The organism is Bradyrhizobium sp. LTSP849 (assembly GCF_000938255.1).
Classification (GTDB): Bacteria; Pseudomonadota; Alphaproteobacteria; order Rhizobiales; family Xanthobacteraceae; genus Bradyrhizobium.
The window spans coordinates 1-114,330 of sequence record NZ_JYMR01000011.1; the positions used below are offsets into that span (position 1 = coordinate 1).

The following is a 114,330-nucleotide window of genomic DNA, read 5'->3' on the forward strand; positions in this document are numbered from 1 at the left end:
AAGACCGCGATTATCATTCTGGTGCGGATGCCCGAGATCGGTCAGATCACGCGCGAACAAGCCGCCGCACTGTCAGGGCTTGCCCCTTATGACGATGACAGCGGCAATCACGTCGGCGTCCGTCACATTGCGGGCGGGCGTGAACGGCTGCGCCGCGCGCTGTTCAATGCGGCGCTACCGGCGTCCTTTCGCTGGAATCCGCAGCTGATCGCGTTCTATAAAAAGCTGACTGGGGCCGGCAAGGAGCACAAGCGCGCTCGGATCGCTTGCGCCAGAAAGCTGCTGATTTTCGCCAACACAGTCGTAGCCCGCGGCACACCCTGGCAAAAAGAATCGCCTGAAGTCGCCAGCCCGCCAGCCATCTGACCGCGTTTCTTTGTTCGGCCGAAGCACCGTTTCTTCGTCCCGACCTGCCGTCACAAAGACGCCGCGCGCCGCGGCCGTCAAGGCTGGCCGTCGCTCCGGCCCAACCCCATCTCCGCTGCCGCCAGGCCACGCCTTGACCGCCGCAAGCACGGCGTCATGCTCGCCGGCAATCGGGCGCGCTTTAATGGTTGCTACGATGTCCGACTAAGTCCCCTTCGGCCGCACGATGGCCCAGCCGATGCGCAGCAATTGCTGGCGGCCGGTCACAAGCCATTCGAAGGCGCGCGGCACTTCCGGCACGATGTCCGGGAAGCGCCTGAGGATTTCGAGCGGCGGCGTGCCGGCAGTATCGGAGGCGCGCCAGACCACGACGCCGCCAGTCTCGGCGAACCGCGCCGTCGTCATCCACGGCGTGCGCGCGGGCTCGGCATCGATGAACAGGTGGGGCCGGCCGGAATGCAGCGTGATCAGGCTTGCAAGCTGCGTCTCGCCGGCGACCGCGCGCAGGCGGTGATTGGTGCGGCGGGCAAAGCTGTCGTCGAAGAAGTCCGAGATCGCGCGCGCCGGCATCGAGGTCGCGATCTCGCCGGTGCCGCTCCAGGGCAGGAACAGCACGGCCAGCACGACACCGGCGGCCGGCGCCACGACGGCGGCCGCCCACACCGTGCGCAGCATCCGGGCACGGCGCATCGCGATGAGATCGCCGGCCACCACGACCATTGCGAGACCGGACATCACCAGCACGACGCCGGCACCACCGACGACGGCATCGAGCCCGAACAGGCCGGAGATCAGGACCGCGCCGAGGGCCGGCGCCAGCGCAAAGAAGTAGACGAAGTTGCGCGCGAGCGGCTCGACCGGCGGCCGATAGATGATCGGCGCCTCCTCGGTCTTGCCGGCAAACAGGCCGGTGTTGAGGAATGTCAGCACCGGGATCGCCGCCGCGCCGAGCATGAGGCCACCAAGCAGCCAGGCCGCGTGCAGCGCGCGGGCGTTCAGCTCGGAGACCTGCGGCACGGGAGGCAGGACCAGCGTCTCGGCACGCATCAGCCAGACCGCATAGGGCATTGCCAGCACGGCAACGACGATGATCGCGAACAGCGGATCGAGCGCACGCAGCGTGCGGCGGCCGCCGGCAGTCGAGATCGCGAAGATCACGAGCAGCACGAGGAGGAAGATCGCCGCGGGCGTGGTCAACAGCAGCAGGCCGGCCTCGATCGACCAGGCGAACCAGGCATTGCCGCGGCGCTGGCCGATGATCTGCCAGGAATGCAACAGCAGCAGCGTCCAGAGCGGCCGTGCCAGCACCAGGGGGCCGAAATCGAGCGCCGGCGAGGAGAAGGCCAGCACCGTCATGGTCAGCAGCACGGCGAGCACCGCCTGTTGGGTGCCGACCACGGCGCGGGAGAGATGATAGAGCGTGACGAAGGTGGCGATCTCGCAGAGCTCGGCCAGGACGTAGACGCCGAAGATGTGGCCGCCCGCGGCGCGATAGGCGATGTCGGCAAGCCAGACCGGCAAAGGCGGGCCGAGATCGGTGCCGACCTGGTATTCGCGGCCGAAGGCCAGCACGGTCGCGAGGCTGCCGGGCGGGCTGCGGTAGAACAGCAGGGCCACGAACAGCCACATCGCGGCCTGCAACAGCACGGCGATCCACACGATCAGCCGCGGCCGGGCGCGAATGAGCTCGATGACCAGGGAGGTAAACCGCATGCAACGCCCGCAAGATGCAGCCAACCCGTCCAGCCGGCCCTATTCACTCAGGAGTATTTTGATAAAGGGCGCTGCGCGTCGTGGCAACGACAGTCTGATCTAGAGGCTGGCGGAAGCATCGATTTCAACGGCCGCATCCACCTGCAACTCGACCTCGCCTGTAAACAGATCCCGCGCCGGCTCCGCCGTCCAGGGCATGTGCTTGGCACGGGCGGCGGCGACGGGGGCGAAGAAGCTGCGGTGATGCACGGTGGGGCCGAGGCGGTTCAGCGCATCGAGGTGGTCCGGGACGCCATAGCCCTTGTGCTGCTCGAAACCGTAGCCGGGGCAGTCCTGCGCCAGCGCGCACATCAGCCGGTCGCGCGTCACCTTCGCGATGATCGAGGCCGCCGCAATCGACAGCACGATGCCATCGCCGCCGATCACGGCCTCGCAGTCGCACGCCGTATCGAGCCGGTCGCGGCCATCGACAAAGACGTGCCTGGGCGACTCGGGCAGTGCCACCACGGCACGCTTCAGCGCCCAGAGCGAGGCGCGCAGGATGTTGTCGCGGTCGATGCGGGCGCGCGAGGCAACGGCGACCGAGACTTGCGCGGTCGCGCAGATCTTGTCGAACAGCCTTTCACGTTCCTCCGCCGTCAGCCGCTTGGAATCATCGATGCCGCGCGGAATGCGATCGGGATCGAGGATCACGGCCGCCGCCACCACGGGACCGGCGAGCGGCCCGCGTCCGGCCTCGTCGCAGCCTGCGACCGGCCAGATGCCGCGCTTGATCAGCCCCCGCTCGCGGCGGAAGCTCGGCCGGGTGACGGCGATGACGCCTTTGGCCGCCTTCGGCGCCTGCGCGGTCTTACCCTTGGCCCGCCCCTTGGCCTTCTTTGTGGATGTATCCCGAATCATGGCCGGGATCGTGCGCAAGCAGACCGCGCGGCGCAACGGGGAACCCGCAGCAATTCCCGTTATTCAGCTCAGAACAGGCTGAGCTGATCGCCGTCCCGCTTCGGCCTCGCAAAATGATCCGTCGTCAGCTTGGAGCGCCGCTTGTTCAAACCGAGCCGGTCGCAGGCGATCTCGAAGCGGCGGCCGATGGTCCAGGCCATCGGGCCTGTGCCCTTCATGCGCTCGCCCCATTTCGCGTCGTAATCGCGGCCGCCGCGCATGTCGCGGATCAGCGTGAAGACGTGGCGATAGCGGTCCGGATAGTTCGCCATCAGCCATTCGCGGAAGAGATCGCGCACCTCCAGCGGCAGCCGCAGCAGCACGTAGGAGGCTTCCTTGACGCCGGCATGGGCCGCGGCATCGAGAATACGCTCCATCTCGGAATCGTTCAGCGCAGGGATCACCGGCGCGACCATCACGGTGGTGGGAATGCCGGCGTCCGAGAGCTGCTTCAGCGCCTCCAGCCGCTTCGGCGGCGTCGAGGCGCGCGGCTCCATGGTGCGCGCGAGTTTTGGATCGAGCGAGGTCACGGAGATCCCGACCTTGGCGAGGTTGCGCTTGGCCATGCGCGCGAGAATGTCGATGTCGCGGGTCACCAGCGCCGATTTGGTGACGATGCCGACGGGATGGCCGGCGCGTTCCAGCACCTCCAGAATGCCGCGCATGATTTTGCGCTCGCGCTCGATCGGCTGATAGGGATCGGTATTGGTGCCGATCGCGATCATTCGCGGCTCGTAGCCTGAAGCTGCGAGCTCCTTCTCGAGCAGCGCCGGCGCGTCCGGCTTGACGAACAGTTTTGACTCGAAGTCGAGCCCAGGCGACAGGCCGAGATAGGCGTGGGTCGGCCGTGCGAAGCAATAGACGCAACCGTGCTCACAGCCACGATAGGGATTGATCGAGCGGTCGAAGCCGATGTCGGGGGACTCGTTGCGGGTGATCACCTTGCGCGAGGTGTCGACCGCAACCGTGGTCTTGAACGGCGGCAGCTCCTCAAGGCTCTGCCAGCCATCGTCGAAGGCGACGCGCGCCTCGGCCTCGTAACGGCCGCTGGCGTTGGATTGCGCGCCCCGACCTCGCCTGCGCTGTTTGTCGATGGCGACCGCCAGCTCAGGGAAATCAGAAGGCGCACCCGCCGGCTCGGAGGGCGCCGTGACCGGCGGGTGCTTGAGAGCATGAGAGGATGCTGGACTCATGAAGCCAAGATAGCATGTGATCAGAACAAATCAAGAACAAGAATGAAAAACTCGAAAACAACCCCATGCACAGTAGAACTGCCAGTTGGCGACGATCCCGGTGAACGTCCCCAGGCGCATGACAAATCAACAACAATCGGGCGCCGCGCGCAGCGAACGCGATCCTCTCGATGCAACGCGCTCAGTGAATCCCGGCAAAGATCTGGATGCACCCGATCGCGACCTCGATCACGATCAGCACCACCACCGCAATTTCGAGACGCAGCGAGCGCTGGGTGTCGATGATGTCGGTCAGGGCGTTGGCGGTCGCCGACACCGCCGTGAGCTTGCGCTCGAGCGTGTCGAGACGTTCCTTCAGCTCGTACTCGTCTTCGAGACGGCCGTAGAGCCGGTCGAGCTCGGGCTTCTCCCAGAGCACGTCGGGTTTCTCGGCAACGGCAACGCGACCGGCCACGCGCTGCTGGACCAGAAGCGCATTGCCGATCAGTTGCAAAATACCCTTGCGCCGGGGCGGCGTACGGCCGCGCTCGGCGAGCTGGCGCGCAAAGGGCTCGATGACGTCGAACACGGCCGCAACGCGCCGCTCGTCGCGCGCCAGCGACGTGCTCTTGGCGAGCGCGTCGGCAATCAGCAGCAGCCTGTCGTCAGAGAATTTGGCGAGGCAGATCGGGCCGCCCGGCGGAATCGCTTCGGCGCTCTCGTCCTTGCAGAGCTGCGCCTGCGCGATCTCCTCCTCATAGGGGCTGAGTTCGCCAATCACGCGGGACTTCAGGCTGTCGATCAGCACCTTCTCCTCCGAAGGGAGAAGGCCGATCAGCACCACGACGCCGTAGCGGAAGATCACGGCGAGGCCGGCATGGACGCGAAAGGCGGCGGGCGTCGAGGAAACCGGCGGACCGATTTCGAGCCCCGACGGATTGATGCGCTCGCCCAGCATCACGGCGCGGATCCGCAAGGTCGGCGCGGCGTCCTGCTTCGGCGATGTTGACGCTGTGCCAACAGGAAGTTGATCGGCGTTCACGCGAGTATCCTGCTTTGCGCCACCGGCTTTCTACGGACTCTGCACCGGTGCCGAAACATTTGGCAATCTTGCCACCCCGCGCGCGACACATTTGGCTGATGGGCTGGCGGCGGTTTACCATCGATCGCCGAAGTGCCGCCAGAAAGTTGCACTCGGCAACGCCGCATGTTTATGACAACATCATGGCAAGTTACGCTTCTCCCGAAATTGAGACACCGAAGCCTCGATCATGCTGAGCGTCATCATTCCGACCGAAGGCGTGGAGCAGACGGCGGTTGCAACTCTGGCCGCGCTGGTCCCCGGTGCCGCGGCCGGCGTCATCCGCGAAGTCCTTCTGGTCGACGGCACCCGCAACGGCGTCATCGAGCGCGTTGCCGACGTCGCAGGCTGCCGTTTCATCGGATACGAGGGGTCGTCGCAGGGCGCAGCCCTTGCTGCCGGCGCACTCCAGGCGCGTTCGCCCTGGCTGATGTTCCTCCCCGCCGGCGCTGTGCTGGAGACCGGCTGGATCGAGGAGACCACCCAGTTCATCCAGGCCGTCGCGTCCAGCGGGCGGGATCGCGCGGCGGTGTTCCGCTATGCCCGTTCGCCTTATGCAGATACCGGGTTCCGCGATTTCCTGCGCTCCGTGGTCCGCAAACTCGCCGGCCCCCTGGGCGATCAGGGACTTTTGATCGCGCGTGATCATTACGACCGGATCGGCGGCTATCCGCCCCAGGCCCGCCGTTCCGAGGCCCGGCTGTTGCGGCGGCTCGGCCGCTCCTCCCGGACGCTGCTGCGCAGCCGGATCGTCATGGTCGGGTAAGCACACCTGATACTTGCCAAGGTCAAATAATTGTTCGACAATGGCAAGTATTGAGGTGCCCCATGCCATCCAGCCTTTCACCATCAGACCTTGCGACCGAACAGGTCGCTGACAACCAGGTTCAGGCGGTCCGCGCCTTCAACCGCTTCTATACCCACAAGCTCGGCGTGCTGGACCAGCAGCTTCTCAAGAGCCCGTTCTCGCTGAGCGAGGCGCGCGTGCTGTACGAGCTCGCGCATGGTGGCGAGCAATCGGCCAAGGAGATCGGCATCGCGCTCGGGCTCGATGCCGGCTATCTCAGCCGCATCGTGCAGAGCTTTGACGAGAGCGGGCTGATTGCGCGCAAGCCGCTCCCCAGCGATCGCCGGCAATATCAGCTGAGCCTGACCGCGAAGGGCCGCCAGGCTTTCGCCAAGCTCGAGCGTTTGTCGCAGGACGACGTCGCCGCGATGCTGCGACCACTGCCGGGCGAAGATCGTAAGCGGCTGACCGGCGCGATGGAGACGATCGAGCGACTGCTCGCGATGCCGCGCGCGCCGTCGCCACGCGCGACCTTGCGCGAGCCCCGCCCCGGCGACATGGGCTGGGTGGTGCAGAGCCACGGCGCGCTCTATGCCAGCGAATACGGTTTCGACTCCGGCTTCGAAGCGCTGGTCGCCGAGATCGTCGCCAAATACATGACCTCGTATGATGCCGCGCGCGAGCGTTGCTGGATCGCAGATATCGAGGGCCGTCCGGTCGGCTCGGTGTTTCTGGTGAAGGCGAGCGACGACGTCGCCAAGCTGCGGCTTCTGATCCTCGATCCGGCGGCACGTGGACAGGCGCTCGGCCAGCGCCTGGTCGCCGAATGCGTCTCCTTCGCGCGCGCCTGCGGCTATCGGAGGATGACGTTGTGGACACAGAGCAATCTGATCGCCGCGCGAAAGATCTACGAGGACGCCGGCTTCAAGCTGACTGCGACAGAGCCGCACCGCAGCTTTGGCCAGAACCTCACCGGCGAGACCTGGGAGCGCGATCTCTGATGCGCCGATCGCACCAGCCCACGCACCGCATCACGGGGGAGCTCGTCGACCTCTATAAGCGCCGCGCACGACGGCTGCACGCGGAGGCGTGCCGGACGATGTGGCTGATGGTGTGGAGCTCGCTGCGAAGGAAGAGGTAGATGCTGTCACTGGCGCAGCGGGCGCAATGCGCGTTGCTGTGCCCTCGCCCCTTGCGGGAGAGGGCAGCGACGCTGGCAGACACAGGCTCACTTGGGTGAGGGGTTTGTCTCCGCGAGCGTCTGTGTATGCGGATAGAAACCCCTCATCCGGCGCTTCGCGCCACCTTCCCCCACAAGGGGGGGAAGGAAAGCAATCACACAGTCGCGCCTTGCGCCTTCGCCCTTCGCAAATGCTCGTCCAGCCGCGGCATGATCTCGACAAAGTTGCAGGGGCGCGTGCGGTAGTCGAGTTGGGCTTCGAGAATGCCGTCCCAGCCGTCGCGGCAGGCGCCCGGAGAACCAGGGAGACAGAAGATGTAGGTCGCCCCGGCGACGCCGGCGGTGGCGCGGCTCTGGATCGTCGACGTCCCGATCTTGGCGTGGCTCAGCATGTGGAACGCGATCGAGAAACCGTCCATTCGCTTTTCGAACAGCGGCTCGATCGCCTCCGGCGTGACGTCACGCCCGGTAAAGCCGGTGCCGCCGGTGGTGATGACGACGTCGACGCCGGCATCCGCAATCCAGCGCCGGATCACAGCGCGGATCGCCTCGACGTCGTCGGTGACGATCTCGCGCGCGGCGAGATGATGGCCGGCCGCAAGGAGACGATCGGCAAGCGTCTGCCCGGACTTGTCGTCGGCGAGCGCGCGCGTGTCGGAAACGGTGAGCACCGCGATGTTGAGCGGGATGAACTGTTTGGATTCGTCGATGGACGCCACGGCTTCACTCCTGCTTCCCCAACCACCGCCGTCATCCTGAGGTGCGCGCCGTGCGGTGCGAGCGCACCGCAGGGCGAGCCTCGAAGGATGGGCCGGGGGCTCGCATCCTTCGAGGCTTGCCGAAGAGGCGAGCACCTTAGGATGACGCCACTACTTCTGGATTCCGGTTCGCGTTGCGCGCGCCCCGGAATGACGGATAGCTACAACGCCCCGGCGCCAAACGTATTGCAGGCTTGCACCGTGCCCTGCTGATAGCCGGTCATGAACCACTGCTTGCGCTGTGCGGCCGAGCCGTGGGTGAAGGAATCAGGCACGACCCTGCCCGTCGCCTGGCGCTGGAGCGTGTCGTCGCCGATCGCGCTTGCCGTGGTCAGCGCGGCGTCGATGTCGCCGGCTTCGAGGAAGCCCGGACGCTTCTTCTCCTCGCGGTTGACCCAGACGCCCGACAGGCAGTCGGCTTGGAGCTCCACCTTCACCTGAAGTGCGTTCGACTCGGCCTTGCTGCCGGCCTGCTGCTGGAGCCGCGTCACGCGCGGGATGATGCCGAGCAAATTCTGGATGTGATGCCCGGCCTCATGCGCGATGATATAGGCTGCGGTGAACTTGCAGGCATTGCCGGAGCAGCCGCGGAAGCGCGTCTCGACCTCGCGGAAGAAACCGGTGTCGAGGAAGATGGTCTTGTCCGGCGGACAGTAGAACGGGCCCATCGCCGACTGCGCCATGCCGCAGCGGCCACCATTGGTGGCGTTGCGGAACAGCACGATCTTCGGGCCGGTGTAGGACTGACCGCTGGCCTGGAAAATCTCGCTCCAGCGATCGTCGATCTCGCCGAGCACGCCGGCGATCATGCTGCCCATCTCGTCGGTCGGCGCGCCGCGCTTGGCGGTCTGGGACGACTGGCGATCGGTCTGGTAGCTCGGTGCCTGGCCGCCGCCGGTGAGGATCTCGGCACCGCCGATCAGGATGCGCGGGTCGATGCCGAAGGCATAGCCGATCAGGCCGAGCACGATGACGGTGCCGATGCCGAGCCCGCCGCCGCCCATGGGAAGGCCGAACCCGCCACCACCGCCGCCGCCGCCATCATCGCCGCGACGATCTTCGACGTCGTCGCTGCGGCGGAAATCATCATATCGCATGGCGGGCTTCCCTCAGGTCGTCGATTGCGTCGCGTTGGCACCCAGAACCGCTAAAAGCTCAACGTGCCACAGACCTAAAATTTCCATTGCGTTAATCAATATCCCGCTCGGCAAAAATTGCCTAGTGCGACGTCGTGCGACGCCAGCAATTTTTTCCGAGGGTCGTGCAATTTTTTCCGAGAGAAATTCGGAGTCTTTTGGAGCCTTGGCAGCTCCCGCACCGCGAAGAAATGCGAAAACCACCGTAAAACACAGCGAATGCGCACGACAAATCACGTGCACCGCGCGATGCGACGCCTGCTTACAAAAGCAGCGGGTTAAGTCGATTTTTACTTTGCCGCTTCATTGTAACGGTCAGTCGGTTGTTTGGTCCCGCGTCGCCGACAGCGTCGCCTGAGTCAGAGTTCTTGAGTCATGGTAGTGTCGCGTCGCGGGGCGTCTGCAAGGGCGCCCCGCACAAATTTTGAGTCCGCCTCGCATCGCATCATTCTCGGTGATTGCGTCGCCGAGATGTCGAAGCTTCAGGCTGGTTCGGTCGATCTGGTGTTCGCCGATCCGCCCTACAATCTCCAGCTCAAGGGCGATCTCAAGCGCCCCGACGAATCCCATGTCGATGCCGTCAACGACGACTGGGACAAGTTCGAATCGTTCTCCGCCTATGACGATTTCACCCGCGCCTGGCTGCTCGCCGCGCGCGCTGCGATGAAACCGTCGGCGACGATCTGGGTGATCGGCTCCTATCACAACATCTTCCGCGTCGGCGCGATCATGCAGGACCTCGGCTTCTGGCTCCTGAATGACATCGTCTGGCGCAAGACCAACCCGATGCCGAATTTCCGCGGCCGCCGCTTCACCAACGCGCACGAGACCATGATCTGGGCCGCGCGCGACGAGAAGGCCAAGGGCTACACGTTCAACTATGAAGCGCTGAAGGCGGCCAACGAGGACGTGCAGGCACGTTCCGACTGGCTGATCCCGCTCTGCACCGGTGAGGAACGTCTCAAGGGCGCCGACGGCAAGAAAGTGCATCCGACGCAGAAGCCGGAAGGCCTGCTCGCGCGCGTGCTGCTGTCGTCGTCGAAGCCCGGCGATCTCGTGATCGATCCGTTCAACGGCACCGGCACCACCGGCGCGGTCGCAAAGCGTCTCGGTCGCTCCTATATCGGCTTCGAGCGCGACAAGACCTATGCCAAGGCGGCAGAAGCTCGCATCGCGGCGGTCGAGCCACTGCCGGAAGCAAGCCTCGCTCCGTTCATGACCGCGCGCGAAGCGCCGCGGGTCGCGTTTTCCGAGCTGATCGAGCGCGGCATGATCATGCCCGGCGCGAAACTGTTCGACGCCAAGAAGAAGCTCGGCGCTCTCGTCCGTGCCGACGGCGCCATCATGTTCGGCGACAAGGTCGGCTCGATCCACCGCATGGGCGCGGTGGCGCAAGGGGCACAGGCCTGCAACGGCTGGACCTTCTGGCACATCGAGACCAAGAAGGGCCTCAAGCTGATCGACGAGCTCCGCGCCGAGATCCGTGCCGGCATGGCGGCGGAATAGCCAGTTCCTCACTTCGTAGCTTCGTAGGGTGGGCAAAGGCGCTCTTGCGCCGTGCCCACCATCTCTCCCCGGGGATGCAGATTTGGTGGGCACGCTTCGCTTTGCCCACCCTACGGCGTCTTGAATGACGCGACAGCCAGGACTAGATTCGCCCGATCAGCCCCGTCCTGACCGGTTGGCTCCCATGCGACGACAATCCGAGACATTGCTGCTGGTGCCGCTGCTGCCGATCTTCCTGGTCGGCATGTTTCCGATGTTCCTGATCGGACTGTTGGGGTTCTTCGGCCTCGCCCTGTTCGGCGTGCTCATTGTCTGCGTCGGGCTTGCGAGCAGCAACGAGGCCCACGACGCCTTCAATCACGACGTCATCGTGCACGGCTATGCGAAGGGGTCGGAGCGCGCCACGCAGGCGTCCAACATGCACACGGCGACGCGACTGGCCTTGCGGCTGGAGGCCGTGGGTGCAGCGATGGTCATTACGGCTGCGATCGGCCTTTGTTACGCCGGCTGATCTGCGCGGCGCGCAGGTACCTCACGGCAAACTCGCCGGTTGCGCCCGCGGACCATATTCAGGCAAGAGAAGCCCTGACGCTGCGTTCATTCTCTAAAAACGGAATTGGGGAGACAAACATGCTCAAATTCTATTTCAACGGATCGCCGAACCCAACCAAGGTCGGGCTGTATCTCGAAGAAACTGGGCTGGCTTTCGAGCCGGTGAAGATCGACACCCGCAAGGGCGAGCAGTTCACGCCGGAATTTCTCAAGATCAATCCGAACGCCAAGGTGCCGGCGATCGACGATGGCGGCACAATTGTTTTCGACAGCAACGCCATCCTGCTCTATCTCGCCGAGAAGACCGGCAAATTCCTGCCCGCAGCCGCCGTGCGCGGCGAGACGCTGTCATGGCTGATGTTTATCGCCACCGGCCTCGGCCCCTATTCGGGACAAGCCGTGCACTTCAAGCACTTCTCGCCCAAGGACCAGGCGTACGCGCATAACCGCTACCAATTCGAGGGCCACCGCCACTACAAGATCCTCGACGATCACCTCGCCAAGCACCGCTACATGGTCGGCGACAGCTACTCGATCGTCGACATGGACCTGTGGGGCTGGGCGCGCATGGCCGCCTTCGTGCTCGGCGAGGATGCCCCTAGCAAGTATCCGAACGTGAAGCGGCTGGTCGACGAGATCACCGCACGCCCTGCGGCGGCGCGCGCGATCGCGCTGAAGGACAAGTTCACCTTCAAGGCCGAGATGGACGACGAGGCCCGCGGCAACATGTTCAAGCACATGACGACGAAGGTCGCCTGATCTCATCAGGCCGTCATTGCAGGTCCACGCGCATGCGCGTGGACCTTTGCGTTTAGGACGCCGGCGCGGATCAGGCCGTGCGCACCGAGTTCAGGAACTTGTTGACCTCGAGCTTCAGGCGGTTGCTGTCGGTCGACAGCGTGCGCGCCGACGACAGCACCTGCGAGGACGCCGAACCGGTCTCCGATGCACCGAGCTGCACGTCGCCGATATTTGCCGACACCCGCTGCGTGCCCTGGGCCGCCTGCTGGACGTTGCGGGAGATTTCCTGCGTCGCCGCGCCCTGCTCTTCCACGGCGGCTGCGACCGTCGAGGAAATCTCCGACAGCCGCTCGATGGTGCCGCTGATCTCCCGGATCGAGCCGACCGACTCCTCCGTCGCGGCCTGGATGCTGGAGACCTGCTGCGCGATCTCGCCGGTGGCCTTCGCGGTCTGCTCGGCGAGCGCCTTGACCTCGGAGGCGACGACGGCAAAGCCGCGGCCGGCCTCGCCCGCGCGCGCCGCTTCGATCGTTGCGTTCAGCGCCAGCAGATTGGTCTGGCCGGCGATGGTGCTGATCAGCTCGACCACGTCGCCGATACGGGCGGCAGCCTTGGAGAGCTCGCCGACGCGTTCGTTGGTCCTGCTCGCCTGGACCACGGCCTCGCTCGCGATGCGGGCGGATTCCTGCACCTGACGCGCGATCTCGCTGACCGACGAGGAGAGCTCCTCGGTCGCGGATGCAACTGCTTGCACGTTGGCCGAAGCCTCTTGCGAGGCCGAGGCAACCTCGGTCGACAGGTCGCGGGCGCGCGCGGCCGTCGTGGTCAGGGTGCCCGCCGAGGCTTCGAGCTCGGTCGACGCTGAGGACACGGTGTCCACGATCTCGCCCACGGCCTGCTCGAATTCGCCGGCCAGCTTTCTCATATCGGCCTTGCGGCTCTCGGCCTGCCGCATCTCGAGCCCCGCCTGCTCGTCGCGCAGCCGTTCGGTCTCGACCATGCTCTCCTTGAACACCTGGATCGCCTTGGCCATGTCGCCGATCTCGTCGGTATTGCCGCGACCGGGAATCTCGACCTTGAGATCGCCACCGGCAAGCGCGCCCATCGCACGGGTCATGGTAGCCAATGGCCCGGCAATACTGCGGCCGATCAGGAAGGCGACGAGGACACCGAACAGGACGGTAAGGCCGCCTGCGACTTCCTGAATCCAGGTCGTGCTGGCAATGACACCATCTGCGGTCGCACGCGACGTCTGGTAGTCGGCCTTCAATCCGGTTTCCGCCACCTTGAGCTTGTCGACGCTCGCAGAGACCAGGGGCGCGATACTATTGCGGTAGATTTCATCGGCCTCGAGGATTGCGGCGGAGGTCGTCTCGAAGGCCGCCTTGTAGGTCGAAAGTGAACTCTTGATCGGCCCGAACACGGCCTTGACCTCGTCCGGCAGACCGGCTCCCTCCAGTGACTTGAGCGCTAGCTGCGCCCGATCGACATTGGTCCTGAACGTCGCCGGCCCCTTTGCGTCCCGGACGGCGAGGAAGCGCCAGTTTGCGACACGAACCAGCAGGATCTTGGATTCGAGATCGGCGACGGGGGCGGTCACGCTGGTATCGCCGGTCGCGCGTGCAGCGTCGACCAGCTTGCCGGTATTGGCGGTCAGCTCGTCTCCGCCGGCGAGCAGAGTGGCCTTGCCTTTCGTCGTCTCGTTGACGGCAGCGCCCATGCGCTCGCGCAGGGGCTTCATCTTTTCGAGGTCGCCCATCAGGCCATTGTAGATCTTGAGTCGCTCCTCGGAGACCGTCGACTTGGCCGCGGCCTTCAGCAGCTCCGTCGTCGCAACCTCCCTTTCCGCGGCCTCCTTGAAGGCCGGCTCGTTGGCGTCATAGATGTAGCGCAGATTGGCGCGGCGGATGGCCTGGAGATGGATCGAAATTTCCTGGACGCGCGCGGTATTGTCGGACAGGGCGGATAGTCGCGCCATCTGGCCCTGGACCGCCCACAAATTCCAGACGGCGACCGCGGCCATGATCAAACTGACGGCCACAAGGACCGAAAATCCGAGGTAGAGACGGCCCCGGATTCTCAAACGCAAGCTCGGCATTTTCACTGTCCACCCCATTGTGCAGCAACTGAGACGGAGCGGCCGAGCGACGCCCGAGATCGCAACGATCGCCCACGCAGCCGCGATCGCCTCTCGGCGATTCGTGCTGCGCAACGGCACAATGCTACACACTTGTTAATTGAGTGCTGCAATTCCCACGCGTCAACTACGGTGGATTTCGCGATAGATGTCGTGAGCGCGGCCGGCACCGCCAAATCTGTCATCATCTGAATAAGAATGTGGCAGTCGACACTATCCGGCATACGGCTCGCGCCGAGGCGCGCCGCCGCCTTCGTGCGCGGTGAGCCGCTCAGGCGGCGTGGACCGAGTTCAGAAACTTCGCGACCTCTTGCTTCAGCCGGTTGCTGTCGGCCGAGAGCGAGCGCGCTGCCGAGAGCACCTGCGATGATGCCGAGCCGGTCTCCGAGGCGCCGCGCTGCACGTCGCCGATATTGGTCGAGACGCGCTGGGTGCCGTGGGCGGCCTGCTGGACGTTGCGGGAGATTTCCTGCGTGGCGGCGCCCTGCTCTTCCACGGCGGCGGCAACCGTCGACGAAATCTCCGACAGCCGTCCGATGGTGCTGCTGATCTCCCGGATCGAGCCGACCGACTCTTCCGTTGCGGCCTGGATGCCGGAGACCTGCTGCGCGATCTCGCCTGTGGCCTTCGCGGTCTGCTCGGCGAGCGCTTTCACCTCGGAGGCAACAACGGCGAAGCCGCGGCCGGCCTCGCCCGCACGCGCGGCCTCGATGGTGGCGTTCAGCGCCAGCAGATTGGTCTGGCCCGCGATGGTGCTGATCAGCTCGACCACGTCGCCGATGCGGGCGGCGGCCTTGGAAAGGTCGCTGACGCGGTCGTTGGTCTTGCTGGCCTGGCCTACGGCCTCGATGGCGATGCGGGCAGATTCCTGCACCTGACGGGCGATCTCGCTGACCGAGGAGGAGAGCTCTTCGGTGGCCGACGCCACCGCCTGCACGTTGGCTGAAGCCTCCTGAGAGGCGCTGGCGACCTCGGTCGACAGATCCTGCGCACGCGAGGCGGTCGTGGTCAGTGTGCCGGCAGACGCTTCGAGCTCGCTGGACGCCGAGGACACGGTGTCGACGATCTCGCCGACCGCCTGCTCGAACTGATCGGCGAGCCTGACCATGTCGGCCTTGCGGCTCTCAGCCTGCCGCGCCTCGAGCTCGGTCTGCTCGTGGCGCAGGCGCTCGGTGTCGACCATGTTGTCCTTGAACACCTGGATCGCCTTGGCCATGTCGCCGATCTCGTCGGCTTTGCCACGCCCGGGGATCTCGATCTCGAGATTGCCGCCGGCCAACGCCCCCATCGCGCGTGTCATCGAGGTCAACGGACCAACGATGCTGCGGGCAATCAGGACAGCGACGATCAATCCGAACAGGGTGGCGAGGCCGCCTGCGATCTCCTGAACCGACGTCGTGCCGTCGAGCACGGCGTCGGCGCTGGCGCGTGATTCCTTGTAATCCTTCTTCAGGGCGATCTCGGCAACCTTGAGCTTGCCGATACTCTCGACGATGAGAGGCGCGAGGTTCTTGTGGTAGATCTCGTCGGCCTGAAGCATCGCGGCCGACGTTGTCTCGAACGCCGATTTGTAAATTCCGAGCTGGGTCTTCACCGGTGCGAGCGTGGCGCGCAATTCCGCCGCCTGTGGGCTCTTTTCGAGCGCAGTGAGCCGTTGCGCGGCCCTGTCCGCATTCGTCCTGAAATTCGCCGGCCCCTTGGTGTCGCGCAAGGCCAGGAAACGCCAGTTTGCGATCTGAACAAGAAGGAGCCTGGATTCGAGGTCTGCGACGAGGGCCGCGGTGTCTTCATCAGCGGATGCGCGCGCCGCATCGACCAGCTTGCCCATCTTGACGGTCAGCTCGTCGCCGCTCGGCAGCAGCGTCGCCTTGCCGGTTCTCGCCTCGTTGACGGCGTCGCCGAGATTGTCGCGCAGGGTCTTCATTTTCGAGATGTCGTCGACGAGACCATTATAGAGATTTCGCCGCTCCTCGGACAGGGTCCCCTTGGCGCCGACCTTCAACAGCTCGGTCGCAGCCGCCTCCCGTTCCGAGGCCTCCCGCATCGCAGGTTCGTTGGCGTCGTAAATGTAGCGCAGATTGGCCCGCTGGATCGCCTGGAGATGGGTCGAGATCTCGAGGACCCGCGCGGTGCTGTCCGAAAACGCCGAGGCCTTTGCGACCTGGTCCTGCACCGCCCGCAAATTCCAGACGGCGACCACCGCCATCACGAGACCAACCGCCACCAAGGCCATGAAGCCTGCGTACAGGCGTCCCCTGATCCGCAAACGAAACTTCGGCATTCCCACTGTCCACCCAGAAGCATGTGAATTCGAGCGGCCGAATTCGTCCGGCAATCGTCACCGGCCACCCTGGCAGCCGCGCGTTGCACCTTGGCGACTCACGCTGCACCGCGACACAATGGGGGACACTTCTTAATTGAACCTTCCGATTTCTCGCGCGCGCCCGTGTCGGCGCGCGCGAAATCTGCTGATTTTATAAGCCCGTTGCGCAAGGTTTTGGCGCGAGGCCCGCAGTGGCATGCAGGCCGCTGCACGCGTTGCCCGGATGAACGTTTGTTGGGCGGCTCAGCTCGCAGCCCTCACCGCCGTTTGCGGAAACGGCCCCAGCGCCTTCTCGGTCAGGACCGAGTCGCAATACTCCCTGATCTCCTTGATCTTCCCATCCTCCAGACGGAACACCAGGCAATAGTCATTGTCGTAGCGCACGCCCTCGGGGGTGACGTTGTCGCCCTTGGCTTCCACCGCGACGATATCGCCGTCGGCGATGAAGCGCTCGGCAACCGTGCGCGTCCGGTCGCGAAGGCGGGTGCGCACATAGCCGTGCAAGTCATTCATGATCGCCTCCTTTCCCGCGAAAGTGCGCGACCAGGAATACTGGCCGGGTCACGACCCATTTGGCGTCATCGGCAAGGCTTGCGGCGAACAGCGCGCGATCGCGCACGGCCGGATCGGGATTGGCGGAGGCGGCAAAGATATCCTGGATCAGTTTCTTGTTGGCGCTCGTGCTCATGGCGGCATCTCCGTGCGGTGACATCGCGGAGATCATCGCTGCGGAATGAGAATTCTTCAAATTGATAGCGAATATGATATCTATTCGCCTCATGAATTTGAATTCGCTTGACCTCAATCTTCTGACCGCGCTCGACGCCCTGCTGCGCGAGGCCAATGTCAGCCGCGCGGCTTTAAGGATCGGCCTGTCGCAGCCGGCCGCGAGCCACGCGCTCCAGCGCCTGCGCGATATTTTCGGCGATCCGCTGCTGGTGCGCACCGGCGCACGGATGGAGCTGACGCCGCGGGCGCAGGCCCTGCGCGCGCCGCTGGCCCAGGCACTCGACCAGGTGCGCGGGCTGTTCATACCCGACGACTTCGACGCCGCGCGCAGCGAGCGGCAATTCCGCCTGATGATGCCGGATCTCGCGGTCGAGCTGTTGATGCCGCCCTTGATGGAGAAGGTCACTCAGGCCGCACCCAACGTCCGCATCGACGTCGTGCCGTGGCGGGGGTCGTCGATCTTCCACGCCGAGTTCGCCCGCACCATCGATCTGGTGATCTCGATCGGCAACGCTTTCAAAGGCTTTCACCGCCAGTTGCTCTACACCGACGTCGACGCGCTGGCGGTGCGGGGCGGCCATCCCGTGGGCGCCAAGCTGAAGCGGCGCGAGGCCTTCCTGGCCGCACGCCATGTCGGCGTGATCATCCGCGGCGGCAGTGAGGATCTGATCGACACCTGGCTGCGGACCAAGGGCATCGAGCGGCACATTTCACTGGTCGTGTCGGGCTATCTCGAAGCGCTGCACGTCACCGCCCGCACCGACCTCGTCGCCTTTGTGCCGCGCCGGCTGATCGCGGCGCTGTCGAAGCAACTCGGCCTCGTCACGGTGATGCCGCCGCTCGACCCCGGCATCGACGAGCAGTTCATGTTCCATCCGACGCGGGCGCAGATGGACCCGGGATCGATCTGGCTGCGGCGGCTGATGCTGGAGACGGGGCGCGAGTTGGAGAAGCGGAAGGCTGGACAGTTCTCAAGGGTGGGCAAAGCGAAGCGTGCCCACCACTTCTTTCGGAGCGCGGAAAGATGGTGGGCACGGCGCAAGGGCGCCTTTGCCCACCCTACGAGAACCTCACGCCTTCTGCGCGTCCATCACCTTGCGCACGGCGGGCCGGTCGGACATCCGCTTGAAATGATCGGCGATCTTCGGTGTCGCGTTGATGTCGACGCTGTCGCCTTCGAGCCAGAGCGAAAGCGTGTGGAGGTAGGGATCGCAGATCGTGAACTGATCGCCCATCACCCACGGTCCTTTGAACATCTTCTGTTCGATCAGGGAGAAGCAGGCGCCCATGGTCTTCGGGATCATCGCCTTCATGTCGGCGAACGAGCTCTCCTGCGTCGCCCAGCGCGCGCCGCGCATCTTGTGCGCATGGTTGATGTGCGCGGTCGAGCAGAGATAGGAGTTGAACGACTGCACCTGAGCGAAGTCGAAGGGATCGTCGAGCGGCGCGAGCTTCGCCTTGGGGAAGGTCTGCGCGAGATAAGCCAGCATCGCCGGCGTCTCGGTCAGGACACCGCGGTCGGTCACCAGCGCCGGCACGCGGCCCTTCGGGTTGATCGCGAGATAGTCCGGACTGTTCTGCTGATTGTCCTTGAAGCTCAACCGCTCGGCCGTGTAGTCGGCGCCGGCCTCTTCCAGGGTGATGTAGGTGGCGAGCGCGCAGGTGCCGGTGGCGTAGTAGAGCTTGAGCATGTCGGACCTCATGGGAAAGTTGGAAATTAGCGGCTGTCGTCCCTCAGGTCTATAGCACGACATTCTCTTCGCAGTTGCCCACATCCGCCCGCCTGTGCCAAGACGCCTGCACCTGGAGGGGTTTTATCATGACCGTACTCATCGCCGGTGGCGGCATCGGCGGGTTGACGCTTGCGCTCAGCCTGCACGGAATCGGCGTTCCCGCAAAAGTGTTCGAGAGCGTCGCGGAACTGAAGCCGCTCGGCGTCGGCATCAACGTGCTGCCGCATGCGGTGCGCGAGCTGATCGAGCTCGGGCTGATGGACAAGCTCGATGCCAGCGGCGTACGCACGCGCGAGCTCGCCTATTTCTCCAAGCACGGCAAGCCGATCTGGAGCGAGCCGCGCGGGCTGGAAGCCGGATACAAATGGCCGCAATTCTCGATCCATCGCGGCACGCTCCAGCAGCTCCTGCTCAACACCGCGATCGAGCGGCTCGGCCGCGAGAATATCCTGACCAGCCATCATCTGACCGGATGGAGCGAGACCGCTGATGGCGTCCGCGCCGATTTCATCGACAAGGCGACCGGCAAGGCCGCAGGGACCTACGACGGCGCGATCCTGATCGCCGCCGACGGCATCCATTCCGCCGCGCGAGAAAAGCTCTATCCGCAGGAGGGACCGCCGATCTGGAACGGCCGCATCCTCTGGCGCGGCGTGACACCGTCGAAAGCGTTCCTCAGCGGGCGCACCATGATCATGGCCGGGCACGAGATCCTGAAATTCGTCTGCTATCCCATCAGCAAGGCGCCGGATGCAAACGGCAACCATCTGATCAACTGGGTCGCCGAGCGCCACATGCCGCCGACCTATCAGTGGCGCCGCGAGGACTACAACCGCACCGCGCGGCTGGATGAATTTCTGCCCTGGTTCGAGAGCTGGCAGTTCGACTGGCTCGACGTCCCCGGCCTGATCAAGAACTGCCCGCACGCCTATGAATATCCGCTGGTCGATCGCGATCCGGTGTCGCAATGGACGTTTGGCCGCGTCACGCTGATGGGCGACGCCGCGCATCCGATGTACCCGATCGGCTCGAACGGCGCCTCGCAGGCGATCCTCGATGCCCGGACTATCACGCGTGAGATTCTTGCGCATGGCCCAACCAATGCGGCGCTGCTCGCCTACGAGGCCGAGCGCAGGCCGGCGACCACTGACCTCGTGCTGCTCAACCGCAAGAACGGTCCCGAGCAGGTGATGCAGCTCGTCGAGGAGCGCGCGCCTGACGGCTTTGAGGTCGTCACCGACGTGCTCTCGCAGAAGGAGCTGGAAGACATCGCCGCGAACTACAAGCGCGTTGCGGGTTTCCAGGTCGAGGCGCTGAACGCGAAACCGGCGATCGTGAGTGGGGATGCGAAGCGCGTGGGGGCGTGAGTTCGGCTCAATATCCATAGTGCTTTCGCACGAAGCGAGATGCGCATTGATGTGCCCTCGCCCTTGCGGGAGAGGGCAGCGACGCCCGTAAACGCAGACTCACTCGGGTGAGGGGTCTGTCTCCGCGCGTGACTCGCGCGCGTTAGTGTTCGCTGAAGCAACCCCTCATCCGGCGCTTCGCGCCACCTTCTCCCGCAAGGGGAGAAGGTGCACCGCGTGCGCGGCTAGACTATTTACCCACCACCCTCGCGGCTTCGAGCAGCCGCTCGCTGGCCGTTGCTGTCGCAAGCACTGTGCCGTCCTCCGCCATTAGCTTGGCCTCGACGAACGCGATGGTCTTGCCGAGTTGCGTCACCGTTGCTTCGGCGATGATCGGGCCGGGCCCGGCGGGGCTCAGAAAATTGACCGTCATGCTGATGGTGGTGGTGTAGAGCCGGCCCTCGCTCATCACGAGCACCGCGGGCCCCATCGTGTCATCGAGCATGGCCGAGAGCATGCCGCCCTGGATGAAGCCCGCCGGATTGCAGAACTCAGGTCTCCCCTCGAAGGCAAGCTTGATCCAGCCATCCGCGGGACGGGCATCGAGCAGGCGCCATCCCAACAGCTCGGCGCAGGGCGGCCTTTTGAAGTTGTCGAGCGCGGTCTTGACCATGCCAACCTCCGTGACCCCCGACAGATAGCGTAGGCCTGCTGACAGCCTGGTGTCAGCAGGATGTCGGCTAGCGGCCCAGCGCGTGCGCAATCACCTTGCGCATGACGTTGGGCAGCGCCTCGTCGGCAAGCGTCGCGATCGGCACCCAGCGCATGCCATTGGGTGCGCGCGTGCGGGCTTCGGCTTTTGCGGTGTAGACCACGAGCTCCAGCGGGAAATGCGTGAAGACGTGGGTGACCACGCCGACCTTGCGCTGCCAGCGCGATAGTCCCTTCAGCTCCGGCGCCTGCTGCTTCGCGGTCGTATCCTCCTGACCGGCAAGCCAATCCGAGCCCGGCACTTCCGTCATGCCGCCGAGCAGGCCTTTCTCGGCACGGGTGCGGACCAACAGCTCATCGCCACGCGTGACGATGAAAGCCGCACCACGGCGCAGCGTTCCGCTTTTCTTCGGCGTCTTGCGCGGAAAACTCTCCTGCGTCCCCTGCGCGCGCGCCGTGCAATCCTCGTTCAGCGGACATAGCGAGCAGGCCGGCTTCTTCGGCGTGCAGATCGAAGAGCCCAAATCCATCAGTGCCTGTGCGCTGTCGCCGGCGCGCGAATCCGCGAGCATCGTCGCCGCCAATTGCTGGATCAGCGGCTTGGCCTGCGGGAGCTCTTCTTCAACTGCAAAGAGCCGAGACACCACACGCTCGATATTGCCGTCGACCGGCATGGTGCGGCGATCGAAGGCGATCGCGGCAATTGCGGCCGCCGTGTAGGGCCCGATCCCCGGCAGCGCGCGCAGCCCCTCCTCCGTGTCGGGAAACACGCCGCCATGCTCGCGCGTCACCGCGACCGCACAGGCATAGAGATTGCGCGCACGCGAGTAATAGCCGAGCCCGGCCCACATCCGCAGCACGTCATCCTGCGAGGCTTGGCCCAGCGCAGTCACATCAGGCCAGCGCGCGACGAATTTCTCGAAATAGGGCCCGACGGCCTTCACCGTGGTCTGCTGGAGCATGATCTCCGACAGCCAGACACGGTAGGGATCAGACGTCTCGCCGGGAAGGGCCCGCCAGGGCAACCGACGGCGGTGACGGTCGTACCAATCGAGCAGCAGCTTCGGACGGTCAACCGCCGCCGAATGTCGTTGCCGCTTGATGGCCGTCGTTGGGGACATTGAAGCCTTCTAAGGGAGGATTCGGCGGGTGACCAGCGTTGGGCAGGCAGTTGTACGCTATAACGCCTTGCGTTATAGATCAGCATGATCCAGAGCTTCGCAAACTCCGAGACAGAGCTGATCTGGTCCCGGCGGCGAAGTCGGAAATTGCCAGCTGATATCCAGAACGTCGCCCTGCGAAAGCTGCGTTTGCTGAACCAGGCCCGGGTATTGAACGATCTCAGGATTCCTCCGGGCAACCGGCTCGAGGCAAGCGGACCGCCAGGGCCAGCATTCGATCCGGATCAATGATCAATGGCGCATCTGCTTCATCTGGGATGAGGGAGGACCGAGAGATGTCGAAATCGTCGACTACCACGGGTAGGAGCGGGCTTCTTCGCAATCCCCATCCGGGTGAAATCCTGCTGGAGGAATTTTTGAAGCCGATGGAGCTCAGCCAGAACGCGCTGGCGCGCGCCGTTCGCGTGCCGCCACGCCGGATCAACGAGATCGTCCTGGGCAAGCGTGATATCACGGCCGACACGGACCTGCGGCTCGCCCGCTATTTTGGCCTGTCGGAAGGCTTTTTCCTGGGCCTCCAGATGGACTACGATCTCATGCAGCGGCGCCGCGAGATTGATCGCGACTTGAAGGCCATCCGGCCCCGCGCGGCAGCATAGCTATGGCCCGCATATACAAACCCGGCCCCATCAGCGCAAAGCCGCTGTCGCTGCTGCTCAACGACGTCTTTGCCGAGGCCTATGCCAAGCAGGGTTTTGCCGCGCGCGAGCTGGTGACGCGGTGGGCGCAGATTGCCGGACCGGAGATCGCGGCCCATGCCGAGCCGCTGAAGATGCAATGGCCGCGACCGGTCGAGGGCCAGCCGCAGGAGCCGGCGACGCTGGTGCTGCGGGTCGAGGGGCCGATGGCGCTGGAGATCCAGCACTCGGCCGATGTCATCCTGGAGCGGGTCAACCGCTTCTTCGGCTGGAGCGCGGTCGGCAAGCTCGCCTTCCGCCAAGCCCCCCTGTCACGCGCCCGGCGCCCGGTGCGGCCCGGCCCGCCGGACCCCAAGGCCGTCGCCAAGGTCGCCGAGGACCTGGGCGACATCGAAGATGAACAATTGAAAACCGCGCTGGCGCGGCTCGGGGCCGCAATCAAGCGAAATTGAGCCTTATTCTGCCGCCAATCTGGGCCTGTCCTTGCGGCGCGCCATTGCCTCAAACGACGTTTCAAGCTAGCGACAGGCCGCTCGGGAAGGGAACCGGGCGAGACCACGCCAATCCCGGGAGCCGACCTTGATCATCACCCGCCGCGCCTTCACCACGATGCTGTCGCTGACCGGGCTTGCCGCGCTCGCCGGGCTCTCGCCGCTGCGGTTCATCTCCGAAGCCATGGCCCAGGCCGCCGCTGACGTCGCGAAGCCGGTGTCGCTGCCCGACATGGCGCTCGGGTCGAAGGACGCCGCCGTCACCATCACCGAATTCGCCTCGATGACCTGCCCGCATTGCGCGGCCTTCAACGAGCAGGTGTTCCCCAAGATCAAGTCGGAATACATCGACACCGGCAAGGTGCGTTACATCTTCCGCGAATTCCCGCTCGACATCAAAGCCGCCGCCGGCTCGATGCTGTCGCGCTGCATCGCCAATGGCGACGCGCCGAAATATTTTGCGGTCACCGACATGCTGTTCCGCCAGCAGAACGACTGGGTGATGAAGAACACCACTGAGACACTGGCGCGGATCGGCAAGCAGGCCGGCCTCACCCAGCAGCAGGTCGAAGCCTGCCTGAAGGATCAGGCGCTGCTCGACAAGATCGCCGCCGACCAGAAATATGCGAGCGACGTTCTGAAGGTCGATTCCACGCCGACCTTCTTCGTCAACGGCGAGAAAATCAAAGGCGAGACCTCGTTCGAGGAATTCGCCAAGAAGATCAATCCGCTGCTGAAGAGCTGATTCGCTCGTCAAGGTCCTGATTCGCATCTCAAAAGCCGTATCTTTCCCGGCATAAATCCCTTGGGAAAAGCGGCTTTCGCAGGTTGCCCTCGCGGCGCACCGCGGCCATTGTCCGACCGCATGAGGCGCCTCGCGCGACTCGCCCGGATAGCGACACTGCCTTCCATGGTATTGTCCCGGCAGGGGGATTCGCGCCTGCCAAAAGAGATGCGTGCTTATGAAAATCACCCGCCTGCGCCTACACGGCTTCAAGTCCTTCGTTGAGCCCACGGACTTCGTCATCGAGCCCGGCCTGACCGGCGTGGTCGGTCCCAACGGCTGCGGCAAGTCGAATCTCGTCGAGGCGTTGCGCTGGGCGATGGGCGAGACCTCGTACAAATCGCTGCGCGCCGCCGACATGGATGCGGTGATCTTCGCAGGCTCCGGCAATCGTCCCGCGCGCAACCACGCCGAAGTGACGATGACGATCGACAACGCCGATCGCACTGCGCCTGCGGCGGTGAACGACAGCCAGCTTCTCGAAATCTCCCGCCGCATCGAGCGCGAGGCCGGTTCGGTCTATCGCATCAACGGCCGCGACGTGCGCGCCCGCGACGTGCAGATCCTGTTTGCGGACGCCGCCACCGGCGCGCGCTCGCCCGCCCTCGTCCACCAGGGCAAGATCGGCGAAATCATCCAGGCCAAGCCCGAGCAGCGCCGCCGCGTGCTGGAAGACGCCGCCGGCGTCGCCGGTCTTCACGCCCGCCGCCACGAGGCCGAGCTGCGGCTCAAGGCGGCCGAAACCAACCTTACCCGCGTCGAGGACGTGATCGGCCAGCTCGCGGGCCAGATGGAAGGCCTCAAGAAGCAGGCCCGCCAGGCCGTGCGCTATCGCGAGGTCGCATCCAAAGTCCGCAAGGCGGAAGCCACCCTGTTCCATCTGCGCTGGATCGGCGCCCACGCCGACGTGAATGAGTCCGGCCAGACCCATGATCTCGCGGTCCGCGAGATGGCCGAGCGCACCCAGCATCAGGCCGAAGCGGCCCGCATCCAGGCGATTCGTGCCGCCGAAATGCCGGCGCTGCGCGACGCGGAAGCGCGCGCCGCAGCAGGCCTTCAGCGCCTCACCAATGCGCGCGAACTGCTCGACCGCGAGGAAGAGCGCGCCAAGGAGCGCGTCGCCGAGCTCGAGCGCCGCCTGGCGCAGTTCGAAGGCGACATCGCCCGGGCCCAGCAGCAGACCATGGATGCCGATGTCGCGCTCGAGCGGCTCGACACCGAAGACGCCGAGCTGAAGGAAGAGATCAAGTCGCGCGTCGAGAAGCGCTCCGGCGTCGACGAGCGCGTCTCTGAAGCAGAAGCGACGCTGACCGAAGCCGAGGGCCAGTTCTCCGAGCTCACCACCGCGCTCGCCGACCTCACCGCCAAGCGCAATCAGCTCGAGGCCAATGTCCGCACCCACCGCGACAAGCTCGCCCGGCTCGACCAGGAAATCACCAATGTCGCGGCCGAAGAGCAGAAGCTTGCTGACGAGACCGGCGGTTTCGGTGACCTCGACGAGCTGACCGCGACGGTCGAGAACGCGGAACAGACGCTGGCGGCTTCCGAAGCGGCCGCCCAGGCGAGCGAATCCGCCCATGTCGCCGCACGCCAGACGCTGGAATCCTCGCGCTCACCGCTGAACGAGGCCGACAAGCGCGTGCAGCGGCTCGAGACCGAGGCGCGCACGATCTCCAAGATCGTCAACGGCGAGACCAAGAATCTGTGGCCGCCGATCATCGACGGCATCACCGTCGACAAGGGTTTTGAAAAAGCGATCGGCGCAGCCCTCGGCGACGACCTCGATGCACCCGTCGATCCGTCGGCGCCGATGCGCTGGACCAATGCAGGCGTCACCGAAGGCGATCCGGCGCTGCCCGAGGGCGTCGTGCCGCTCGCCGACCACGTGCAGGCGCCCGCTGAATTGGCGCGCCGCCTGGCGCAGATCGGCGTGGTGCCGCGCGAGCGTGGCGCCGAGCTCGTCTCGCAGCTCAAGACCGGCCAGCGGCTGGTGTCGCCCGAGGGCGACGTCTGGCGCTGGGACGGCTTTGTCGCCGCCGCTCACGCCCCGACCGGCGCCGCACGGCGGCTGGCCGAGCGCGCCCGCCTCGTCGACCTCGAGAACGAGCTGGAGCAGGCCCGCATCGACGCGCAGATCCAGCGCCAGGCGCTGGAGAACGCCGAAGCCGAATTGCAGATGGCCGCGAGCACCGAAGGTGCTGCGCGCGAAGCCTGGCGCGCCGCACAGCGCGAGCTCAACACCGCGCGCGAGCGCCATGCCACCGCCGAGCGCGAGATCAACCGTCATGCCGCCCGCAAATCGGCGCTGATCGAGGCCCACAGCCGCCTCGCCGCCGACCGCGCCGAGGCCGAGGCCGCGCATGAATACGCCGCCGCCGCGATCTCCGAGCTGCCGCCCAGCGAAGACGCCGAGATCCGTCTCGCCGCAGTCCGCAGCGACATCGAAGGCCATCGCCGCATGGCCGCCCAAGTGCGCGCCGAGGCGCAGGCGCTGGCGCGCGAGGCCGAGCTTGCCGACCGCCGCGTGCAGGCGATCCTCGCTGAGCGCACCGAGTGGCAGAACCGCAAGGGCAGCGCGGCCTCCCATATCGACACCATCCAGGCCCGCATCACCGAAGTCTCGATCGAACGCAGCGATCTCGAGAACGCGCCCGCCGTGTTCGCGGAGAAGCGCAGCGCGCTGATCACCGAGATCGAATATGCCGAGAACGACCGCCGCGTCGCTGCCGACGCGCTCGCTTCCGCCGAAACCGCCATGGCGGAGACCGATCGTGCCGCCAAGCTGACGCTCGAAGCGTTGTCGAGCTCGCGCGAGGCGACCGCACGCGCCGAAGAACGCATGGAAGGCGCGCGGCGCCGCCTCGACGACATCGAGCGCGAAATCCGCGACATGCTCGAGGTCGAGCCGCAGGCCGTCGCCGGCCTTGCCGAGATCGAGCCCGGCGCGGAATTGCCGCCACTCGGCGAGACCGAGGAAGAGCTGGAGAAGCTCCGCCGCGACCGCGAGCGCCTCGGCGCCGTCAATTTGCGCGCCGAGGAAGAGCTGCGCGAGGTCGAGACCCAGCACACCAGCCTCACCACCGAGCGCGACGACCTCGTCGAAGCCATCAAACGGCTGCGCCAGGGCATCCAGAGCCTCAACAAGGAGGCGCGCGAGCGGCTGCTGACCTCGTTCGAGGTGGTCAACAGCCACTTCAAGCGGCTGTTCGTCGAGCTGTTCGGCGGCGGCGAGGCGGCACTGCATCTGATCGAGAGCGATGATCCGCTGGAAGCCGGTCTCGAGATCATCGCCAAACCGCCGGGCAAGAAGCCGCAGACGTTGTCGCTGCTCTCGGGCGGCGAGCAGGCGCTGACTGCGATGGCGCTGATCTTCGCGGTGTTCCTCACCAATCCCTCGCCGATCTGCGTGCTGGACGAAGTCGACGCGCCGCTCGACGACCACAATGTCGAGCGCTACTGCAACCTGCTGAACGAGATGACCGCCTCGACCGACACGCGCTTCGTCATCATCACGCACAACCCGATCACGATGGCGCGGATGAACCGGCTGTTCGGCGTCACCATGGCCGAGCGCGGCGTCTCGCAGCTCGTCTCGGTGAACCTGCAAGAGGCCGTGGACATTCTCGACCAGAACGTGGCGTGAGGCCGCGCGCGTTCGGCAACCATTGACGTCATCATCCGCCTTGTGCGCAAATTGCGCACTGGAGCGGATGATCCAGTACGCCGCGGCTTCTCGGCTGACGGCCCTATCTCGGAATACTGGATGCCCCGCCTTCGCGGGGCATGACCGCGGATGATGATCGCTCCCACCCTCCCTGCCGAACTAAAGGCCGCCCTCGACGGCAAGCTCCAGGGCTTTTCGCGAACCGACGCCGCACAGCGATCGCAGAAGATCTCGAACACCTATCGCTCGGGCGGCGGCTCCGGAACGATCAAGTCGGAGGCTGACGCGCTCGCCTATGCGCTCGCGCGCATGCCGGCCACCTACGCTGCCGTTGCCGCCAGCCTGAACGCACTGACCGAGATCGTGCCGGACTTCGCGCCGGAGACGCTGCTCGATGTCGGCGCAGGTCCGGGTACTGCAAGCTGGGCGGCCGCGGAGGCCTTTTCGTCGCTGCAATCCTTCACCCTGCTCGATGCCAACGGCACGCTGAGCCGGCTCGCGCTCGAGCTTGCGCAAGACAGCGCGCGACTGGGCGATTGCCGCTATCTGCCGGGCGACGCCGGCGCGAACCTCGCGGAAATCTCGCCCGCCGATATCGTCATCGCAAGCTACCTGATCGGCGAGCTCGGTGAGCACGATCAGCGCGCGCTCACGGAAATGATGTGGTCCAAAGCCCGCCACGCGCTGGTCGTGATCGAGCCCGGCACGCCGGCCGGCTATTCACGCATCCTCGCGCTGCGCCAGCAACTGATCGCGGCAGGTGCCTTCGTCGCGGCGCCCTGCCCGCACGAAAAGCCCTGCCCGCTCACGGCACCCGACTGGTGCCATTTCTCCCAGCGCCTGCCGCGCTCGCAGGCGCACCGCCAGATCAAGGGCGCCGAGGTGCCGTTCGAGGACGAACGATTCATCTTCATCGCCCTGACCCGCACGCCGCCCGCAACGCGCGCCGCGCGCGTGCTGGCGCCGCCGGATATCGGCAAGGCTGAGATCACCGCAAAGCTCTGCACCGAGGAAACCCTCACCATCACCAAGGTGCTGCGACGCGACAAGACTGCCTATGCGGATGCCCGGCGCTGGCGCTGGGGCGATGCCGTCATGGCCGAAAGTTAACCTCGTTACCCGCTTTTGCCTTGAACTCGGATGGCTCCCCATTCGACCAAGTCTTACCTTTCCTCCGCGCCGGGCTCTCGCCCGGCCCCGTTTTGGGTTACGCTGCCCGCCTTAATCCCTTCAGGAGTTCTCCATGTCGACCGGCTGGATCGTTCTCGGCGTTATCGTCGTCCTCGTGTTCTTGGCCTTCAGCGCCTACAATCGGCTGGTGGCGCTGGGCCAGCGTGTCAGCCAGGCCTTTGCCGATATCGACGTGCAGCTCAAGCAGCGTCACGATCTGGTCCCGAACCTGGTCGAGACGGTGAAAGGCTACGCGTCGCATGAGCGCGGCACGCTCGACGACGTCATCAAGGCGCGCAATTCGGCGATGTCGGCGCAAGGACCGACGCAGGTGTCCGCGGCCGAGAACCAGCTCTCCGGCGCGCTCGGTCGGCTGATCGCGCTGTCGGAGGCCTATCCCGACCTCAAGGCCAACGCCAATTTCCAGCAGCTCGCGAGCGAGCTTTCCGACCTCGAGAACAAGATCGCGGCGAGCCGCCGCTTCTTCAACAACGCGGTCCAGGAATACAACACCGGCATCCAGCAGATGCCCGCCGCGCTGTTCGCCGGCATGTTCGGCTTCACCAAGAAGGACTTCTTCGATCTCGGCGCGAGCCGCACCGAGGTCGAGGCAGCGCCACAGGTGAAGTTCTGATTTGAGCCGATAGGCCGGCAGGACAGCGCGCCATGGCCGCGTATGGTCTCTACACGCACATCGCCTCGAACAAGTTTCGTTCGATGCTGCTGCTCGCCGGCCTGTTTGCGCTGGTCTATGTGCTGGTCTATGCCGGCGCGCTGGTCGCCGAAGTCGTCATCAACGGCAATGAGACGGTCGCCTATTATCTGAGCCGCGCGTTTTCTGACCTGCTCAAAGCCGCGCCCTTTGCGACGGTCGCGGCGGTCGCCTGGATCATCATCGCCTATTTCTTCCACCAGTCGATGATCGACGCGGTGACCGGCGGCCATGACGTCACGCGTCAGGAAGAGCCGCGGCTCTACAATCTGCTCGAAAATCTCTGCATCTCGCGCGGCATCACCATGCCGAAGCTGAAGATCATGGAAAGCCCGGCGCTGAACGCGTTCGCGACCGGCCTCAACCCGCGGCAATATGCGGTCACCGTCACGACGGGCCTCCTGAAAGCACTGAACGATCAGGAGATCGAGGCCGTGCTGGGCCACGAGCTGACCCACATCAAGAACGGCGACGTGCAGCTGATGGTCGTCGCCGTCATCATCGCCGGCGTGGTCGGCTTCTTCGGCGAGTTGTTCTTCCGCCTGTTCACGAATTTGAGCTGGAGTTCCGGCGGCTCGTGGTCGTCGGGCTCCTCCTCGTCGTCACGATCGTCCTCGTCATCGAGTGACAGCAAGAGCTCCGGCGGCGGCGCCATCGTGGTCATCATCATCGCGGTCGTGCTGATCGTGGTGGCCTGGCTGGTGTCGCAGGTGGTCAAGCTCGCGCTGTCGCGTTCGCGCGAATATCTGGCGGATGCAGGCTCAGTCGAGCTCACCAAGAATCCCGATGCCATGATCTCGGCGCTACGCAAGATCGAGAATCGCGGCGAACTGCCGGGCGCGACCTCGGCGGTAATGGAGCTGTGCCTGGACAATCCGCGCGAGGGCTTTGCCGATCTGTTCGCGACCCACCCGTCGGTGCAGTCCCGGGTCGATGCGCTGGTCAAGTTTGCCGGCGGCCATGATCCCGGCCCGCTGCCGCCGCCCGCTGAAGAGGCGGAGGCGCCCGAAGAACAACAGGCCGACCAGCAGGACGCCCCTCCGCCGCTGCCACAAGGACCGTGGAACGACGCAGGCAGCCGGCCCAGTCCGCCGCCCGTACCCGCGCCAAGCCCCTCCGGAACCTCTGCCGGCAATCCGCTGGGCAATCCCATCGGCAATCCCAAAGGCAATCCCATGGGTCCTTGGGGCCGCCACTGAGCGTGCAATCTGCTGCGCCTTGCGGCCGGTTTCGCGGCGATCGGGAAAAACTCCGGAAATTGCCGCGACCGAACCCCAAGGAATTGAATTCTCCCTTGTTTCTGCCATGTTCGCGCCCAACAGCAGACTCGGGACATCCTTGGGACATCGATTTGGGGCCCGGCCGATTGCGAACCTCGCAATCGGGGGCGCGCGTTAGGGGACAGCAATGGCAAAGCCGGCAGTGGTTGTGGTGGGCGCGGACAAGGGCGGGGTCGGCAAGACCACGGTGTCGCGCACGCTGCTCGATTATTTTTCCGCCAACAACGTACCGACCCGTGCCTTCGACACGGAGTCGCCACGCGGAACGCTGAAGCGCTTCCATCCCGAGATCACCGAGATCGTCGACATGACGACGACCTCCGATCAGATGAAGATCTTCGATACGCTCAACGCGACAAGCCCGTCGGTCACCGTGATCGACGTCCGCGCCGGCCTGCTCTCGCCTGCGCTCGCCTCGCTGCGCGATATCGGTTTCCTCGACGCCGCCAAGGCCGGCCAGATCACCTTCGCGGTGTTCCATATCCTCGGACCCTCGATCGCCTCGCTCGACGAGATCGCCGAGACCGCGGGCTTCATGGGCGGCGCGAAATATTTCCTGGTGAAGAACTTCATCAACGATACCCAGTTCTTCCAGTGGGACCAGGCGACCTACCAATCGTATTTCAACCGCATCAAGGATGCGACCGAGCTGACCATCCCCAAGCTCAACGAAATGGCCTATGAGCAGGTCGAAGTGTCCTCCGTCCCGTTCCTGAAATTCGTCGCCAACAAGGGCATTCACGACGAAGCCGCGAACTATTCGTTTGTGCTGCGCGGTTATGTCCGGCACTGGCTCGCGAACGTCTGGAGCGAGTTCGACCGGATCCGGCTGACCGACATCGTCGGCTCGACGAAATCCGGGGCCCGCAGCAGCGAAAAATAGTTGCGAGCGGCGTGCGGATACGGCTGGATTGGGCGGTGAGTTTCGCTCAGATAGTAGCGCAAGATGCCCGCAACGCCCCTCTACATCATCTGCTCGCCCCGCCCGCAGGTCGGCAAGACGCTGCTGGCGCGGCTATTGAGCGAATTCCTGTTGCTCAAGAACGGCAACGTCACGGCCTTCGACGTCAATCTGAAGGAACCGTCGCTGCTCGACTATCTGCCGAAGGTCACCGAAACGGCTGATGTGATCGACACGTTCGGCAAGATGCAACTGATGGACCGCGTCATCGTCGACGATGGGCTTGCCAAGGTGATCGACCTCGGCTTCCACGCCTTCGACGAGTTCTTCAAGATGGCCGACGAGATCGGCCTGCTGAAAGAGGCGGCGCGCCGGCATGTCGCGCCGATGATCCTGTTCGTCGCCGACACCGACCGCGTCTCGGCCCGTGCCCATGAAATGCTGCGGCAGCAGATCCCGCGGGTGAACCTGATCACAGTGGACAATGAATTCATCATCCGCGGCGAGTTGCCGCCCGCGATGGCCGAGGGCCGGCTGCTCCGCCTGCCGGCGCTGCCCGGGTTCCTGAAGACGTATATCGACCGGCTGAACTTTTCTTTCACCGGCTATCTGCGACAGGAGAAAGACTCCTCCACCGAGCTGCACCAATGGGTCCGGCGGAATTACCTCGCGTTCCGGGAGCTCGAGCTCAGCCTGATCCTGCAACGGTCCTAGGCAATAATTTTACCCGGATAATATTGACTGCAAGCGGGATCGAGCTTATTGAGGGCAGCCATTAGCATCCCCTCAACAAGGGCGCATCCCGTGAGCATCGACCGCAAAGCAGCCATCGCCGCCTACAAGGAGCGCAAGACCGTTGCGGGCATCTACGTCGTTCGTTGCGCGGCCTCGGGCGAGACCTGGGTCGGCCAGGCTCCGAACCTGGAGACAATCCAGCACCGCGTCTGGTTTTCGCTGCGCCAGGGCAGCCACACCTGCCGCACTCTCCAGGCCGCCTGGAACGCGCATGGCGAGGCGGGCCTAACGTTCGGCGAATGCGAGCGGCTGGAAGATGAGGAGACCGCCTATGTCCGCAACGCGCTCCTCAAAGAGCGCATGCTGCATTGGCTGGCAGAGCTGAAGGCCGAGACGATCTGAACGTCGCTAGCGACGACGATCCTCAGTGCCCTTCGAACGTCATCAACGTGCGCACCGGCACGTCCATGGCGCGGAGCTTGGCAGCGCCGCCGAGTTCAGGCAGGTCGATGATGAAACAGGCGGCGACTACATTGGCCCCGATCTGCCGCAACAGTTTGACTGCGCCTTCCGCGGTGCCGCCGGTTGCGATGAGGTCATCGACCAGGATGACGCGCTCGCCGGGCTGGATGGCATCGACATGCATCTCCATCTCGTCGATGCCGTATTCCAGCGAATAGGCGATGCGCACGGTGGTGTGCGGCAGCTTGCCCTTCTTGCGGATCGGTACGAAGCCGGCCGAGACCTGATGCGCCACCGCACCGCCGATGATGAAGCCGCGCGCTTCCATGCCGGCGACCTTGTCAATCTTGTTGCCGGCCCAGGGATTGACGAGTTCGTCGACCGCGCGGCGGAAGGCGCGCGCGTCGGCGAGCAACGTGGTGATGTCGCGGAACATGATCCCCGGCTTGGGATAATCGGGGATGGTGCGGACGCTCGCCTTCAGATCGTGGTCAAAATTCATGGCTGTCTCGTTTCAGTTGTCATTCCGGGCTCGCGCTTCCCGCGCCCCGGAATGACGCGTGTGAAATATCCTGCCCTCAATTCGTCCCCGCTTCCAGCCGGAACGCATTCTCGACAATCCTCAAGCCCACCTCGTTGCCGAGCGACATCAACGATTCCGGGTGGAATTGCACGCCGGCGACCGGCAGCGTCTTGTGCTCGAGTGCCATGGCAACGCCATCTTCAGTGCTGGCGGTGACCGACAAAACCTCCGGCATGCTGTCGCGCTCGACAAAGAGCGAATGATAGCGGCCGATCACGATCTCATTCGGCAAATTGCGCATCAACCGCCCGCCGCGCACCTGAATCCGTGAGGGCCGGCCGTGGGCGGGATGGGTGAGCTGCCCGAGCTCGCCGCCAAAATATTCGCCGATCGCCTGCACGCCGAGGCAGACGCCGAACACCGGCAGCTTGTTCTCCAGCGCCGCATCGATGGTTGTCTTGATCCCGAAATCCTCAGGCCGGCCCGGGCCGGGCGACAGCACCAGCAAATCCCACCTCTTCTGCTTGAGCATGTCGAGCGCATGCACATAGCGGACCACGGTGACGGTGGCGCCGACCTGGCGGAAATAATCGGCGAGCATGTGGACGAAACTGTCGTCATGATCGATCAGCAGCACCCGCTTGCCCGAACCGGTGGCATCGGGCGCAAACGCCGACAGCGGCTTTGGCGGATCGCCGCGCAGCGCCTGGAACAGCGCCGCCGCTTTCACCTGGCATTCGCGATCTTCCGCGGCAGGATCGGAGTCAAACAGACAGGTGGCGCCGACGCGGACCTCGGCAAGACCGTCCTTCATACGAATGGTACGGATGGTGAGGCCGGTGTTGATGCTGCCGTCGAAATTCACCGCGCCGATCGCGCCGGCATACCAGCGCCGCGGCGAGCGCTCATGATCCTCGACGAACTGCATCGCCCACAGCTTTGGTGCACCGGTAACGGTGACGGCCCAGGCATGGGTGAGGAAGGCGTCGAGCGCGTCGAAGCCGGGACGCAGCATGCCCTCAACATGATCGACGGTGTGGAACAGCTTGGAGTAGGTCTCGATCTGGCGTCGCGCCAAAACCTTGATCGTGCCGGGGACGCAGACGCGCGCCTTGTCGTTGCGATCGACATCGGTGCACATGTTGAGCTCGAACTCGTCCTTCTCCGAGTTCAGGAGCTGGCGGATCTGCTCGGCGTCGCCGATCGCATCGGTGCCGCGCGCGATCGTGCCGGAGATCGGGCAGGTCTCGACGCGGCGTCCGTCGGAGCGCACGAACATCTCGGGCGAAGCCGAGACGAGAAATTCGCCGTCACCGAGATTCATCAGCGCGCCGTAAGGCGACGGGTTGATGACGCAGAGGCGCTGGAAGACTTCGGCCGGCGAACGGTCGCAAGGCTCGGCGAAAAGCTGGCCCGGCACGGCCTCAAAGAGATCGCCACGCGCAAAGGCGGCGCGCGCGGTCTCCACCGTGGCCTGATATTCGCCGGGGGCGTGATCGGCAAAACCCTGGCGCGGCGTTTTCTGATACGGGCTGTCGGCCGTCTCGCGCGGCAGGCCTTCCGTCGACTTGCCCTTCCACGCGAAGTCGTAGGTCAGCATCACGCCGCGGCCGGTGGCGCGGTCATAGGCGAGCAGGCGATCGGGGATGTAGAGCACGATGTCGCGCTGGTCTTTTTCGCGCGGCCGCTTCTGCACGATATCCTCGATCTGGAACACGAGGTCGTAGGCGAAGGCGCCGAACAGGCCGAGCAGCCCGTCGTCGTTGGCGGAGAAGGCGGCAACGAGATCGCGCACCAGCGACATCACGCTGGCGCGGCGCGTGCGCTGATCCTCCTCGATCGGCGCAGCGCCACGAATGATGTGGCCGGCAAGGTGCGATTGCGTCTTCTCGGAGATCACGACGCAAGGTTCGCGCAGCACGTCAGCGAGGAAGGCGATCAGCACGCGCCCACGTTCGTTGAGCGCTTCGAGTTTGAAATTGATGCCGACGGTCTCGAGCTTGAGCGGCGGGTCGGAGAAGCCGAGGTCAAAACTCTCGTAACGGCCGGGCACGGTCGTGCCCGACGACAGCACCACGCCATGGCGGCGGTCGAGCAGGCTGATGAGATCATCGAGCCGGTTGGCACCACCGGTAAACTGCTCCGCCACGCGCGTGACCGCGAGACCTGCGCGGGTCACATAGTCGCTTCTGGGCGGAAGGGTAAATACGGTCCTGTTCATGGGGTCCTCTTACGAAACTTGCCGAGGGAACGCCACACAGGACAAACGATCAGGCCGCCGCACTGCGTGGGCGACCTTCGACGATTTATGGAAAAGAAATCGCACCGGCCACCTCTTAGGAGGTGCGCCACCAAAGACGAGTTGGGCGGACGGCGGTGCTCATGGGGCGGGATACTCACCATGGCCGGGGGACGGCGTCAAGGGTGGCTGCTCGTCGCATAGCCGTCGACGTCGATCTCCGCCGTCGTCCCGGCGAAGGCCGGGACCCATAGCCACAAAATTGAATTTTGCGAAGATTCGGAGTGACAGCTCGCCCTAGCGACAAAATCCTGTGGTTATGGATCCCGGCCTTCGCCGGGACGACACGGAATTTGTGGCGCCGCCAGCAAGCCCCTACCCCAAATGCTTCCGGAAAAACTCCGTCGCCCTGCCCCAGGCGAGTTCGGCGGCTTCGCGGTCGTGCACGGCCTGGCGCTGCTCGTTGACGAAGGCGTGCTCGGCATCATAGCGGAACAGCTCCAGCGACTTGCCGGCGGCCTTCATGGCCTTCTCGAAGCCGTTGACCAGCTCCGGCGTGCACCAATCGTCCTTGTTGGCGAAGTGGGCCTGGAGCGGGATCTTGACGTCGGCGGGCTTGGCCGCCTGCTCCGGCGGAATGCCGTAGAATACGACACCGGCCGCAAGCTCCGGCACATGCACCGAGCCGATGATGGTCACCGCGCCGCCGAGGCAGAAGCCGGTCAGGCCGACCTTGGCGCCGTTGCGCGACAGATATTGCGTGGCGCCGCGCACGGTCTGCGTGGTGGCGTCCATGAAGTCGAGCGAGTTCATCTCTTTGCCGGCGGCATCCGTGTCGTGATACGGCACCACCTTGCCCTTGTAGAGATCGGGCGCCAGCGCATCGAAGCCGGCCAGCGCAAAGCGGTCGCACAGGCCCTTGATCTGGTCCGACAGCCCCCACCATTCCTGGATCACGACCACGCCTGGCGCATTTCCGCGCGCAGCGTTGGCGAGATAGCCCGAGGCCTCCTTGCCGTCCGGGCGCTTGAAGGTGATTGCGGTTCCCATGGTGTCCTCCGACGATGTTGTGGGGAGCGGTTGGAGCTATTTTGGCGGTTGCGCGCGCGATAGGCAATCGCGTCAAACAACACACGCTCGTGTCCCAAACAAAAAAGCCCCCTCGCGGGGGCTTCTTCATTCTCGTCTCGCGTGCGCCGCTCAGTGCGAGTCGGCCCAGACTTTCTTCTTGGTGAAGTACATCAGGCCCGCGAAGATGATCAGGAAGATGAAGACCTGGAAGCCGAGGCGCTTGCGCGCTTCCATGTGCGGTTCGGCGGTCCACATCAGGAACGTGGTGACGTCCTTGGCATACTGCGCGACCGTCGCCGGCGAGCCGTCGTCATAGGTCACCTGGCCGTCGCTGAGCGGCTTCGGCATCTTGATGGCGTGGCCCGGGAAGAACTTGTTGTAGTACGAGCCCTCCGGGATGGTCACGCCTTCCGGCACCTTGTCCTCAAAGCCCTGCAGCACGGCCGCGACATAGTCCGGGCCCTGTTCCTGGTATTGGCTGAAGAAGTCGACCAGGAATAGCGGGAAGCCGCGGCCATAGGAACGCGCCTTGGTGATCAGCGACAAATCGGGCGGCGCCGCGCCGCCGTTCGCCGCGCGAGCCGCCTGCTCGTTCGGGAATGGCGAGGGGAAGTAGTCAGCCGCCCGGCCGGGGCGCTCGAACATGTCGCCCTGATCGTTCGGACCGTCCTTGATCTTGTAGTCGGAGGCGAAGGCCGCGACCTGCGCCACCGAATAGCCGGGGCCGCCGTCGTCTCCGAGATTGCGGAAGGCGATGAAGGACAGGCTGTGGCAGTTGGAGCAGACTTCCTTGTAGACCTTCAGACCGCGCTGGAGCGCACCGCGGTCATACTTGCCGAAAGGGCCGGCAAAGGACCAGCTGTTGCCCGGCGGCTTGGGGCCGCCTTCCTCGGCGCGGGCATCTTGCAACGTGCCGACGAACAGTGCGCCGGCGGCGACGAGCGCGACCGCGATCGAGGCGACAGCCTTGCTGCTCTTGGCGAGGATCGCCTCCGAGATCGAGTTCGGCACCGGCCGCGGCGTCTCGATACGCGAGAGCAGCGGCAGCACGATCAGGAAGTAGGCGAAGTAGCAGACCGTCAGGACCCGGCCGGCGATCACGTAGATGCCTTCCGGCGGCTGCGCGCCGAGATAGCCGAGCAGGATGCAGACCGCGACGAAGATCCAGAAGAACTGCTTGGCCAGCGGACGGTACTTCGACGATTTGGTCTTGGCGGCATCGAGCCAGGGCAGGAAGCACAGGATGATGATCGCCGAGAACATCCCGATCACGCCCGCAAGCTTGTTCGGGATCGAGCGCAGGATCGCGTAGAACGGCAGGTAATACCATTCCGGCACGATGTGCGGCGGCGTCACGCCCGGATTCGCCGGAATGAAGTTGTCGGCGTCGCCGAGATAGTTCGGCATGTAGAAGATGAACCAGGCGTAGAGCAACAGGAAGCAGGCGACGCCGAAGCCGTCCTTGATGGTCGCGTGCGGCGTGAACGGCACCGTGTCCTTTTCCGTCTTCGGCTCGACGCCGTCCGGATTGTTCTGGCCGGCGACATGCAGCGCCCAGACGTGGAGCACGACGACGCCCGCAATCAGGAACGGCAGCAGGTAATGCAGCGAGAAGAAGCGGTTCAGCGTCGGGTTGCCGACCGAATAGCCGCCCCACAGCAGCGTCACGATGCTCTCGCCGACATAAGGAATGGCGGAGAACAGATTGGTGATGACGGTGGCGCCCCAGAAGCTCATCTGGCCCCACGGCAGCACGTAGCCCATGAAGCCGGTCGCCATCATCAGGAGATAGATAATGACGCCAAGGATCCACAGCACCTCGCGCGGCTCCTTGTAGGAGCCGTAGTAGAGACCGCGCAGCATGTGGACATAGACCGCGAAGAAGAACATCGACGCGCCGCAGGCATGCATGTTGCGCAGCAGCCAGCCGTAATTGACGTCACGGACCAGAAGCTCGACCGACTTGAAGGCGAGATCGGCATGCGGCGTGTAGTGCATCGCCAGGATCACGCCGGTCAGGATCTGCATCCCCAGCATGAAGGAGAGGATGGCGCCGAAGGTCCACCAGTAGTTCAAATTGCGCGGGGTGGGATAGACGACGAAGGAGGAATGCACGAGACCCAGGATCGGCAGACGTCGCTCGATCCATTGCAGGGCCGGATTGCTCGGCTGGTAGTCGGATGGTCCGCTCATGATGCGATCCTGAGGAAATAATACGACATGACGGTTCGAGGCTTCGGAGGAGGATCCGAAGCTCAGCCGATCTGGATTTTGGTGTCGGAAACGAACTGGTACGGCGGCACCGGCAGGTTCGCGGGCGCGGGCCCCTGGCGGATGCGGCCGGACGAATCGTACTGCGAACCATGGCAGGGGCAGAAGAACCCGTCGTAATTGCCTTCATGAGCGATCGGGATGCAGCCGAGATGGGTGCAGATGCCGATCACGACCAGCCACTGGTCATGGCCGGCTTTGACCCGGGCCTCGTCGGATTGCGGATCGGGCAGGCTCGCCACAGGAACGGCGCGCGCCTCGTCGATCTGCTTCTTGGTGCGATGGCTGATGTAGATCGGCTTGCCGCGCCAGAACACCTTGATGTCCTGCCCCTCGGCGACCGGGGTCAGATCGACCTCGATCGGCGCACCGGCGGCGATGGTCGAGGCGTCCGGATTCATTTGGGAGATGAAGGGCCAAAGTGCGGCCGCGCCCCCTACTGCTGCGGCAGCCCCCGTTGCAACGAATAAGAAATCACGGCGTGTCGGATGGTCCGCCGAAGACGCTGTCGTCACGATTCCAACCCTTTCTTCTTATGCTGCCGGTGGAACCGCTCTAGGAGCCCCCAAGGTCCCCAGAACAGGCTGCCGGCGCCCGCGGCCCCCCGCGGCGGCAGAACTTGGCTAGTCCCCGCCAAAACAAGGCGAAAACAGCAGTCCAGAATCGTTCTATTGGCACCCTTGCCGGGCGAGCGCAAGCCCGCTAACGGCGCGGAAGGGTGCAATGCACGAATTCCGCGGCTAGCGATGTTTTAATGAGACATTTCCGACCCGCACCAACCCGGTCACGACACATGCAGATCGCGCTTTTCCAGCCGGACATCGCCCAGAACACCGGCACGATTCTCAGGCTCTGCGCCTGTCTGGGCATGGCTGCCCATATCATTGAACCGGCCGGCTTCCCCGTTTCCGACCGACATTTCCGCCGGGCGGGAATGGACTATCTCGACCATGTGAGTGTGACCCGCCACGACTCCTGGTCGAAATTCGAGGAATGCCGCGCGGCGCAAGGCACCCGGCTGCTGCTGTTCACCACCAAGGCCGCCACGGATTACCGCGATTTTCATTACCAGACGTCGGACATCCTGCTATTCGGGCGCGAGAGCGCCGGTGTCACCGACGCGGTGGTCGAGGCCGCGGATGCGCGGCTGGTGATCCCGATCACGCCCGGGCTGCGGTCGCTCAATGTCGCCATGACCGCGGCGATGGCCGCAGGCGAAGCGCTGCGGCAGGTCCGGAACCCGCAAGTTTGATATGTTGAGGAGAGACGAGTGAGTTACGCGGTCAAGGAAATCTTCCTGACCCTGCAAGGCGAAGGCGCCCATGCCGGGCGCGCGTCCGTGTTCTGCCGTTTTGCCGGCTGCAACCTCTGGAGCGGGCGCGAGGCTGACCGCCTCGAGGCGACCTGCAAATTCTGCGACACGGATTTCGTCGGCACCGACGGCACGCTCGGCGGCCGCTACGCCTCGGCCGTGGAGCTTGCCGACACCATTGCCGCGCAATGGCGTGCGACGGCCGACAACCGCTACGTGGTGCTGACCGGCGGCGAACCGCTGCTCCAGGTGGACGCCGACCTGGTCGAGGCGCTCCATGCCCGCGGCTTCGAGATCGGGGTCGAGACCAACGGCACGATTGCTCCGCCCGCGGGGCTCGACTGGATCTGCGTCAGCCCCAAGGGCGGCAGCGAGCTGGTGCTGAAGCGCGGCCATGAGCTGAAGCTGGTCTATCCGCAGGCGCTGGCAGCGCCGGAGACTTTCGAGGGCCTCGCCTTCGAACGCTTCTCGCTACAACCGATGGACGGGCCCGAGGTCGCCCAGAACACCGCACGCGCCATCGATTACTGCCTGCACCATCCGCAATGGCGGCTCAGCGTGCAGACGCATAAATCGCTCGGCATCAGATAGGATTGGTTGACGGACAGATGTGGGAATTGACGAAATCGTTCCGCTTCGAGGCGGCGCATTCGCTGTCGGGAACGACCTTTGGTGCGGACAGCGAAGAGATCCACGGCCACTCCTTCCGCGCCGAGGTGACAGTGCGCGGTACGCCCGATCCTGCAACCGGCATGGTGGTCGATCTCGGCCTGCTCCAGCGCGCGATCGAGGACGTGCGGCTGACGCTGGACCACAAGTTCCTCAACAAGATCGAGGCGCTGGGAATGCCGACGCTGGAAAACCTCTCGCGCTTCGTCTGGGAGCGGCTACAGCATATCGGCCAGCTCACCCGCGTCAGCATCCACCGCGACAGTTGCAACGAGAGCTGCACCTATTACGGTCCGCAAGATTAGACTTCGAGGATTTCGTAGGGTGGGCAAAGCGTAGCGTGCCCACCATTCAAGACGACGGTGAAGGATGGTGGGCACGGCGCAAGGGCGCCTTTGCCCACCCTACAGGAATGCAGATGGACGCATCGACAATCGAAGACCGCAAGACGCGCGCCCGCGCCTGGTTTGAATCCTTGCGCGACGACATCTGCGCGAGCTTCGAGCGGCTCGAGGACGACGCGCCGCAAAGCCTCTATCCCGGCGAGGCCGGCCGCTTCGCGCGCACGCCCTGGCAGCGCACCGACCACAGCGGCGCGCCCGGCGGTGGCGGCGTGATGTCGATGATGTCAGGCCGCCTGTTCGAAAAAGTCGGCGTGCACTGCTCGACCGTGCACGGCGAGTTCGCGCCCGAGTTTCGCGCGCAGATTCCGGGCGCGGCGGACGATCCGCGGTTCTGGGCCTCCGGCATCTCGCTGATCGCGCATCTGCGCAATCCGCACGTGCCGGCCGTGCACATGAACACGCGCTTCGTCGTCACCACCAAGGCCTGGTTCGGCGGCGGCGCCGACCTCACGCCGGTGCTGGACCGCCGGCGCACGCAGGACGATGCCGACACGATCGCCTTTCACGCCGCGATGAAAGAGGCGTGCACGCAGCCGAACGGCATCGCCGACTACGACAAGTATAAGAAATGGTGCGACGAGTATTTCTACCTGCCGCACCGGAAAGAGGCGCGCGGGATCGGCGGCATCTTCTACGACTGGCACGACAGCGGCGATTGGGACGCGGACCTCGCCTTCACGCAGGATGTCGGCCGTACTTTCCTGAACACCTATCCTGACATCGTGCGACGCAATTTCGCGACCGCATGGACCGCGGAAGACCGCCAGGAGCAACTGATCCGTCGTGGACGCTATGTCGAATTCAACTTGCTCTATGACCGCGGCACCATCTTCGGGCTCAAGACCGGCGGCAATGTGGATTCGATCCTGTCGTCGCTGCCGCCGGAGGTGAAATGGCCATGATGACGATGACGCCGCCCAAGACGAAGCCGCTCCCCCGCGCCATGCTGATCGACATGGACGACACTATCCTGTCGGCCTATGGCCGACCCGAGATCGCCTGGAATACGATCGCGAACGAGTTTGCCGACGAGCTCGCACCGCTGCCGCCGCAACAGGTCGCCGCGGCCGTGCTGGCCTATGCGCGGCAATTCTGGTCGACCGCGGAAGCCGCGTGGCGGATGAAGCTTGGCGAGGCGCGGCGGCTCACGGTGCGCGGCGGCTTCGCCGAGCTCGCCGCAAACGGCCATCGTGCCCTCTCCGACGATCTTGCCGATCGCCTGGCCGACCGCTTCACCACCTATCGCGAAGAAGCGATCTTCGTCTTCCCGGGCGCGCATGATGCGATCGATGCTTTCAAGGCGCACGGCGTCAAGCTCGCGCTGGTCACCAACGGCGCCGCCGACATGCAGCGCGCCAAGGTGGAGCGCTTCGAGCTCGCGCATCGCTTCGACCACATCCAGATCGAGGGCGAGCACGGTTTCGGCAAGCCCGAGGAGCGCGCCTATCTGCACGCGATGGACGCACTCGGCGTCACCGCAAAAGACACCTGGATGATCGGCGACAACCTCGAATGGGAAGTCGTGACGCCGCAACGGCTCGGCATCTATGCGATCTGGATCGACGTGCATGGCGAGGGCCTGCCAGAGGGCTCGACCGTCAAGCCCGACCGCATCATCCGTTCGCTGACCGAACTCGTGCCGGACCGGGCGTAACAACAAAATATCGAAAACAACCCCATGCACAGTAGCCGGATGCTGCAATTTCAACAGCTTGCCGCCAAACGCAATGCATTGCTGATTTTACGAAATCCTTTGACTTGTCGGGCAAAACAGGCGCATGATGCCATCATCGCCGCGCCTAGGACGGAATAGCCCTAGGGCCATCGAGCGATCCCCCACTCGAACCTCTGCCATCGACGTTTCGCGCAGCCTACGCAAGCCGGAGCACATTCACGGGTCCCGCAGCCCGTGATGGGCATGTCATGACGGCTTGCTAGCCTTCGCCTCGTCGATCAACCTGAAAGGACCATCCATGGAACTGAAAACCGGCGACGTCGTGATGCTGAAATCCGGCGGCCAGCCGCTGACTGTCGCGGAGGTGAAGGGCGACGATATCCTCTGCCTCTGGATGGGCTCGGAGGGCGATCTGTTCCGCGAGACGCTGCCACTGGCCACGCTCGAACGCCTGGAAGTCGAAGACGACGATGATGAGGACGACGAGGATGACGAAGACGAAGAATAAGCACGCCTAAGAAATGAGGGCGGCATGGTCTCCAAGACGCAGACCGTGCTGCCTTGATTTTCATTGGCTGCGTTTCCGGCCACCTTCTCAGGGTGGCGAAAACCAAGATTCCAAAGCCACACTTCGTCTTCATCGGTACCGACCGCCGCTTGTCGAGCACCCGGTCGATCGGATCGATCTGGTCAGACAAAACGATAGAGCTGCGCCGGTGTCTCGGCCAGAATCGTCCGTTCCAGCGCCTTGTCGCCGCACCACTCCGCGAGGCCGCCGAGAACAGCATGATCGTCGATGATGCGAAACGGGTGGATATCGAGTGGCGGGCGATCAGGCACGCGATCGGTATGCGGCCAATCGCTGGCCCAGAGCATGCGATCAGGCCCCGCCGCGATCAAGGCGCGCGCGATCGGAGCTGCATCGGCATATCCCGGCGCCTGTCGTGATATCCGATAGGGAGCGGACAATTTGACGTACGCCTTGCGCGCCTTGACCAGATCCAGCAGCGCGGCAAAGCCGTCCTGTCGAATGCCGTCGCGAGCTTGCGCCATGCCGAAATGATCGATGACGACCTCCACCGGCAGCGCGGCGATCCGGTCGGCGGCGGCGGCAATCACCGGTAAAGCCGCATAGATCTGAATATGCCAGCCCAGATGGCCGATACGTCCCGCGATCGCATCGAGAGCCGCAACGGCGGCGCGCAGATCACGGTTCTCGCCGCTCTCGAGGTTGATCCTGAGGCCGCGAATTCCCCGTCTGTCGAGTTCGGCAAGTTCGATATCGCCGATGTCGGGGGCGACCACCGCGACGCCGCGCGCGCTGTCGCCGAGCTGCGCGAGCGCGTCCAGCATGCAGCGATTGTCGGTGCCGTAGAACGATGGCTGAATCAGCACATTGCGGGTGATGCCAAGGCGCCGGCGCAGCTCATGAAGATCGGAGACCGAAGCCTCTGGCGGGGTGTAGCCGCGTTGCGGCACCATCGGATACTGCCCGGCCGGGCCGATGATGTGGACGTGGCAGTCGCATGCGCCCGCTGGCATCTCGGAGACGTCTTTTGCTGAAGCATGGGCCATCGGCAGCGTCGCTCCCAGGGCAGAAACCGCGATCCTTCCAACGTCGCGTCGTGTCATCATCAACATGGCTTTACTCCTTCGATACGACGAGTTTCAGTGACACCGAGGCAAGTGTCGCCGCGACCATGATCGCGGCGACCGCGCCAAGACCGATGACGTACGATCCGGAAAGCTCCTTCAACCAGCCCATCATCCACGGACCGACAAATCCGCCGACCGTGCCGATACTGTTGATGAACGCGAGCCCGCCCGCGGCGGCGACGCCGGTCAGGAACCGGGTCGGGATGGTCCAGAAGATCGCCCTTGCCGCGGTCACGCCGATCAAAGCCAGGCTGAACCCGATCAAGGCGACGGTGAGCGACCCCGACAGGATCGGCGCGGCGAGACCGATCCCGCCGAGCAGACAGGCGATCGCCAGGTTGACGACACGTCGTCCTTTCCGATCCACATGGCGCGCCCACACGATCATGCCGACGGACGCAGAGAGATAGGGAATGGCCGAGATCCAGCCGATCGTCAGCGTCGACAAGTGATATTCCCTCAGGATCAGGGGCAGCCAGATGCCGATCCCGTAAGATCCCAATGTGAAGCCGAACTGGATGGCCGCGAGAATCTGGACACGGGTGTCTTTCAGGGCCGCCAGCAACGAGGAATGCGGCCGCTCCCGCACTTCCGACGCAAGGACGTCACGCAGGGCACGGCGTTCGTCCGACGTCAGCCATGCTGCGGTCTCCGGACGATCGGAGAGAACGCGCAGCATCAGGAAACCCAAGGGGATGCAGGGCAAGCTGACCAGCAGGAACAGCCATTGCCATCCGGTCAGTCCCCAGATTCCATCCATTTGCAGCAGCATGCCACAAACCGGACCACCGATCAGCGACGACGCGGGAATGCCGATCAGGAACCAGGCCAGCATGCGCGTGCGGTATTGTGCCGGAAACCAGGCGGCGAGAAAAAACGTGACGCCCGGGAAGAAACCCGCTTCCGCAATCCCCAGCAACAGCCGCACCGCATAAAAACTGTTCGGGCCGACCACAAGTGCGGTCGCCGCCGAGACCAGGCCCCAGCTGATCATGATACGGGCAAGCCAGCGCCGGGCGCCGATGCGATAGAGCAACAGATTGCTCGGCACTTCGAACAGGCTGTACCCCACGAAGAATATGCCGGCGCCGAGGCCGAACTGGCTGGCCGACAATCCGATCTGCTGATTCATGGTGAGCGCAGCAAAGCCGAGGCTGGTGCGATCGAGATAATTGAAGATGTAGGCGATCGTCAGCAGCGGCACGAAACGCAGGGCGACTTTGCGGGTCGCGCTTTGCAGCATGGCCTCTGCACCAGACGGCTCGGCAACGTCGCGATGGCGTAGGACGCTCTGCTGCAAGAGTGTCATGTCCGGTTTCCCCTCCCATCATTATTGTTTTAAAATTGCCGGCGGCGATTCCGCCGCCGGTTTGTCAGACGCGCTGGCGCTGCCGATCCGGTCCTTCATGCTCCTTGAGTGCTTCGGCCAGTGCCTGCCCCGCTTCGGCGGTACCGAGATTGCCGCCGATATCGCGGGTGACGTCGCGCGCTGCGACGGCCGCTTCCGCCGCCGCTTCGATCGCTTCGGCCGCCGCTTCGAAGGCAGGCTTGCCGGTTCGTCGCCCATACCAGGCAAGAAGCAGCGCAGCCGACAGGATCAGCGAATAGGGATTGGCGACATTCTTGCCGGCGATGTCCGGCGCGGAGCCGTGCGCAGCCTGCGCCATGGCATAGTCCGCACCCGCATTGAGCGAGCCGCCAAGACCGAGGCTGCCCGACAGTTCAGCGGTGAGATCGGACAGAATATCGCCGAACATATTGGTGGTGACGATGACGTCGAAGCGCTGCGGCGCGCGCACGACATGCGCCATCATCGCGTCGACCAGCACATCGTCGACAACGACTTCGGGAAACTCGGCGGCCACCTTCCTGCACTCGTCGAGGAACAGCATGCCGTCCGCAATCTTGAGAACGTTGGCCTTGTGAACGAGCGTCACGTGCCGGCGCCGCCGCATCGCCAATTCGAAGCCGGCGCGGGCGATTCTCTCGCAGCATTGACGAGTGATGCGCCGGAGCGAAACCGCGACGTCGGGCGTCACCAGGATCTCGCCGTTTCCCAGCTCCATGTTGCGATCGGCATAAAAGCCCTCGGTATTTTCGCGCACCACGACAAGATCGAATTTGCCGACCGGCCCGGGAAAGCCTTCGTAGGTTTTGGAAGGGCGAATGTTGGCGAACAGGTCGAGGCTCTTGCGGAAGAATTTGGACGGGTTGATCTCGCCTTTGGCCTCGTCCTTGAAATCAAAGGTGGCGGTGGGTCCGAGGATGATCCCCTGCACCGTGCGCGCCTGATCCAGAATCTCGGGGCGAACCGTCGTCCCGTAGCGGCGCAGGCTGTCATGGCCAACGACATCCTCGATCAGTTCGAGGCCGAGATTGAAACGGCCCGAGGCAGCCGTCAGAACCTGTATGGTAGCGGCTGTGATTTCGGGGCCGATGCCATCGCCTGGCAAAACGAGAATGCGCATGGTATCTCCTGTCAGAACTTTGGATACAAGGGTATACAGTGATGTCCAAGAAGTCCATCCCTGCTCTGGACTTGGGCCAGGACGCCTATGTCAGACTCAAGGAGGCGATCCGCGATGGCACCTTCGCGGCCGGGGGACGGCTGACGGAACTCGACGTGGCGGCTCGGTTGCGAGTCTCGCGAACACCCGTGCGCGAGGCCATGCACCGCCTGGAAGCGGAAGGCCTGCTCAGTTACGAGCCCCGGCGAGGGGTGACGGTCACGCGCCCCGATCATTCCATGGTCATCGAACTCTATGTGATGCGGGAGGCGCTGGAGGGCACGGCGGCGGGATTGGCGGCACAGCACGCCTCCAGTATCGAAATCGCGGCGCTCGCCGAACTGATCGAGGGCGAGAGCGCGCATCTCGATGACGGCGCCGAACTCTCGCGCATCAATCAGCGGATCCACCGGCTATTGTATTTTGCTGCGCATAATCGCTATCTGCTGCGCAGTCTCTCGAGCCTCGCGGACACCATGACTCTTTTGCCGACGATGCTCGGCGACATCGACCGGGCAAAGGAATCTCACGACGAACATTTGCGCCTTCTCGCCGCGCTTCGCGCGCGAGATCCGGCTGCGGCGGAAGAAGCTGCCAGAATCCATCTGCGCTCAGCCCATCGTCATCGCCTGTCGTGGCTTCTTCGCAACGAAACGCCGCCGGATGCCGGAGGGCTGCCGCCCTAAAGAGTTTAAGCGCGTCTAAGACCGCATCCTGGTCAGATCGGAGTGTTCCGCTCCGGCACCTCCGATGTCCGCTTCTCTGCCAAAATACGGCGCAATAGCGGACATCGCTGGATCGCAATGCATGAATCGCGATCTACGATCACAACTAATCGCACGACAGGCATATCGCCTCAGGCGGGGTATTCGCAGCCTCGGTTCTGCCTCGCGGTGTGGCCACCACGTGCATGGCGATGATCGGCAGAAATCTTTTCTACCCTCGGTAGCCAGGTTTGGAAAGTTCGGTTAGCATCTGGTGGTCGGTCACGTGTGCGCATTGGGACGGAAAGTCCCTCCTTGAAAGGACATGTCATGAGACTGTCGTCAAAGTTTGTCGCGCCTTCAGCCTTCGCTTTCTTGTCGACTGTCTTGCTGTGCGGTCCTGCAACGTCGCAAACCGGAGCCAGCTCCACCGCCACACTACCCTCCGTCACGGTCGATGCGCCGAAGCCGGCGGCAACGCCGAGGCCGGTGGTCAGCACAGAGACATCTCACCGGACATCGTCAACCCATCACACGCGATCGGCAACCGCTCAGCCGTCAACCGCTCGAACGCCATCGCCAGATTCACCCTTGGGGCGGATTGCCAGGCTGGAGAAAGTCGCCAGCAGTTGCAACGGTGGCTGTGCATCAAGCTTCCCCAGCGGCAAGGATCCCTGGGTTGGATGTAGCGAGTCGGGCGGCGGCCTGAATTATGGACCTCTCTCGCCAACGTGCCGGGACACCATCACCCATTCATCCTACGAGAATTGCGTCGAGACGAAGGTGTTCCTGGGCGAGTTTCGAAACAGAGCCCACTGGTTTTGCAGCAGCCTGCAGGCCGGCAACCGGTTCAAGGTCGCCGAACTCAAGCGATCAAGGCGCTAGCGCTGGAGCCTTTTCGAGCGAAGCTCGCCTGGACCTGCATCCCGATCGGGGTGCACGGCTCCAGCGCGCCTGATGTCCACTTCTCCGCCACAACGGAGCACTCGCGGACATCATTCGATTTCGCAGACGTCAATCCAACGGCACGTTCAGACTGGTACCTTTGGTAATAATGCCACCACGGTTGCCAATTTCAATCGAACCATAGCGCTGCTTGAAGCAATCGGGCAGCGGCCGGTCACCTTCCATGCTGAGCCAAAGGCGCAGCAAATGACGTTTCTGGCCTGCAATGGGCCAATCGCGAAATCCGGTCCGATCATGCAACAAAGCATGATTGTAGACGAACTGCATGTCACCTGGCTGAAGCCGCATCCCAAAATGCAGAGTGGCATCGTTTGCGAGCGCATCGAAGAGATCGAGCGCCTCGACGTGAGCTGGCGTCAACCTTGGCGCATCGGGAAAGCGCTGCGCACTATCGATATACTGGCGCTGATAGAACCCGGTTAGGAAACCCGCATGCCAATTCAGCACCGGGATTTCGAGATAGGGCTTTTCGTTCTCCGGCACCTCGCCTCGCCGGTCTGTCGCGATGGGATCAAACAAGAGAGCGGCAAGGTCGGGACGTCTGGCAAACATCTCGTTGTAGATTGTCGTCGTACTGACAAGGAGAGACTCGCCTCCCTCCATCGCCTCGCGAATGCATAACAGTCCAACCACGTCGGACGAATCCGTGTGGAATGTCTGCCTTTCCGAAGTTTGATAAATTCGGGTGTTCGGATCCCTCGCATCGGCGCCGACGTCACGGACGTGGCCAAGAATGTGCCCCGCTGCATTTTGGGACCGCGCCGATCCGAGATGCGCGCCCACCCCGCAAAATATCGTCGCCGCAAACTCCTGGCTATAATTTGCCACCGGCAGGCCGCGTATGACTTCGAAACCCAAGCCAAGCAGAAGCTTTGTCTTGAGCTTTTCCAGATGCGCGCCGAAGTGAGGAAGCGGAAAGCCTTCCTTGGTGATGGCGGCGATTTTCTTGCTTCTGCCAAGATATGATTCAGCCGCGTTCTCAAGCTCGGTGATCTCGCGGGCCCCAAGCGATATCAACCATCGATCAGGATTGACCTTCATCTCAGCACCCAGCCAAGCAGATGGGATGTCGATCTTCCCCGGAGGGCGATCGATCCCGCCGGGCGCTGAGATCACATTCATATTGTTGGCTCCCGAGAAGATGGGTCGTCAGAAAGAGCGTCGGACCATCAACGATATTGTGCCGACCGCTTGTTTGCAACGCTGCCGGGCCAGATGCACGGACAGCAGGGCCATGAGGTTGTCAGCGCAGGGGTCGTGAATAGTTGGTCGGGCAGATTGATGGCCCCTTCGCCTTGTTCAAGATGGCTTGCGTGCCGAGACCAGCAAGTAAGATTTGCAGACCATACCGATACAGGCTGCCAGCAGCCCGCAAATCGGAGCCGCAGCAAGGCTCTGCAGCAAATCCATGCGGCCTGCCCGGCGCTCCGCGCTCGGCCACCGACTTAAGTTCTTGCGGAATCCGCCGAGGCAGAAGCTGGTCGCGTCGGTCACGTCGATGGCAACCAGGCCGGCGGCGGCCAGACGGTCACGGTAGTCGACAATTCTCGGCACCAGATTCGCTGCCGACACGTGACCGATCTCGATCAGCGCGTTGAAAGGCGTCCGGAACAGGATATCGGACATGACCAATGATCCACCCGGCTTGAGCACGCGAAGAGCCTCCTCGAGAAATTTGTCGCGGGTGTCGAAATGATACGCCGACTCGACGCAAATCACCGCGTCAAAATGATTGTCAGGAAAATCCAGTTCGGTCGCGTTCATCACCTGGAAGGTGCAGTCGGGCGCTCTGATGCGCGCATCGGCGATCTGCGTGTCGGAAATATTGATGCCGGTAATCATGTCGGGCGCGAAGGTCAGCGCCAGCCGTTGCGTGGAGGCCCCCAGTCCACACGCGACATCAAGCATCGGCCCTCCTTTGTCGAGAATGCGCGCGACGAGCTGATCGACGAGCTCTTCGCTCGCCTCGCGTTGCGATTTTGCCCCTCCGCCCCAGTACCCGATATTGTAGAAGCCGCTATTCTCGTAGAAGCGCTGCGGATTCAAACCTCGCATCGTGCGATCATAGAATCGGATCATTCGCTCGCGCGTCGGCATTGCATCGTTTCTCCCTAGAGCTTCCGTTCCGACAGAATCGGAACGGAAGCTCCAGATCTTTGTTTTGACGCGTTTTCGTCACGCGAACCGGCATCCACGTCGCTGAAAGACGCTCTCACCGTTCGCAACGGGCGTGGTCCTGGCGGTGTTGGGTGTCTTCGCTTTTGGGACCATCGGCATCAATATGGGATACCATCGGCTTTTGACACATCACCTTGACGTGTCCACCTTGGCTCAAGCGCATACTCGTTCTGCTCGCGGTCCAGGCGGGAGTCCACGTCGCCCGCGCTCATCTACGCGATCAGCTGCCTCGCCGCAGCCGAAATCATCACCAGCCCGCCGGTGATCACGGCAACATCGAGGATCGCGGTGTGGATGTGCACCGGCATCCGCTCGACGAAGGCCTTTGCCAGGAACGCGCCGGGGATCGCAATCCCGCCGATCAGAAGCGCGAAGGCGAGCACCTGCGCGGTCACGGCGCCGGCGAGGCCGAATACCGAAATCTTGATGAGGCCGGTGCCGAGCGAGATCATTGCATCGGTTGCGATCACGGCGGCGCCTTCGAGGCCTGCCGCCATCAGCAGCGAGAGCAGGATCACGCCGGAGCCGGAGGTGCCGCCGACCAGCACGCCGTAACCGACCGAGCCGGCCGCAAGACCGGTGTCACCGATCTTGACCTGGCGGCGGCGAAGCACGCGGCGCAAGGGCACGCTCAGGATCAGCATGGTGCCGATCACGAGCGCCGCGCCGGCGTTGGTGAGGCGCGTGTAGCCGTAGGCGCCGAGCGCCGTCGTCAATGCAGCGCAGGCGAGCACGATCAGTGCGCGGCGGCGGTCGGCATAACGGAGATAGGCAATCGCGCGGCTCGAATTGGTGAAGATCGCGGAGATCGCGATGATCGGCACCACGGGCTCGGCGCCGACCAGTGGCACCAGCACCAGCGGCATCAGGGCGCCGGTGCCGTAGCCGGCGAGACCACCGATGATCGAAGCAAACAACGCCATCAACGCGACCAGCAGCAGCTGAAAAATCGAGATGTCGGCGAAGCCTGAGACGATGGTCACGTTCTCTCATCGCGGCTGATGCGTGCCGCAGCTTGATCGGCGATGGAAGCGAGTGCGGCTTCCTCTAGTGGAAAATCCGCCGCAAGCCAAGCGTCCTCGGCCAATGTCAACACATGTCCGAGCGCAGGCCCTTCAGCCAATCCGCGCGCGATGAAATCGGCGGCCTTCAGCGGAAATTTCGGCGCGGTCCAGCGCTGCGGCAGCTCGGCGAGCTCGCGCCAGCGCGACGAATTCACGTCGCCGCCGGCCCGCGCCCAGGCCAGCAACACACGATCGTGATAGCGCTCGGCCCCCAGCCGGTACAGCAACCGCCGCGCATTGGCTTCGTCCTTGGTCGGGAAGCGCCACCAGCGATGACCCATCGAATCCAGCGCCTTGGCTTCCGCATTGGAGAGCCTTAACCGCGCGGCGACACGCTTGGCATCTTCGGTGACGGCCACCGTCAGCGCGGCCAGGCGTCGCGTGACGCTCGCCGGCAGGCCGATCTCGCCTTCGATCGCAATCATCGCCGACAAGGGTCCGGTATAGACGACACCGCCGATCAGCGCTTGCAGCAATCCGCCCTCGGCCATTGCGATCGCCGCGGCAGCCGCGCCGCCCGCGACCAGCAGCTTCAGCATTTCCATGCGGACCCGCTCGGCCGACAGGGTCGCAAGACCCGCGCGGCCGCGGATGCAGGCGAGATAGCCGTCGCGGTCGGGCTCACCGACGCCGAAGGCGGCATGGATGCGGAAGAAGCGCAGGATGCGCAAATAATCCTCGGCGATGCGCTGGTCGGGGTCGCCGATGAAGCGCACGCGCCGCGCTCTCGCATCGGCAATCCCGCCGACATGGTCGTAGACGACACCTTTCGCATCAACCGACAGCCCGTTCATGGTGAAGTCTCGCCGTTCGGCGTCCTTCACCCAGTCGCGACCGAACGCGACCTTGGCCTTGCGGCCGAAGGTTTCGGTGTCCTCGCGCAGCGTCGTGACTTCATAGGGCTGGCTGTCGATGACGAGCGTGACGGTGCCGTGGTCGATGCCGGTCGGCACGCTCTTGATGCCGGCGCTCCTGGCCCGCCGCATCACCTCGTCGGGCAGCGACGTGGTCGCGATGTCGATGTCGCCCGGCGGCAGACCAAGAAGCGCATTGCGCACGGCGCCGCCGACCACACGCGCCTCCTCGCCGTCTGCATTCAACAGTTGCAGAACGCGCGCGGTCCCGCCCGAGATCAGCCAGGGCGCATCGGCGAGTATGGGCTCTGCGCTCATCCTTCGGCCCTTATTTTTCCGTGCCCGGCACGAGCTTGCCGTTCACGACATGGGCGGGAAAATAGGTCGAATTCGGCACGGCGCCGGAGAAATGCGCGAAACCGATCAGCCCCGCGATCACCAGCACCAGCGCCGCCAGAGCCAGGCGCGCGACGACGGTGATCGGCCAGGACGTTTGCACGAACAGGCCGGAACGGGTGGCGGCCAGGAACAGCGCATAGACGGCAAAGGGGATGAGGAAAATTCCGATCTCGGTCAGCACCGGCCGGATCATGATGCGTAGATCCGCTCATAAAGCACACGCAGCATGCCGGCTGTCGCGCCCCAGATGTAGCGCTCCGCGAACGGCATCGCGTAGTAAAACCGCTCCAAGCCGCGGAATTCCTTGCTGTGCATCTGGTGGTTTGCCGGATTCATCAGGAAGGATAGCGGCACTTCGAACGCGTCATCAACCTCGGAATGGTTGATGGTGAGCTGAAAACCCGGCCGCACCCTGGCGACGGTGGGCAGGATGCGGAAACCGAAGCCGGTGCCGTAGAGATCGAGATAGCCGATCGGCCCGACGAAATCGCGCGACAGCCCGACCTCCTCCTCGGCCTCGCGCAGCGCCGCATCGAGCGGCGACGAATCGGTCGCGTCGATCTTGCCGCCGGGAAAGGAGATCTGGCCGGCGTGGTCGTTGAGATGCGCCGAGCGTTGCGTCAGCAAGATGGTCGGCTCGGGATGGTCGACCACCGCGATCAGGACTGCAGCCGGGCGCACCGGCTGCTCGCGCGCGACGATCTCGAGCATCTTGTCGGTGCCGGGATCGCCCGAGGCCGGAATGATGTTCGGATCGTAGAGCCCGGGCGGAACGTCGAAGCCGAGCCGCGCCCTGGAGCGGGCGAAAAAATCCGCCGCACTGATCGCGACGGGCTCGTTCCTCAGGATAGGCTTGTTCAAAGCGCGGCCCTCACCTGCTCCGCGTCGGCCATGGCGAAGAATTCGCCGGCCGACTCGACACCGAACATCGGCTGGCCATCGACCATCCGCTCCTCGCCCATGTCAACCAGATCGTAATAGAGCGCGCGGGTGACCTTGGCCCAGAGATCGGCGCGAACGTGCAGATAGGGCGTCAACCCGCCGTCCTTCGCCTGCTCGAAACGGAGCCGGTGCGCGCCATCGCAGGTCACCCAGTCGTCGACATTGGTGCGGAAGCGCAGCACGCGATGGTTGTCCTCGTCATCCTTCTGCATCTCGACCGCCATGAACGGCGCGTCGTCGACGCGAATGCCGACCTTCTCCACCGGCGTGACGAGGAAATGCTTGTCGCCTTCGCGCTTCAGGATCGTCGAGAACAGGCGCACCAGCGGAAGCCGCCCGATTGGCGTGCCCATGTAGAACCATGTACCATCGATGCCGATTCGAATGTCGAGATCGCCGCAAAACGGCGGATTCCACAGATGTACCGGAGGTAGTCCTTTTTTGACGCCTTCGGCATTGGCAGCGACTTTGGCGGCGGCAGTCAGCCCCTCAAGACCACGATCGGCGCTCTGCCCTTGGTTCGCCATGGTTTGCCCTGACTTTGTCATTTGTCGCGGATGTCGTTTGGCACGATTGGTGCAGGTCTGATTTCTAAGTCTACGTTGTGTGTCGGTGCGCGGTTCCACCCCGGATTAGTCCGGTGTGGAGTTCGCCACTTCGTGATGCCCTACATAACCCTAAGCCGATAAGGTGGGGATAGGTTAATTCAACGAATACATGGCCTTCCTGCAAGTCTAGCATGGGGCCCGAGAGATCAAGTCAATAGATCACGAGATCGCGTGACGACAGGCGATTTGACGACGCAGAATAGCCGCGTGGCAGGCTTAAGGAGCTAACGGATGGCGGAAAGTGTCGAGAAACTCGAGGACGGAATCGTCCGTTCGGCCGAGCAGGTGTCGAGTCAGGTTCGCGCAGCGAAGGACGCGATCGCGTCCGTCATCTTCGGCCAGGATCGCGTGATCGAGAACACGCTGGTCACCATCCTCTCCGGCGGCCACGCGCTGCTGATCGGTGTGCCCGGCCTTGCCAAGACCAAGCTGGTCGAGACGCTCGGTGTCACGCTCGGTCTCGACGCCAAGCGCGTCCAGTTCACACCCGATTTGATGCCGTCGGACATTCTCGGCGCCGAAGTGCTCGACGAGAGCAACGCCGGCAAACGCTCGTTCCGTTTCATCGCCGGCCCCATCTTCGCGCAGCTATTGATGGCCGACGAGATCAACCGCGCCAGCCCGCGCACGCAGTCGGCGCTGTTGCAGGCGATGCAAGAGCAGCACATCACCGTTGCCGGCGCGCGCCACGATCTGCCGAAGCCGTTCCATGTGCTCGCGACGCAAAACCCGCTGGAGCAGGAAGGCACCTATCCGCTGCCGGAAGCGCAGCTCGATCGCTTCCTGATGGAGATCGACGTCGATTATCCCGATCGCGACGCCGAGCGCCGCATCCTGTTCGAGACCACCGGCGCCGAGGAGACGCTGGCGAAGGGCTCGATGACCGCCGATGCGCTCATCACCGCGCAGCGACTGGTTCGCCGCCTGCCGGTTGGCGATTCCGTCGTTGAAGCCATCCTGTCGCTGGTGCGCGCGGCCCGTCCGGGTCCGGACAGCGGCGAGACCGGCAAGTTCATTGCCTGGGGACCTGGCCCGCGCGCCAGCCAATCGCTGATGCTCGCGGTGCGCGCACGCGCGCTGATCGACGGGCGTCTCGCGCCGTCGATCGACGACGTGCTCGACCTCGCCGAACCTGTTCTGAAGCACCGCATGGCGCTGACCTTCCAGGCCCGCGCCGAAGGACGTACGATTCCGGACGTGATCCGGCAATTGAAGACACGGATCGGTTGATGGCCGCAGATACCGGGCACACAGCGAAGGAGATTGTAGCGATCCGACGTGCCGATGGCGAAAGCCGTACGCTCGCCGCTTCGCTCCCGCGCCTGGTGCTCGAGGCCCGCCGTATCGCCGCCAACGTCATCCACGGCCTGCACGGTCGCCGCCGCGCCGGCTCCGGCGAAAACTTCTGGCAATACCGCCGCTTCGTTTCCGGCGAGCCGTCGCAGAACGTCGACTGGCGCCGCTCGGCGCGTGACGACCATCTCTATGTCCGCGAGCTTGAATGGGAAGCCTCGCACACGGTCTGGATCTGGCCCGACCGTTCGCCTTCGATGGCCTTCGCTTCGAAGACTGCGCGTGAATCCAAGCTCGAGCGCACGCTGATTGTCGCCTTCGCGCTGGCCGAGTTGCTGGTCTCCGGCGGCGAGCGCGTCGGCATTCCCGGCCTGATGGCGCCGACCGCAAGCCGCAGCGTCATCGACAAGATGGCGCAGGCGATGCTGCATGACGATGCCGATCGGCTGAGCCTGCCGCCATCCTTCGTCCCCTCGGCGCTGGCCGAGATTATCGTCTTGTCGGATTTCTGGTCGCCGATCCCGGAGATCAAAACCACGCTCGCAGGTCTGTCCGGATCGGGCGCGCACGGCACGATGGTCCAGGTCGTCGATCCCGCCGAAGAGAGCTTCCCTTATTCCGGCCGCGTCGAGTTCGTCGAGCCCGAAGGCTTTGGCGTGATCACCGCCGGCCGCGCCGAAAGCTGGGCCCAGGACTACACCGCGCGGCTCGCGCTGCATCGCGACCAGATCCGCGCCGAAACCAACAAGCTCGACTGGCTGTTCACGACACATGCGACCGACCGCTCGGCCGCCGAGCTGCTGCTGTTCCTCCATGCCGGCATGCAGGTGAGCAAGTCGGGCGCCCGCACCACGACGATCAAGGCGGGGCCGGCCGCATGATGGGATTGCCGCTCGCCTTCACCGAACCGCTGCTCCTGATCGGCCTCGTCAGCCTGCCGGTGCTGTGGTGGCTGTTGCGGGTGATGCCGCCGCGGCCGCGCCGCATCGAGTTTCCGCCGACGCGACTGCTGTTCGACATCGCGCCTCGGGAAGAGACACCCTCGCGGACGCCGTGGTGGCTGACCGCGCTGCGCCTCTTGGCTGCGGCGCTCGTGATCTTCGCCGCCGCCGGCCCGATCTGGAATCCGCCAACGGGCCTCGCCGCCAGCAAGGCGCCGCTGATGATCATGTTCGACGACGGCTGGAGCGCCGCATCGAACTGGGACATCCGGATCAGGGCCGCCGACGAGCTGATCGCCAATGCCGACAACGACCGCCGCGCCATCGCGCTGGTGCCGTTGTCCGAGCCGAACCGCGACATCACCTTGATGCCGGCTGGCGCCGCGCGCGTCGCGCTGCGCCAGCTGACGCCAAAGCCCTATTCGATCGACCGCGTTGAAACCCTCACCGCGATCGACCGCTTCCTGAAAGCCACCGGCGACTGCGAGATCGCCTGGCTGTCTGACGGCGTCGACACCGGCCGCGGCGAAGAATTCGTGCAAGCCCTCGGCAAGACCATAGGGGATCGCAGCTTGACGGTGTTCGAAGGCGGCACCTCCTCCCCGATGGCGCTGGTCGCTGCAGAAAACGCAGCGGCGAAAATGACGGTGAAGGTGCTGCGCACCGACAGCGGTATTGCTGCCGGCACGGTTCGCGCGCTCGACCAGAAGGCGTCGCCGATCGGCGAAGCCCGCTACACCTTCGGGCCGCAGGACAAGGAGACCGAGGCGGCGTTCGACCTGCCGGTCGAGCTGCGCAACGACATCGCCCGGCTCGAGATCTCCGGCGAGCGTTCGGCCGGCGCGGTGCAGCTGCTCGACAAGCGCTGGCGTCGCCGCGCCATCGGCATCGTCTCGGGCGCGAGCAGCGAGACCGCACAGCCGCTGCTGGCGCCGACCTTCTATCTCACCCGCGCGCTGGCGCCGTTCGCCGATGTGCGGCTGGCCGACAAGGGCTCGCCGCAGCAGGGCATCACGCAATTCCTCGACCAGAAGCTGCCGATGATCATCCTCGCCGACGTCGGCACCATTGCGCCCGAGCTGCGCGAACGTCTCAATGCCTGGGTCGACCAGGGCGGCGTGCTGGTGCGGTTCGCGGGGCCCCGGCTGGCGCAGGCCGAAGACGATCTCGTTCCGGTCAAGCTGCGCAAGGGCGGCCGCACGCTCGGCGGCAGCCTGACCTGGGAGAAGCCGCAGCATCTCGCCACCTTCGCGGCCGACGGTCCTTTTGCCGGCGTCGTGGTTCCCAAGGACGTCACCGTGAGCCGCCAGGTTCTGGCCGAGCCCGATGCAGTGCTCGCCACCAAGAGCTGGGCCTCGCTCGAAGACGGCACGCCGCTCGTCACCGGCGAGCATCGCGGCAAGGGACTGGTCAGCCTGTTCCATGTCAGCGCCGACATGCGCTGGTCGGATCTGCCGATGTCGGGCACCTTTGTCGAAATGCTGAGGCGGGTCGTCGACATGTCCGGCTACACGTCCAAACCCGGTGCCGGTGTCGCCGGCGAAGCCAATGCCGAGACGCTGGCGCCGCTGCGCATGATGGACGGCTTCGGCGCCTTCGGGCCGCCGCCGGCCACCGCAAAGCCGCTAACGGCTGATTATCGCGACCGCGCCACGCCGGATCATCCGCCCGGCTTTTACGGTCCGGCAGAAGGACCGCTCGCCGTGAACACACTCGCTAGCGCCGACCGCATCGCAGCCCTCAACACCGCGAGCCTGCGTGCGCGGCACGCCACCTACACCAATGCCGAGCCGCGCGACTTGCGCGGCTGGCTGCTGTCGACATCGCTGGCGCTGTTCCTGGTCGACGCCATCATCGTTGCGCTGCTCGGCGGCGGTCTTGCCGCGCTGCTGCGCCGGCGCGCCGCGCCCGCCATGATCGTGCTCGGGCTGGTGCTAGCGGGCCTGCTGTCGTTCGCGCCGACGCCATCGCGCGCCGACAGCGCATCGGACGAGTTCGCGATGAAGGCGGTGTCGCAGACCCGGCTCGCCTATGTCGTCACCGGCAATGCCGACGTCGATTCCATCGTCAAGGCCGGCATGTCCGGCCTGACGCTGTTCCTGGCGCAGCGCACCGCGCTCGAGGCCGGCGATCCCGTCGGCATCGATCCCGCGCGCGACGAGCTCGCCTTCTTCCCGCTGATCTACTGGCCGATCGTGCCGGGCGCGCCGAAACCGCCGCAGGACGCCATCAACAAGATCGACGCCTATATGAAGCAGGGCGGCACCGTGATCTTCGACACCCGCGACGCGGTCGAAGCGCCGCCCGGCGAGAACGGCGCCTCGCAGACGCCGGGCATGCAGACCTTGCGCGAGATCCTGTCCTCGCTTGACGTGCCCGAGCTCGAGCCGGTGCCGCGCGAGCACGTGCTGACCAAGACCTTCTATCTGCTGCGCGACTTCCCCGGCCGCTTCAACTCGGGCCAGACCTGGGTCGAAGCGCTGCCACGCGAGGATGACGACGAGAGCGCGCAAAAGCCCGCACGCGGCGGTGACGGCGTCTCGCCGATCATCATCACCTCGAACGACCTTGCGGGCGCCTGGGCACTCCGTCCCGACGGCCAGCCGATGCTGCCGCTCACGCCAGGCGAGCCGCGCCAGCGCGAATTCGCTTACCGCGCCGGCGTCAACATCGTGATGTACACGCTGACCGGCAACTACAAAGCCGACCAGGTGCACGCACCGGCCCTGATCGAACGGCTGGGGCAATGAGCACCGTCGTCATCCTGAGGTGCGAGACCGGCGGTGCGCTCGCACCGCTGGGCGAGCCTCGAAGGATGGGCCACACCCACCGCCCGAGCATCCTTCGAGGCGCGTCGCAAGTGCGACGCGCTCCTCAGGATGACGCCAACGTGCTGGATCTAACATGAATTACGGCATCGCTTTCACGCCGCTGGTTCCCGCGATCGTCCTGTGGATCGCGCTCGCCGCGATCGTGGTCATCGCCGGCGTGCTGCTGCTTGCACGGGCGCGCGGCACGGCCGTGCGCGTGGCAGCGCTGGCGCTGTTCCTGCTGGCGCTCGCCAATCCCTCGTTCACGCGCGAAGACCGCGATCCCCTCACCTCGATCGCCGCCGTCGTCGTCGACAAGAGCCCGAGCCAGAACTTTGGCAACCGCAATCGTGAAGCCGCGCAGGCGCAGGAGGCGCTGGTCGACAGCCTGAAGAAGATCAAGGGCCTCGAGGTTCGCGTCGTCGAGGCCGGACAGGCCGATGGCGAGACCGACGGCACAAGATTGTTTGGCGCTCTCGCCTCCGCGCTGGCGGATGTGCCGGTCGATCGCGTCGCCGGCGCGTTCCTGATCACCGACGGCCGCGTCCACGACATCCCGCCCAACGCCGCCGCGCTCGGCTTCCAGGCGCCGGTGCATGCGCTGATCACCGGGCAGAAGGACGAGCGCGATCGCCGCATCGCGGTCACGGCGGCGCCGCGCTTCGGCATCGTCGGCCAGAACCAGACCATCACCTACCGGCTCGACGACCAGGGCGTCAGCAACGAGCGCGCCAAGGTCACGGTCCGCCGCGACGGCGAGGTCATCAACGAGCGCACGCTCTCAAGCGGCCAGACCGCCAGCGTCGACGTCGAGATCAAGCATGCCGGGCCCAACATCGTCGAGATCGAGGCCTCGCCGCTCGAGCGCGAGCTGACGCCGGTGAACAACCGCGCCGTCGTCGCCATCGACGGCGTGCGTGACAAGCTGCGGGTGCTGCTGGTCTCCGGCGAGCCGCATTCCGGCGAACGCACCTGGCGCAATTTGTTGAAGTCCGACGCCAGCGTCGACCTCGTGCACTTCACCATTCTGCGTCCGCCGGAGAAGCAGGACGGCACGCCGATCAACGAATTGTCGCTGATCGCGTTTCCGACCCGCGAGCTGTTCCAGCAGAAGATCAACGAATTCCAGCTGATCATCTTCGATCGCTATGCCCGCCAAGGCGTGCTGCCGATCGCCTATTTCGACAACATCGCGCGCTATGTGCGCTCGGGCGGCGCCGTGCTGGTCTCGGCCGGACCCGACTATGCCTCCAACACCAGCATCTGGCGCACGCCGCTGGATTCAGTGCTGCCGGCTGAACCCGTCGGCGTGACCGAGAAGCCGTTCTATGCGCATCTGTCGGATGTCGGCAAACGCCATCCGGTCACGCGCGGGCTGGAAGGCTCGGCATCCGAGCCGCCGCACTGGAGCCGCTTCTTCCGCACCGTCGACACCCGCAATTCCGTCAACCCGCCGGTGATGACGGGCGCTGACGGCAAGCCGCTGTTGTTCCTGACGCGCTTCGGTGAGGGCCGCGTCGCGCTCTTGCTCTCCGACCACATCTGGCTGTGGGCGCGCGGCTATGAGGGCGGCGGCCCGCATCTCGATCTGCTGCGGCGGATGTCGCACTGGCTGATGAAGCAGCCGGACCTTGATGAAGAGGCGCTGCGCCTCCAGGTGCAGGGCAAGGACCTCGTGGTGGTGCGCCAGACCATGTCGGACAGCGTCCAGCCGGTGAGCGTGACCTCGCCCTCCGGCGTGTCGCGCGACCTGACGCTCAGCCCCGGCGACCCCGGCGAATGGCGCGCCAGCCTGCCGGCGAGCGAGCTCGGCCTGTGGCAGGCGACCGACGGCACGCTGAAGGCGCTGATCAATGTCGGCCCGACCAATCCGAAGGAATTTTCGGAAGTCACCTCCACGACCGATACCTTGAAGCCGCTGACACAGGCGACCGGCGGCGACGCGGTGCGCGTGGTCGACGGCTCCAGCGTCGAGCTGCCGCGCATCGCGCCGGTACGCTCCGCCAGCATCTTCCATGGCGACGGCTGGATGGGCGTGCGGATGCGCGACGCCAGCGTGGTGAAAGGCGTCGGCGTGCTGCCGATCTTCGCCGGCCTGATCGGCCTATTGCTGCTGCTCGGCGCATTCGCCGCGACCTGGGTCCGCGAGGGACGCTAGTTGCCGGAACGACACATCGCGCGGCCACTCGCGCGAGATCGCCTGACCGCCGTTGACATCCGCTGACTGATCGGGCGATGTTATAATATAACATCGCGACGCCAGGGGTTTGGCGCCTCGCGATGCGGGGTGGCGTTTCCAGATGAAGTGGTTCCGGTCGAATATCAGGCACGGCGCCCGGCTCGCGATGTTCGCGATGCTGGTGCAATTCGCGCTGACGTTCGGCCACAGCCACTGGTTCGCCCAGGCCGCGCCGCTAGCGCAGTCTCATCTGACCGACAGCGCCAAGACGACCGCCTCGATCGACCGCGCCGTCGTCCAGAAGCAATCACCCGCCGGCCCCGATCGCGAGCAGCCGGGCGACGACAATTGCGCGATCTGCGCCGTCATCGCGTTGGCGGGCAGCGTCATGTCCGCGACGCCGCCTTTGCTGCTGCTGCCGCAGGCGGTCGAACTGCTCTACCGCACCACCGATGCCGAATTCGTCCATCTGAACTCGGCCCGCACGGCGTTCCAGCCGCGCGCCCCTCCCGTCTCCTGATCCCCATCGATTGAGCTGCCATCGGCATCGGCTGTTGCGCCGATCTCGCAAGGCTATCGAAATTGACCCGTCGCGTAACGACGGTGCGTGACGCCCGCAAAGCCTCGGAATGAGCGCGGCGGTGCGCAATCGGAATCAGGACAATGGTGTCTCCAAAACCAATATTGGCGGGCTCGAGCCTCGCCGCACTCACGCTTTTCTATCTCGGCGGCAGCGCCATGGCACAGACCGCACCGACCGGCGGCGTCACGACACTGCCCGGCATCGAAGTCGACGCCCCCAAACAAACAACACCACCGCGCAAGCCCAAGGTCCGCGTCGTCACCGACAAGCGACGCGAAACGCCGGTTGTGCAGCCGCAGACGGAGGCGCAGGTCACCGCCGGCCGGAGCGAGAAGTTCGACACCGCGCGTCAGGCGATCCTCGCGCCCGCGGGCGCCACGACGCACACGCTCAATCGCCAGGCCATCGAGGCGCTGCCTCAGGGCACCAATGCCTCGCTGGACAAGGTGCTGTTGCAGTTCCCCGGCGTCACCCAGGATTCGGCCGCGAGCGGCGACCTGCATGTCCGCAACGAGCACGCCAATCTGCAATACCGCATCAACGGCGTCATGCTTCCTGACGGCGTCGGCGCGTTCGGGCAGATTCTCGACACCGGCATCGTCGGCAGCCTCAGCCTGCTCACCGGCGCGCTGCCCGCGCAATATGGCCAGCGAACCGCGGGCGTGCTGGACATCCAGACCAAGGCCGACGCCTTCAACAATACCGGCGTCGTCGGCGTCTACGGCGGCAGCAACGGCACGATCTCGACGAATGTGGAATATGGCGGAACGGTCGGGCAGACCCAGTATTTCCTGTCGGGACGCTTTCTCCAGAACAATCTCGGCATCGAGAACCCAACCCCGTCGGTCAATGCGATTCACGACCGCACCAACCAGGAGAAGGGATTTCTCTATCTCTCGACGATGATCGATCCGACCAGCCGCCTCACCTTCATGAGCGGCGTCTCGAACTCGACGTTCCAGATTCCCAACAATCCCGGCCAGACGCCGAATTTCACGGCCTTCGGTGTCTCGAACTTCGACTCGTCGCAGCTCAACGAGCACCAGAACGAGTTCAACCAATTCAACGTCGTCGCCTATCAGACATCGAACGGCGAGTTCGATACCCAGACGTCCTACTTCAACCGCTATAGCCAGCTGCACTTCTATCCCGACACGGTCGGCGATCTCGTGTTCAACGGCGTGTCCTCGGACGTCTATCGCCAGAGCGTGGTCAACGGCATCCAGCAGGATACTTCGTGGCGCGTCGGCTATGCGCACACGCTGCGCTTCGGCTTCTCCGTGAGCGCGGAGCGGACGCTGGTCAACAGCGGAACGACGGTGCTGCCGCTGGTCGATCCTGCGGATCCGACGGCAGGCACGATCGACGCCCCGTTCTCGGTGTTCGATTCCAGCGCCAAGACCGGTTGGCTGATCGGGACCTACGTCCAGGACGAATGGAAGATCACCAACAATTTGACGCTCAACGCCGGCCTGCGCTTCGACCAGATGTACCAGTATGTCGATGCGAACCAGCTCAGCCCGCGCGTCAGCCTGACCTGGAAGCCGTTCGACGGCACGACGTTCCACGCCGGCTATGCCCGCAACTTCACCCCGCCCTCGCAGGTGATCGCCGCGCCGGTCAACCTCGCGCTGGTGACGCCGCCGGGTGCGCCGGCCAACACGCAGACGCCGGAGGTCGGGCAGAACAGCCCGGTGCAGCCGGAACGCTCGCACGTGTTCGACGTCGGCGTGGTGCAAAAGATCTATCCGATCCCCGGCCTCGAGGTCGGCGCCGACGCCTACTACAAGAAGGCGCGCGACCTGCTCGACGACGGCCAGTTCGGCGCGGCCTATGTGCTGAGCGGCTTCAACTACGATCGCGGCGAGAATGTCGGCGTCGAGCTGAAGTCGACCTACCACAACGGCAATTTCAGTGCTTACGCCAATCTCGCCTGGGCCAAGCAGATCGCGACCAGCGTCGTGTCGAACCAATATCTGTTCGGCGCAGATGAGCTCGCCTATATCGCGGGCCATTACGTCTATACCGACCACGCGCAGATGCTGTCGGGCTCGGCCGGTGCCTCCTATCTGTGGGAGGGAACGCGCTACAGCGTGTCGATGATCTATGGCAGCGGCCTGCGCTCGGGCTTTGCCAACACCGATCATCTGCCGGGCTACACGCAGGTCAATTTCGGCCTGTCGCACGACTTCAACATCGTCGCGCCGAACAAGCCGACGACGGTGCGCTTCGACGTGGTCAATGCGTTCGACACGATCTACCAGATCCGCGACGGCTCCGGCATCGGCGTGTTCGCGCCGCAATACGGACCGCGGCGCGGATTCTATGCCGGAATCTCACAGCGGTTCTAGCCGCACGCCTTGCTCCAGTCGGGGCCTACGGGCCCCGGCACGCCTCGGCTGCTTGTAGGCGCCATCGCCCACATCCCAAAAACTGAAACGATGACTTTCAGTTATTTCTGTTTCGCTCGTTGAGCCAGCAACCACATCATCTCCCTATAGACAGGGAGCCTCCGATGACCCAACAGGCCAGCAAGACCAGCGCTCCGCCATCGGTGGGCGCCGATGTGAGCGGGATCGAGACACTGCTCAACCGCAATCTTCCGGAAGTGTTCGGTGAAGGCGATCCGGCTCGCCGACGGCGCGCCATTCAGGACCTCTACACCGAGGACTGCGTGCTGTACGCGCCGCCGGGCACGTTCGTCGGTCACGACGCGCTGGACAAGTTCGCCGGCGATCTCCGCGCGACGCATCCTCACTTTGTCTACACGCCGCACGGTGCGCCCCAGGTCCTGCACAATTCGGGGCGCTTGGCGTGGGAATCCGGGCCGAAAGGTGAAGCGGCCGCCTACACCGGCGTGGATTTCATCATCGCCCGCGACGGCAAGATCGCGGCTCTCTATGTCTACCTCGACTCGCGGCCCGCATAGCGCGTGAGCCGCTTCTCGTAGCGCCATTGGTCCACGGGGAAGGGACCGTTCGAGGTCTCCGACAGCATGACGAAGGTGCCGGCCAGATGCCAACCGCTCTTCTCGTAGAACCGCGCAGCGCGCGTGTTGCCGATCGCGCATGCGAGCCACGCCGTCTCCACGCCGCGCGCGGCGAGCCGAGCCTCCGCATCGGCAATCAACGCCGCGGCCACGCCCGAGCCGTGCGCTTCGAGCGCCACGAACAGCTGATATAATTCCTCACCCCTGAGGACACATAGGCCGAGAGGCGCGTCGACCGGGCCGGCAACATAGACGTCGGGGAGTGCGGCCTCGAGCCGATCGCGAAAGCTCGCAAGCGTGCGGAGGCGGATCAGCTCAGGTGGCGCAAAAACCGCATGCGATTCATGCCATACGTCGTGCCACAAGCGCGCGAGATGATCGAGTTCACCGGCATCCGCGGGTCTCACTTGCATCTGCGATACTCCGTAAGGCGGACGTCGTAGCCCGGATGGAGCGAAGCGAAATCCGGGGTCTGTCCGCGCACCGAGATCGTCCCGGATTGCGCTTCGCTCCATCCGGGCTACGTGCCTAACACTATCCCCGCGCCTTGCTCCAGTCGGGCGCGACCGCCCCCGACACACCTTCGAACGCGCCGTCGACGAGCTCGAACACCAGGACACGGCCTGCATCGACCGGGCCCGGCATGGTGACGCGGCCCTTCGCAACCTGCTTGAAGCCGACACGGCTGTAATAGGCCTCGTCGCCGACCAGCAGCACAAGGCGGTGGCCCTTTTCCCTGGCGTCCTTCAGCGCGCGCTCCATCAACACGCGGCCGATGCCGCGGCTGCGGAATGGCGGCTCGACGGTGAGCGGCCCGAGCAGCAGCGCCGGTGTCTCGCCGATCAGGATCGGCAATTGCCGGACCGAGCCGACAAGAAGCGTGCCAATGCGGGCGGTGAAGGAGACGTCGAGCAGATGGTCGACGTGCTCGCGGATGCGATAGGCGCTGAGCACGAAACGGCCGGGGCCGAAGGTGCGCTCATGCAGCCGCTCGATCGCCTGGGCGTCGCCAGCGGCCTCGGGACGAATGGTGAGTGAGAGATCGGTCATAATTATTTCGCGGATTAGCATCTGGACGTTCGGACGTCCATGGGAGCGCCCGACGTCAGTTCCTTTTCGGCGCCGGCTGGGACAAATAGGCCAGCATCTTCATCTCCCGCCGCCCCCGCGTCACGGTATCGAGTACGAGCCCGGACGACACCGACAGCATCGCCATGATCATCAGGCCCATCGACAGCACGGCGGTCGGAAAGCGCGGCACGAGACCTGTTTCGATGAAGGTGATGACAATCGGGATCGCCAGGATGATCGCGGCCAGCGCCAGCAGAATTCCGATCACCGTGAAGAATCGCAACGGCCGCTCCGAGCGATAAAGCTTCAGGATGGTGCCGAGGATGCGAAAACCGTCGCGCCAGGTGTTGAGCTTCGAGAACGAGCCCTCGGGGCGCGCATAGTAGGGCGTCTCGACCTCGGCGACCGGCAGCGACAATTCCAGCGCGTAGACCGCGAGCTCGGTCTCGATCTCGAAACCGTCAGAGAGCACCGGGAAGGATTTGACGAAACGGCGGGAGAAAACGCGGTAGCCGGACAGGATGTCCTTGAACTCCTGTCCGAAGGTCGACGACAGAAAGCCCGTCAACATGCGGTTGCCGGTTCGGTGGCCGAGCCTGTAGGCGGCTTGCACCTGGTCAACGCGAAGCCCGACCACCATGTCGAGATGCTCGTCGAGCAACTTGTCGATCATGCGCGGCGCGCTCGGCGCATCGTAGGTGGCATCGCCATCGACCAGCACATAGATGTCGGCCTCGACGTCGGCGAACATGCGGCGCACCACGTGGCCCTTGCCCTGCCGGCGTTCGCCGCGCACGATCGCGCCGGCCTCGCGCGCGACGGCAGCGGTGCGGTCGCGCGAATTGTTGTCGTAGACATAGATCTCCGCCGAAGGCAGCGCCTTGCGGAAGTCGGCGACGACGGTCGCGACCGCCGCCTCCTCATTGTAGCAGGGCACCAGCACCGCGATGCGAGGTTGCGCGGATGTCATCGCGGTAACGCTCCCAGACTGGCCGGCTCATGCCGGAGCGACATGGCCTGTCGCGTTTCTTTCGGCTGCATCAGCCAGGCGAACGACACGCTCCACAGCGAGAGCATCGCGATCGGCACGATGTAATAAGGCGTGAAGATCGGATGGCTCAGGAAGAACACGAGGTTGACGAGGAGGTTGGCGGCGACAACAAGCGCAACCTGCCGCACGCTGCCCTCGCCCGCCCGCAGCAGCCATGCCGTCGAACCGATCGCGAGCACGATGAGCACGAACTGCATGTCGCGCAGATATTGGCCGATCACGGCTAGATCGAAACCCGGCGCGACGACGTCCGCACTGCCATAGGTCGTGGCGAGCGGGCTGCCGGCATTGATGGCCTGGGCGATCAGGGTCGGGGCCATGCCGACGAGGACACCGACTCCGAAGCCGAGGCCCTGCACGAAAGTGGCGAGCTTGCGCGACCACACGAAGGGAATGCCAAGGAACAGGAAGTAGCCGGCGGCGAGCAGCGCGTTCGGTAATCTGAAATTGACGGAGGCGCCGAGCAGGAGACCAATCAGCGCAATCAACAATACGCTGCGCTTGTCCCTGGTCAGCCACAACGCGGTCAGGAAGCCCGCGACGGCGCACACCGCCATGGTCGGCGCGACTGAATAGCTCGCCTTGGCCGGATTGATCATGAGATAGACGGCCAGCGCGCCGAACAGGCCCGCACCTGATATCGACGGCAGCGTCCGCGCCATGGCAATGCCGTATAGTGCAAGACCGCACACGATCAGGCTCGCGGCAATGTAGAGCGGCACCACCTGATGGCCTTGCGGAAACAGCGCCAGTAGAAATCCGGTGCCCGGCGGATATTGCATCACCACCTTGCCGCCCGGCATCGGATTGTGGCAGGGCCAGCGGACCGGATCCTTCCACTCGGCGAACGCGATCTCCTTCATCTTGCCTTCGAAATAACGATCGTCGTCCCTGACCGCGTCCGTGTTCAGCCCATCGGCGCCAAAGCGCTGGAACAGATGCGCCTGCCGAAGATAGCAGATGTCATCATAGACCCCGCGCGCCTCGCTCCAGCGCGACATCGTGACGATGTTGCTGGCGAGGATCGCAAGGCAGATCAGGCCGAAGGCGAATTTTGCGATTTTCATCCGGTTTCCGTGGCGCCCGTCGAAGCGAGTTACTAGCACAGGCCGCCCTCAGCGCCACGTCGCAATCAGGGGCTTGCCGTCGAGCACTTCCGCGATCCGCAGCCGCGTACCGGGCGTCACCCCCTCGGGCAGCGCGGCGCTATCGAAGAATCCGCATTCGATGATCTCGCGGTTCGGTTCGGGCAAGCGGTCCTGGCGGAAATGCCTGACCACGTAGACCGCGACATGATCACGGCGAGAGACGTGGCTGTTGAGGAAGATGCCGTGCAGCTCCGCTTCCCCGGTCAGATCGATATCGCCCTCCTCCTTGAGCTCGCGCCGCATCGCCTGCTCCATGGTCTCGCCATGGTCGACGCCGCCACCGGGCAGATACCAGCCGGTGACGTAGGTGTGCTTGACCAGGAACACCTTGTTGTCGGCATCGAGCACCACGGCACGGACGCCGAGCGTCATGCCGCGGACGAGCAGGAAATAGGCGTGGAAAACTCGCCGCAGCAGCGGCTCGCATTTCCGTCGGATCTCGTCCAGGCGCTTCGCCATCAGCCTCTCGTGATGCGCGCCGCTTGAGGCCCTTGCAGGCTTCGCTTGCGCGGCGCTCGCGACCTTGCCATTACAGCACGTGAATAGCGAGGCAATCGCGCGTCATGGCCCCCTTCACACTCGCCCATCTCTCCGACCCGCATCTGCCGCCGTTGCCGAAGCCGCGGCTGATCGAGCTCGCCAGCAAGCGCGCGCTCGGTTACGTCAACTGGACGCGCAACCGCCACAAATATCAACGCCGCGAGGTGCTCGACGCGCTGGTCGCCGATATGCAGGCGCAGGCGCCCGACCACATCGCAGTGACCGGCGATCTCGTCAATCTGGCGATGGAGGCGGAGTTCGCTCCGGCGCGCGCGTGGCTCGACGGCGTCGGCCCGCCCGACCGCGTCACAACGATTCCCGGCAATCACGACGCCTATGTCCGCGCCACGCGCCATCGCTTCGGCGAGACATTTGCGCCTTATCTTGCGGGCGACGATGGCAACATCGGCTTTCCCGCCATACGCCGGCGCGGGCCGGCGGCGCTGATCAGCCTCTCCAGCGCCGTGCCGACCTTGCCGTTGATGGCGACGGGCACGCTCGGGCGCGATCAGCTCGCGGCCCTCGAACGGGTGCTTGAACAGCTCGCAGCCGACGACGTCTTTCGCGTGCTGCTGGTGCACCATCCGCTGAAGTCCAGCGCATGGCAGAAGCGGCTGACGGATTCCGCTGCGCTGCTGGCGCTGTTGAAACGCCATGGCGTCGAGCTGATCCTGCACGGGCACGACCACATTCATTCGACGATGTGGTTCGAAGGCCCCAACGGCAACATTCCCGCGATCGGCGTGCCGTCGGCCTCCGCACTCGCGCACGGGCGCTATCCGACGGCCGCATACAATCTGTTCGCGATCGAGAAGGACAATGCCGGCTGGCGCTGCGAGCAGATCGTGCGGAGCCTCGATCGCGCCTTGCAGATCCGCGAGATCAAGCGCGCGCGGCTGGTTTGAGGCGCGCGCGTCAGCGCGAGCACGGACGACGGAGAGCAATCACCAGCTCCGCAACGCCGCAAGAACGGCGACGCCGAACAGCGCGGCGGCGCCGAGGATGAAGCCGAGCACGAACGGCCAGATGCGCGAGCGGCGGGGCTGCTCGGCGACCTCCGGCTTCGGCTCGGGCAGGACCACCATCGCATGCTCGCGCTCGATCATGCGGCGCGCGACATAGTCCGTGACGGCTTCGACGATCACCGAGGTATCGTGCGATTCGGCGAGCACGATGCGACCGAACCTTGTGTCCTGGACGAAGCGATACATCCGTTTGTCGCGTCCCATCAGGATGTGCGCGACGACGTCGATCCACAGGCGCGGCGTATCGCCCTGGCTGATGCCGCGATCGAACAGGTCGATCTGGTCGGGCACCTGCGCGAACAGGGGATCGAGCGCGTCGTTGAGGATCTCGAGCCGAGCCACCTCGGCATCCCTGAGGTCGACGACGACGCCGGTCCGGTCGGCGGCTTCGATCCGTGCGCGCAACAGCGCGTCGCGCAGCCGTACCGGGCGCGGCTGGCTGGGATGGGTCCCGCTGGTCTCGGGCTCTGACATTGTCGGCCTCGTCCTCGACTTTCCTCCGTTAACCTATCAGCAACCAAACGGTCCGCAAAGGGCCCATCATTCCAGATACTTACGGCACCCACAGGCGTCTCACCTGTGCCAAAAACAGACGATCCCACCCGGCTTGCGCCGGATGGGACCCTCCGTCCTTGGACGTCTTCTTAAGTCAGTGAGGCGGCCGTCAGGCCGAAACCCGCGACGGCTCTTCCACGATCGAGAAGCGGACGCCGGCCTTATGGCGGTTCTCTTCCGAAACCGATCGCCAGGCATCCTCGGCTTCCTTGCGGGTCTTGAACGGACCCTGCACCTGGGCCGAGCCTTCCACGAGCTTGTGGAAGTTCATCGAACCGAACTCGCCGCCGATCACCCAGAAATTGCTGCTTGTCATTGTCAGTCTCCTGTTACCCGGTTTAACCGAACTGGTTCATCGTGTTGTGCGCGCCACCCGCCTTCAGGGCAGCCTCGCCGGCGAAATATTCCTTGTGCTCGTCGCCGATGTCGGAGCCGGCCATGTTCTGATGCTTGGCGCAGGCGATGCCCTGACGGATCTCGGCGCGCTGGACGTTCTTGACGTAGCCGAGCATGCCCTGCTCGCCGAAATACTCGCGGGCGAGGTTGTCGGTCGACAGCGCCGCCGTGTGGTAGGTCGGCAACGTGATCAGGTGATGGAAGATGCCGGCACGCTTGGCCGAATCCGCCTGGAAGGTCCGGATACGCTCGTCGGCTTCGATCGCCAGCGGCGTCTCGTCGTATTCCACCTTCATCAGCTCGGCGCGGTTGTACCTGCTGACATCCTTGCCGGCTTCCTTCATCGCGTCGTAGACCTGCCAACGGAAGTTGAGCGTCCAGTTGAACGAGGGCGAGTTGTTGTAGGCGAGCTTCGCGTTCGGAACGACCTTGCGGATGCGGTCGACCATCTTGGCGATCTGCTCGATATGCGGCTTCTCGGTCTCGATCCACAGCAGGTCGGCGCCGTTCTGAAGCGACGTGATGCTGTCCAGCACGCAGCGATCTTCGCCCGTACCAGCGCGGAACTGGTAGAGGTTCGAGGGCAGGCGCTTCGGACGCAGCATCTTGCCGTTACGGTTGATGATGACGTCGCCGTTGCGGGCGTTCTCCGCCGTCACTTCTTCGCAGTCGAGGAAGCTGTTGTACTGGTCGCCGATGTCGCCCGGCTTGTGGCTGACGGCGATCTGCTGCGTGAGACCGGCGCCGAGCGAGTCGGTGCGGGTCACGACGACGCCGTCTTCAATGCCGAGCTCGAGGAAGGCGTGGCGGCAGGCGCGGATCTTCGCGAGGAAGACTTCGTGCGGCACGGTGACCTTGCCGTCCTGGTGACCGCACTGCTTCTCGTCGGAGACCTGGTTCTCGATCTGGAGCGCGCAGGCACCCGCTTCGATCATCTTCTTGGCGAGCAGGTAGGTCGCCTCGGCATTACCGAAGCCGGCGTCGATGTCGGCAATGACGGGCACGACATGGGTCTGGAAGTTGTCGATCTTCTCGATCAACTCCTTCTCCCGGGTCTTGTCGCCTTCCTTGCGCGCCTTATCGAGGTTGCGGAAGATGTCGTTCATCTCTCGGGAGTCCGCCTGACGCAGGAAGGTGTAGAGCTCCTCGATCAGCGCCGGCACCGAGGTCTTCTCGTGCATCGACTGGTCGGGCAGCGGTCCGAACTCGGAGCGAAGTGCTGCGATCATCCAGCCGGAGAGATAGAGGTAACGGCGGTCGGTCTTGCCGCCGAAGTGCTTCTTGATCGAGATCAGCTTCTGCTGGGCGATGAAGCCGTGCCAGCAACCCAGCGACTGGGTGTACTTGGTCGGATCGGCGTCATAGGCCGCCATGTCGGCCCGCATCAGCGCCGCGGTGTAGCGGGCGATGTCCAGGCCGGTCTTGAAGCGGTTCTGCAGGCGCATGCGCGCGACGGCCTCGGCCGAGACACCGTTCCAGGTCGGCTTGGTTTCGAGGAGAGCCTGGGCCGCCTCGATCTCGCTCTGGTACGAGGCCGGGCTCTGGAGGGCGTTGATGCCACGGGGCTGGTAGTTCATGTGCGTGCTCTCTCTCGACATTTATGACAGTGCATTGCGAAATGCGTGACCTGAGCTAAACGCGAGAAAGCAAAGTTCGTATAGAGGCCTTGTATTTGAATGGTGATGTCATGTAACATAAGAACATGTAATAGATGTAATTTTGTAAAGTTATAGGTCAACAAGACTGCCCTTAGTGGCTCTGGAGACGTGACGATGCCCGCCGAGTCCGGGAAAAAGCTGTTCGTTGGCCCCCGTTTCCGGCGGATCCGGCAGCAATTGGGGCTGTCGCAGACCCAGATCGCCGAGGGGCTCGGGATCTCGCCGAGCTACATCAACCTGATCGAGCGGAACCAGCGTCCGGTCACCGCGCAGATCCTGTTGCGCCTGGCCGAAACCTACGACCTCGATTTGCGCGATCTCGCCAGCGCCGACGAGGACCGCTTCTTCGCCGAGCTCAACGAGATCTTTTCCGATCCCCTGTTCCGCCAGATCGACGTCCCCAAGCAGGAGCTGCGCGACCTCGCCGAGCTCTGCCCGGGCGTCACCCACGCGCTGCAACGGCTCTATGCCGCCTATGCCGAGGCGCGCCAGGGCGAGACGCTGGCGGCAGCGCAAATGGCCGACCGTGATGTCGGCACGCGCTATGAGGCCAATCCGGTCGAGCGCGTGCGCGAGCTGATCGAGGCCAACCGCAACTATTTTCCGGAGCTCGAGCAGGCCGCCGAGACCTTGCGCGACGAACTGAACGTGCCGGCCGAAGGGCTCTATGCGGCCCTTGCCACGCGGTTGCGCGAAAAACATTCGATCCAGACCCGCATCATGCCGGTCGACGTCATGCGCGAGACGCTGCGACGTTTCGACCGCCACCGCCGCCAGCTGCTGATCTCCGAGCTGGTCGATCCGGCGGGCCGCGCGTTCCAGCTCGCCTTCCAGCTCGGACTTGGCGAATGCGCGCAACATCTGGAGACCATCATCGGCCGCGCCGGCCCGCTCGACGACGCGCCGCGCCGGCTGTTTCGCATCACGCTCGCCAACTATTTTGCGGCGGCCGTGATGATGCCCTACCCGGCATTCCTCGCCGCTGCCGAAGCGCTCAACTACGACATCCATTTGCTGGCGCAGCGCTTCAACTCCGGCTTCGAACAGGTCTGCCATCGGCTCACCACGCTGCAACGGCCGAACGCGCGCGGCATTCCGTTCTTCCTGCTGCGCGTCGACAATGCCGGCAACGTGTCGAAGCGCTTTTCGTCCGGCACGTTTCCGTTCTCCAAGTTCGGCGGCACCTGTCCGCTGTGGAACGTGCATTCGACCTTCGATACGCCGGACCGCCTCCTGAAGCAGGTGATCGAGCTCTCCGACGGCACGCGCTATTTCTCGATCGCGCAGATGGTGCGCCGGCCGGTCGCGCCGCATCCGCTGCCGCAGCCGCGCTTCGCCATCGGATTGGGATGCGAGATCCGTCACGCCTCACGCCTGGTCTATGCCGCCGGCATGGATCTGGAGAAGGCGGAGGGAACGCCGATCGGCGTCAACTGCCGCCTCTGCGAACGCGAAAACTGCGCCCAGCGCGCCGAGCCGCCGATCACGCGCACGCTGATTTTGGACGAGACGACACGGCGGGTGAGCTCGTTTGTGTTTTCGAATGCAAGGGAGTTGTGAGGGGGTGGCTGCTCGCTTGGTGAAAGGTACGTCCGACACACTCGGTGTCGTCCCGGCGAAGGCCGGGACCCATAACCACAGGGAGCAGTTTAGCGAAGACTGGCAGTTGATCCCTCGCGGTACGAATACCGCGCATCATGGATGGATCACGCGGTATGGGTCCCGGCCTTCGCCGGGACGACAGGAGAGAGCTCCCACTTAACTCACGCCAGCGTATGCACGATCACAGGCCCCGCCGCCGCACTTGCATGCCCTGCCAGCAGCGAACCGAGATCCTTTTCGATCCAGGCAATCGCGCGCCGGTTCGCCTCCTCCGCCTGTTCGAACTTGTCGAAGATCGAGATCGCGGTCACCGTGTCGTCGCCGGCATAGACCACGTAATAGGCCCTGAAACCGTCGACGTCGCTGATGATTGGAACGGCGCCGTCCTTGATGCGGCGCGCAAGCTCTTCGGCGCTCCCGCTTTTCGCCTTGGCCTGACGGATGGCGGCATACATGGCTTCCTCCTCCGGCTATTGCTGTGGGGCATGGTGCCTCGCTTCGATCCTACGCCGAAGCGCGGACCCGGGATACCCTGCTTGGTTAACCCTGCCCTAATCCGCCTCGGCGATCTGCAACGAACGATTAAGCACGCCTCAACATCGGCGCCTTAGTCTCGCCCCACTCACTTTTCGCAAAGAACGGCGGCCTATCCTGTCGGGCGAAGTGACATCAGGGGGTTCATCATGCGCGTTGCATTGCTGCTGACCGCGACCATTGTCGGCACGCTGTTCGCCAATCCATCCAATGCCGGCTCGCTCGACGTCGCGTCCGCCGATGCCGCGAAGTCGCTGCCGCCCGGCTTCCAGAGCTACCGCGGCTACATGTTCGACGTGTCGGAGAATTCCGATCGCAAGGACGTCGACAAGCTCACCGAGAATCTGAAGCAGCAGATCGACGTCGTCGAAGGCGCCGGGTTCTCCCCGCGCGTGCTGCGCTTCTTCCGAACCGTTCCGATCGTCGCGAGCGAGCTGGCCTGCCTCGACGAAGGCGCTGCGACCGCGTGCTACGGCCGGGTCACGCCGGACACCCCGCGCACCACGCCCCGGACGCTGACGGTATGGGACCACGACAAGCAGCGCTGGACCAATCCGAATGCCGTCGACCTCGCGGTCGATTCGGGCCTTGGCGTCATCATGATCCGTCCGGACATGATGCGTTACGAAAAGGAGGCCGTGCTGCTCCACGAAATGCTGCACGCCTATCACGCGCGGCTCTTGCCGGACGGCTACGCCAACAAGGGCGTGATCGGCTATTACGCCTACGCCAAGTCCAAGGATTTCCTGCCCAAGGAAGCCTATGCGCTGAAGAATCACGTGGAATTCTTTGCCGTGACCGCCAGTATCTTCCTGGCCGGCAAGAGTGAATTCCACGATCCCAAGACGCGCGAAGCGCTCAAGGAGAAGATGCCGGACTATTACAAATATCTGGTCGGCGTGTTCGGCTTCGACCCCGATCCGGCGGCTGCCTCGGGTGGTCCGGTCGCCTCGCTGAAGTGAGGCAGAGATAGCGCACCTCGCGCCAAACCAAGCCAAAAGCCGCGCGAGATGCGCGGCTTTTTTCGTTTTGTAAACCGGAAGATGCGGATGACGCCCGGGCGGGAATTGCCAAGGTGGGGCCTGATCTGCATAGTCCCGCCCGCATCGATACCTGTTTCGAAGAGGATAGAAGAACATGGCGGACGCCGACCTGGATGTCGTGATCCGGCAACTGGCCAGACAGCAGCATACGGGCCTGATGACCCGCGCCAAGGAGCGGCGGGATCGCTTCAACGGCCTCGCGGCCAAGGCCAAGAGCAAGGAGACCGGCGACCGCTTCAAGATGATGGCCAAGGCCACCATGGAGCAGGCCACCGCCGCGGCCCGTCGCCTCCAGATGTCAGCAGACAACGTCGCCGACAGCTACGCCCGCGCGATGCGAGTAGCGGCCAGCACACCTGTCGTGGTGAAGGCGGAGAAGAAGCCGGCGAAGGAGAAGCCGGTGAAGAAGGCCGCGAAATCGAAGAAGAAAGCCAAGAAGGCGAAGTAGTTGCGACCGCGCGCTTCATCTCGCCCCACTTGCGGGGAGAGGGAGAAGACTCTTCCTATCGCCGCGGTGTAGAGACCTGGGTCGGCCCGGCGCGGGTGAGCTCGGCAAGCTTGGTGCGTGCGGCGTCATGCGTCCGGCCATCCTTGCCGGGCGGCAGCGCAAGTGCGGCTTCGAAATCGGCGCGGGCATCGTCGGCCTGACCGCGAGCGAGGAACGCCATGCCGCGGTCGAAGCGGGCCTGAGCGTCCGACGGGTCGAGACGGACGGCGGTGCTGTAGCTCAAAATGGCGCGGTCAAGATCGCCCTTGGCGGCGAGCGCAAGGCCGCGCTCGTGATAGGGCGCGGCGAGCTTGGGATCGAGCGCGATCGCGTCATCAAAATCGGCAATCGCAAGCTCCACCTCGCCGTTCTGCCGGTAGGCCAGCGCGCGATCACGATAGAACGAGGCGCGGTTGGGATTGAGGTGGATGGCCTCGTTGAAATCGGCGATTGCCCGCCGGTGGTCGCCGTGACGCAGCGCGATCCGTCCGCGCCCCTCATAGGCAAAGGCGATCAGCGAGCCGCGGAACGGCGAGAAGCCGATCACGGCCGAGCAGATATCCGGCTCGTCCTCGTCACCGCAATTCACGACCGTATGCGTGGACAGGCCGATAAGCACGCCCAGGACGATCAACAATGGCACCGCAGCTTTGGTCATCTTCGACGGTGACCGGCGAGACGCCGGCCACGCATCCCCTTTCGAAGGAATACTCTCGATCAGGTGTTAACACCGGCCGGGCCTGCCCTGTGTGCGCCAGATCACAAAGGCGCACGATGTTGTGGCTGCGCAGGAGCAGCGTTCAGAACGCCTCCGCTTCGGAGAGCTAGGCCAGATTGAAGATCCAGAAGAAGCCCTTCCAGGCCATCAAGGCGAGCAAACAGCACCAGACGACCGTCACCACGGCGAGCGAGATCAGGAGAAGTGCGCCTTCCATTCGTTCTAAGAAGGCCTCACGCGGTGCAATATCGCGTTCGACCACCTGCTCCAACTGCAACGGTACCATGCGAACCTCCGGCAATTTGCATGAGCAAAGACTGCCACTCGGCAAGCATTCCAACCTGTTGCTCCCCCAGCCAAGGCGAGCAGGCACAGGTCTGGCCCAATGTGCGACAAAGCGCAATGGCCATTTCGGATAGTGCGCAGCAGCAATCCGCACCCTGACGATGATCGCGGCAGATGCCGGCAATGCGACGTTGAATCAGAGATTTCTCGCTTGAATTGCAACGTCGGAGAAATGCGTCCGCGCCGTGGCTCTCGCTAGCTCATCCCCAAGGACCACGTGAAGGACCACGTGAGGGATCGCGCGACGATGAGCGCCCCCACGGACCTTGCGGTGGATAGTTTTCATTGGCGCCGACCGACGGCGCGGCATTCGCGCCGAGCTCAGCCGCCAACTGCTGGAGCGCAGCGATGCGGTTCTGCGTCGAGGGATGAGTGGCGAAGAGACTATCCACGCCATGGCCCGACAGCGGATTGATGATGAACATGTGCGCGGTCGCCGGGTTTCGCTCGGCCTCGACATTCGGCACCTGATGCGCAGCACTCTCGATCTTGACCAGCGCCGACGCCAGCCACATCGGCTGGCCGGCAATGCGGGCGCCGAGATCGTCGGCGGCATATTCGCGGGTGCGGCTGATCGCCATCTGAACCAGCATGGCGCCGAGCGGCGCCAGGATCATCATCAGGATCGAGCCGACGATGCCGGGGCCGTTGTTGTTGCGGTTGCCGCTGAAGAACATGCCGAACTGCGCCAGCATGGAGATGGCACCCGCAATGGTCGCGGTGATCGTCATCAGCAGCGTGTCGTGGTGCTTGATGTGCGCAAGCTCATGCGCAATCACGCCGGCGAGCTCCTCGCGGCTGAGCTGACGCATCAGGCCGGTGGTGACGGCAACGGCGGCATTCTCCGGATTGCGGCCGGTCGCGAACGCGTTGGGCTGCGGCTCGTCCATCAGGAACACACGCGGCATCGGCAGGCCCGCGCGGCCTGCAAGCTCGGCGACGAGACCGACCAGCTCGGGCGCGCTCGCGCGGTCGACCTGATGGGCGCCGTACATCGACAGCACCATGCGGTCGGAGTTCCAGTAGATGAAGAGATTGGTCGCCGCGGCAACGACGAGCGCGATCATGGCGCCAGTCGCACCGCCGATCAGATAGCCCACCCCCATGAACAGGGCGGTGAGGCCTGCGAGCAGCATTGCGGTACGAAGATAGTTCATGGCCGTCTCCCGGGCCGGCCGTGGCGGCTTGAGGCGTTGCAGGCCGGCGCTTTTCAAGTAGGAATGACCCCGGCCCGGGTGCAAGGTTTCAAGGTGCGTCCCGGAGCCGCGGCACTGGTTTGAGTTCGATCATTCCATTAAACTTCGTCAAGAATCCAAGCGTCTCCCCCTTCCGGAAACCTCATGCTCCAGACCCGATTTGCGATCGCGGCCGCCGCTCTTCTCGCACTCTCAGCTTCCGCCTCCGCCCAATTCGCCCCACCGCCCGCAAAGCCCGCCGCTCCCAAGGCTACCGCGCCTTCGCCGCGCGCGGCCTCGTGCCACAATGGGGCGAACTTCGATCGCTTCCTGGCCGACGTGAAACAGCAGGCGGTTGCTGCGGGCGTGTCGCAACGCGCGCTTTCGGAAGCCGGGCCCTACCTCGTCTACGACCAGGGCATCGTCAACCGCGACCGCGGCCAGCGCGTATTCGGCCAGCTCTTCACCGAATTCGCCGGCCGCATGGCCGCGCCCTATCGCATGCAGAACGGCCAGCAGCACATTAAGCAACACGCGGCTGCGTTTGCGCGCGCCGAGAAAGAGTACGGCGTGCCGCCAGCGGTGATCGCCGCGTTCTGGGGACTGGAGAGCGATTTCGGCGCCAACATGGGCAATCTGCCGACGCTGAAATCGCTGGTGTCGCTGGCCTATGACTGCCGGCGCTCGGAGATGTTCGTGAACGAAACCGTCGCGGCGCTGAAGGTCATCGATCGCGGTGATCTCACGCCCGACGAGATGATCGGCTCGTGGGCCGGCGAGCTCGGACAGACGCAGTTCTTGCCGACGCATTACGTCAACTACGCCGTCGACTATGACGGCGACGGGCGGCGCGATCTGTTGCGCAGCGAGCCCGACGTGATCGGCTCGACCGCGAACTACATCGCCAACGGATTGAAGTGGCGGCGCGGCGAGCCGTGGCTGGAGGAGATCAAGGTGCCGCAGAACCTGCCGTGGGATCAGACCGATCTCACCGTGCAGCAGCCGCGCTCCAAATGGGCGCAGTTGGGTGTGACCTATCCCGACGGAAGACCGCTGCCGAACGACAATCTCGCGGCCTCCGTGCTACTGCCGATGGGACGGACCGGGCCGGCCTTCATGGCGTATCCGAATTTCGCGGCCTACACTGAGTGGAACAACTCGCTGATCTATTCGACCACCGCGGGCTATCTCGCCTCGCGCATCGCGGGCGCTGCGCCGATGCGAAGGCCGACGACGCCGGTCGTGCAACTGCCGTTCAACGAGCTCAAGCAATTGCAGCAACTTCTGGTCCAAGCCGGCTTCAATGTCGGCAAGGTTGACGGCGTGCTCGGCCAGCAGAGCCGCGCCGCCGTGAAGGCGATGCAGATCAAATACGGCCTTCCCGCCGATTCCTGGCCGACCGCCGAGCTGCTCGCCCGCATGCGCGGCGGCACGGCGCAGGCGCAGCCCGCGGGGACGATCCGGTAGAATTTTTGCACTGCACAGGCCGCTCCGGCGATTGTATTTTTCCATGACGCTCCCATGTGAGTGGCTCAGGTTTTCTCCTGAGATTTCCCTCATTCGAGCGAGCAACACATGTCCTTCCACGACGCCGTCGTCCCCGCGTATCTGCAACTGCTGAACAGCCTCATCGGCCTGCTCAACAAGGCTGAGGCGCATTGCGCGGCCAAAAAGATCGACCCGGCCGTCCTGCTCGGTTCTCGGCTGTTTCCGGACATGCTGCCGCTCTCGAAGCAGATCCAGCTCGCCAGCGATTTCGCCTCCAAGGGCTGTGCGCGCCTGACGCATAGCGAGGTGCCCTCGACGCCCGACACGGAAAAGACGTTTGAGGAGTTGAAGCAGCGGCTCGCCAAGACGATCGACTACGTCAAATCGTACAAGCCCGCGCAGTTCGAAGGCGCCGACACCAAGGACGTGACCTTCCCGGCGGGCCCGGACCGGACCATGACGCTCAAGGGCCAGCAGTTCTTCAGTGCGGTCTCGCTGCCGAACTTCTATTTCCACGCCGCGACCGCCCACGGCATTTTGCGTCACAATGGTGTCGAGATCGGCAAGCGCGATTTCCTCGGCGCGAACTGAGTTCGTGGGGTCGCGGCAGCGGAAATCCGCTGCCGCGACCCAAATTGCAGGCGAATTATGCCAGACGGGGCGCCACGCGCAGCTCGCCTGCACTTTCCGTATGGCTCCTCCCTTGCGCTGATTGCCGCGATGCACAAGTGTTCCGGACCTCTCACCGCCTGGAACCACTCCCAATGAGCCGTCCGACCAAATTGTTTGAGACCTACAAGCTCGGCCCGATCACGCTGGCCAACCGTTTCGTGATGGCGCCGCTGACGCGCAATCGCGCCGCGCCCGGCACCTTCGTGCCGAGCCCGCTCGCCGCCGACTATTACGGCCAGCGCGCGTCGGCGGGCCTCCTGATCACCGAAGCGAGCCAGGTCTCGCAGCAGGGCCAGGGCTACCAGGACACACCAGGCATCTATTCCAAGGACCAGGCCGCCGGCTGGCGCAAGGTCACCGATAAGGTGCATGAGCGCGGCGGCAAGATCTTCATCCAGCTCTGGCATGTCGGCCGCATCTCGCATGTCGACCTCCAGGCGAAGGGCGCCGCGCCGGTCGCGCCGAGCGCGATCCGCGCCAAAGGCAAGACCTTCGTCAACGGCACCTTCGCCGACGTCTCCGAGCCCCGCGCGCTCGAGCTTTCCGAAATTCCGGGCATCATCGACGACTTCAAGCGCGCCACGAAGAATGCGCTGGAGGCAGGCTTCGACGGCGTCGAGATCCACGGCGCCAACGGCTATCTGCTCGACCAGTTCGCCAAGGACGGCACCAACAAGCGCACAGACGCCTATGGCGGCGGTATCGAGAATCGCGCGCGCCTGATGCTGGAAGTCTCCAAGGCCGTCGTGGCTGAAGCCGGCGCCGACCGCACCGGCATCCGCATCTCGCCGGTGACGCCCGCCAACGACATCGCGGATTCCAATCCGCAAGCCTTGTTTGATTACATCGTCGACGGCCTCAGCGCGCTGAAGCTGGTCTATCTCCACGTCGTCGAAGGCGCCACCGGCGGCCCGCGCGACTTCGCGCCGTTCGACTATGCAGGCCTGCGCAAGCGCTTCAGTGGCACCTATATCGCCAACAACGGCTACGACTTCGAACTCGCGACCAAGGTGCTCGACGCCGGCGCGGCCGATTTGATCGCCTTTGGCAAGCCGTTCATCTCCAACCCCGACCTCGTCGAGCGGCTGAAGAAGGGCGCGGCCCTGAACGATTGGGACAAGAACACGTTCTACGGCGGCGGCGCGAAGGGATACACGGATTACCCGACGCTGGAAGCGGCGGAGTAAGAACTGTCCACACGACGGCTGTCATGCCCCGCGAAGGCGGGGCATCCAGTACGCTGCGGCCTCTCGATTCAATCACGACCGCCTCTGGAATACTGGATCGTCCGCTTTCGCGGACGATGACAGCGGAGAGGAACGCGGGCACGGCGCGCCACGCGAAAGGAAAAAAGGCCGGGATCGCTCCCGGCCTTTTTGCTGCCCGCAGCCGCCTCAGGCTGCGTAGCGGTTGAACTTCGACTTGGAGATCGAGGTTGCGGCGACGTGGACGTGCTGCGCCAGTTCAGCCTCGGCACGCTCCTTGGTCCAGCGCGTCGTCGGCACCGAAATGTTGATCGCGGCAACGGCACGGCCGTGCTCGTCGATGATGGGAGCCGCAACCGAAATGTCGCCCATCACGGTCTCGTTCATGATGACGGCATAGCCGCGCCGCGCGGCCACGCGAACGCGCTCCAGCAGCGCCTTCGGATCTGTCTCCGTAAAGGGCGTCAGCGGCGCGAGCGGCGTTCGCTTGAGAAGGTCGAGGCGCTCCTCCTCGGGCAGTGCCGACAGGATCGCGGTGCCCGACGCCGTGAAGAAGGTCGGCAGCCGGCTGCCGATCACGATGTCGATGTTGATGAGATGCGCGCCCGGAAAGCGCGCCACAAAGACGACCTCGTGGCCATCCAGTTCGTGCAAATTGGTCGTCTCGCCGAGATTGCGGCTGATCTCGAGCAAATAGGGCGAGGCGCGGTCGATCAGATCGTTGGCCTTGAGATAACTGTGCGAGAACTGAAGCACCTTTGAGGTGAGGCCATAGTTGCGCGTGCCCTCGATCCGCTTGAGATAGCCGAGCGTTTCGAGCGTGTAGACCAGGCGCTGGGTGGCGCTGCGGTCGAGATCGGCGGCGCGCGCGATGTCGGCGAGCGTCATGTAGCGCTGCGGGCCGTCGAAGGCATGCAGGACCTGGAACGCCTTCTCGGTCGAGCCGACGAACAGCGACGAGCGTGGCTCCGCGTTATTGTCCGCATTCTTCTCGACGGCCCTGGGCTTCCGCGCCTTCACTGCGCGGCCGCTGCCGTCGCGACTGCTACGCGCCATGCTGCCGTCCTCTCACCCGATGCCCTCCGAGATCGCCAGTTGCCGGCCGAGCTCGGCGCGGAGCGCCGCGACCAGCGCCGGTGCCGGCTGCACCAGCGGCGCCAGCATGCGCGGCGCCTCGACGCCGACGAGGTCCATCACCGCTTTCATCGGTCCCGGATTGGTTTCGGCGAACGCCATGTTCATCAGCGGGATCAGGCGGCGATGGAGGCTCAAGGCCTCCGCTGTCTTGCCAGCTGTGGTCGCCTCGAAGACCTGGCGCCAGGCGCGCGGCAACAAGCACGCGGTCACGATGATGCCGCCCTTCGCGCCCGCCGCGAGATGCAGCGGGAACAGGCTGTCCTCGCCGCTCAGCACCGCAAAGCTCTCGTCGACGCCGGCCACGACCTGGAGGAAATGGTACATGTCGAGATTGCAGGCCTTCATGCCGATGATGTTGGGATGCCCTGAGAGCTCATGCAGGATCTTGGGCTCGATCGCGATCCGGGTACGATAGGGAATCTCGTAGATCAGGATGGGCACGGGTGATGCATCGGCATAGCGCAGGAAATAGTCGCGGACGCCAGCCTGAGTCGGGTTGGTATAGTATGGCGTGAGAACCAGCAGGCCGTCCACGCCCTCGGCGGCGAATTCACGGCCGGCCTGGAGGGCATCGTGGAAACCGGTGTCCAGCACGCCGGCGATCACCGGGCCCTTGCCCGCCATCGCCTTCACCGACAAGCCGGCCATCTTGATGCGCTCGGCGCGTGCCAGCGCGCCATATTCGCCGGTACCGCCGAGCGGCACCACGCCGTCGATCCCCTGCTTGTTGAGCCAGGCAAACAGGGCCGAGACCGCGCCGGCATCGATGGTGTCGTCGGCCTTGACCGGGGTCGGGATGGCCGGGAACAGGCCGCGGAGGCGATTGGCAGTGAGCATGATGTGAACCTCTGGTTGGAATGCGGGACGGCTACCTCGCCGCAGCACGCCGGCGCAGGCGTTCGGCGACGAAGATCAGCAGCCCCATGAAAACGAACAGGCAGGTCGAGACGGCAGCGATCGCGGGCGAGACCTGAAGCGTCACCTCGTCCCAGAACTGCTTTGGCAGCGTCGCGTTCAGGCCGCCGGTCGCAAACAGCGCGATGGTGAGCTCGTCGAACGAGGTCGCGAAGGCGAACAGGAACGACGACATCATGCCCGCGCCGAGGATCGGGAAGGTGACGTAGCGCAGCGTCGCGATCGGGCGCGCGCCGAGGCTCTGCGCGGCGTGGTCGAGCCGCGTATCGTAACTGCGCAGCACGGCCATCATGGTCATGACCACGTAAGGCACCGCGACGACGGTGTGTCCGAGAATGAGGCCGAAGGCGCTGCCGACCAGGCCCATGCGCGCGAAGACGTAGAACAGGCCGACCGCGATGATCATGCGGGGCACCACGATCGGCGACAGGATGAAGGCCAGCCACGCCGCCTTACCGCGGATGTCGCTGCGTACTAGCAGGAACGCGGCCGGCGTGCCGATCAACATGGCGAGCAATCCCGTGCCGACCCCGACCAGGAGCGAGCGCAGCATGGCCTGGGTCCAGAGCGGCGAACTCAGCACGGTCTCATACCAATGCAGCGTAAAGCCCTGCGGCGGCCAGTTGAGGCCACCGGTGCCGAACGACAGCGGGATCATCAGGATAGTCGGCGCGCTGATGATGAGCAGCATGATCCAGACGAAGGCCTGCAAGCCCATGCCGGCTTGGTCGGGATTGCGGTCGCGACGGCGTGACGGCAGGAGCCGGAGAATCCGGTCGGAGATCGCACCGAGCAGCGTGAGGAGCGCGTCGCCCGCCTTCTGAAGGGGGCCCGACAGACGCGACGGCGTCGCGTTGCGCGGCGCCGCCGCGCCGGTCATGGTCGACAGGCCGAGCAGCCGGTCGTAGGCCGCAAAGACGATGAAGACCACGAACAGCAGCAGCACCGAGATCGCGCCGGCAAAGCCCCAGTTCATGGTCTGCTGGACCTGGTCGATGATGAGCTGCGTGATCATGGTCTCGCGGCGCCCGCCGAGCAGGGCCGGCACGATAAAGAAGCCGATCGCGGTGACGAACACCATAATGCCCGCCGCAGCGACGCCCGGCAGCGACAGCGGAAAATAGATTTTCCAGAACGCCATGCCCGGCCGCGCTCCGAGCGTGGCGGCCGCGCGCGGCAGGGTACGGTCGATGTTCTCCATCACCGCGAGCATCGTCAGCACGGCGAGCGGCAGCAACGCATTCACCATGCCGACGAGAACGCTGCCGAAATTGTAGAGCAGGCTCGCGGGGCTGGAGATGATGCCGAGCGAGATCAGGAGCTTGTTGATGACGCCGTTGCGCCCGAGCAGCACGATCCATGCGAAGGCGCGGACCAGGAAGCTGGTCCAGAACGACAGCAGCACCCAGAACAGGAGCGTCGTCTTGCGCTTCTTGTCGACGACCGAGATCAGATAGGCGATCGGATAACCTGTGACGACGCAGATCAGCGTGGTGACCAGCGAGATCTTCAGGGTGATCAGGAGAACGTCGAGATAGACCGATGAGGCGAACAGCTGGCGGTATTGCGCCAGCGTGAAGCCGCTCTCGCCGTAGACGCTGAGCAGCAGCAACTGGCCGACGGGATAGACCAGGAACAGCACGAGCAGCAGGACCAGCGGCGCGCCCATCGCCGCCCGCGTCCAGGCCAGATTCCGCTGTATCGCGCGCGGGGCGGCCAAGCTCAGATCCCCTTCCCGTCACTGATCGCGACGGCGTCGGTCGCATGCCATCCGAGCGACAGAAGCTGCCCTATCTCGTAGGGCGCCGCGCCGCTGCGGGTCGGATGCGCAGCGACGAGTTGCGGCATGCCCGCCGTCTCGGGCGCGATGTAGAGCCGCGTCAGGCTACCGCTGATCATCACGTCCAAAAGCCGGCCCGAGAGCCGACCGGCGAGCTGGTCTCCGCCGCCGGCGTCGCCGACCACGAGATTCTGGGGACGCACCATGACCTTGATCGGCTCGCCCGCGGCGAAAATGCTGCCATTGCCGACCGCGCGCGACGGCGCGGCCTGTGCAGCCAGGACGACATCGAGCCCGTCACTATCGACGCCACGCACGGTGGCGCTGAGCAGATTGGATTCTCCGAGGAAGTCGGCGACGAACACCGAGCGCGGACGGAAGTAAAGATCTTGCGGCGTGCCGATCTGCTCGATCGCGCCCGCATTCATCAGGCAGATGCGATCCGACATAGTCATCGCCTCTTCCTGATCGTGGGTCACGTAGACGATCGTGGTGCCGAGCTCGCGATGGATGCGCTTGATCTCGAGCTGCATCTGGTCGCGCAGCTTCTTGTCGAGCGCGCCGAGCGGCTCGTCCATCAGGATGATCGCGGGCCGATAGACGATGCAGCGCGCCAGCGCGATACGTTGCTGCTGGCCGCCGGACAGCTCGCGCGGATAGCGTTTTGCAACGTGCGGCAGCCGCACCGTCTCCAGCGCCTCTGCCGTGCGCCGGCGCGCCTCGGTGTCGGCCACCTTCCGCATCTTCAGCGGAAACGCGATGTTGTCCTCGATCGTCATGTGAGGAAACAGCGCGTAGTTCTGGAACACGACGCCGATATCGCGGTCATAGGCCGGGCTGTGCGTGACGTCGGCATCGTCGATCAGGATCCGCCCCTCGTCGGGATGGGCGAGGCCTGCGATCAGGCTGAGCAGCGTCGTCTTGCCAGATCCCGACGGGCCGAGCAAAGTGAGGAATTCGCCCCTGGCGACGTCGAGGCTGGTCGGCGCCAGCGCGACGAAGTCGCCATAGCGCTTGCACAGCTCGTGAATGCGCAAGCTCGACGAGACCATGGGGCGCTCCGATCGCTTCGCGCTTCCCTTGACGCCGGTCAAGCCAGGATCCAGCTGTTGAAGCGCTCGATGACGGCGGCCTGGTTGTCGTACCAGAATTTCGGATCGATCTTCAGCCCGGCCTTGATGTTGTCGGGATAGGTCGGGCAGTTCTTGGCGACCTCCGGCTTGATGTAGTTGAAGGCCTCCGGCTGGGTGAGGCCAGCCGGGAAATATTCCACGAGGGCTGCCTGTCGCTTCGGATCGGAGGCGAACTTGATGAACTCGCGGCAGGCATCCGCATTCGGCGTGCCGGCGAGGATCGACCAATTGTCGGCGCCCCAGACCCCCTGGTTCCAGATAATCTCGACAGGCGCACCGGCCGCCTGCGCCGACTGCGCACGCGACACCCAGGTCGGCAGCATGTCGATCTCGCCCGAGGTCAGCATCTGTTCGACCTGCGCACCGCTGGTCCACCACACGGCGACCGACGATTTGATCTTGTCGAGCGAGGCGAAGGCCTTGTCGAGATCGCAAGGGTAGACCTGCGCGGTCGGCGCGCCCGCTCCCATCAGCGCTTCCTCGATCGTGTCGAACGGATGCTTGCGCACCGAGCGGCGGCCGGGGAAGTCCGCCACGTTCCAGAAATCGGCCCAGGATTGCGGCGCCTTGCGGCCCTTGAAGGCGTCGGTGCGATAGGCGAGCACCGTGCTGTAGACGTTGGTCGCGACGCCGTAGGGCGATTCGTATTCGGCCGGAAGCGTCTTGATCACCGGCTCGGATTCGAGGCCGTGCTTCTCGAGATATTGCTTGGCGCCGGTGGTCAGGATCTGGATCGCGGGCCAGGAGATCTTGGCCATGTCCCAGGTGTAGTTCTTGGTATCGACCATGGTCTTGATCTGCGCGACCGGCTCGGCATTAGCCTGCACCCCGACCACCTCGATGCCGGTCGCTTCGGTGAACGGACGGTAGAACACCGCGCCATAGGCCTTGGTGTAGATGCCGCCATCGTCGCGCACGACGATGCGTTTTCCGGCGGCGCGGGACGGCGACCAGACCGAAGGCGCAGCGAGCGCGACGGCGCCGGCTCCTGCACCGAGCAGCAGGCGGCGTCGGGAAGTGATGATCTTGGGAGCGTTGGTCATGTCAGTCCCCTCTATGATGTTGCAATGGATGGTGGTGGCAGAACGCGGCCAGGGTTGAAGAGACCCTTCGGATCGAAGGCCTGTTTCACCGCCCGCATCAGCGCGAGCTCGACCGGCGGCTTGTAGCGGGACATCTCGCCGGTCAGCGTGCGCCCGACGCCATGCTCGGCGCTGAAGGTGCCGCGCAGCGAGCTTGCGACATCGTTCATGGCGCGGCGAATTCGCTGCGCGACGGCGTCGCGCTCCGGCACGGCGTCCCACTCGGCAAAGCCAAAGAAGGGAATGAGATGGATGTTGCCGTCGCCCATGTGGCCGACGATCACGAACGGCTGATCCGGCACGATCGCGCGCACGGCCGCCATCGCCTGGTCGATGAAGGCCGGCACGGTCGACACCGGGACCGCGGTGTCCGACGTCAGGCCCACGCCGGCTTTCTTGTTGGCTTCCGAGACGCTGTGACGCACCAGCCACATCGCCTTGCGCTGCGCCTCGCTCGCAGCGACGACGCCGTCGCTGACCAGCCCTGCCTCGAGCGCCTGTTCGAGCACCGTTTGCATCGCCACCGCGAGCGCCGCGGCATCGCCGGTGTCGGACAATTCGACGAGGACATGCCAGGTGTCGATCTCCGCGACCGGACAGCGCCGGCCCGGCACCTGCTCCAGCACGAGCTGGATCTGCTTCGCATTCATCAGCTCGAAGGCGGAGAGCCGTGAGCTGCAAGAGGCCTGGAACAGGCCGAGCACGTCCAGCGCCTTTTGCGGATCATCGACCGCAAGCCAGGCGACGGCCTCCGCCGTCGGCAGTGGATGCAGCTTCAGCACTGCGCCAGTGATGATGCCCAGCGTGCCCTCGGATCCTATGAAGAGATGCTTGAGGTCGTAGCCGGTGTTGTTCTTGCGCAGTGCGTAGAGGCCGTCCCAGACCGATCCGTCCGGCAGAACGACCTCCAGCCCGAGCACATTGTCGCGCGTGTTGCCGTAGCGCAGCACGCCGGTGCCGCCGGCATTGGTGCCGATATTGCCGCCGATCTGGCAGGATCCTTCAGCGCCGAGGCTCACCGGAAAGAGCCGGCCGGCAGCGGCGGCGGTCTCCTGAATGGTCGCAAGCACGCAGCCGGCATCCACCACCATGGTATTGTTGACGGGATCGAGCGAACGGATCCGGCGCATGCGCGTCAGTGCGACGATGACCGGCGGCTTGCCCTGCCCCGACGGCGTCGCACCACCGCACAGGCTGGTGTTGCCACCTTGCGGCAACACCGGCGTTTCATGCGCGACGCAAAGGCGGACGATGGCCGCGACCTGCTCCGTGGTGGAAGGCAGCACCGCACAGAGCGCCGGCGCCCGAAAACGGCCGCGCCAATCCTCGGTCAGGCCCGCGAGATCCTCCTCGCGAGTCAGCACGGCCGTGTCGCCCAGCAACTGCCTGAACGCCTCGATCAATGCCATCACCAGCCTCCGGGACGGGCCGACGTTGGCCCAAACGGCGTCTGCGCAAGTAATCGAAATACGATTACTTCAATCGCATTATGCTGATCATGAATTCAGCGTGACAGGGAGTCAAGCGGGGGGCCCTCGCTTCGCGGGGGACGTGCCTCCACACCACAGCTGTCATTCCCCGCGAAAGCGGGGAATCCAGTACGCCGCGGCCTCTCCGTATCCCACTCCTGTCTCCGGAATACTGGATCGCCCGATCAAGTCGGGCGATGACACCGAGGGTGAGGAGCAAGCTTCGCGAACGACGACGGCGGAGAAGAATTGGGAGCGCGCCAACGCAAAAACAAAAAGGCCGGGATTGCTCCCGGCCTTTCGTCGTTATGCGACCTGCCTTATTGCAGCGAGGCGCGCTTGGGCGGGGTTGCCGGCCACGACTTGATCAGCGTGTCGTAGTCGATCGTTTCGCCCTTCGGCTTCTCGTTGGCGAGCTTGCGCTGCGGCGCGATGGTGCCGTCCTTCTGGGCCTTGGCGAACCAGAACTCGGCCGACTCCTTCTTGTGCAGCTTCGGACCGCAGGCACCCTGCACGCCCGACTTCTCGATACGCTCCATGACGGAGTCTTGCGCGGCGGCAAGAGCATCCATCGCGGCTTGCGGCGTCTTCGCACCGGACGACGCATCGCCGATGTTCTGCCACCAGAGCTGCGCGAGCTTCGGATAGTCAGGCACGTTGTTGCCGGTCGGGGTCCACTGCACGCGCGCGGGCGAGCGGTAGAACTCGATCAGGCCGCCGAGCTTCGGCGCACGCTCGGTGAACGACTTGTCCCAGATGTCGGATTCACGGATGAAGGTGAGACCGACATGGCTCTTCTTCAGCGACACCGTCTTGGAGACGATGAACTGGAGATACAGCCAGGCTGCCTTGCGGCGATCCGCCGGGGTCGACTTCAGAAGCGTGAGCGAGCCCGCGTCCTGGTAGCCGAGCTTCATGCCTTCCTTCCAGTACGAACCGTGCGGCGACGGAGCCATACGCCACTTCGGCGTACCGTCCGCGTTCATCACGGCGATGCCCGGCTTCACCATGTCGGCGGTGAAGGCGGTGTACCAGAACATCTGCTGAGCGATGTTGCCCTGCGCCGGGACCGGACCCGACTCAGAGAACGTCATGCCCTGCGCCTGCGGCGGAGCGTACTTCTTCATCCACTCCAGGTACTTCGTGATCGAGTAGACGGCGGCCGGACCGTTGGTGTCGCCGCCGCGCTCGATCGACGAGCCGACCGGACGACAACCTTCCATGCGGATGCCCCACTCGTCGACCGGCAGACCGTTCGGAATGCCCTTGTCGCCGTTACCCGCCATCGACAGCCAGGCGTCGGTGAAACGCCAGCCGAGCGAGGGGTCCTTCTTGCCATAGTCCATATGGCCGTAGACCTTGACGCCGTTGATCTCCTTGATGTCGTTGGTGAAGAACTCGGCGATGTCTTCATAGGCGGACCAGTTCACGGGAACGCCGAGCTCGTAGCCATACTTGGCCTTGAACTTGGCCTTGTAGTCGGCGTTGGTGAACCAGTCGTAGCGGAACCAATAGAGGTTGGCGAACTGCTGGTCGGGCAGCTGGTAGAGCTTGCCATCCGGCGCGGTGCCGAACGACTTTCCGATGAAGTCGTTGACGTCGAGCTTGGGATCCGTGACGTCCTTGCCCTCGCCGGTCATGTAGTCCGACAGCGCGATGGTCTGGCCGTAGCGGAAGTGCGTGCCGATCAGATCGCTATCGTTGATCCAGCCGTCATAGACGTTCTTGCCGGACTGCATCTGGGTCTGAAGCTTTTCGACGACGTCACCTTCCTGGATGATGTCATGCTTGAGCTTGATGCCGGTCAGCTCGGAGAACGCCTTGGCGAGCGTCTGCGACTCATATTCGTGAGTTGCGATGGTCTCCGAGACGACGTTGATCTCCATGCCCTTGAAGGGCTCGGCGGCCTTTGCGAACCACTCCAGCTCCTTCTTCTGGTCGTCCTTCGAAATGGTCGAAGGCTGGAATTCCGTGATCCACTTCTGGATGACGGCATCGTCGGCGGCGCGGACCGGCGCCGAGACGGTGAACGACACCGCAACGAGCGCGGCGACGCTGGACATCGTCAGAAAGCTGTTCTTGGTCAATGGACCTTTCCTTCTCCTAAACTGTCGCATGTTGTTCCTCCGTTGCAGCGACAAACTTTATACAGGCCCGGGTTGGTCCCGGATCTGGCCGTCCCTTCGCGAGCGTCAAACCGTGCGAAAAATGAGCACGGCCGTGGCCAGCGAAATTCCACTTGCGAGCCACAGGCTCGAAATCTCAAATCCCTCCTCGCCGATCGGCAACGTCGCGAGTGCGTCGGTGCCGGCGAAGGCGATCCACAACAGATGGATGACGGCCGCCGTGATCAGCGAGATGAAAAGCCGGTCGCCACGCGTGGTCGGGATGCGCAGCACGCCGACACGCTCGGCCTCGGGGTAGACCGCGGCAAGCCCGGTCATCACGGCAAGCGTGCAGGCGAGCGCGACAAAGAAGATCGCCGTCGGCAGCGTCCAGGCCATCCATGCGATGGATTCCATTGTTGCCTCCCTAGACCCGACCGAGCGCGAAACCGCGCGCGATGTAGTTGCGGACGAACCAGATCACCAGCGCGCCCGGGATGATGGTGAGTACGCCGGCAGCCGCCAGCAAGCCCCAATCCATGCCGGCCGCCGACACCGTGCGCGTCATGATCGCCGCGATCGGCTTGGTCTGCACCGAGGTCAGCGTGCGCGCCAGCAGCAGTTCGACCCAGGAGAACATGAAGCAGAAGAAGGCGGCGACGCCAATGCCGCTCGCGATCAGCGGCACCAGGATCCTGATGAAGAAGCGCGGGAAGGAATAGCCGTCGAGGAAGGCGGTCTCGTCGATCTCGCGCGGCACCCCGGAGACAAAACCTTCGAGGATCCACACTGCCAGCGGAACGTTGAAGATGCAGTGTGCCAGCGCCACCGCCCAGGGCGTATCGAATAGGCCGATCGCCGAGTAGAGGTTGAAGAACGGCAGTGCATAGACCGCCGCCGGCGCCATGCGATTCGACAGCAGCCAGAAGAACAGATGTTTATCGCCAAGGAAGCGGTAACGCGAGAATGCGTAGGCCGCGGGCAGCGCCACCGAGATCGAAATGATGGTGTTGAGGACGACATATTCCAGCGAGTTGATGTAGCCGGAATACCAACTCTCGTCGGTGAAGATGCGCTTGTAGTGCTGGAGCGTCGGCGCATGCGGCCATAGCGTCATCGTCGAGACGATCTCGGCATTGGTCTTGAAGCTCATGTTGACGAGCCAGTAGATCGGCAACAGCAGGAATATCAAAAACAGCGCCATGATCAGGCGGCGGCCGGGGATCGAGTGCATCACGCGGCTCCTTCCTGCGGCTTCCGGTCATTACCGGCATTGGTCATGACGGTGTAGAAGATCCAGCAGACGATCAGGATGATCAGATTGTAGACCAGCGAGAGTGCGGCGGCCTTGCCGAGGTCGAACTGGCCGAGCGCGATCTTGACGAGTTCGATCGAGACGAAGGTGGTCGAATTGCCGGGCCCGCCGCCGGTAACGACGAACGGCTCGGTATAGATCATGAAACTGTCCATGAAGCGCAGCAGCACCGCGATCAGCAGCACGCGGTTCATCTTCGGCAGCTGGATCGCCCTGAACACGGCCCAGCGCGAGGCGCCGTCGATTTGGGCTGCCTGATAATAGGCCTCCGGGATCGACTTCAGGCCGGCGTAGCACAAGAGCGCAACGAGGCTGGTCCAGTGCCAGACGTCCATCACGATCACGGTGACCCAGGCGTCGATCTCGTTGGAGACGTAGTTGTATTCGATGCCGATGGCGTTGAGGACATAACCGAGCAGGCCGATGTCGGGCCGGCCAAATATCTGCCAGATCGTGCCGACCACGTTCCACGGAATCAGCAGCGGCAGCGCGAGGATCACGAGGCAGGCCGCGACAGTCCAGCCGTCGCGCGGCATCGACAGCGCGACGACGATGCCGAGCGGGACTTCGATGGCGAGGATCACCAGCGAGAAGAACAGATTGCGCCCGAGCGAGGCGAGGAAGCGGCCGCCGAGATCGGTCGAGGGATCGAGCAATTCCTTGAACCAGCCGACGCCGTTCCAGAAGAACTGGTTGTTCCCGAACGTGTCCTGCATCGAATAGTTGACCACCGTCATCAGCGGCAGCACCGCGGAGAAGGCGACGACCAGGAAAACCGGCAGCACCAGGAACCAGGCTTTTTGGTTGATGGTCTTGTCCATCAGGCGGCTCCCTCCACCAGAAGGCTGTCGGCGTAGACGTGCACATGCGACGGATCGAATTTCAGCCCGGCGGTGCCGTCGGAGCTGGTGAAGCCGGCCGGCGCGCGCGCCGCGAGTTTTGCGTCACCGAGGCGCGTGCGCGCGAAGCGAATGCGGCCGAGATCGTCGACGCGTTCGATTTTCGCCGTGAGCAGGCCGGGTGCCGGCGCGACGGCATCGACGAATTCCGGACGCACACCGATCTCGATCTTGGCGCCCGCCGGCAGGTTGTCATAGCTGCGGTTGAGCGCGATGACGTGACCGTCGATCCGCGCCTCGCGGCCCCTCACCTCGGCCGGAATGATGTTCATGCCGGGTGAGCCGATGAAATAGCCCACAAACGTGTGCGCCGGCTTGTCGAACAGCTCGGCCGGCGTGCCGCTCTGCACCACACGACCGTCATGCATGACGACGACGGTGTCGGCGAAGGTCAGCGCTTCGGTCTGGTCGTGGGTGACGTAGATCATCGTGAGGTCGAGCTCGCGATGCAGCGCCTTCAGCTTGGAGCGGAGCTGCCATTTCAGCTCGGGATCGATCACCGTCAGCGGCTCGTCGAATAGCACCGCTGCGACGTCGGAGCGCACGAGACCGCGACCGAGCGAGATCTTCTGCTTGGCATCGGCCGTGAGCCGGGTCGCCTTGCGGTTCAGATAGGGCTCGAGGTCGAGCAGGCGGCCAATCTCGGCGACGCGCTTGTCGATCTCGGCCTTCGGCACGCCGCGGTTCTTCAACGGAAACGCCAGGTTCTGCCCCACCGTCATGGTGTCGTAGATTACCGGAAACTGGAACACCTGGGCGATGTTGCGCTTCTGGGTTGACAGCGGTGTGATGTCCTGGCCGTCGAACAGGATTTTCCCCCGCGACGGCGTGATGATGCCGGAGATAACGTTGAGCAGCGTGGTCTTGCCGCAGCCAGACGGTCCGAGCAGCGCATAGGCACCGCCCTGCCGCCAGGTCATGGTCACCGGCTTCAGCGCAAAGCTCTCCTGCGGCGCATCATTGCCGCCGTAGGAGTGGGCGAGATCGACGAGGTCAATGCAGGCCATGGCGCACCTCCCTCATGATACCGGCGCAGCGACCAAGCGGTCAGCCGCGTCGAACACGAAGACATCATTGGGATCGAGCACGGCGTCGATGGTCTGGCCTGGCTCGAACTCGTGCACGCCGTGCAGCACCGCAACCCAGTTCGATCCGTCGCGGGTCAAATGCACAAAACTCTCCGAACCGGTGATCTCGGTCACCGTCACCGTGGCATGAAAGGCATGGCGGTCAGTCTCGCCATTGGCGAGTGCGAGCTGGTGGGCGCGAAAGCCGACGCGATAGGCGCCGTCGGCGAGAGAGGAATAAAGACCGGACGCCGGCGCGGCGATGCCTCCTGCATATTGCACGGAACCGTTCTTCTTCTCGATGCCAACGAGATTGAGCGGCGGATCGGAGAACACCTGTGCGACGCGCAGCGTCTGCGGCCGGCGGTAAACGCTCGGCGTCTCACCGATCTGGAGCGTCTGGCCCTCCCACATGCAGACCGTGTTGCCGCCGAGCAGCAGCGCCTCGGTCGGCTCGGTGGTGGCATAGACGAAGATCGCGCCGGAGGCCTCGAAGATGCGCGGCAGCTCGGTGCGCAGCTCTTCGCGCAGCTTGTAGTCGAGATTGGCGAGCGGCTCGTCGAGCAGCACGAGGTCGGCGCCTTTCACCAGCGCGCGCGCCATCGCGGTGCGCTGCTGCTGGCCGCCGGAGAGCTGGAGCGGCGTGCGCTTCAGGAAGGGCTCGAGCCGCAGCAGTCTTGCAGCTTCAGCCACGCGCTTCTCGATCTCCGCGCGCGGTTTGCCCTGCACGCGCAACGGCGAGGCGATGTTCTCATAGACCGTGAGCGAGGGGTAATTGATGAACTGCTGGTAGACCATCGCGACCGAGCGCTGGCGCACGTCGACACCGGTGACGTCCTTGCCGTTAACCAGCAGCTTGCCCGTCGTCGGCTTGTCGAGGCCGGCGAGCAACCGCATGATCGAGGTCTTGCCCGACAGCGTCGGCCCGAGCAGCACGTTGAGCGTGCCGCTCTCGAGCGTCAGCGAGACGTCACGGATGTGCGGGACCCCGTCGACGGTCCGGGTCACATGATCGAGTGTCACGCTCATAAGCGTCCTCCTGCTTCCAGCAGCGGACTTTGCGGCACAGCGTGGGCTCTGATCCAGTCGTCCAGAGCGGCAATTTCGTCGGCAGATAGTCGCAGGCCGAGCTTGGAGCGGCGCCAGACGATGTCCTCGGCGGTCACCGCCCATTCGTTGGTCATGAGATAGCGGACCTCGCGTTCGGTCAGTGTCGCACCAAAAGCCTGACCGAGATCGGAGGCCGATTTTGCATCGCCGAGCAGCTTGATGGCGCGGGTGCCATAGGCCCGCGCAAGCCGCCGCGCATGCTCATGGCTGAGGAAGGGGTAGCCGCGCTGGAGCTCGCCGATCAGGCCGTCGACCGCCGACACATCCATGTCGCCGCCGGGCAGCGGCCATTTGCCGGTCCAGCCCTCGCGCGCTTTCGCACTGCGAAGATAGGGCGCGAGCCGCTCCAGTGCCTCTTCGGCGAGGCGGCGATAGGTCGTGATCTTGCCGCCATAGATTGACAGCAGCGGCGAGCCGCCGGGCGTGTCGAGCTCGAACACGTAGTCGCGGGTGGCGGCCTTGGCTTCGCTGGCGCCGTCGTCATAGAGCGGACGCACGCCGGAATAGGTCCAGACCACGTCCTCAGGCGTCACCGGCTTGGCCAGATATTCGCTCGCAGCCGCGCAGAGATATTGGATCTCCTCCACTGTGGCCTTCACCTTGGAGGGATCGCCGTCATAGTCGCGGTCAGTGGTGCCGATCAGCGTGAAGTCGTCCTGGTAGGGAATGACGAAGATGATGCGGCCATCGGCGTTCTGGAACATGTAGGCGCGGTCGTGGTCGTAGAGTTTTTTCACGACGATGTGCGAGCCCTGCACCAGCCGCACTTTTGCCTTGGCATTGACGCCAGCGCCACGGCCGAGCACGTCCTCGACCCAGGGGCCGCCGGCATTGACCAGCGCGCGGGCTTGGATCTGCGAGCGCGCGCCGGTCAGCGTGTCGACCATGCCCACGGTCCAGATGCCGTCGGCCTGACGGATCTCGGTGGCGCGGGTGCGGGTGCGGATCTCGGCGCCCTTGTCGGCGGCGTCGCGCGCGTTGAGCACGACGAGGCGGGCGTCATCGACGAAGCAGTCGGAATATTCGAATGCGCGGGTGTAGCGATTCGGGATCAGCGGACGGCCGACCTCGTCGCGCCGGAGATCGACCGAGCGCGTTGCCGGCAACAGATGCCGGCCGCCGATATGGTCGTAAAGGAAGAGACCGAGGCGCAAGAGCCAGGCCGGGCGCAGGCCGGCGTGATGCGGCAAGACGAAACGCAGGGGGCGGATGATGTGGGGGGCGATGCCCCAGAGGATCTCGCGCTCGATCAGCGCCTCGCGGACCAGCCGGAACTCGTAATATTCGAGATAGCGCAGGCCGCCATGGACCAGCTTGGTCGACCAGGACGACGTCCCGCTCGCCAGATCGTTCATTTCGCACAGGAAAACCGTGTTGCCCCGGCCCACCGCATCGCGCGCGATGCCGCAGCCGTTAACACCGCCTCCAATGATGGCGAGGTCGAAAATACGCTCCAACAGACGCATCCCCCGGCGACCGCCCGTTCAATCGAGCGGTTACTTTCGTTTTTGATTAGATCACACCAAAAAACGAAAGCAAGATGAAAGAGAGGCGAAGGGAAGCGAAAGCGGAACTTTTTAGCAGGCAATCCGCCGCCGAAGCGGGCAGTTCAGACGGCGCTATGAGCAGCAATATTACTCTTGAATAGTCATGCTCCAACAAATTATAGTCATAATAGTCAAACTGGTTCGTATTGCCATGACCGAACGCAGCACAGCAACCGATCCGCTTGCGACTGACGACACCTGGACGCTTGCCAACGCCAAGGCACGATTGTCTGAGGTGATCGAGCGTGCCCAATCGGGCCCCCAGATCATCACCCGTCACGGCAAGCCCAATGCCGTGGTCGTTTCCGCCGAGGAATGGGAGCGAAAGACCGCGCGCAAAGGCACGCTGGCGGAATTCCTGTTGGCTTCGCCGCTGCGCGGCGCCGACCTTGAGCTTGAACGCCTGCACGACGCGCCACGCGACGAGACGCCGTGAACCTGCTGCTCGACACCAACGTACTGTCGGAGGTTCGCCGGCCGGCCCCCTCGCCGAAAGTCCTGGCGTGGCTTGATGCGATCGATGAGGATCGTGCGTTCATCAGCGTTGCCTCGATCGCCGAGCTTCGCCGCGGCATCGCATTGCTGGAGGACGGCCGTCGACGCGCCGCACTGGCCGATTGGCTCGCTCATGATTTGCCGACACGCTTTGCCGAGCGCATCCTGCCGATCGACCACACGGTGGCCGAACGCTGGGGCGATCTGATGGCGCAGAGCCGCCGCAGCGGCGTTGCCCTGTCCGTCATGGATGGCTTCTTTGCCGCGACCGCGCTCGCAAACAACCTCACGCTCGTCACGCGCAATGTGAAGGATTTTGCCGCGTTCGGCGTGACGCTGCTCAACCCGTGGGACGACGCATAGGCCCCTATCTCAGCCGCACCACGGGCGACGGTTCGGGCGCCGTATCCTGCGCATCGGCCTGGGCATCGTCGATCTCCGCCCCCTTCGGCATCGCCTCGACCACCTCGATGCCCTTGCTGTGGCAGATGGTGGCGAGGCGCTCGGGCAGCTCCTGGTCGGTGACGAAGGTCTGGATCTGGCTGATATGGGCGATGCGGACCGGCGCGCTGCGCCGAAGCTTGGTGGAATCGGCGACCAGCATGACGGTGCGGGCATTGGCGATGATGGCCTGCGCCACCTGCACCTCGCGATAGTCGAAGTCGAGCAGCGCGCCCTCCTCGTCGATCGCGGACGCACCGATGATGGCATAGTCGACCTTGAACTGGCCGATCAGCTGCGTCGCGGTCGAGCCGACCACGGCGCCGTCGGCGCGCCGCACCGTGCCGCCGGCGACCACCACCTCGATGCGGGGATGGCGGTAGAGCAGCATGGCGACGTTGAGATTGTTGGTGATGACGAGCAGGTCCTCGTGCGAGGTCAGCGCGCTTGCGACCTCCTCCGTCGTCGTGCCGATGTTGATGAAGAGCGAGCAACCGTTCGGAATCAGCGATGCGGCCGCAGCCCCAATCGCCTTCTTCTCATCGGCCGCAACGAAGCGCCGCGCTTCATAAGCGAGATTTTCCACGCCCGAGGCGATGATGGCGCCGCCGTGGATGCGGGTCAGCGACCGGCGCTCGCAGAGATCGTTGAGATCCTTGCGGATGGTCTGTGCCGAGACTTCGAACCGGCGCGCCAGCTCCTCGACCATGACGCGGCCCGAGGCGCGCGCGATGTTGAGGATTTCGGCTTGGCGATGGGTCAGTCCGGTCACGGCAATGGCCTCAAATGAGAACGATGCATGGTGCGGCGGTTCGCGCCTTCGGTCAATGCGTGCGCGGATCACGGTTAACGGATGAGCTCACCACGCCATTTCTTACCAAGTCATGGCGGTAGCGAGACGCGCCAGCAGCTCCGGATCGTCGAAGGCGCTTGCCGTCGCGACCGCGCCGGCGCCGACAAGGTCAGCATGGCTGAGGCTGGTCCGGATCCCGATGGTCGGAATGCCCGCCGCCGCGGCGGATTGCACGCCGGAGCGTGAATCCTCGAACGCAATCGAGGCTGCCGCGCTCGCACCGACGAAGCGCAGCCCCTCCTGATAGGGCAGCGGATGCGGCTTGCCATGCGGCAGTTCGTCACCGATCACGAGCGCCTTGAAGCGATGCGAGATGCCGAGGCCGGACAACAGAAGCTCAGCGTTCAGGCGTGGTGCGTTTGTCACCGCGACCATGGGAATGCCAGCGGCGTCCGCCCGGTCGAGCAGCGCCATCAAGCCCGGCAACGGCTCGATCTGCCCAACGACCAGCGACCGGAAAACCTCTTCCTTCTCGCCGAGGATCGCGGCGCGCTGGTCCAACGCTTCATCGGGCAGAAAGCGCTCGCCGATCGACGCATTGGAGAAGCCCTGCAGCTCCTTCGAGAAGCGCGCGTGATCGAAGGCATGGCCGCGAGGACCGAGTACCTGGTTAAACGCCTTCAGATGCAACGGGTCGGTGTTGGCGAGCGTGCCGTCAATGTCGAACAGCAACGCCCTGCTCATCTCCTTGCCGATCGCCCCGATCATGTCCGTACTTTCCCGAATGCACAACGCATCGATGCGAAAGACGTATCAATAGCGTCTCGATCGCGCAATGACGCAAGCGCATGATGATCACGCGACACTCGACAAAGCCGCGCGCGGCTGCAACACTCCATCCAAGATCAAAAAGGAGGAAACCATGACGATCAACCGGCGCGACCTTGCTCTCTCGACTCTTGCCGTCTCGACTCTTGCCGTCTCGGCGCTTGCGCTCACAACGCCTGCGCTGGCAACCTCGGCGGACGAAGAAGCCGTGGCGAAAAAGGTCGAGGCCTTCCGCCTCGCCCAGATCGCCTCCGATCCCAAGGCGCTCGGTGCGCTGTGCTGGGACGATCTGAGCTACAGCCATTCCAACGGCAAGGTCGAAGACAAGGCGACCTTCGTCACCAACGCCACCGACGGCAAATCAAAATTCCTGTCGATCGAGTATCAGGACCCGACCATCAAGGTCATCGGCCCCGCCGCGATCGTGCGCTTCCACTGGGTGGCGGAACAGGAAATGGTGGCCGATGGGAAAAAAGTGCCGACCAATCTTCACATCCTGATGAACTGGCAGAAGCAGGGCGACGACTGGAAGCTGCTGTCGAGGGCCGCGACGAAATTGTGATGCGTTCTTGCCCTCTCCCTGTGGGAGAGGGTGGCTCGTCGCGCAGCGGCGAGACGGGTGAGGGGTATCTCTCCGCGAGAACCCCATTTAATTCTGAATTCGCGGACAGAACCCCTCATCCGGCGCTTCGCGCCACCTTCTCCCACAAGGGGAGAAGGAAAGTGCAGCAGCAACAAGGACTGCAAAAAATTCCGACCACGCTTTGGCGTCAGAAATCGCGCGGCCTGGCGCAATGCAGCGTATTGCGACGACGATTGCGACCTGACGCTCGACACAATCAAGTGCGGCTGCAACAGACGCAAGATCAAGGACGGAGGATATGATGACACTGAATCGCGACCATGCTGCCACGACGGACCACGAGGCGGTGGCAAAGAACGTCGAGGCATTTCGCCTCGCCCAGATCGCGGCCGATCCGAAGGCGCTCGGCGCGCTGTGCGCGGACGATTTGAGCTACAGCCATTCCAGCGGCTTCCTCGAGGACAAGGCTGCCTTCGTCGCCAACGCCACCGACGGCAAAACGCAATTCCTGTCGATCGCGTACAAGGATCCGACCATCAAGATCATTGGTCCCGCCGCGATCGTGCGCTTCCACTGGACAGCCGAGATGATGGCCGACGGGAAGAAAGTGGCAAACAGCCTTCACATCCTGATGAACTGGCTGAAGCAAGGCGACGAGTGGAAGTTGTTGTCGCGCTCCGCGACCAAGTTGTGATTGCGATTCTTTCCCTCTCCCCCTGTGGGAGAGGGTGGATCGCCGCGTCGCGGCGAGACGGGTGAGGGGTATGCTTCCGCGAGCAACTCTCTCGCTTCCGAATGCGCCGATAGAACCCCTCATCCGGCGCTTCGCGCCACCTTCTCCCACAAGGAGAAGGAAAAAGGCTTACGCCGCTTCCTTCACATCCCCGTTAACCAGCTTACGTGCGGCGCGTTCGGCTTCGCGTGCGTTGCGGAAGAGCTGGCCTTCGAGGCGGTTGAAGCGGTGGGATGAGGCGAAGAAGCAGTAGCCTCCCTGGCTGCGAACGACGATACCCGCAGTCTGCGAATTAACTTCGATGATGTAGCTGTCCGGCATGGCCCGTTGATTCCTCAGTGCGGGCAAATAACCAGATCTCTGCCCAAAGGTTCCTTGGGCAAATCAGCCGGTTTCCACCCCGAATCGACGCGTCATTGAGTACGCCGGGACCTCATCCATTTTATGACTTGTTCTTGGCAAAGCCGCGACGCGTTGGCTCAGTCGCGCCGCGTTTGGCCGATGCTGGATGTCTTCGTGAGGGCGCAATGTCGCGCGCGGTTACGTCGCAATCGGCGTATCGGTGCGGCTGATCGGCTGCGGGCGGCCGTGATCGTCGATCGAGACGTAAGTGAAATTGCCGTCGGTGACGAGGAACGGATGCTCCTCCCTGCGTCGCAGCGCCCAGGCTTCCAGATGCACAGTCATGGATGTGCGACCGACACGCACGAGGTTGGCATGGACGGAGACGAGATCGCCGACATAGACCGCTTTACGGAAATTCATCGCCTCGATCGCGACCGTCACCGTGCGCGACTTCGCGATCTTTGATGCGAACACACCGCCGCCGACGTCCATCTGGCTGAGCAGCCAGCCGCCGAAGATATCGCCATTCGCATTGGTGTCGGCGGGCATCGCCAGCGTGCGGATGCAGAGATCGCCACTCGGCTCGGTGTCGGCCTTTTCGGTCATATGCCTCTCACTTGAAATTGTCCCAGCCCGAATCGGGCGCGAAGCGTCCGCCGAATCTCTCCGCCAGCGCATGCAAGGTGGATACCACGTCATCCACGCCGCGCGTGCGTGCGTAGTTCAACGGACCGCCGCGGAACGGCGCGTAGCCGGTGCCGAAAATCATGGCACCGTCGACCATATCGGCATCGTCGACAATGCCCTCGCGCAACGCCGCCACGCAGACGTTGGACATCGGCAGCACCAGCCGATCGATCATCTGATCGGTGACACGCGGGCCGGCCTCGGGCAACGGCGACTTCTCAGCCTTGCCGTCCTTCCAGGTGTAAAAGCCCTTGCCGGTCTTGCGGCCGAGTTCGCCCTTGGCGACTTTCTCGCGCAGCCAGGCCGGCGTCGGCGGCAACAGATCGCCGAACTTGGTGCGCAGCATGTCGCCCACGTCAAGACAGATGTCGAGCCCGACCTGGTCGGCCAGCTCGATCGGCCCCATCGGCATGCCGAACTGTTCGGCGGCCGCGTCGATCAGGCGCTGGTCGGTCTTCTCGTCCAGCATCACCATGGCTTCCAGCATGTACGGCGTCAGCGCGCGGTTGACCAGAAAGCCAGGCGAGCTCTTCACGGAGAGCGGCAGGCGGTCGATCGCGCCGACGAAGGCGAGCGCTTCCTTCAAGACCTGCGCATCGTTGCCGTCATGGCTGACGACCTCGACAAGTTGCAGCCGCGACACCGGATTGAAGAAATGCAGGCCGACCAGCCGCTCCGGCCGCGCCAGGCCGTTGCGCAAATCCTGGAGCGGAATGCTGGAGGTGTTGGTCGAAAGAATCGCACCCGGCTTCATCTTCGGCTCGAGGCCGGCATAGACCTTCTGCTTGAGCTCGAGCTTTTCCGGCACCGCCTCGATGATGAGATCGGCGTTGCGAACGCCCTCGCCGTCCATATCGGGAATGAGCCGATCGAGCGCGTCACGCACCTCGGTCGGTTTTCGAATGATCTTGCCGTAAAGTTCGGCCGCGCGCTTCACCGCGCCCGCGATCGGCTCGGCCTTCATGTCGGCGAGCGAGACGCGGATGTCATGCCCCGCGCACCAGGCCGCAATGTCGCCGCCCATGGCGCCGGCGCCGATGACGTGGACATGCTTGATCGTGTTGCCGGAGCCGGCCGCCTTCTTCATCTGCTCGCGCAGGAAGAACACGCGGATCAAATTCTGCGCGGTCGGCGTCACCATCAGCTTGGCGAACGACGCTTGCTCCGCCCTCAGCATCGCGGCCTTGCTGCCGCCATGGGTCTCCCAGAGATCGATCAGCGCGTAAGGCGCGGGATAATGTTCGCGCGGCGCGGCCTTCGCGGCTTCCGAGCGCATGCGCTTGGCGAGAAGTCCGCGGACCGGACCGAAATTGGCCGCGCGCGCAAGGAGGCCCGGACGCGCCTTCTTCAGCCGACCAAACAGCGCATCCTTCACGGCATTGCGGACATGGCGCTCCTGCGTCACGGTGTCGACGAGGCCGAGCGACTTGGCGCGGCGCGCATCGATGGTGCGGCCGGTCAGCATCAGCGCCATCGACTGGGTCGGATTGACCAGCGCGGTAAAACGTGCGGTGCCGCCGAGGCCGGGATGCAGGCCCAACATCACCTCCGGGAAGCCGAAACGCGCGCCGTCGATGGCGATGCGCGACTGGCAGGCGAGCGCAACCTCGAGCCCGCCGCCGAGACAGAAGCCGTGGATGACCGCGACCGTCGGCAACCTCAAGGCTTCCAGACGATCGACCACCGCATGCGCGGCATGGATGCGGGTCTCCACCATCGCGGGATCGCTGGCGCCGCGGAATTCGTTGACGTCGGCGCCCGCAATGAAGCCGGACGGTTTTGCCGAGCGGATCACGAGACCGGCGGGGCGCTCGGTCTCGATCGCGGCGAGCACGGCGTCGAACTCTTCCATCAATTCGGCGGATAGCGTGTTGGCGCTGGCGTCAGCGCGGTCGAACAGCAGCCACGCAACACCGTCGGCATCGCGCGTCAGCTTGAAGTTCTTGTACGGATTGTCGGCCACAGGTGGGGGTCCGAGCTCCAGCACACGGTCACCGAGCGCGGTCATGATCTTCGAATCCATGGTCACACCGCCTCGATCAGCATGGCGCCGCCAAGCCCGCCGCCGATGCATTCGGTGGCAACCCCGCGCCGCGTGCCGAGCCGCTTCATGGCGTTGACCAGATGCAGCACGATGCGGTTGCCCGAGGTGCCGACGGGATGGCCGAGCGAGATCGCACCACCATCGACGTTGAGTTTTTCACGGTCGATCTCGCCGGCTGCGCCGTCAAGGCCAAGGATCTCGCGGCAGAACTTCTCGTCGTTCCAGGCGGCGAGACAGCCGAGCACTTGCGTGGCGAAGGCCTCGTTCAGCTCCCAGGTCTCGACGTCCTTGATGGTGAGATTGTTGCGCTTGAGCATCGGCGTTGCCGACATCACGGGCCCGAGCCCCATGATGCTCGGATCGAGCGCCGCCCAGTTGCTGTCGACGATCACAGCCTTCGGCGTCAGCTTGTGCTTTGCGACCGCCGCGTCCGAGGCAAGGATCACCCAGGAGGCGCCGTCGGTGATCTGCGAGGAATTGCCGGCGGTGACCTGGCCCCAGGGACGCTCGAACACGGGCTTCAACTTTGCCAGCGTCTCAGACGAAGAGTCCGGCCGCACGCCATCATCATGATCGAAGAATTTGCCGTCGCGGGAGAAGGCAGTCTCGACCTCGCCCTTGAGGAAGCCCTGCGCCTGCGCGTTCGCAAGCCGGCGATGGCTCTCGGCCGCGTAAGCGTCCGACTGTGCGCGCGTGATACCGAAGAGGTGGCCGACGACCTCGGCGGTCTGGCCCATGTTCAAGTCGGTGATGGGATCGGTCAGCCCGCGCTCAAGGCCAATGATCGGCTTGAGATAGCGCGGCCGCAGCTTGAAAGCCGCACCCAGCTTCGCAGCGATGCCCTTCGCCGTGGCGAGGCCGGCAAACCAGCGCACGCCGGAATTCGGCCAGACCAGCGGCGCGTGGCTCAAGGCCTCGGTGCCGCCGGCGAGGACCATGTCGGCATGGCCCTCGCGGATGTAGCGGTAGGCGGTGTCGATCGATTGCATGCCGGAGCCGCAATTGATCTGCACGGTGAAGGCGATCATGTCCTCGCCCATGCCGAGCCTGAGCGCGGCGACGCGGGCCGGGTTCATCTCGTCGGCGATCACATTGACGCAGCCGAGGATGACCTGGTCGAAGGCCGTGGGCGAAAACGGCTGGCGGGCCAGCAGCGGCCGGCCGCATTGCACGGCGAGGTCGACCGGCGTGAACGGTCCCGGCCCCGAGCGCGCCTTGAGAAACGGCGTCCGGCTGCCGTCGACGATGAAAACCGGTCGTGCCATCAGCTCGCCGCCCTCTGTTCACCGAGTTCCTGGAAGAACTGATGCACATCTCCGGTTTTCTTGTAAATCGGCGACAGCGCCTCCGGCGCAAAATCGTCGACCTCGATCACTTTTGCGACAGCTTCGTGGGCGGCCGCGAGCTGCTCGCCTTCGGCTTGGGTGATGACACCCTTGGCCACCGCGTCCTTCCAGTCGGTTATATGCGCGGCGCGCATGCGCTTGGTGATCGCGTCTGAGTTTACGACCAGCGCGAATGCGCGCTCCAGGCGCGCAAAGCCGCAATCGTCATCGACATGCGCGAGATCCGGCGTGATGCGGTCACGCGCGGCCGACGGCTCCAGCACCAGGCTTGCGCATTGATGCACGACGCGGTCGGACGGGCCAAGCACGCGGGCACCGAAGGGCTGAACCACGAGCTTGAGGATCACAGCGACGAAGCGGTTCGGCAGGTTGGCAAGGATTTCGGCGAGGCGGTTCTCGATGGTCCTGAAGCCGCTCGCCATGCACCATTCCAGCGCGGCAAAATCCTCCTTCTGCCGGCCCTCGTCCTGCCAGCGTTTTAGCGCGGCAGAGAGCAGGTACAGCTCGGAGAGGATGTCGCCGAAGCGCGCCGACAGCATCTCCTTGCGCTTCAGCGCGCCGCCGAGGGTGAGCAGCGCCATGTCGGCGCAGAGCGCAAAGGCCGCCGAATAGCGCGAGAGCTGGCGATAGAATGGCATCGCTTCGCCCGCATCGGGCGCCGGCGCGAAGGCACCAAAGGTCCAGCTCCGGCCGAAGGCGCGCAATAGCGTCTCGAAGCTGTGGCCGACATGCTTCCAGAATGCCTTGTCGAACGCGGTCAGCCCGCGCTCGCGGTCGGTGTCGGCAAGCGCGTTCATCTCGTCGAGCAGATAGGGATGCGCGCGGATAGCACCCTGCCCGAACACGATGAGGTTACGGGTCAGGATGTTGGCGCCCTCCACGGTGATGCCGACCGGCACGGCGCGGTGCAGATTGCCGAGATAGTTTTGCGGACCGTCGATCACGGCCTTGCCGCCATGGATGTCCATGGCGTCGTCGATCGCGATCCGCATCCGCTCGGTCGCGTGCAGCTTCATGATGCCGGAGATGACGGCGGGATGCACGCCGGCATTCAGCGCCGCGCAGGTTAGCCGCCGCGCCGCATCGAGCTGGTAGGCGGTCGCGACGATGCGGGCGAGCGGCTCCTCGACGCCTTCAAATTTGGAGATGGAGATGCCGAACTGCTCGCGGATGCGGGCATAGGCGCCCGTGGTGCGCGCGGCATAGGCGGCACCGGCGGCCGAGAGTGACGGCAGCGAAATGCCGCGGCCGGCGGCAAGCGCCGTCATCAGCATCTTCCAGCCCTGCCCGAGCCGTGCCTCACCGCCGATGACGTAGTCGAGCGGAATGAAGACGTCGTGGCCCCAGTTAGGACCGTTCTGAAACACCTGCATCGAGGGCAGATGGCGGTGGCCGATCTTGACGCCTGGAAGATTGGTCGGGATCAGCGCCACGCTGATGCCGAGCTCGTCCACGTCGCCGACGAGATGATCGGGATCATAGGCCTTGAAGGCCAGCCCAAGCAGCGTTGCGACGGGCCCAAGCGTGATGTAGCGCTTGTGCCAGTGGAGCCTGAGGCCGACGACCTCCTGGCCCTCGAAGATACCCTTGCAGATGATGCCGGTGTCGATCATCGAGGCGGCATCCGAGCCGGCTTCCGGGCTGGTGAGGCCAAAGCACGGAATGTCGCGGCCGTCGGCCAGCCGTGGCAGCCAGCGCTCCTGCTGCTCCTTGGTGCCGAAGCGCATCAGCAGCTCGCCGGGTCCGAGCGAGTTCGGCACCATCACCGTGACGGCAGCCGCGATCGAGCGGGTCGAGATCTTGCGCACCACTTCGGAATGCGCGTAGGGCGAGAAGCCGAGGCCACCAAACTCCTTCGGAATGATCATGCCGAAGAATTTTTCGCGCTTGATGAAGGTCCATACCTCCTGAGGAAGATCGCGCCATTCCCAAAAGATCTTCCACTCGTCGAGCATGGCGCAGAGCTCGTCGACGGGACCGTTGAGGAAAGCCCGCTCCTCATCGGTCAGCACCGCCTGCGGAATCTTCAGCAGCTTCGCCCAGTCAGGGTTGCCGGTGAAGAGATCGCCGTCCCACCAGACGTCACCGGCCTCCAGCGCCTCGCGCTCGGTGTCGGACATCGCCGGCAGCACGCCGCGCGCCCAGGAGAAGATCGGCTTTGTGATGGTGTCGCGGCGGAAGCTCATGGCGGACCTCATGCAACGGCGCGGTTGTCAGGCATTTTAGCGGAAAGTCGCGGGCGGAAGTGAACACTTCGCGAGCAAAAAAAGCGAAATTGACGCGGCCGGGCGGCCGCCCAGGGACCATAACGGCCAGGGCGTGGTGGCGGTTCCGGGAGGGGATGGACAGAGCGAGGAGCGGTAGCCCGGATGGAGCGTAGCGCAATCCGGGAAAGTCTATCCGGGGGTGAGAATCCCGGATTTCGCTTCGCTCCATCCGGGCTACAGGATGTGGACAGACTTGGGCCTAATCCGGCCGAACCATCTCGAACATGTTTTCCGGCTTGATCTCAAAATAGTCGCCGCGACGGCCGGCACGGACGATCGGGCGGGCGGCGGCGGTCTGGTAGACGCCGTCCTTGATCATGGCCTTGTCGATGTGGACGGCGACGACCTCGCCCAGCGTCAGCCAGGCATCAGCCTCCTTACCGTCGGCGCCCTTGAGGCGGACGATGTCGGACACCTTGCACTCGAAGGCGACGGGGCTCTCAGCCACGCGCGGCACGTTGACGAGCTTGCCGGGCACGGCGGTGAGGCCGGCAACCTCGAACTCGTCGACCTCAGGGGCGACATGCGCGGCGGTCGCGTTCATGTGCTTGGCCAGGTCCATGGTGGCGAGATTCCAGACGAACTCGCCGGTCTGCTGGATGTTCTCGACCGTGTCCTTCCAGTTGGTGGAGGAGAAGCCGATGATCGGCGGCACGTAAGCGAAGGCGTTGAAGAAGCTGTAGGGCGCGAGATTGACGTGGCCCTTGGTGTCGCGCGAGGAGATCCAGCCGATCGGCCGCGGTGCAATGATGGCGTTGAAAGGATCGTGCTTGAGGCCGTGGCCCTTGGAGGGTTCGTAGAAATAAAGGTCTTTGTCGGTCACGCGAGGTCTTCCCTGATCCTGGTAGCCCGGATGGAGCGAAGCATAATCCGGGTCCGCCAGCGCAATGCTCAACTATCCCGGATTGCGCTTCGCTCCATCCGGGCTACGTCGGCTTTGCTTATAGGAGAAATCTTGAGCGCCCGTCAGTGACGCGGCGACAGGCCCGCAATGACGAAATCGATCATCTGGTCGATCGAGGGGCCCGGCTTGGTGGCGCACTGGGCGATCATCTGGGGGTGGAAGAAGCGCATCATCGCGGTGCAGGCGCACATCGAGGCCAGTTGCAGGTCCGGCGCCTCGAACTCGCCGGAGGCGGCACCTTGCGCGATCATCTGGCCTATCACCGTGGTGATCAGCTCCATATGGGTGACGCAGACCTCCCAGTCCTCCTGCATCGCGATCTCGACCATCTCGTGCAGCTTGTTGTCGCCGACATAACGCTCGGTGTTCATGCGATGGATGGTGGTGAGCAGCTCCCGGAAGCGCTCCAGCACCGGACCGGGCCTGGCCACGATCCGCTGCGCCTCGAGCTCGACCTCGCCCATCAGCGAACGGGCCACTGCCTGATGGATCGCCTTCTTCGATTCGAAGAAGCGATAGACATTGGCGGGGCTCATCCGGAGCTCTTTGGCAATGTCGCCGACCGTGGTCTTCAGGTAGCCGATCTGGCGGAACAGCCGCTCGGCCACCTCGAGGATACGCTCCCGGGTGTCGCCTTCGATATGTTCCGAAATCAGGGCCATCAATCAGGACTCGTTAGCCAGCAGTCTTCTCATTTATTCAGCCGCTTCAGCAAGCGGAATTGCGTCCTGGTCATCGCTCCCATGCTGCGGCGCGGCAGGCTGCTCGGGGGTCCCCGCCTCATCCAGGCTCTTGCGGAACCACAGGGCGTAGAGGCCCGGCAGGTACAGCAGCGTGAGGAAGGTCGCGACGAACAAGCCGCCCATGATGGTGATCGCCATCGGGCCCCAGAAGGCGGAGCGAGACAGCGGGATCATGGCGAGGATGGCGGCGAGCGCCGTCAGCACCACCGGACGGGCGCGGCGGACGGTTGCCTCCACGATCGCCTCACGGCGGGTCAAGCCGTGGGAGACGTCGGTCTCGATCTGATCGACCAGGATGACCGCGTTGCGCATGATCATGCCGGCGAGCGCGATCAGGCCGAGCAGCGCCACGAAGCCGAACGGCGCGTTGGCGACGTTGAGCCCGAGCGAGGCGCCGACGATGCCGAGCGGTGCGGTCAAGAACACCAGGATCAGGCGCGAGAAGCTCTGAAGCTGGATCATCAACAGCGTCAGCATCACCATGACCATCAGCGGGAAGAGGATGAAGATCGAGGCATTGCCCTTGGCGGATTCCTCGAACGCCCCGCCCGGCTCGATGCGATAGGCCGGCTCGAGATTATCCTGAATCGCCTTCAGCTTCGGCGCGATCTGGCCGGTGACGTCGGGCGCCTGCACGCCGTCGACGACGTCGGAGCGCACGGTGATCGCCATGTCGCGGTTGCGCCGCCACAGGATCGGCTCCTCATGGGCATATTCGATTCTGGCGATCTGCTGGAGCGGTACGGCGACGCCGTTCTTCGAGGTGATGGTGAGATCGCCGACGCCGCCGAGATCGAGGCGCTCGGAGCCGACCGCACGGGCCACCACGCCGACCTTCTCGATGCCGTCGCGCACGGTCGTGACCTGCGTGCCCGAGATCAGCAGCGACAGCGCCTGCGACACGTCCTGCGGGGTCAGGCCCATGGCGCGGGCGCGATCCTGGTCGACGACGAGCTTGAGGTAAGGCGACTGCTCGTTCCAGTCGAGCTGGACGTCCTTGACGTTCTTGTTCTCACGCATGACGTCGCGGACCTGATAGGCGATCTCGCGCACCTTGTTGGCGTCGGGGCCGATCACGCGGAACTGGACGGGGAAGCCGACCGGCGGACCGAAGTTGAAGCGGTCGACGCGCACGCGCGCCTCGGTCAACATGCCGTCGGCAACCGCACCCTCGATCTTGGCCTTGACGCGCTCACGCGCCTCGACGCCCTTGGCGACGATGACGATCTCGGCGAAGGCCTCGTTCGGAAGCTGCGGATTGAGGCCGAGCCAGAAGCGCGGCGAGCCCTGGCCGACATAGGCGGTATAGGTGTCGATGTCCTGGTCGTCCTTCAGCAGCGTCTCGGCCTTCTTCACCGCCTTCTCAGTGACATTGAAGGCAGTGCCCTCGGGCAGGCGGAGCTGGAGGAACAGCTCGGGCCGCTCGGAGAGCGGGAAGAACTGCTGCTGGACATGGCCAAAGCCGACGATCGAAGCAACGAAGACGCCGACGGTCGCGACCACCACCGTGATGCGATGGTTGACGCACCACTGCACGATGGCGCGCAGGCCGCGGTACATGCGGGTCTCGTAGACCGCGTGCGGATCGTGATTGTGGTGCACCTTGATGTTGGGCAGCAGCATGACGCCGATATAGGGCGTAAAGATCACCGCCACGAACCAGGAGGCGACCAGCGCGATCGCCACGATCCAGAAGATGCTGCCGGCATATTCACCGACCGCGGAATTGGCAAAGCCGATGGGGAGGAAGCCAGCGGCCGTGACCAGCGTTCCCGTGAGCATCGGAAACGCAGTTGATTCCCAGGCAAAGGACGCCGCGCGCATGCGGTCCCAGCCCTGCTCCATCTTCACGACCATCATCTCGACCGCGATGATGGCGTCGTCGACGAGCAGGCCGAGCGCAATGATCAGCGCGCCGAGCGTGATACGGTGCAGGTCGAGCGACATCGTGTTCATGACGATGAAGACGATGCCGAGCACCAGCGGCACCGAGAGCGCGACCACGATGCCGGTGCGCCAGCCGAGCGCGAGGAACGACACGAACAACACGATCACCAGCGCCTCCATGAAGGAGTGCACGAATTCGCTGACGGCGTGCTCGACCACCTTGGGCTGGTCGGCGATGAGCCGAACGTCGACACCCTGCGGCACCGCCTTCATGAATTCAGCGGTCGCCTTCTCGACCTCCTTGCCGAGCTCGAGGATGTTGGCGCCCTTGGCGGTGACGACGCCGATGCCGATCGCAGACTTGCCTTCCTGGCGCACGATGAAGCTTGGCGGATCGACATAGCCGTGGGTGACGGTGGCGATATCGCCCAGGCGGAACACGCGACCGTCGCTCTCGACCGGGGTCTCGGCCACGGCCTTGGCGCCATCGAGCGCGCCGGTGACGCGCAGTGGCACGCGCTGCGACGAGGTCTCGACCGTGCCAGCCGGCGTCACATTATTCTGCTTGGCGAGTGAATCGAACAGCGCCTGCGGCGTGATGCCGAGGGTGGCGAGCTTGGCGTGGCTGAACTCGACGAAGATGCGCTCGTCCTGGTTGCCATACATGTCAACCTTGGTCACGCCCGGCACCTTGAGCAGGCGCTGGCGGAAGCCTTCGGCGACCTTCTTGAGCTGGGCGTAATCGGCGCCGTCGCCGGTCATCATGTAGAGGATCGAATCGACGTCGGAGAACTCGTCATTGACGACCGGCCCCAGAATCCCTGCGGGCAGTTGGCCCTGCACGTCGACCAGCTTCTTGCGCAGGAGATAGAAGAGATACGGCACGTCCTTCGGCGGCGTGGAATCGCGGAAGGTCACTTGGAGCGCAGTGAAGCCGGGCTTGGAATAGGTCTGCACCTTCTCGAAGTAAGGCAGCTCCTGGATCTTCTTTTCGATGGGATCGGCGACCTGCGCCTGCATCTCCTGGGCGGTCGCGCCTGGCCAGAGCACGGAGACGTTGACCACCTTCACCGTGAAGAACGGATCCTCGGCACGTCCGAGCTTCTGATAGGAGAAGAAGCCGGCGACGCCGAGCACAAGCATCAGGAACAGAACCAGCGTCGGATGGCTGACGGCCCAGGCCGAAAGGTTGAAGCGCTTCATCGCTCTCTCCGAAAAGACGATCCAATTGCCAAAAACGACAGCCACTCTGTTCGAACCGTCGTCGCGAGGCAGCGAAGCAATCCAGGGGGCTGGGCAGGTTCTGGATCGCTTCGCCGCTTCAGCCTTCGCATTTGCGCGACGGCCGAAACTCACCTCACACGACGTAACTCGTAAAAAAGTCTTAGAACGACAGTGACGACACGATCCGGACCTTCTGGCTCGGATCGAGCTTCTGCACACCGAGGGCGACGATCTTGGCGCCCTCGTCCACACCGCTGGTGATGACGACGTCGTTGCTCTCGTAGGACTTCACAGCGACCGGCTTCAGCGTGACCGCGCCGTTGTCGTCGACGACGTAAAAGGACGGCTTGCCGCCCTCATTGAACAGCGCCGACAGCGGCAGCCGCGCGACGCGCTCGGTGGCCGCGTCCGACAACGTCAGCGTCGCCGTCATGCCGAGCGAAACCTTGTCGTCGGCCTCGGGCAGCGAGAATTTTGCGAGATAGGTGCGCGTAGCGGAATCCGCGGTCGGCGCGATCTCGCGCAGCTTCGCCGTATATTTCTTGCCCGGCTCCGACCAAAGAGTGACGCTGGCGGCGCCCGATTTGGCACGTCCGACCAGCGTCTCAGGGATCGCGACGACCGCTTCCTTTTCGGCAAAGCGGGCGACGCGGATCGAGGTCTGGCCTGCGGCAACCACCTGGCCGGGCTCGATCAGCGTTGCGGTGACGACGCCACGGGCGTCGGCGTTGAGCGTCGCGTAGGAAAGGGAATTCTTCGTCAGCTCGACCGAGCGCTCGGCCCGGTTCAGGCGCGCACGGGCCTCATCGGCAGCGGCGCGGCTCGAATCCATCGCCGCATCGGTGGTCCAGCCCTTGGCCTTCAGATCCTTGGCGCGCTGCTCAGCGGCGGCGGCCTGGGCCAGCACGCCTGTCGACGCGGTCTGCTCGGCGACGGCCTGCTCGGCCTGGAGCTTCAGGTCGATCTCGTCGAG

104 protein-coding genes and 3 pseudogenes (1 of these 107 only partly in view) are annotated in these 114,330 nt (G+C 64.4%); 44 read left to right on the forward strand and 63 right to left on the reverse strand.

Annotation, left to right across the window (positions count from 1 at the left end; all coding sequences use genetic code 11):
- A partial coding sequence (locus tag UB31_RS08710) for an IS110 family transposase (protein WP_045010198.1) occupies positions 1-366 on the forward strand: 366 nt, incomplete at its 5' end.
- A 204-nt stretch (positions 367-570) separates the two neighbouring features.
- Here the strand turns inward: UB31_RS08710 and UB31_RS08715 are convergent.
- The 4 genes from UB31_RS08715 to UB31_RS08730 all read right to left on the reverse strand — a co-directional run bounded on the left by UB31_RS08715 (position 571) and on the right by UB31_RS08730 (position 5,232).
- A complete protein-coding gene (locus UB31_RS08715) occupies positions 571-2,079 on the reverse strand; it encodes a glycosyltransferase family 39 protein (RefSeq protein ID WP_045010597.1) in 1,509 nt (502 codons plus the stop codon).
- Positions 2,080-2,178: 99 nt separating this feature from the next.
- Entirely contained in the window at positions 2,179-2,979 is an 801-nt protein-coding gene (rnhB, locus tag UB31_RS08720) for a ribonuclease HII (RefSeq protein WP_045005309.1), read from the reverse strand.
- Positions 2,980-3,047: 68 nt separating this feature from the next.
- On the reverse strand, positions 3,048-4,211 hold the full coding sequence (locus UB31_RS08725) for a PA0069 family radical SAM protein (RefSeq protein WP_045005193.1): 1,164 nt from the start codon (positions 4,209-4,211) through the stop codon (positions 3,048-3,050).
- Between the two features lie 181 nt (positions 4,212-4,392).
- Positions 4,393-5,232 (reverse strand): RMD1 family protein, encoded by an 840-nt coding sequence (locus UB31_RS08730; RefSeq protein ID WP_045005194.1) that lies wholly within the window; start codon positions 5,230-5,232, stop codon positions 4,393-4,395.
- Between the two features lie 229 nt (positions 5,233-5,461).
- Between UB31_RS08730 and UB31_RS08735 the strand changes: the two genes are divergently transcribed.
- Both UB31_RS08735 and UB31_RS08740 read left to right on the forward strand, forming a co-directional pair.
- Positions 5,462-6,037 (forward strand): glycosyltransferase family protein, encoded by a 576-nt coding sequence (locus tag UB31_RS08735; protein WP_045010598.1) that lies wholly within the window; start codon positions 5,462-5,464, stop codon positions 6,035-6,037.
- A gap of 62 nt (positions 6,038-6,099) precedes the next feature.
- Positions 6,100-7,059: a bifunctional helix-turn-helix transcriptional regulator/GNAT family N-acetyltransferase gene (locus UB31_RS08740; RefSeq protein ID WP_045005197.1), complete on the forward strand. Its 960-nt coding sequence runs from the start codon at positions 6,100-6,102 to the stop codon at positions 7,057-7,059.
- Between the two features lie 334 nt (positions 7,060-7,393).
- On the opposite strand, the gene moaB is transcribed toward UB31_RS08740, so the two are convergent.
- Both moaB and ypfJ read right to left on the reverse strand, forming a co-directional pair.
- Positions 7,394-7,957: a molybdenum cofactor biosynthesis protein B gene (moaB, locus tag UB31_RS08745; RefSeq protein ID WP_045005199.1), complete on the reverse strand. Its 564-nt coding sequence runs from the start codon at positions 7,955-7,957 to the stop codon at positions 7,394-7,396.
- Between the two features lie 200 nt (positions 7,958-8,157).
- On the reverse strand, positions 8,158-9,093 hold the full coding sequence (ypfJ, locus tag UB31_RS08750; protein ID WP_045005201.1) for a KPN_02809 family neutral zinc metallopeptidase: 936 nt from the start codon (positions 9,091-9,093) through the stop codon (positions 8,158-8,160).
- Positions 9,094-9,507: 414 nt separating this feature from the next.
- On the opposite strand from ypfJ, the gene UB31_RS08755 reads away from it, so the two are divergent.
- From UB31_RS08755 to UB31_RS08765, 3 genes are all read left to right on the forward strand, one after another.
- Positions 9,508-10,638: a site-specific DNA-methyltransferase gene (locus UB31_RS08755; RefSeq protein ID WP_045005202.1), complete on the forward strand. Its 1,131-nt coding sequence runs from the start codon at positions 9,508-9,510 to the stop codon at positions 10,636-10,638.
- Between the two features lie 184 nt (positions 10,639-10,822).
- Positions 10,823-11,149, forward strand: coding sequence for a hypothetical protein (locus tag UB31_RS08760; RefSeq protein WP_045005203.1), 327 nt, complete (start codon positions 10,823-10,825; stop codon positions 11,147-11,149).
- 119 nt (positions 11,150-11,268) lie between these two features.
- Positions 11,269-11,949 (forward strand): glutathione S-transferase family protein, encoded by a 681-nt coding sequence (locus UB31_RS08765; RefSeq protein ID WP_045005204.1) that lies wholly within the window; start codon positions 11,269-11,271, stop codon positions 11,947-11,949.
- A gap of 70 nt (positions 11,950-12,019) precedes the next feature.
- Here UB31_RS08765 and UB31_RS08770 read toward each other — a convergent pair whose 3' ends face one another.
- The 3 genes and pseudogenes from UB31_RS08770 to UB31_RS08780 all read right to left on the reverse strand — a co-directional run bounded on the left by UB31_RS08770 (position 12,020) and on the right by UB31_RS08780 (position 17,079).
- Positions 12,020-14,029, reverse strand: a complete 2,010-nt coding sequence (locus tag UB31_RS08770) for a HAMP domain-containing methyl-accepting chemotaxis protein (RefSeq protein WP_045005205.1) — start codon at positions 14,027-14,029, stop codon at positions 12,020-12,022.
- Between the two features lie 310 nt (positions 14,030-14,339).
- Complete coding sequence (locus UB31_RS08775) at positions 14,340-16,349, reverse strand: methyl-accepting chemotaxis protein (protein ID WP_045010599.1); 2,010 nt, start codon at positions 16,347-16,349, stop codon at positions 14,340-14,342.
- A 285-nt stretch (positions 16,350-16,634) separates the two neighbouring features.
- Positions 16,635-17,079: pseudogene (locus UB31_RS08780) on the reverse strand (nuclear transport factor 2 family protein).
- 91 nt (positions 17,080-17,170) lie between these two features.
- Here UB31_RS08780 and UB31_RS40305 point away from each other — a divergent pair.
- Positions 17,171-18,082: pseudogene (locus UB31_RS40305) on the forward strand (LysR family transcriptional regulator); the annotation flags it as partial.
- A gap of 108 nt (positions 18,083-18,190) precedes the next feature.
- On the opposite strand, the gene UB31_RS08790 reads toward UB31_RS40305, so the two are convergent.
- Positions 18,191-18,811 carry a glutathione S-transferase family protein gene (locus UB31_RS08790; protein WP_045005211.1) on the reverse strand — a complete coding sequence of 207 codons (621 nt, stop codon included), beginning with the start codon at positions 18,809-18,811 and terminating at the stop codon, positions 18,191-18,193.
- 128 nt (positions 18,812-18,939) lie between these two features.
- On the opposite strand from UB31_RS08790, the gene UB31_RS08795 reads away from it, so the two are divergent.
- Positions 18,940-20,220, forward strand: coding sequence for a flavin-dependent oxidoreductase (locus UB31_RS08795; RefSeq protein WP_045010601.1), 1,281 nt, complete (start codon positions 18,940-18,942; stop codon positions 20,218-20,220).
- Positions 20,221-20,449: 229 nt separating this feature from the next.
- On the opposite strand, the gene UB31_RS08800 is transcribed toward UB31_RS08795, so the two are convergent.
- A complete protein-coding gene (locus UB31_RS08800) occupies positions 20,450-20,872 on the reverse strand; it encodes a PaaI family thioesterase (RefSeq protein ID WP_045005213.1) in 423 nt (140 codons plus the stop codon).
- A gap of 67 nt (positions 20,873-20,939) precedes the next feature.
- The gene (gene mutY / locus UB31_RS08805; RefSeq protein WP_045005215.1) at positions 20,940-22,031 is read right to left on the reverse strand and encodes an A/G-specific adenine glycosylase; all 1,092 of its coding nucleotides are present in this window, start codon (positions 22,029-22,031) and stop codon (positions 20,940-20,942) included.
- Positions 22,032-22,115: 84 nt separating this feature from the next.
- Here mutY and UB31_RS40310 point away from each other — a divergent pair.
- The 11 genes and pseudogenes from UB31_RS40310 to UB31_RS08855 all read left to right on the forward strand — a co-directional run bounded on the left by UB31_RS40310 (position 22,116) and on the right by UB31_RS08855 (position 32,868).
- Positions 22,116-22,395 (forward strand): annotated as a pseudogene (locus tag UB31_RS40310) (type II toxin-antitoxin system RelE/ParE family toxin).
- Positions 22,367-22,690, forward strand: a complete 324-nt coding sequence (locus UB31_RS08810) for a HigA family addiction module antitoxin (RefSeq protein WP_045005216.1) — start codon at positions 22,367-22,369, stop codon at positions 22,688-22,690. Before UB31_RS40310 ends, UB31_RS08810 begins: the two are co-directional and overlap by 29 nt.
- A gap of 2 nt (positions 22,691-22,692) precedes the next feature.
- Entirely contained in the window at positions 22,693-23,181 is a 489-nt protein-coding gene (locus UB31_RS08815; protein ID WP_082078447.1) for a DUF721 domain-containing protein, read from the forward strand.
- 127 nt (positions 23,182-23,308) lie between these two features.
- Positions 23,309-23,965, forward strand: a complete 657-nt coding sequence (locus UB31_RS08820) for a DsbA family protein (protein ID WP_045005217.1) — start codon at positions 23,309-23,311, stop codon at positions 23,963-23,965.
- A 217-nt stretch (positions 23,966-24,182) separates the two neighbouring features.
- Positions 24,183-27,647, forward strand: a complete 3,465-nt coding sequence (smc, locus tag UB31_RS08825; RefSeq protein ID WP_045005219.1) for a chromosome segregation protein SMC — start codon at positions 24,183-24,185, stop codon at positions 27,645-27,647.
- Between the two features lie 150 nt (positions 27,648-27,797).
- Positions 27,798-28,778, forward strand: coding sequence for a small ribosomal subunit Rsm22 family protein (locus UB31_RS08830; RefSeq protein WP_045005220.1), 981 nt, complete (start codon positions 27,798-27,800; stop codon positions 28,776-28,778).
- 133 nt (positions 28,779-28,911) lie between these two features.
- Positions 28,912-29,472, forward strand: a complete 561-nt coding sequence (locus UB31_RS08835; RefSeq protein ID WP_045010602.1) for a LemA family protein — start codon at positions 28,912-28,914, stop codon at positions 29,470-29,472.
- Positions 29,473-29,504: 32 nt separating this feature from the next.
- The gene (locus tag UB31_RS08840) at positions 29,505-30,749 is read left to right on the forward strand and encodes a M48 family metallopeptidase (protein ID WP_045010603.1); all 1,245 of its coding nucleotides are present in this window, start codon (positions 29,505-29,507) and stop codon (positions 30,747-30,749) included.
- Between the two features lie 208 nt (positions 30,750-30,957).
- Complete coding sequence (locus UB31_RS08845; RefSeq protein ID WP_045005223.1) at positions 30,958-31,713, forward strand: P-loop NTPase family protein; 756 nt, start codon at positions 30,958-30,960, stop codon at positions 31,711-31,713.
- A gap of 63 nt (positions 31,714-31,776) precedes the next feature.
- On the forward strand, positions 31,777-32,445 hold the full coding sequence (locus UB31_RS08850) for a hypothetical protein (protein WP_045005224.1): 669 nt from the start codon (positions 31,777-31,779) through the stop codon (positions 32,443-32,445).
- A gap of 90 nt (positions 32,446-32,535) precedes the next feature.
- The gene (locus UB31_RS08855; RefSeq protein ID WP_045010604.1) at positions 32,536-32,868 is read left to right on the forward strand and encodes a GIY-YIG nuclease family protein; all 333 of its coding nucleotides are present in this window, start codon (positions 32,536-32,538) and stop codon (positions 32,866-32,868) included.
- A gap of 22 nt (positions 32,869-32,890) precedes the next feature.
- On the opposite strand, the gene UB31_RS08860 is transcribed toward UB31_RS08855, so the two are convergent.
- The 5 genes from UB31_RS08860 to petA all read right to left on the reverse strand — a co-directional run bounded on the left by UB31_RS08860 (position 32,891) and on the right by petA (position 39,547).
- Positions 32,891-33,430, reverse strand: coding sequence for an adenine phosphoribosyltransferase (locus UB31_RS08860; protein WP_045005226.1), 540 nt, complete (start codon positions 33,428-33,430; stop codon positions 32,891-32,893).
- 76 nt (positions 33,431-33,506) lie between these two features.
- On the reverse strand, positions 33,507-35,672 hold the full coding sequence (locus UB31_RS08865; RefSeq protein ID WP_045010605.1) for an anthranilate synthase component I: 2,166 nt from the start codon (positions 35,670-35,672) through the stop codon (positions 33,507-33,509).
- 393 nt (positions 35,673-36,065) lie between these two features.
- Positions 36,066-36,740 (reverse strand): dienelactone hydrolase family protein, encoded by a 675-nt coding sequence (locus UB31_RS08870; RefSeq protein WP_045010606.1) that lies wholly within the window; start codon positions 36,738-36,740, stop codon positions 36,066-36,068.
- Between the two features lie 150 nt (positions 36,741-36,890).
- A complete protein-coding gene (fbcH, locus tag UB31_RS08875; RefSeq protein ID WP_045005231.1) occupies positions 36,891-38,954 on the reverse strand; it encodes a cytochrome b/c1 in 2,064 nt (687 codons plus the stop codon).
- 62 nt (positions 38,955-39,016) lie between these two features.
- Positions 39,017-39,547 carry a ubiquinol-cytochrome c reductase iron-sulfur subunit gene (gene petA / locus UB31_RS08880; protein WP_082078448.1) on the reverse strand — a complete coding sequence of 177 codons (531 nt, stop codon included), beginning with the start codon at positions 39,545-39,547 and terminating at the stop codon, positions 39,017-39,019.
- Positions 39,548-39,825: 278 nt separating this feature from the next.
- Here petA and UB31_RS08885 point away from each other — a divergent pair, with 278 nt between their 5' ends.
- The 6 genes from UB31_RS08885 to UB31_RS08910 all read left to right on the forward strand — a co-directional run bounded on the left by UB31_RS08885 (position 39,826) and on the right by UB31_RS08910 (position 43,600).
- Positions 39,826-40,284 (forward strand): tRNA (cytidine(34)-2'-O)-methyltransferase, encoded by a 459-nt coding sequence (locus tag UB31_RS08885; protein WP_045005234.1) that lies wholly within the window; start codon positions 39,826-39,828, stop codon positions 40,282-40,284.
- Between the two features lie 18 nt (positions 40,285-40,302).
- The gene (gene queE / locus UB31_RS08890; RefSeq protein ID WP_045010607.1) at positions 40,303-40,935 is read left to right on the forward strand and encodes a 7-carboxy-7-deazaguanine synthase; all 633 of its coding nucleotides are present in this window, start codon (positions 40,303-40,305) and stop codon (positions 40,933-40,935) included.
- 17 nt (positions 40,936-40,952) lie between these two features.
- Positions 40,953-41,318 (forward strand): 6-pyruvoyl trahydropterin synthase family protein, encoded by a 366-nt coding sequence (locus UB31_RS08895; protein ID WP_045005239.1) that lies wholly within the window; start codon positions 40,953-40,955, stop codon positions 41,316-41,318.
- A 113-nt stretch (positions 41,319-41,431) separates the two neighbouring features.
- Entirely contained in the window at positions 41,432-42,319 is an 888-nt protein-coding gene (hemF, locus tag UB31_RS08900) for an oxygen-dependent coproporphyrinogen oxidase (RefSeq protein WP_045005315.1), read from the forward strand.
- On the forward strand, positions 42,310-43,071 hold the full coding sequence (locus UB31_RS08905; protein ID WP_197087333.1) for an HAD family hydrolase: 762 nt from the start codon (positions 42,310-42,312) through the stop codon (positions 43,069-43,071). Before hemF ends, UB31_RS08905 begins: the two co-directional genes overlap by 10 nt.
- 319 nt (positions 43,072-43,390) lie before the next feature.
- Complete coding sequence (locus tag UB31_RS08910) at positions 43,391-43,600, forward strand: YodC family protein (protein ID WP_045005241.1); 210 nt, start codon at positions 43,391-43,393, stop codon at positions 43,598-43,600.
- 182 nt (positions 43,601-43,782) lie between these two features.
- On the opposite strand, the gene UB31_RS08915 is transcribed toward UB31_RS08910, so the two are convergent.
- The 3 genes from UB31_RS08915 to UB31_RS08925 all read right to left on the reverse strand — a co-directional run bounded on the left by UB31_RS08915 (position 43,783) and on the right by UB31_RS08925 (position 47,216).
- Positions 43,783-44,733 (reverse strand): amidohydrolase family protein, encoded by a 951-nt coding sequence (locus UB31_RS08915; RefSeq protein WP_082078449.1) that lies wholly within the window; start codon positions 44,731-44,733, stop codon positions 43,783-43,785.
- Positions 44,734-44,737: 4 nt separating this feature from the next.
- Complete coding sequence (locus tag UB31_RS08920; protein WP_082078450.1) at positions 44,738-46,057, reverse strand: MFS transporter; 1,320 nt, start codon at positions 46,055-46,057, stop codon at positions 44,738-44,740.
- Between the two features lie 64 nt (positions 46,058-46,121).
- On the reverse strand, positions 46,122-47,216 hold the full coding sequence (locus tag UB31_RS08925; RefSeq protein WP_045010608.1) for an isocitrate/isopropylmalate dehydrogenase family protein: 1,095 nt from the start codon (positions 47,214-47,216) through the stop codon (positions 46,122-46,124).
- Between the two features lie 41 nt (positions 47,217-47,257).
- Between UB31_RS08925 and UB31_RS08930 the strand changes: the two genes are divergently transcribed.
- A complete protein-coding gene (locus UB31_RS08930; protein WP_045005246.1) occupies positions 47,258-47,941 on the forward strand; it encodes a GntR family transcriptional regulator in 684 nt (227 codons plus the stop codon).
- A gap of 1,032 nt (positions 47,942-48,973) precedes the next feature.
- Here UB31_RS08930 and UB31_RS08935 read toward each other — a convergent pair.
- The 7 genes from UB31_RS08935 to UB31_RS08965 form a co-directional block, all read right to left on the reverse strand.
- Positions 48,974-50,047 carry a TauD/TfdA family dioxygenase gene (locus UB31_RS08935; RefSeq protein WP_045010609.1) on the reverse strand — a complete coding sequence of 358 codons (1,074 nt, stop codon included), beginning with the start codon at positions 50,045-50,047 and terminating at the stop codon, positions 48,974-48,976.
- Positions 50,048-50,224: 177 nt separating this feature from the next.
- Positions 50,225-51,022 (reverse strand): class I SAM-dependent methyltransferase, encoded by a 798-nt coding sequence (locus tag UB31_RS08940; protein WP_045005250.1) that lies wholly within the window; start codon positions 51,020-51,022, stop codon positions 50,225-50,227.
- Positions 51,023-51,315: 293 nt separating this feature from the next.
- The gene (locus UB31_RS08945; protein ID WP_045005252.1) at positions 51,316-52,086 is read right to left on the reverse strand and encodes a sulfite exporter TauE/SafE family protein; all 771 of its coding nucleotides are present in this window, start codon (positions 52,084-52,086) and stop codon (positions 51,316-51,318) included.
- Positions 52,083-53,339 carry a CCA tRNA nucleotidyltransferase gene (locus UB31_RS08950; protein WP_045005254.1) on the reverse strand — a complete coding sequence of 419 codons (1,257 nt, stop codon included), beginning with the start codon at positions 53,337-53,339 and terminating at the stop codon, positions 52,083-52,085. The genes UB31_RS08945 and UB31_RS08950 overlap by 4 nt, the downstream gene beginning before the upstream one ends.
- Positions 53,340-53,349: 10 nt before the next feature.
- On the reverse strand, positions 53,350-53,613 hold the full coding sequence (locus UB31_RS08955; protein ID WP_045010610.1) for a DUF6111 family protein: 264 nt from the start codon (positions 53,611-53,613) through the stop codon (positions 53,350-53,352).
- Entirely contained in the window at positions 53,610-54,281 is a 672-nt protein-coding gene (locus UB31_RS08960; RefSeq protein ID WP_045010611.1) for a CoA pyrophosphatase, read from the reverse strand. The genes UB31_RS08955 and UB31_RS08960 overlap by 4 nt, the downstream gene beginning before the upstream one ends.
- Positions 54,278-54,889, reverse strand: coding sequence for a DUF1285 domain-containing protein (locus UB31_RS08965; RefSeq protein WP_045005261.1), 612 nt, complete (start codon positions 54,887-54,889; stop codon positions 54,278-54,280). The genes UB31_RS08960 and UB31_RS08965 overlap by 4 nt, the downstream gene beginning before the upstream one ends.
- Before the next feature lie 312 nt (positions 54,890-55,201).
- Between UB31_RS08965 and UB31_RS08970 the strand changes: the two genes are divergently transcribed.
- The 7 genes from UB31_RS08970 to UB31_RS09000 all read left to right on the forward strand — a co-directional run bounded on the left by UB31_RS08970 (position 55,202) and on the right by UB31_RS09000 (position 65,705).
- Entirely contained in the window at positions 55,202-56,200 is a 999-nt protein-coding gene (locus UB31_RS08970; RefSeq protein ID WP_045005262.1) for an AAA family ATPase, read from the forward strand.
- Complete coding sequence (locus tag UB31_RS08975; protein ID WP_045005263.1) at positions 56,200-57,144, forward strand: DUF58 domain-containing protein; 945 nt, start codon at positions 56,200-56,202, stop codon at positions 57,142-57,144. The genes UB31_RS08970 and UB31_RS08975 overlap by 1 nt, the downstream gene beginning before the upstream one ends.
- Positions 57,141-59,954 carry a DUF4159 domain-containing protein gene (locus UB31_RS08980; RefSeq protein WP_045005264.1) on the forward strand — a complete coding sequence of 938 codons (2,814 nt, stop codon included), beginning with the start codon at positions 57,141-57,143 and terminating at the stop codon, positions 59,952-59,954. Before UB31_RS08975 ends, UB31_RS08980 begins: the two co-directional genes overlap by 4 nt.
- Positions 59,955-60,108: 154 nt before the next feature.
- A complete protein-coding gene (locus UB31_RS08985) occupies positions 60,109-62,172 on the forward strand; it encodes a membrane protein (protein WP_045005266.1) in 2,064 nt (687 codons plus the stop codon).
- 142 nt (positions 62,173-62,314) lie between these two features.
- On the forward strand, positions 62,315-62,713 hold the full coding sequence (locus UB31_RS08990) for a DUF2946 domain-containing protein (RefSeq protein WP_045005268.1): 399 nt from the start codon (positions 62,315-62,317) through the stop codon (positions 62,711-62,713).
- A 143-nt stretch (positions 62,714-62,856) separates the two neighbouring features.
- Complete coding sequence (locus UB31_RS08995) at positions 62,857-65,127, forward strand: TonB-dependent receptor (protein ID WP_045005270.1); 2,271 nt, start codon at positions 62,857-62,859, stop codon at positions 65,125-65,127.
- 164 nt (positions 65,128-65,291) lie between these two features.
- Positions 65,292-65,705 carry a nuclear transport factor 2 family protein gene (locus UB31_RS09000; protein ID WP_082078452.1) on the forward strand — a complete coding sequence of 138 codons (414 nt, stop codon included), beginning with the start codon at positions 65,292-65,294 and terminating at the stop codon, positions 65,703-65,705.
- Here the strand turns inward: UB31_RS09000 and UB31_RS09005 are convergent.
- From UB31_RS09005 to UB31_RS09025, 5 genes are all read right to left on the reverse strand, one after another.
- Entirely contained in the window at positions 65,681-66,178 is a 498-nt protein-coding gene (locus UB31_RS09005; protein ID WP_045010612.1) for a GNAT family N-acetyltransferase, read from the reverse strand. The genes UB31_RS09000 and UB31_RS09005 overlap by 25 nt on opposite strands.
- Before the next feature lie 121 nt (positions 66,179-66,299).
- On the reverse strand, positions 66,300-66,815 hold the full coding sequence (locus UB31_RS09010) for a GNAT family N-acetyltransferase (protein ID WP_045005274.1): 516 nt from the start codon (positions 66,813-66,815) through the stop codon (positions 66,300-66,302).
- 55 nt (positions 66,816-66,870) lie between these two features.
- The gene (locus UB31_RS09015; protein ID WP_045005276.1) at positions 66,871-67,806 is read right to left on the reverse strand and encodes a glycosyltransferase family 2 protein; all 936 of its coding nucleotides are present in this window, start codon (positions 67,804-67,806) and stop codon (positions 66,871-66,873) included.
- A complete protein-coding gene (locus tag UB31_RS09020) occupies positions 67,803-68,954 on the reverse strand; it encodes a hypothetical protein (protein ID WP_045005278.1) in 1,152 nt (383 codons plus the stop codon). The genes UB31_RS09015 and UB31_RS09020 overlap by 4 nt, the downstream gene beginning before the upstream one ends.
- Positions 68,955-69,002: 48 nt before the next feature.
- Positions 69,003-69,494: an NUDIX domain-containing protein gene (locus UB31_RS09025; protein WP_045005280.1), complete on the reverse strand. Its 492-nt coding sequence runs from the start codon at positions 69,492-69,494 to the stop codon at positions 69,003-69,005.
- 104 nt (positions 69,495-69,598) lie between these two features.
- On the opposite strand from UB31_RS09025, the gene UB31_RS09030 reads away from it, so the two are divergent.
- Entirely contained in the window at positions 69,599-70,480 is an 882-nt protein-coding gene (locus UB31_RS09030; RefSeq protein WP_045005282.1) for a metallophosphoesterase family protein, read from the forward strand.
- 39 nt (positions 70,481-70,519) lie between these two features.
- Here the strand turns inward: UB31_RS09030 and UB31_RS09035 are convergent, their stop codons facing one another.
- The 3 genes from UB31_RS09035 to UB31_RS09045 form a co-directional block, all read right to left on the reverse strand.
- Positions 70,520-71,074, reverse strand: coding sequence for a hypothetical protein (locus UB31_RS09035; protein ID WP_045010613.1), 555 nt, complete (start codon positions 71,072-71,074; stop codon positions 70,520-70,522).
- 190 nt (positions 71,075-71,264) lie between these two features.
- The gene (locus UB31_RS09040; RefSeq protein WP_045005285.1) at positions 71,265-71,471 is read right to left on the reverse strand and encodes a DUF4170 domain-containing protein; all 207 of its coding nucleotides are present in this window, start codon (positions 71,469-71,471) and stop codon (positions 71,265-71,267) included.
- Positions 71,472-71,493: 22 nt separating this feature from the next.
- Positions 71,494-73,128 (reverse strand): isocitrate lyase, encoded by a 1,635-nt coding sequence (locus UB31_RS09045; RefSeq protein ID WP_045005286.1) that lies wholly within the window; start codon positions 73,126-73,128, stop codon positions 71,494-71,496.
- A gap of 195 nt (positions 73,129-73,323) precedes the next feature.
- On the opposite strand from UB31_RS09045, the gene UB31_RS09050 reads away from it, so the two are divergent.
- On the forward strand, positions 73,324-74,769 hold the full coding sequence (locus UB31_RS09050) for a helix-turn-helix domain-containing protein (protein ID WP_045005287.1): 1,446 nt from the start codon (positions 73,324-73,326) through the stop codon (positions 74,767-74,769).
- A 203-nt stretch (positions 74,770-74,972) separates the two neighbouring features.
- Here UB31_RS09050 and UB31_RS09055 read toward each other — a convergent pair whose 3' ends face one another.
- Positions 74,973-75,266 carry an antibiotic biosynthesis monooxygenase gene (locus tag UB31_RS09055; protein WP_045005289.1) on the reverse strand — a complete coding sequence of 98 codons (294 nt, stop codon included), beginning with the start codon at positions 75,264-75,266 and terminating at the stop codon, positions 74,973-74,975.
- Positions 75,267-75,494: 228 nt separating this feature from the next.
- On the opposite strand from UB31_RS09055, the gene UB31_RS09060 reads away from it, so the two are divergent.
- Together UB31_RS09060 and UB31_RS09065 are read left to right on the forward strand one after the other, a co-directional pair.
- Complete coding sequence (locus UB31_RS09060) at positions 75,495-76,307, forward strand: hypothetical protein (RefSeq protein ID WP_045005290.1); 813 nt, start codon at positions 75,495-75,497, stop codon at positions 76,305-76,307.
- A gap of 175 nt (positions 76,308-76,482) precedes the next feature.
- Positions 76,483-76,836, forward strand: a complete 354-nt coding sequence (locus UB31_RS09065) for a hypothetical protein (protein ID WP_045010614.1) — start codon at positions 76,483-76,485, stop codon at positions 76,834-76,836.
- Between the two features lie 55 nt (positions 76,837-76,891).
- Here UB31_RS09065 and UB31_RS09070 read toward each other — a convergent pair whose 3' ends face one another.
- From UB31_RS09070 to htpX, 3 genes are all read right to left on the reverse strand, one after another.
- Positions 76,892-77,533 (reverse strand): tetratricopeptide repeat protein, encoded by a 642-nt coding sequence (locus UB31_RS09070; protein WP_156175256.1) that lies wholly within the window; start codon positions 77,531-77,533, stop codon positions 76,892-76,894.
- A gap of 166 nt (positions 77,534-77,699) precedes the next feature.
- A complete protein-coding gene (locus UB31_RS41295) occupies positions 77,700-77,879 on the reverse strand; it encodes a hypothetical protein (RefSeq protein WP_156175257.1) in 180 nt (59 codons plus the stop codon).
- 259 nt (positions 77,880-78,138) lie between these two features.
- Positions 78,139-79,095 (reverse strand): zinc metalloprotease HtpX, encoded by a 957-nt coding sequence (gene htpX / locus UB31_RS09075; protein WP_045010645.1) that lies wholly within the window; start codon positions 79,093-79,095, stop codon positions 78,139-78,141.
- A gap of 183 nt (positions 79,096-79,278) precedes the next feature.
- Between htpX and UB31_RS09080 the strand changes: the two genes are divergently transcribed.
- The 3 genes from UB31_RS09080 (at position 79,279) to UB31_RS09090 (ending at position 82,460) form a co-directional block, all read left to right on the forward strand.
- A complete protein-coding gene (locus tag UB31_RS09080; RefSeq protein WP_045010615.1) occupies positions 79,279-80,580 on the forward strand; it encodes a lytic murein transglycosylase in 1,302 nt (433 codons plus the stop codon).
- 108 nt (positions 80,581-80,688) lie between these two features.
- Positions 80,689-81,192 carry a DUF1993 domain-containing protein gene (locus UB31_RS09085; protein ID WP_045005296.1) on the forward strand — a complete coding sequence of 168 codons (504 nt, stop codon included), beginning with the start codon at positions 80,689-80,691 and terminating at the stop codon, positions 81,190-81,192.
- A gap of 173 nt (positions 81,193-81,365) precedes the next feature.
- A complete protein-coding gene (locus tag UB31_RS09090) occupies positions 81,366-82,460 on the forward strand; it encodes an alkene reductase (RefSeq protein ID WP_045010616.1) in 1,095 nt (364 codons plus the stop codon).
- A 207-nt stretch (positions 82,461-82,667) separates the two neighbouring features.
- On the opposite strand, the gene UB31_RS09095 is transcribed toward UB31_RS09090, so the two are convergent.
- From UB31_RS09095 to glpD, 13 genes are all read right to left on the reverse strand, one after another.
- Positions 82,668-83,534, reverse strand: coding sequence for an IclR family transcriptional regulator (locus UB31_RS09095; RefSeq protein WP_082078453.1), 867 nt, complete (start codon positions 83,532-83,534; stop codon positions 82,668-82,670).
- 12 nt (positions 83,535-83,546) lie between these two features.
- Entirely contained in the window at positions 83,547-84,452 is a 906-nt protein-coding gene (gene dapA, locus UB31_RS09100; RefSeq protein ID WP_045010617.1) for a 4-hydroxy-tetrahydrodipicolinate synthase, read from the reverse strand.
- A gap of 31 nt (positions 84,453-84,483) precedes the next feature.
- A complete protein-coding gene (locus tag UB31_RS09105) occupies positions 84,484-86,250 on the reverse strand; it encodes an ABC transporter permease subunit (RefSeq protein ID WP_245305966.1) in 1,767 nt (588 codons plus the stop codon).
- A gap of 2 nt (positions 86,251-86,252) precedes the next feature.
- Positions 86,253-87,362: an ABC transporter ATP-binding protein gene (locus tag UB31_RS09110; protein WP_045010648.1), complete on the reverse strand. Its 1,110-nt coding sequence runs from the start codon at positions 87,360-87,362 to the stop codon at positions 86,253-86,255.
- Between the two features lie 38 nt (positions 87,363-87,400).
- Positions 87,401-88,486 (reverse strand): ABC transporter substrate-binding protein, encoded by a 1,086-nt coding sequence (locus UB31_RS09115; protein WP_045007918.1) that lies wholly within the window; start codon positions 88,484-88,486, stop codon positions 87,401-87,403.
- Between the two features lie 11 nt (positions 88,487-88,497).
- Positions 88,498-89,934, reverse strand: a complete 1,437-nt coding sequence (locus UB31_RS09120; protein ID WP_045010618.1) for an FAD-binding oxidoreductase — start codon at positions 89,932-89,934, stop codon at positions 88,498-88,500.
- Positions 89,935-90,314: 380 nt separating this feature from the next.
- Entirely contained in the window at positions 90,315-92,057 is a 1,743-nt protein-coding gene (locus UB31_RS09125; protein ID WP_045007944.1) for an ABC transporter substrate-binding protein, read from the reverse strand.
- A gap of 129 nt (positions 92,058-92,186) precedes the next feature.
- The gene (locus UB31_RS09130; RefSeq protein ID WP_045010619.1) at positions 92,187-92,516 is read right to left on the reverse strand and encodes a DUF2160 domain-containing protein; all 330 of its coding nucleotides are present in this window, start codon (positions 92,514-92,516) and stop codon (positions 92,187-92,189) included.
- 10 nt (positions 92,517-92,526) lie between these two features.
- Positions 92,527-93,333: a carbohydrate ABC transporter permease gene (locus UB31_RS09135; protein WP_045007915.1), complete on the reverse strand. Its 807-nt coding sequence runs from the start codon at positions 93,331-93,333 to the stop codon at positions 92,527-92,529.
- Positions 93,333-94,235, reverse strand: coding sequence for a carbohydrate ABC transporter permease (locus UB31_RS09140; protein ID WP_045007914.1), 903 nt, complete (start codon positions 94,233-94,235; stop codon positions 93,333-93,335). Before UB31_RS09140 ends, UB31_RS09135 begins: the two co-directional genes overlap by 1 nt.
- The gene (locus UB31_RS09145) at positions 94,235-95,320 is read right to left on the reverse strand and encodes an ABC transporter ATP-binding protein (RefSeq protein WP_045010620.1); all 1,086 of its coding nucleotides are present in this window, start codon (positions 95,318-95,320) and stop codon (positions 94,235-94,237) included. The genes UB31_RS09140 and UB31_RS09145 overlap by 1 nt, the downstream gene beginning before the upstream one ends.
- A gap of 12 nt (positions 95,321-95,332) precedes the next feature.
- Entirely contained in the window at positions 95,333-96,409 is a 1,077-nt protein-coding gene (locus UB31_RS09150; protein WP_045007912.1) for an ABC transporter ATP-binding protein, read from the reverse strand.
- Positions 96,406-97,956, reverse strand: a complete 1,551-nt coding sequence (gene glpD / locus UB31_RS09155) for a glycerol-3-phosphate dehydrogenase (protein ID WP_045007911.1) — start codon at positions 97,954-97,956, stop codon at positions 96,406-96,408. The genes UB31_RS09150 and glpD overlap by 4 nt, the downstream gene beginning before the upstream one ends.
- 232 nt (positions 97,957-98,188) lie before the next feature.
- Here glpD and UB31_RS09160 point away from each other — a divergent pair, with 232 nt between their 5' ends.
- Positions 98,189-98,473: a type II toxin-antitoxin system Phd/YefM family antitoxin gene (locus tag UB31_RS09160; protein ID WP_045007910.1), complete on the forward strand. Its 285-nt coding sequence runs from the start codon at positions 98,189-98,191 to the stop codon at positions 98,471-98,473.
- Positions 98,470-98,895 (forward strand): type II toxin-antitoxin system VapC family toxin, encoded by a 426-nt coding sequence (locus UB31_RS09165; protein WP_045007909.1) that lies wholly within the window; start codon positions 98,470-98,472, stop codon positions 98,893-98,895. Before UB31_RS09160 ends, UB31_RS09165 begins: the two co-directional genes overlap by 4 nt.
- A 4-nt stretch (positions 98,896-98,899) precedes the next feature.
- Here the strand turns inward: UB31_RS09165 and UB31_RS09170 are convergent, their stop codons facing one another.
- Together UB31_RS09170 and UB31_RS09175 are read right to left on the reverse strand one after the other, a co-directional pair.
- Complete coding sequence (locus UB31_RS09170; protein WP_045007943.1) at positions 98,900-99,745, reverse strand: DeoR/GlpR family DNA-binding transcription regulator; 846 nt, start codon at positions 99,743-99,745, stop codon at positions 98,900-98,902.
- Positions 99,746-99,847: 102 nt separating this feature from the next.
- Entirely contained in the window at positions 99,848-100,534 is a 687-nt protein-coding gene (locus UB31_RS09175; RefSeq protein ID WP_045007908.1) for an HAD family hydrolase, read from the reverse strand.
- A gap of 154 nt (positions 100,535-100,688) precedes the next feature.
- Here UB31_RS09175 and UB31_RS09180 point away from each other — a divergent pair, with 154 nt between their 5' ends.
- Together UB31_RS09180 and UB31_RS09185 are read left to right on the forward strand one after the other, a co-directional pair.
- Positions 100,689-101,156 (forward strand): nuclear transport factor 2 family protein, encoded by a 468-nt coding sequence (locus UB31_RS09180; RefSeq protein ID WP_045010649.1) that lies wholly within the window; start codon positions 100,689-100,691, stop codon positions 101,154-101,156.
- 319 nt (positions 101,157-101,475) lie between these two features.
- On the forward strand, positions 101,476-101,871 hold the full coding sequence (locus UB31_RS09185; RefSeq protein ID WP_045010621.1) for a nuclear transport factor 2 family protein: 396 nt from the start codon (positions 101,476-101,478) through the stop codon (positions 101,869-101,871).
- Between the two features lie 168 nt (positions 101,872-102,039).
- On the opposite strand, the gene UB31_RS09190 is transcribed toward UB31_RS09185, so the two are convergent.
- From UB31_RS09190 to UB31_RS09230, 9 genes are all read right to left on the reverse strand, one after another.
- Complete coding sequence (locus UB31_RS09190) at positions 102,040-102,231, reverse strand: hypothetical protein (RefSeq protein ID WP_024341426.1); 192 nt, start codon at positions 102,229-102,231, stop codon at positions 102,040-102,042.
- Positions 102,232-102,450: 219 nt separating this feature from the next.
- A complete protein-coding gene (locus UB31_RS09195; protein WP_045007906.1) occupies positions 102,451-102,861 on the reverse strand; it encodes an acyl-CoA thioesterase in 411 nt (136 codons plus the stop codon).
- Between the two features lie 7 nt (positions 102,862-102,868).
- Positions 102,869-104,965, reverse strand: coding sequence for a 3-hydroxyacyl-CoA dehydrogenase NAD-binding domain-containing protein (locus UB31_RS09200; protein WP_045010622.1), 2,097 nt, complete (start codon positions 104,963-104,965; stop codon positions 102,869-102,871).
- A 2-nt stretch (positions 104,966-104,967) separates the two neighbouring features.
- Complete coding sequence (locus UB31_RS09205; RefSeq protein WP_045010623.1) at positions 104,968-106,251, reverse strand: acetyl-CoA C-acetyltransferase; 1,284 nt, start codon at positions 106,249-106,251, stop codon at positions 104,968-104,970.
- Positions 106,251-108,518: an acyl-CoA dehydrogenase gene (locus UB31_RS09210; protein WP_045010624.1), complete on the reverse strand. Its 2,268-nt coding sequence runs from the start codon at positions 108,516-108,518 to the stop codon at positions 106,251-106,253. Before UB31_RS09210 ends, UB31_RS09205 begins: the two co-directional genes overlap by 1 nt.
- 280 nt (positions 108,519-108,798) lie before the next feature.
- Positions 108,799-109,422, reverse strand: a complete 624-nt coding sequence (locus UB31_RS09215; RefSeq protein WP_045010650.1) for a flavin reductase family protein — start codon at positions 109,420-109,422, stop codon at positions 108,799-108,801.
- A 143-nt stretch (positions 109,423-109,565) separates the two neighbouring features.
- Positions 109,566-110,165: a TetR/AcrR family transcriptional regulator gene (locus UB31_RS09220; RefSeq protein ID WP_045007902.1), complete on the reverse strand. Its 600-nt coding sequence runs from the start codon at positions 110,163-110,165 to the stop codon at positions 109,566-109,568.
- A gap of 33 nt (positions 110,166-110,198) precedes the next feature.
- Positions 110,199-113,336 (reverse strand): efflux RND transporter permease subunit, encoded by a 3,138-nt coding sequence (locus UB31_RS09225; RefSeq protein ID WP_045007901.1) that lies wholly within the window; start codon positions 113,334-113,336, stop codon positions 110,199-110,201.
- 181 nt (positions 113,337-113,517) lie between these two features.
- On the reverse strand, positions 113,518-114,330 hold the 3' portion of the coding sequence (locus UB31_RS09230) for an efflux RND transporter periplasmic adaptor subunit (protein WP_045010625.1). The gene runs 294 nt beyond the window's last position; 813 of the gene's 1,107 nt are visible here — the last part of the coding sequence; its start codon lies off the right edge, out of view — the gene reads right to left on this strand; it ends in the stop codon at positions 113,518-113,520.

What these genes read in the sequence shown, in the direction of transcription:
- UB31_RS08715 (WP_045010597.1), bottom strand. Translation starts at nt 2,079, where the DNA reads ATGCGGTTTACCTCCCTGGTCATCGAGCTCATTCGCGCCCGGCCGCGG.
- rnhB (WP_045005309.1), bottom strand. Translation starts at nt 2,979, where the DNA reads ATGATTCGGGATACATCCACAAAGAAGGCCAAGGGGCGGGCCAAGGGT.
- UB31_RS08725 (WP_045005193.1), bottom strand. Translation starts at nt 4,211, where the DNA reads ATGAGTCCAGCATCCTCTCATGCTCTCAAGCACCCGCCGGTCACGGCG.
- UB31_RS08735 (WP_045010598.1), top strand. Translation starts at nt 5,462, where the DNA reads ATGCTGAGCGTCATCATTCCGACCGAAGGCGTGGAGCAGACGGCGGTT.
- UB31_RS08740 (WP_045005197.1), top strand. Translation starts at nt 6,100, where the DNA reads ATGCCATCCAGCCTTTCACCATCAGACCTTGCGACCGAACAGGTCGCT.
- ypfJ (WP_045005201.1), bottom strand. Translation starts at nt 9,093, where the DNA reads ATGCGATATGATGATTTCCGCCGCAGCGACGACGTCGAAGATCGTCGC.
- UB31_RS08755 (WP_045005202.1), top strand. Translation starts at nt 9,508, where the DNA reads ATGGTAGTGTCGCGTCGCGGGGCGTCTGCAAGGGCGCCCCGCACAAAT.
- UB31_RS08760 (WP_045005203.1), top strand. Translation starts at nt 10,823, where the DNA reads ATGCGACGACAATCCGAGACATTGCTGCTGGTGCCGCTGCTGCCGATC.
- UB31_RS08765 (WP_045005204.1), top strand. Translation starts at nt 11,269, where the DNA reads ATGCTCAAATTCTATTTCAACGGATCGCCGAACCCAACCAAGGTCGGG.
- UB31_RS08770 (WP_045005205.1), bottom strand. Translation starts at nt 14,029, where the DNA reads ATGCCGAGCTTGCGTTTGAGAATCCGGGGCCGTCTCTACCTCGGATTT.
- UB31_RS08775 (WP_045010599.1), bottom strand. Translation starts at nt 16,349, where the DNA reads ATGCCGAAGTTTCGTTTGCGGATCAGGGGACGCCTGTACGCAGGCTTC.
- UB31_RS08790 (WP_045005211.1), bottom strand. Translation starts at nt 18,811, where the DNA reads ATGCTCAAGCTCTACTACGCCACCGGCACCTGCGCGCTCGCCACCTAC.
- UB31_RS08795 (WP_045010601.1), top strand. Translation starts at nt 18,940, where the DNA reads ATGACCGTACTCATCGCCGGTGGCGGCATCGGCGGGTTGACGCTTGCG.
- UB31_RS08800 (WP_045005213.1), bottom strand. Translation starts at nt 20,872, where the DNA reads ATGGTCAAGACCGCGCTCGACAACTTCAAAAGGCCGCCCTGCGCCGAG.
- mutY (WP_045005215.1), bottom strand. Translation starts at nt 22,031, where the DNA reads ATGTCCCCAACGACGGCCATCAAGCGGCAACGACATTCGGCGGCGGTT.
- UB31_RS08810 (WP_045005216.1), top strand. Translation starts at nt 22,367, where the DNA reads ATGTCGAAATCGTCGACTACCACGGGTAGGAGCGGGCTTCTTCGCAAT.
- UB31_RS08815 (WP_082078447.1), top strand. Translation starts at nt 22,693, where the DNA reads ATGGCCCGCATATACAAACCCGGCCCCATCAGCGCAAAGCCGCTGTCG.
- smc (WP_045005219.1), top strand. Translation starts at nt 24,183, where the DNA reads ATGAAAATCACCCGCCTGCGCCTACACGGCTTCAAGTCCTTCGTTGAG.
- UB31_RS08830 (WP_045005220.1), top strand. Translation starts at nt 27,798, where the DNA reads ATGATGATCGCTCCCACCCTCCCTGCCGAACTAAAGGCCGCCCTCGAC.
- UB31_RS08835 (WP_045010602.1), top strand. Translation starts at nt 28,912, where the DNA reads ATGTCGACCGGCTGGATCGTTCTCGGCGTTATCGTCGTCCTCGTGTTC.
- UB31_RS08840 (WP_045010603.1), top strand. Translation starts at nt 29,505, where the DNA reads ATGGCCGCGTATGGTCTCTACACGCACATCGCCTCGAACAAGTTTCGT.
- UB31_RS08845 (WP_045005223.1), top strand. Translation starts at nt 30,958, where the DNA reads ATGGCAAAGCCGGCAGTGGTTGTGGTGGGCGCGGACAAGGGCGGGGTC.
- UB31_RS08850 (WP_045005224.1), top strand. Translation starts at nt 31,777, where the DNA reads ATGCCCGCAACGCCCCTCTACATCATCTGCTCGCCCCGCCCGCAGGTC.
- UB31_RS08860 (WP_045005226.1), bottom strand. Translation starts at nt 33,430, where the DNA reads ATGAATTTTGACCACGATCTGAAGGCGAGCGTCCGCACCATCCCCGAT.
- UB31_RS08865 (WP_045010605.1), bottom strand. Translation starts at nt 35,672, where the DNA reads ATGAACAGGACCGTATTTACCCTTCCGCCCAGAAGCGACTATGTGACC.
- UB31_RS08870 (WP_045010606.1), bottom strand. Translation starts at nt 36,740, where the DNA reads ATGGGAACCGCAATCACCTTCAAGCGCCCGGACGGCAAGGAGGCCTCG.
- fbcH (WP_045005231.1), bottom strand. Translation starts at nt 38,954, where the DNA reads ATGAGCGGACCATCCGACTACCAGCCGAGCAATCCGGCCCTGCAATGG.
- UB31_RS08885 (WP_045005234.1), top strand. Translation starts at nt 39,826, where the DNA reads ATGCAGATCGCGCTTTTCCAGCCGGACATCGCCCAGAACACCGGCACG.
- UB31_RS08895 (WP_045005239.1), top strand. Translation starts at nt 40,953, where the DNA reads ATGTGGGAATTGACGAAATCGTTCCGCTTCGAGGCGGCGCATTCGCTG.
- hemF (WP_045005315.1), top strand. Translation starts at nt 41,432, where the DNA reads ATGGACGCATCGACAATCGAAGACCGCAAGACGCGCGCCCGCGCCTGG.
- UB31_RS08905 (WP_197087333.1), top strand. Translation starts at nt 42,310, where the DNA reads ATGGCCATGATGACGATGACGCCGCCCAAGACGAAGCCGCTCCCCCGC.
- UB31_RS08910 (WP_045005241.1), top strand. Translation starts at nt 43,391, where the DNA reads ATGGAACTGAAAACCGGCGACGTCGTGATGCTGAAATCCGGCGGCCAG.
- UB31_RS08915 (WP_082078449.1), bottom strand. Translation starts at nt 44,733, where the DNA reads ATGTTGATGATGACACGACGCGACGTTGGAAGGATCGCGGTTTCTGCC.
- UB31_RS08920 (WP_082078450.1), bottom strand. Translation starts at nt 46,057, where the DNA reads ATGACACTCTTGCAGCAGAGCGTCCTACGCCATCGCGACGTTGCCGAG.
- UB31_RS08925 (WP_045010608.1), bottom strand. Translation starts at nt 47,216, where the DNA reads ATGCGCATTCTCGTTTTGCCAGGCGATGGCATCGGCCCCGAAATCACA.
- UB31_RS08930 (WP_045005246.1), top strand. Translation starts at nt 47,258, where the DNA reads ATGTCCAAGAAGTCCATCCCTGCTCTGGACTTGGGCCAGGACGCCTAT.
- UB31_RS08935 (WP_045010609.1), bottom strand. Translation starts at nt 50,047, where the DNA reads ATGAATGTGATCTCAGCGCCCGGCGGGATCGATCGCCCTCCGGGGAAG.
- UB31_RS08940 (WP_045005250.1), bottom strand. Translation starts at nt 51,022, where the DNA reads ATGCCGACGCGCGAGCGAATGATCCGATTCTATGATCGCACGATGCGA.
- UB31_RS08950 (WP_045005254.1), bottom strand. Translation starts at nt 53,339, where the DNA reads ATGAGCGCAGAGCCCATACTCGCCGATGCGCCCTGGCTGATCTCGGGC.
- UB31_RS08955 (WP_045010610.1), bottom strand. Translation starts at nt 53,613, where the DNA reads ATGATCCGGCCGGTGCTGACCGAGATCGGAATTTTCCTCATCCCCTTT.
- UB31_RS08965 (WP_045005261.1), bottom strand. Translation starts at nt 54,889, where the DNA reads ATGGCGAACCAAGGGCAGAGCGCCGATCGTGGTCTTGAGGGGCTGACT.
- UB31_RS08970 (WP_045005262.1), top strand. Translation starts at nt 55,202, where the DNA reads ATGGCGGAAAGTGTCGAGAAACTCGAGGACGGAATCGTCCGTTCGGCC.
- UB31_RS08975 (WP_045005263.1), top strand. Translation starts at nt 56,200, where the DNA reads ATGGCCGCAGATACCGGGCACACAGCGAAGGAGATTGTAGCGATCCGA.
- UB31_RS08980 (WP_045005264.1), top strand. Translation starts at nt 57,141, where the DNA reads ATGATGGGATTGCCGCTCGCCTTCACCGAACCGCTGCTCCTGATCGGC.
- UB31_RS08985 (WP_045005266.1), top strand. Translation starts at nt 60,109, where the DNA reads ATGAATTACGGCATCGCTTTCACGCCGCTGGTTCCCGCGATCGTCCTG.
- UB31_RS08990 (WP_045005268.1), top strand. Translation starts at nt 62,315, where the DNA reads ATGAAGTGGTTCCGGTCGAATATCAGGCACGGCGCCCGGCTCGCGATG.
- UB31_RS08995 (WP_045005270.1), top strand. Translation starts at nt 62,857, where the DNA reads ATGGTGTCTCCAAAACCAATATTGGCGGGCTCGAGCCTCGCCGCACTC.
- UB31_RS09000 (WP_082078452.1), top strand. Translation starts at nt 65,292, where the DNA reads ATGACCCAACAGGCCAGCAAGACCAGCGCTCCGCCATCGGTGGGCGCC.
- UB31_RS09005 (WP_045010612.1), bottom strand. Translation starts at nt 66,178, where the DNA reads ATGCAAGTGAGACCCGCGGATGCCGGTGAACTCGATCATCTCGCGCGC.
- UB31_RS09010 (WP_045005274.1), bottom strand. Translation starts at nt 66,815, where the DNA reads ATGACCGATCTCTCACTCACCATTCGTCCCGAGGCCGCTGGCGACGCC.
- UB31_RS09015 (WP_045005276.1), bottom strand. Translation starts at nt 67,806, where the DNA reads ATGACATCCGCGCAACCTCGCATCGCGGTGCTGGTGCCCTGCTACAAT.
- UB31_RS09020 (WP_045005278.1), bottom strand. Translation starts at nt 68,954, where the DNA reads ATGAAAATCGCAAAATTCGCCTTCGGCCTGATCTGCCTTGCGATCCTC.
- UB31_RS09025 (WP_045005280.1), bottom strand. Translation starts at nt 69,494, where the DNA reads ATGGCGAAGCGCCTGGACGAGATCCGACGGAAATGCGAGCCGCTGCTG.
- UB31_RS09030 (WP_045005282.1), top strand. Translation starts at nt 69,599, where the DNA reads ATGGCCCCCTTCACACTCGCCCATCTCTCCGACCCGCATCTGCCGCCG.
- UB31_RS09035 (WP_045010613.1), bottom strand. Translation starts at nt 71,074, where the DNA reads ATGTCAGAGCCCGAGACCAGCGGGACCCATCCCAGCCAGCCGCGCCCG.
- UB31_RS09040 (WP_045005285.1), bottom strand. Translation starts at nt 71,471, where the DNA reads ATGACAAGCAGCAATTTCTGGGTGATCGGCGGCGAGTTCGGTTCGATG.
- UB31_RS09045 (WP_045005286.1), bottom strand. Translation starts at nt 73,128, where the DNA reads ATGAACTACCAGCCCCGTGGCATCAACGCCCTCCAGAGCCCGGCCTCG.
- UB31_RS09050 (WP_045005287.1), top strand. Translation starts at nt 73,324, where the DNA reads ATGCCCGCCGAGTCCGGGAAAAAGCTGTTCGTTGGCCCCCGTTTCCGG.
- UB31_RS09055 (WP_045005289.1), bottom strand. Translation starts at nt 75,266, where the DNA reads ATGTATGCCGCCATCCGTCAGGCCAAGGCGAAAAGCGGGAGCGCCGAA.
- UB31_RS09060 (WP_045005290.1), top strand. Translation starts at nt 75,495, where the DNA reads ATGCGCGTTGCATTGCTGCTGACCGCGACCATTGTCGGCACGCTGTTC.
- UB31_RS09065 (WP_045010614.1), top strand. Translation starts at nt 76,483, where the DNA reads ATGGCGGACGCCGACCTGGATGTCGTGATCCGGCAACTGGCCAGACAG.
- UB31_RS09070 (WP_156175256.1), bottom strand. Translation starts at nt 77,533, where the DNA reads ATGACCAAAGCTGCGGTGCCATTGTTGATCGTCCTGGGCGTGCTTATC.
- UB31_RS41295 (WP_156175257.1), bottom strand. Translation starts at nt 77,879, where the DNA reads ATGGTACCGTTGCAGTTGGAGCAGGTGGTCGAACGCGATATTGCACCG.
- htpX (WP_045010645.1), bottom strand. Translation starts at nt 79,095, where the DNA reads ATGAACTATCTTCGTACCGCAATGCTGCTCGCAGGCCTCACCGCCCTG.
- UB31_RS09080 (WP_045010615.1), top strand. Translation starts at nt 79,279, where the DNA reads ATGCTCCAGACCCGATTTGCGATCGCGGCCGCCGCTCTTCTCGCACTC.
- UB31_RS09085 (WP_045005296.1), top strand. Translation starts at nt 80,689, where the DNA reads ATGTCCTTCCACGACGCCGTCGTCCCCGCGTATCTGCAACTGCTGAAC.
- UB31_RS09090 (WP_045010616.1), top strand. Translation starts at nt 81,366, where the DNA reads ATGAGCCGTCCGACCAAATTGTTTGAGACCTACAAGCTCGGCCCGATC.
- UB31_RS09095 (WP_082078453.1), bottom strand. Translation starts at nt 83,534, where the DNA reads ATGGCGCGTAGCAGTCGCGACGGCAGCGGCCGCGCAGTGAAGGCGCGG.
- dapA (WP_045010617.1), bottom strand. Translation starts at nt 84,452, where the DNA reads ATGCTCACTGCCAATCGCCTCCGCGGCCTGTTCCCGGCCATCCCGACC.
- UB31_RS09110 (WP_045010648.1), bottom strand. Translation starts at nt 87,362, where the DNA reads ATGGTCTCGTCGAGCTTGCGCATTCACGAGCTGTGCAAGCGCTATGGC.
- UB31_RS09115 (WP_045007918.1), bottom strand. Translation starts at nt 88,486, where the DNA reads ATGACCAACGCTCCCAAGATCATCACTTCCCGACGCCGCCTGCTGCTC.
- UB31_RS09120 (WP_045010618.1), bottom strand. Translation starts at nt 89,934, where the DNA reads ATGGCATTGATCGAGGCGTTCAGGCAGTTGCTGGGCGACACGGCCGTG.
- UB31_RS09125 (WP_045007944.1), bottom strand. Translation starts at nt 92,057, where the DNA reads ATGTCCAGCGTCGCCGCGCTCGTTGCGGTGTCGTTCACCGTCTCGGCG.
- UB31_RS09130 (WP_045010619.1), bottom strand. Translation starts at nt 92,516, where the DNA reads ATGGAATCCATCGCATGGATGGCCTGGACGCTGCCGACGGCGATCTTC.
- UB31_RS09135 (WP_045007915.1), bottom strand. Translation starts at nt 93,333, where the DNA reads ATGCACTCGATCCCCGGCCGCCGCCTGATCATGGCGCTGTTTTTGATA.
- UB31_RS09140 (WP_045007914.1), bottom strand. Translation starts at nt 94,235, where the DNA reads ATGGACAAGACCATCAACCAAAAAGCCTGGTTCCTGGTGCTGCCGGTT.
- UB31_RS09145 (WP_045010620.1), bottom strand. Translation starts at nt 95,320, where the DNA reads ATGGCCTGCATTGACCTCGTCGATCTCGCCCACTCCTACGGCGGCAAT.
- UB31_RS09150 (WP_045007912.1), bottom strand. Translation starts at nt 96,409, where the DNA reads ATGAGCGTGACACTCGATCATGTGACCCGGACCGTCGACGGGGTCCCG.
- glpD (WP_045007911.1), bottom strand. Translation starts at nt 97,956, where the DNA reads ATGCGTCTGTTGGAGCGTATTTTCGACCTCGCCATCATTGGAGGCGGT.
- UB31_RS09160 (WP_045007910.1), top strand. Translation starts at nt 98,189, where the DNA reads ATGACCGAACGCAGCACAGCAACCGATCCGCTTGCGACTGACGACACC.
- UB31_RS09175 (WP_045007908.1), bottom strand. Translation starts at nt 100,534, where the DNA reads ATGATCGGGGCGATCGGCAAGGAGATGAGCAGGGCGTTGCTGTTCGAC.
- UB31_RS09180 (WP_045010649.1), top strand. Translation starts at nt 100,689, where the DNA reads ATGACGATCAACCGGCGCGACCTTGCTCTCTCGACTCTTGCCGTCTCG.
- UB31_RS09185 (WP_045010621.1), top strand. Translation starts at nt 101,476, where the DNA reads ATGATGACACTGAATCGCGACCATGCTGCCACGACGGACCACGAGGCG.
- UB31_RS09190 (WP_024341426.1), bottom strand. Translation starts at nt 102,231, where the DNA reads ATGCCGGACAGCTACATCATCGAAGTTAATTCGCAGACTGCGGGTATC.
- UB31_RS09195 (WP_045007906.1), bottom strand. Translation starts at nt 102,861, where the DNA reads ATGACCGAAAAGGCCGACACCGAGCCGAGTGGCGATCTCTGCATCCGC.
- UB31_RS09200 (WP_045010622.1), bottom strand. Translation starts at nt 104,965, where the DNA reads ATGGATTCGAAGATCATGACCGCGCTCGGTGACCGTGTGCTGGAGCTC.
- UB31_RS09205 (WP_045010623.1), bottom strand. Translation starts at nt 106,251, where the DNA reads ATGGCACGACCGGTTTTCATCGTCGACGGCAGCCGGACGCCGTTTCTC.
- UB31_RS09210 (WP_045010624.1), bottom strand. Translation starts at nt 108,518, where the DNA reads ATGAGCTTCCGCCGCGACACCATCACAAAGCCGATCTTCTCCTGGGCG.
- UB31_RS09220 (WP_045007902.1), bottom strand. Translation starts at nt 110,165, where the DNA reads ATGGCCCTGATTTCGGAACATATCGAAGGCGACACCCGGGAGCGTATC.
- UB31_RS09225 (WP_045007901.1), bottom strand. Translation starts at nt 113,336, where the DNA reads ATGAAGCGCTTCAACCTTTCGGCCTGGGCCGTCAGCCATCCGACGCTG.